This window comes from Allobosea sp. 2RAB26 (assembly GCF_052115465.1).
GTDB lineage: Bacteria > Pseudomonadota > Alphaproteobacteria > Rhizobiales > Beijerinckiaceae > Allobosea.
This window is the reverse complement of record NZ_JBFRGS010000010.1, coordinates 111,408-223,334: the sequence shown is the minus strand read 5'-3', so window position 1 is coordinate 223,334 and position 111,927 is coordinate 111,408. Positions and strand designations below refer to the sequence as shown.

The following is a 111,927-nucleotide window of genomic DNA, read 5'->3' as shown; positions in this document are numbered from 1 at the left end:
CGCCGAGTTGTCCGAGGTCGATGCGGACGCGGTCGAGACACCCTGATGGCAGGGCTCGGCCAACAAGCCCAGCAAGGTCGCCCAGGATATCGTCGAGACGGCGCCGAAGGGTACAAGCGTCGTATTCGACGCTGACCAGATGGAAGGTCCACGGCAGTCCGAGGACGGCCGCTCCGAAGATCATTCCCGCTTCCGTCACGCCCATCGAGCCGGGAAGTACGATGTGCCGGAGATCGAGACTCAGCGCCTGGGCCTGTTCGGATAACTCCTGCGCCGCCCGGACATAGCCCAACGCTCCCAGAACCGGATCGCCAATCAGATAGGGCCGTCGTGCAGCGGCCTCGAGTTCGGCGATTGTCTGCCGTGCCAGCCGCCCACGCTCCTCCTCGCCAACGGGGCCGAGCAGCCGGATCTCCGCGCCCAGGCGCTCCGTCAGCAGGGCGTTGCCGCGCAGAGGAGCCGATAGGTCTCCGGCATAGAGGACGAGGATGTCGATGCCGATTTTTGCCGCCGCCGCCGCGGCCAGCCGGCATTGGTTGGAGGGCAGGCCGCCGGCCACCACCAACATGTCGCTCTTCCGTGCGAGCGCTTCTCCGATCCAGAATTCGAGGCTGCGCACCTTGTTGCCGCCGAAGGCCAGCGGCATGCAATCGTCGCGCTTGATCCAAAGCTGCGGATGCCCGGTCACACGGCCGATGCGGCGCATCGGCTCAAGCGCCGTTGGGCCGCCGACGAGATCGATCCGCGGAAACGCGCTCAGCATGACGTGGTCCAGATCCAGAATGCAGGGGCGCCGCCGCGACGCCGAGCATGGCGAGACAAGCGAAGCGCCCTATAGCAATAGACAAGCCCGGCGGCGGTGCAATCCAGCGCTCGATGCTGACGTTCAGGACGTCCGGGCTTGTCGGCGTGCCGCATTTGCCTCCGCATATTGCAGCAACCGGTCCAGATCATCGCGCGTGATGTCAAAGGTCTCGCCCATTTGCGCCAGAGCTTCGTCGATATCCGCCGCGATGAAGGGCGGAGCTGAGCCCGTCGGGAGTTTGTTCAGCTCGGTTCGTGCTGCACGATGGGGATAGGAGCGGCGCGAGAGGGCATGGAATGCCACCCCGAGCGCAACCAAGGCCAGCGAGTTCAACCCGACGGGGATCAGCGGGAACAGAGAGCCCCATTTGGCGACAGCCGAGCCACCAAGTGCGGCAGTCAGGGCAACCGCGCCGCCGGGAGGATGAAGCGACCGCGTGACCGACATGACGGCGATCGCAAGCGCCACCGCGAGCGCCGCGGCGAGGGTGACGTCAGGAACCGCCCAGGCAACGCAAAGGCCGACGCAGGCGGAGATGACGTTGCCACCAATGACGGGCCAGGGCTGGGCAAGAGGGCTTGTCGGAACGGCGAAGATCAGGACCGCGGAAGCCCCAATCGGCGCAACAACCAAGGGAGAAGGGGCCGGGAAGAGCAGGCCGGCTGCGGCGGTCAACGCAATGGCGACGAACGCGCCCGCACAGGCGATCAGACGTTCCGAGATCGTGGCGCCGGCGAGAATGGGACTGAAGAGTTTCACGCTGCCCGCACTGGTCCGATCGGTCGGGAGCGCTGCTTGTAATATGAGCATTGCGCACAGATCAACGGAAATTGCTATAATTCACGTTATTGTACGTTAATTTGGCGGCGGGGAGCTGGATGCAGCGGGGCGAGACCCAGGCGCCAGAAGTCTTGCCCGGTTCTTCCTGCACTGTTGATCAGTTCCGCTGCCGGGTAGAGAAATGAGGCTTCGCCGTGGCGTCGGGATTCGCTTCGCATGCTGACCGAACTCGACATTGTCCTGAAACTGCTCTGCGGTGCGCTTGCCGGCATCGCTGTGGGTTGGCAGCGGACGCTGAGGCACAAGAGCGCAGGAATTCGCACCTTCGGCCTTGTCGGTGTTGGCGCGGCGGCCGCAGCGGCCATCTTCAGCGGTGAGCTCTACGGGGCGCCCCACCCCGACGCCGCCAGCCGCGTCGTGCAAGGCGTTCTCACCGGCATCGGCTTCCTTGGGGCGGGCGTCATCATTCGGCGCGAGAATGACCGCATGCCGCATGGGCTGACGACAGCAGCGGCCGTCTGGGTGACAGCGGCGCTCGGTTCTGCGGCCGGGCTTGGTCACTGGCGTGTGGCGCTTACCGGCACGGCCATCGCGCTCGCCCTGCTCGCCATCGACCATTCGATCGAGCGTTGGGCGCAGGGACGACCGCCGAACGACGATCAATTCCCGGAGGGAGATGGCTCTCGATCCAAGGCAGGGACCGAGTCCGGAGATTCTTCGGGGCCCTGACCGGCGGGCCGTTCCTCCGCGCTCCTCCGTACGATGACACTGATGCCGCCGCCATCGAGCGGCGCTTTCGGAATGCCGGGGCGTTTGGTGGGCTGGCCGCGAACCTTCGCGGCTTCGACGCGTTGATGACCGAACAAGGAGTTCGTGATGTCCGCGACGACCACCGATCGGCTCAACTCACCGGGCGTGCCGCAGCCGCCATTTCCGCCGCCGGAGGCCCCGCCTCTGACGCCGGCAGAAGTCCCGCCGGCGCCGCCGGTCGAATCGCCGCCAGAGGAAGAGCCGGTCGGCGTCCCGCGCGATCCGCCGCCGGAGCTGCCACCGAATGTGCCGCCGGAGAGGCCTCCGGCGACACCGTTCGATCTGCCGCCCGACAGGGGGCCGCGTAAGCCTGTCGAATAGGCCTCAGAGTGCCGGCGTGTTGCCCTCGCCGAGATCCCAGTAGAGGCCCGCCATCATGCCGAGTCCCTCGCGCGCGATGGCGACGGGCAGGTGCTCGTCGGGAGCATGCTGGGAGCAGCCGGGATAGGAATGCGGCACCCAGATGGTGCGCAGGCCCAGGATCTCCGAGAAGATGTCGTTCGGCAGCGAGCCGCCGAGATTGGGCAGCAGCGCGGGCTTCTTCTCTGTGGTCCTGGCGATCGAAGCGAGCGCCCAATGCACCCATGCATCCTCGGGATCGAGGCGGGTCGCGTTGAAGATCTCGTCACGAGCGAGCGTGACCTCGACCATGCCGAAGCCGTGGCGCTTGAGGTGACGACGCAGCGCCGGCAGCACCTCGTGGGGATCGATGCCGACCACGAAGCGGAGCTGGCAGCGGGCCCAGGCGCTCGGGGGCACGGCGTTCACGGGGGTTTCCGGCACGCCGGACTTCATCGCCAGCACGTCGAAGGAGCACCAGCCGAACACCTGCTCGGCGGGCGAGAGGCCGGGCTCGCCCCATTCCGGATCGATCGTCGGGCCGTCCGGGCCGCCATCGACCTCGCAATCGGCGAGTGCCTTGCGCACCGGCTCGGGCAACTCTTTCGGCACCCACTCATGGATGCGGATCTGGCCGGTCGGGGAGGCGATCGAAGCGATGACATGGGCCAGCTGGATGGCGGGATCGGAGAGGATGCCACCCCAGTTGCCGGAATGGTGGCCGCCTTCGCGGGCATTGATGGTGAGATCGAAGGTGACCCCCCCGCGCGAGCCGAGGAAGACCGTCGGGCGCTCGGCATTGAGGCGCGGCCCGTCCGAGCCGATCAGCACATCGGATTTGAACAGCTCCTTCTGCTCGGTGCAGAGCTCGCGCAGGCCGGGCGAACCGCATTCCTCGCCCATCTCGATCAGATATTTGGCGTTGAAGCCGAGCTTGCCGCGCGTTTCGAGGACGGCACGCAGGGCGTTGATGTTGATGACGTGCTGACCCTTGTTGTCGACGACGCCACGGCCATACCAACGGTCGCCGCGCTCGGTCAGTGTCCAGGGAGAGAGGCCCTCGCTCCACTGCTTGTCGAGGCCGCGGATCACGTCGCCATGGCCATAGCCGAAGATCGTCGGCAGGCTCGGGTCCTCGATACGCTCGGCGAAAAGGAACGGGCCCTTGGCGCGCGGATGGTTCAGCGTCCTGCAGGTGAAGCCGAGCGATTCCAGCAGCGGCTGCATTTCCCTCTCGAGATACTCGCTCAGAACCGGAGCACGCTCGGGGTTCTGGCTCTCGGTCGGCATCGCTACGAGGCGCGTAAGGTCGCTCTTGAACTTGCCGCTGTCGAAATAGTCATATGCATGCGCAATCGCCTTGGCGCGGGTCATGGTCGTCTCCTTGGATGTCAGGATGCAGTCGCGCCTGAGGCGGCGGATTCGTAGAGATGGCAGGCGACCAGCCCGCTCTCGTCCTGGCGCAGCTTTGGCGTCACCGTCGCGCATTGCGCCATCTTCGCCGGGCAGCGCGGATGGAAGGGGCAGCCGGGCGGCGGGTTGAGCGGGTCGGGAAAGGCGAGGCCGAGGCCGGTTTCCGGGATGCCCTTGCCCGGCTCCGGCGTCAGCACCGAGGCGAGCAGCGCCTTGGTGTAGGGATGGCGCGGCGCCTTGAAGAGGGTCGCGGTATCGGTCAGCTCGACGACCCGGCCGAGATACATCACGGCGACACGGGTCGCGATATGCTCCACCACCACGAGATTATGGCTGATGAAGACATAGGTCAGGCCAAGCTCGCTACGCAGGTCGTTGAGCAGGTTGAGGATCTGCGACTGCACGGAGACGTCGAGCGCCGAAGTCGGCTCGTCGCAGACCACCATCTCGGGGTTTAGGATCAGCGCACGTGCGATGGCGACGCGCTGGCGCTGGCCGCCCGAGAGCTCGCGCGGATACCGGTCCGCGAAGCGCCTGGGAAGGCCGACCTTCTCGAGGATGTCGATGGCGCGCTTGCGCCGCTCGGCCGCTGTGCCAAGGCCCTGCACCGCGAGCGGCAGCGCGACGATCGAGGCAATCGTCCGGCGCGGGTTGAGCGAGGAATAGGGGTCCTGGAAAACCGGCTGCACCCGCCTGGCCATGCCGAGCCGCCCGAGCTTGCCGACATTCTCGCCGGAGAGCGCGATCTCGCCGCTCGACGGCGGCAGCAGGCCGAGCAGCATGCGCGCGAGCGTGGACTTGCCGCAGCCGGACTCGCCGACGATGCCGAGCACCTCACCCTTGGCGATCGTCAGCGATACGCCGTTGACCGCGTGCAGCGTGCGCTTGCCCTTGAACAGGCCCTGGCTGACCGAGAAGGACCGGGTCAGCTCGCGGGCCTCGAGCAGGATCTCGGGTTGCGCGAGGTTGGGAGGCGAGAGAGCGCCGCTCATGCCGCGTCCTCCAGGATGCAGCGCCAACTCTGGCCGTCAGGCCGGTGGCGCAAGGGTGGGGTTTCTGCACATGCCGCTTCAGCGTGCTTGCAGCGATCGCGGAAGCTGCAGCCCTTGATCTCGCCGATGAGCGAGGGAACGACACCGGGAATGACGCCGAGTTTGCCGCCCGGTTCGGTGCGTCCGGGGACGGGGATGCAGTCGATCAGCCCCTGTGTGTAAGGGTGGCGCGGCTGGCGGAAGATCGCTTCCGTCGGGCCTTCCTCGACGATCTGCCCGGCATACATCACGCCGACCCAGTCGGCGATGCGCGCGACGATGCCGAGGTCGTGCGTGATCAGCACCATGGCGATCCCGAGCTCCTGCTGGAGATCGGCAAGCAGTCTCAGGATCTGCGCCTGGATGGTGACGTCGAGCGCCGTGGTTGGCTCGTCGGCGATCAGCAGTTCCGGGCCGCACATCAGCGCCATGGCGATCATCACGCGCTGGCGCAGGCCGCCCGAGAGCTGGTGCGGATATTGGCCGAGACGCTGGGCGGCATTGGCGATGCCGACCTTGTCGAGCAGATGGGTCGCGCGCTCGCGTGCCTCCGTCTCGCTCGCCTTTTTGTGCAGGCGATAGGCCTCGGTCATCTGGTCGCCGATGGTGTAGGCCGGGTTGAGGGCCGTCATCGGTTCCTGGAAGATCATCGCCATGCGATTGCCACGCAGGCTGTTGATGCGCTTGGCGCCAGCCCTGGCGAGGTCTTCGCCGGCAAAGCCGAGCTTGCGGGCGCTACGCTTCGCAGCCTTCGGCAGCAGGTCCATGATCGCAAGCGAGGTCATCGACTTGCCGCAGCCGGACTCGCCGACGAGGCAGAGTGTCTTGCCACGCTCGACCTTGAAGGAGAGGTCGCGGACCGCATGGAGCGGGCCGCGCGGGGTGGCGATGTCGACGGTGAGACCGTCGACATCCAGAATCACGGTGTTGTCGGAGGCCTGCATCAGGTGCGACCCTCCGGCGAGATCACGTCGCGCAGGCCGTCACCGGCGAGGTTGATCGCGAAGATGAGCACGGCGAGCGCCGTGCCGGGCAGGGCGATGAGCCAGAACGAGAAGAACATGTAGGCCTTGGCTTCGGAGATCATCAGACCCCATGAGGGCAGGGGCGGCTGCACGCCGAGCCCGAGGAAGGAGAGCGCCGCCTCGAGCAGGATGGCGCTCGCCGCTTCCAGCGTGGCGACGACGATGAGATGCGGAGCGATGTTGGGCAGCACCTCGCCGAGGATGATGCGCGTAGTCGAGGCGCCGGCGGCCTGGGCGGCGGCGACATAGTCGAGCGAGCGGACCTGCTGGGTTGCGCTGCGCATGACGACCGCGAACCGGTCCCATTTCAGCAGGCCGAGCACCAGAATGACGATCCAGAGCGAGGAGCCGACGATGGCGACGACCGCGAGCGCGACCAGGATCACCGGCATCGACAGGCGCGTCGTCACCAGGAACGTCATCAGCATGTCGATCCGGCCGCCGAAATAACCGGCGAGCAGGCCCATCGTCGTGCCGATCAGGCCCGAGATGACGACGACGCTTATGCCGATCAGCAGCGAGATCCGGGCGCCGTAGAGCAGGCGTGAGAGATAGTCGCGCCCGAGCGGATCGGTTCCGAGCGGGTGGGCCCAATTGCCCTTCTCGTACCAGAACGGCGGCACATTGCGGGCCGTCAGGTTCTGCAGATAGGGATCATGTGGCGCCAGAACCGGCGCGAGCAGCGCGATTGCGATGAAGAGCAGCAGCAGGCCGACGCCGAAGACGAAGGCCTTCTGGCCGAGCATGCGGCGCAGCAGCTTGCGGGCTTCGGAAAGCTCGGGTGCGTCGGGAGCGGAGAGTGCGGTTTCGCTCATGATCAAGCCACCCTGATGCGCGGGTCGAGCCAAGCATTGGCGATATCGGCCGCGAGCGTGAGCAGGACGTAGACGACCGAGAGCAGCAGGACGACGACCTGCATGACCGGGAAATCCTTGTAGGTAATGCTCTGATAGGCGAGGTAGCCGAGCCCATCGAGCGCGAAGATCGTTTCGATCACCACCGAGCCGCCGAGCAGGAAGCCGAGCTGGACGGCGGCGAGCGCCACCACGGGGACGACCGCGTTGCGCAGCGCGTGCTTGAACACGACCTTGCCGGGTGGCAGCCCTTTGGCACGGGCGGTGCGGATATAGTCGGCGGAGAGCACTTCGATCATGCCGGCGCGGATTAGCCGCATGAAGGCCGGCGCGGCGTAATAGCCGAGCGCCACGGTCGGCATGACATAGTGCAGCCAGCTATCGGAGCCGGAAACCGGCAGCCAGCGCAAGGTGATCGAGAACAGCATCACCAGGATCAGCGCGAAGAAGAAGTTCGGCATCGCTTGGCCGACGACGGCGATCGCCAGCGCAACGCGATCGATCCAGCTATTGGCGTAGATCGCCGCGAGCACGCCGAGCGGAATCGAGATCAGCAGCGCGAAGGCGAGTGATGTCAGGCCGAGGATCAGCGTTACCGGAAGCTTGGCCATCACCAGCGAGGCGACGTCCGTCTTGAAATAGATCGACGTGCCGAGATCGCCGGAGAGTGTCCGCCAGAGCCAGTCGAGATACTGCACGATGATCGGCCGGTTCAGGCCATAGGTCTCGCGGATCAGGTCGATATCGGCCTGCTGCGCACCTTCGCCGGCGATCGCGACCGCGACATCGCCCGACAGGCGCAACAGGAAGAAGGCGATGGCCGAGACTGCGAGCGCGACAAGCAGCGCCAGACCCAGCCGTTTGAGAATGAAGCCTAACACGTGGTGCTTCCAATGATGTTCATAGGGAACGGAATCCCTGGTCATCCCGGCCTGAGCGCGCCGGACAGAGGGGATCCACATCTGAATCCCTGTCCGAGACGCTCTGGCATGGATTCCGGATCGGCGCGGTCAGCACCGATCCGGGAAGACGCTTGGCTCGATCGGAGCGGAGAGCGTGTTACTTCCAGCTCATTTCCCAGAAGCGGACGAGCTCGTCCGGATAGGCCTTGAAGATCAGGTCCTTGTTCGCGACGTAATAGACCGGCAGCGAATAGAGCGGCGCGGCATAGGCCTTGTCGGCGATGATCTTCAGCGCCTCCTTATAGGCCTCCTTGCGGACCTCCGGCGCGACCGAGTTGTTGCCCTTGTTCAGCAGGTCGCGGACCTGCGGATCACGGGTGATGTCCTCGCTGCGGAAGGCGAAATAGTTCGGTGTGTTGGCCGAGACGTCGTTGACCGAGAACGAGCCCCAGGTCTGGTGCGTCAGCATCGCCTTGTTGGTGGCGATCAGCTCGCGCATGGCGGCGTATTGAAGGAAGCGCAGGTTGGTCTTGATGCCGACGGCCTGGAGATAGCCGATCAGCGCCTCGGTCTGATTGCGTTCGCGATAGGCGACGATGTCGAGCGTGAGGTCCTTGACGCCAGCCTCGGCGAGCAGCGCCTTGGCCTTGGCGGGGTCGTAGGGGTAGCGCGCGGCGCCCTCGTCCGTGCAGCCGAACTGCGAGGGGAAGCAGATCGTATTGATGACGCGCGAGCCGTCGCCAACGATGTTCTTGACCATCGCCTCGCGATCGATGGCGTGGATGATCGCCTTGCGGACGCGCTCATCCTTGAGTGCCGGGGAGGGCGTGTTCTCGAGGATGTTCATCTGCATGAAGACGATGCGCATCGTCTCGCCGGAGACGACCTGCAGCATCGGCACGGTCTTGAGCTGGTCGGCCTGATCCTTGGGCACGTGCATGATCAGGTCGCCACCGCCCGACAGCATCTCGGCCATCTGGGTCTGGCGGTCGGGGATGAAGCGGATTTCGATCTTGCCGACCTTGGCCTGCGCCTTGGGCGAATCCTTGAAGTAGTCCTTGTTGGTCTCAAGGGTGATCGACTTGCCGGGGACGTAGTTCGTGACCTTGTAGGGGCCCGAGCCGACCGGCTTCTCGTTCTGCCCCTTGGGGCCGACCTTCTCGTAATACTCGTTCGGATGGATCACGACTGGACCGGCAAGATACTCGATCGCAGCCGGGAAGATCTCCTTGGTGGTCAGGCGGACCTTGTACTTGTCGAGCTTCTCGGCCTTCTCGATCCAGTTGACGTTGCCCTGGGTGACGACCTTGCTTTCGGGCTTGGCGACGAAATTCAGGGTGTAGACCACGTCATCGGCGTCGAATTCCTCGCCGTTGTGGAATTTCACGCCTTCGCGGAGCTCGAACTCGATGGTCTTGTCGTCGATCTGCTTCCAGCTCTTGGCGAGTTGGCCCTTGTACTCGTTGGTGACCGGGTCGCGATAGACCAGCGTATCCCAGACATTGGCGCCGATGATCACGCCGATGCGGACGTTGTTGAAGAAGGGGTCGACGTTCTCAGGTGCCTGATCATAGGCGAAGCGGACGGTATTGGCGGCTTTTTGGGCGAATGCCGACGTGGCCGCTCCCGCTGCGGCCAGAGCCGTCGAAGCCAGGGCCAACGCGATGGCCTTCGTGACAAATCTCATACTTCTTCCCCTCGCAGCGTTATCGCTCGTCTTGGTGTAGCCACGTGCGGCAACGGTGATCCGTCGCTCTGCATGCAGTTTGAAATCTGCCTAAGGAAAGCGCTTGCCGCCATAAGAATGAATAGAAGGGATCGTTGCCGAACCGGCAAAGCATCGCTAAAGCCCGATCATGCAAACTCCGGCGTTGCGATATTTCCTGGCAGTGGCGCGAACAGGGTCCGTCAGCGCTGCGGCGCAGCGGCTGCGCGTTGCCGGCTCGGCCGTCAGCCGACAGATTGCCAATCTGGAAAAGGAACTCGGCGCCGGCCTGTTCGAGCGGCGCTCACACGGCATGATCCTGACCCAGGCCGGCCAGACGCTTGCCGCCTATGCCCAGCGCCTGGAGCTCGAGAGCGAGCAGATCGTTAACGAAATCCGTGAGTTGCGCAGCGCGAGCAAGGGCCTGATCCGCCTCGGTGTCACCGAGGGCTTTGCCGTCAGCTTCATCCCCGAAGTCATTTACAACTTCCGGAGGCGCCACCCCAATGTTGCTTTCGATCTCAAGGTCATCTCGCCGCAGGTCGTGACCGAGCATATTCGCACCGGTTCGATCGATATCGGCCTGACCTTCGTGCTGCAGCCGGAGCGCGGCGTGACGATCAACTGGCAATGTGCGGCCCAGACCTATGCCTTCGTTGCGCCGCACCATCCGCTGGCGACCAAGACGCCGATCCATATCGAGGACATTTTCGCCCATCCGATCGCGGTGCTCGATGGCGAGGCGACGGTACGCAGGATCGTCGATATCTACTTCTCGGCGCGGGGCCTGACTGTCGACCCGGTTCTGGTCTCGACCAATGTCGCGAGCCTCAGACATCTCTGCAAGCTCGGCGGTGCCGTGATGTTCGCCAGCAGCATTTCCTTCGGCGCCTCGGTCCGCGATGGCTCGGTGGTCGCGCTGCCGCTCAGGGATGGCGAGTTGCCGCCGCGCAGCCTGCAAGTGCAGACCATGTCGGGCCGCGTGCTGCCGCGGCTGGTGACGAATTTCATCACCATGTTGATCGCGGAACTGCAAGCCGCCGACGCCGTGGCTGCGGCGGCGACGCCGCGCACCGTGCAGGCGGCCATGCCTGCCCAAACAAGGGAAGCCGAGGGAGCATGACGAAGCCGACCGGAAGAAGCGTGGCGCCGTCGGAGATCATGATCCCGCACCCGCACCAGCTTGTCGCGCGCGATGCGATCCTTGACGCGCGGGCGGCCGGTAAGCCGGGCTTCCTGCTCGGCGATCTGACCGGACTCGGCAAGACGCTTTCGGCCTGGCTCGCCGTTGCCGCGATGCCGGAGGACGAGGTGCTGGTGATCTGCCCCAAGGGCGCGATCCCACAATGGCGGCGCACCATCGCGCATTCCGGCCTGCCGCCGAAGAAGATCACGCTGATGAATTTCGAGCGGACGAAGTCATTGCTCGCAGCCCCCACCGACAGCAAGAAGCGCTCGACGCGGGCAAAGAACAACGAGCTCGCGAAGCTCGGGACGCCGAAGCGGGTCTGGCCGATCGTGGTGATCGACGAGGCGCATCGCATCCGCAATCCGAACTCGCAGCAGGGACTGGTCTGTCGCCAGATGGCCGCGGCGGCCCGCTTCGCGATTTATATGAGCGCGACGGCGGGCCAATCCCCGCACGAACTCTCCTATCTCGGATCGCTGCTGGCCCAGGCCGCCGGTGCTCCGAGCGCCGATCTCGACGGTTTTCGCGCCCTGATGAAGCGCCTGAAGATTGGCCGGGCCAAGGGGCGCTGGAAGAACTGGAGCTGGGAGTCGAACGAGGCGGACCGGAAGCTCATGTCGGATCTGCTGTACCGGGGCGAGAACGCAATCGGATTGCGCCGGCGGCCGGAAGAGATCGCCGGCTGGCCAGAGGTGCAGCGTGAGCTGGCGCCGATCGCGTTGGATGCGCCGGCACGGCGGCTCTACGACGCGACATGGCGCGAATTCCGGCGGGAGCTCGGCCTGGCCGGTGGTTCGACACGCAAGCCGGCCGGCTGGGCGGCCGATCTCAGGTTCCGCCAGAAGGCGAGCCTGCTACGTATTCCTGGCACTGCCGATTTCGTCGAAGACCTGCTCGGCAATGACGAACAGGTCGCGATCTCCGTCGCCTTTCTCGAGACCAGCGCGATGCTGACGGAGATGCTGCGCGGGCGCGGCTGGAAGGTCGGCGAGATCAATGGCGAGCATTCCGGGCAGGCCAATGAAGAGACGCGGCTTGCCTTCCAGACCGGGGCGCTCGACGTCGTCGTCTTTACGGTGACGGAGTCGATCTCCCTGCATCGCGGCGAGATGGCCGGCGGCGAGCGCGAGCGGTCGCTGGTCGTCCACGATATGCGACACAGCGCGATCCAGCTGCAGCAGATCGAGGGCCGCTGCCATCGCGACGGTCAGCACGCCACGATCTTCTATGCCTATGCCGAGGATACGGTGGAGGAGACGGTCGCGGCCACCGTCATCATCCGCATGGCGGCGATGGACGGAATGGCCGGCGACGACACGCAGATGCTGGATGCGATCGCGTCCCTCGTCGAGGAGCGAGCCGCTGCCTGAATGCACGGCAACCAGGTGTCACTGTTTGATGCTGCCCAGCAGGGAGTTGGTCAGGCCGACAAGGCCCAGCCATATCTCGCGGGTATAGGCGCCCTGATGAACGACAGCGTCAAAGCCGATGGCGATCACGGCGATGATCAATAGAATCCGGAACATGTGATCCCTCCTGGCCGAACCCTTGTTCAGAACGCAGGCGAGACCGGCCTGTTCCGCAGCGCAGCACGGTTCGCCGCGGCCAGGGGCCATCTATCAGCAGGTTGACCCCCGCACTGTGGCGGTGTCCCTTCGCGTTGCATCGAGGAGCGGTGAGGAAGCGGCATGTTCGAGGATCTGCAGGGCAAACGCGTGCTGGTGACCGGTGCGTCTTCAGGGCTCGGTGAGTATTTCGCCCGGCTTCTCGCGGCGCGGGGAGCGCATGTCGTTGCTGCCGCGCGCCGCCTCGACCGGTTGTCCGAACTGGCTCGTTCCTGCGCCGGATTGCCGGGTAAGGTGACGCCGCTCGCGCTCGACATCGGATCGGTCGCGGCGATCGAGACCGGCATCCCGGAGGCGTACGCCGAAATGGGCGGCCTCGATCTGCTGGTCAACAATGCCGGCGTTGCCGATCCCGAGCGCGCGCTGAGCCTGAGCGAGGCGCAATGGGATGCGCATCTCGACATCAATCTGAAGGGCTGTTTCTTCGCCGCACAGGCGGCCGCGCGATTGATGGCCCAGCAGGAAAGCGGCGGTGCCATCGTCAATATCGCCTCGATCCTCGGCGAGCGCGTGGCGCTCAGCGTCGCGCCCTATGCGATTTCGAAGGCGGGACTGGTGCAGATGACCAAGGCGCTGGCGCTGGAATGGGCGCGCCACAAGATCAGGGTGAACGCGCTGGCGCCGGGCTATGTCGTCACCGATCTCAACCGTGCCTTCTTCGAGACCGACGAGGGCAAGGCGCTGATCAAGCGCATCCCGATGCGTCGCGCCGCCGATCTCACCGATCTCGACGGCCCATTCCTGCTGCTATGCTCAGACGCCGCCCGCTTCATGACCGGCTCGGTCGTTGCCGTCGATGGCGGCCATCTGGTCAGCGGGCTGTAGAGCCGTTCAGCCCGTCGGCAACAGATCCCGCAACCGCAGCAGCGCGATCTTCTCCACCTGGACCAACGCGGCTAGGAATTCCTGCTCAGGCGTGCTCTTCAGGCGCTCCTCGAAGGCCGCGATGATCTCGTTCTTGGTGAGGCCCTTGACTGCGATGATGAAGGGGATGCCGAAGCGGGCCTTGTAGGCTTCGTTCAACGCAGTGAAGCGCGCACGTTCGTCGCTGGTCAGGCGATCGAGGCCAGCCGAGGCCTGTTCGACCGTGGATTCCAGAGTTAGTTCCTTGGCGGCCGCGAGCTTCCCCGCAAGATCGGGATGGGCGAGGAGAAGCGCACGCTGCTGGTCGCGCGAACCGGAGCGCATCGCACTCACCATTGCCGTGTGCAGGCCTTCCGCGCTGTCCTCGCGGGCCGAGAGACCGGCGTCATAGGTGGCTTCGGCTACCCAGGGCGAGTGTTCCCAGACCCGGCCGAACACCTCGGCGAAAAGGGCTTTCGGGAGTCTTAATGGCCGGTAACCCCCGGCCGGCGGATGCTGCCTGATCCAGTGGCGGGCGATATCGAGCCGGGTCGCGACCCAGACGCGGTCATGGCTGCGGACATAATCGAGGAAACGGGCCAGCGCCGCGGCGCGGCCCGGACGGCCGACCAGCCGGCAATGCAGCCCGATCGACATCATCTTCGGCGCCTCGTCGCCCTCCGCATAGAGGGTGTCGAAGGAATCCTTGAGATAGGTGAAGAATTGCTCGCCGGTGTTGAAGCCCTGCGGCGTGGCAAAGCGCATGTCGTTGGCGTCGAGCGTATAGGGAACCGTGAGCTGCGGGCCCTTCGGTCCGGTGATCCAGTAGGGCAGTTCGTCAGCGTAGGCGTCGGCGGTGTAGAGAAAGCCGCCTTCCTCCATCATCAGCGGCGTCGTATTCTCGGATGAACGCCCCTGGTAGAAGCCGAGCGGTCTTTCGCCGGTGAGTGCGCGCTGGACACGAATCGCCTCATCGATATCGGCGCGCTCCTGCTCGGCGGGGAGGCTGCGATAGTCGATCCATTTCAGCCCATGGGTGGCGATTTCCCAGCCGGCCTCCTTCATCGATGTGACGATCTCAGGATAGCGCGCGAGCGCACTTGCAACGGCGAACACCGTCACCGGCAGGTGGCGTTCGGTGAACATGCGCCAAAGCCGCCAGTAGCCGGCACGCGAGCCGTATTCGTAGATCGACTCCATGTTCATGTGGCGCTGGCCGGGCCAGGGCGCGGCTCCGACGATCTCGGAGAGAAAGGCCTCCGAGGCCGCATCGCCATGCAGAACGCAGTTCTCGCCGCCTTCCTCGTAATTGATCACGAACTGCACGGCGATGCGGGCATTGCCCGGCCAATGCGGATGCGGGGCATTGCGGCCATAGCCGACGAGGTCGCGGGGGTAGGTCTGGTCGCTCATGGCTGATGCTCGCGAGGGTGATCTTGATTTGGCGGGAGGCGCCAGGATTGAGGCCGGGCGGCGATGTCTGGCCTTCTGTGTTGCATCGGCTTTACCGAAAGCCGCAATCCGGTTTTCGGGCCGATGCCTTAACTGCCGCGGTAGGTCGAGTAGCTCCAGGGCGAGGCCAGGAGTGGGACATGGTAGTGGCCTTCGGCGTCAGCGATGCCAAAGCGGATCGGCACGACATCGAGGAAAGCCGGCTCCGGCATGGTTGTGCCGAGTGAACGAAAATAGGCACCGAGCGCAAAGGTCAGTTCATAGGTGCCGGGCAGGACGGCCTCTCCGGTGAGCAAAGGCTGGTCGGTGCGTCCATCGGCATTGGTCGTGGTCTCGATGATGCGCTCGCGCTTGCCATCGGGCGTCAGGCGATCGAGTGCGAGCGTCAGACCCGCTGCGGGCCTGCCATTGACCGTGTCGAGCACATGCGTCGAGAGGCGTCCCATCCCATCCAATCCCTTGAAAATGCGCCGGCCGAGCCGCTGATGCTGTGTGCTGCTCGTGGCGAAGCTTGCGTTCGGAAAAAGGCCAACCCTAGTCTGGACGCATCATGAAGGTTCCATCCCGGATTCGGCCCTGTCAATCAATTGCGCGCCCTCGGGGAGTGGGGCTTTCCCATGCTTGACGCCTATCTGCTGGAATGGGGGGGCATGCTGCTGCGCTGGCTGCATGTGATCACGGCGATCGCCTGGATCGGCGCGTCCTTCTTCTTCATCCATCTCGACGCGTCCCTGCGGCCCGAGGCCGATATCCCGGCAGGTGAGGGAGGACGTGCCTGGCAGGTGCATGGCGGCGGTTTCTACGAGATGCGCAAATATCTGGTCGCCCCGCCGCGCATGCCGGAGGAGCTGACCTGGCATAAATGGCAGAGCTACTGGACCTGGATCTCGGGCTTCTTCCTGCTGGTCTGGGTCTATTACGCTCAGTCGGAACTCTATCTGATCGACCCGGCGGTCATGGCGCTATCGCCCTTCGCTGCGGGCGCGATCGGCATCGCCGCGCTGGCCCTGGGCTGGCTGTTCTATGACTGGCTCTGCAAGTCCCCGCTGGGCAAGAACGAGGTCGTGCTCGGCCTGCTCGGCTTCGGCTATGTCATTGCCGCATCCTACGCCTTCAGCCAGGTCTTCTCCGGGCGTGGCGCGCTGATCCATACCGGTGCGCTGATGGCGACGATCATGACCGCCAATGTCTTCTTCATCATCATGCCGAACCAGCGGAAGGTCATCGCCGCATTGACGGCCGGGGAGAAGCCCGATCCGCGACTGGGCAAGCAGGCCAAGCAACGCTCGACGCACAACAATTACATCACCCTGCCGGTGCTGTTCCTGATGCTGTCGAACCACTACCCCGTCACCTATGCGAATTCGGCGATCATCCCGGCCCTGGTGGCGCTGATCATCATCGCCGGCGCGCTGATCCGGCATTTTTACAATGTCCGCCATGCCGACCACGCGAAATCGCCGTGGTGGACCTGGGCCGTTGCACTGGTTGCGCTCTGGCTCGCCTTCTGGCTGGCGATGGCATCGTCTCCAGGCGGGCGCGAACGGCTCGGCCTGAAGGCTATCGAACCGGCCAGGCCGGCACTTCTGGCGGGAATGAACCTGCCGCCCGCCGAGGTGGCCAACATCGTGACCGGGCGCTGTGCCATGTGCCACGCGCCGGAGCCATCCTGGCCCGGCATCCAGATCGCGCCCAAGGGAATCTGGCTGCATGAGCCGGAGCGGATCGCCGTTCAGGCCCGCGCGATCCGGACACAGGCGGTGATGACCCATGCCATGCCGCCCAACAACCTGACCGGCATGACGGATGCAGAGCGGCGCACGCTCGGAGCCTGGCTCGCCGCGCAGCGCTGAGGCCTCCGGGCTTTCGAATGCGTTCAGCCTGTTTTCGACCGGCGCACGAAAATGTGAACCCATTCAGTTTCGGTTCACGTGGGCCTTGGCAAGGTCAGCAATACTGACTGGGCTGGAAGAAGGTTCCCACAACGGGGCCGTCCGTGCCGGGGGACCTTGGGGGTCCGGGTGAAGCGGTTTGAAGGGCAGGTCGCCGGCTATTGGCTGGCGGCCCTGGGATTTGTTTGTGCGTGGAGCATCCTGTGCTGGCCCTGGCTTTCGGGGGCGGTCACGATTCCCTTCGATGCCAAGGCGCATTTCCAGGCCCAGATTCAGTTTCTCGCCCAGGCCCTGCATAGCGGCCAGTCGCCATTCTGGACGCATAATGTCTTCGGCGGCTCGCCACAGGTTGCCGATCCGCAATCCCTGATCTTCTCGCCCGCCATCCTGCTCGCGCTGCTGACGCCATCGCCGAGCTTCCGGATGGTGGATGCCTACGTGCTGGCGCACCTGCTCGCCGGCGGGCTCGCCTTCCTGATGTTCTTCCGCGATCGCGGCTGGCACCCGGCTGGCGGCCTGCTTGCCGCGCTCGTCTTCGCCTTTGGCGCCTCGGCTGCCTGGCGTGTGCAGCATGTCGGCCAGATCGCGAGTCTCGCATTCTTTGCGATCGCCTTCTGGCTGACGGCGCGCATGCTTCAGCGCTCGTCGCTGCGCGCTGGCGCGCTTGCCGGCTTTGCCGCCGGCATGATGGTGCTGGAGCCCGACCAGGTGGCGCTGCTGGGCGCCTATGTGCTGATCGGCATGGTCGTCGCGCATTGGTTCTCCGGCGGCTGGGCCGCTGTCCGCGCGAGCCTCGCACCGATTTCGGTCGCGAGCGTTGCGGGACTTGCGACGATTCTGCTGCCGCTGATCTGGACCTGGCTTTTCGCCGAGGCGACGACTCGTCCCGAGGTCGATCTCATCGAAGCTGGGCGCGGCTCGCTGCATCCGGCCTCGCTGCTGACCGCCTTCGTGGCTGATCTTTTCGGCGCGCGCGATCCGGCCGTGGACTTCTGGGGCCCTTACAGCCCGGCCTGGGATGCCAAGGAGCTCTTTCTGTCGCAGAATATGGGGCAGGTCTATGTCGGGGCGCTGCCGCTGTTGCTCTTGATCGCGCCGGGCCTGAGCCGTGGCTGGCTCTGGGACAAGGCCATCCGGCCGCTGACGCTGCTCTTCGTCTTCATGGTTCTGTTTGCGCTCGGGCGCTACACGCCGCTGTTTCAGGCGACTTACGAGTATTTGCCGGGCGTGAAGGTCTTCCGGCGCCCGGCCGATGCGACCTTCCTGATCGGCGCGCTTGGTGCGCTGCTCGCAGGATACGTGCTGCATCGCATTCTGAGCGAGGAGCGTCTCGGTTCACTGTATCGCGATCTCGGTTTTGCCGGAGTGGTCGTCGCTGCGCTCGTCGCCGCGGCCTTGTTCATCTCGAAGCGCGAGGGGCACCTTGCCGACGCCTGGTGGCCGAGCCTGTCGGCGGCCTTCTGGTTTGCGGGTGCGGGGCTGGTCCTGGTCGTGCTGACGCGCTGGCGCGGAGCGCTGGCGCCGCTCGCCAGCGTGCTCCTGGTCGCCGGCGTCGTCGGCGCGGATCTTGGCGTCAATAACGGCCCCAACGACTCGACTGCATTGTCGCCGCAGCTCTACGACGTGCTCCGTCAGGAGACGAAGAACGAGACCGTCCACATTCTCAAGCAACTGGTTGCCCAGCCGGCCGGTTCGCCACGCCGTGACCGCGTCGAGTTGCTCGGCATGGGGTTCGAATGGCCGAATGTCGGGATGGTTCACGGCTTTGACCATACGCTCGGCTATAATCCGTTGCGGCTGGCCGATTTCTCGGATGCGGTCGGCACGCGGGACTCGATCGCTGCGCCGGACCAGCGCAAGTTCACACCGCTTTTTCCCTCCTATCGCTGCCGCCTCGCCGATCTCCTCGGCCTGCGCTACATCGCGACGCGGGTTCCGATCGGCCAGGTCGATCACGCGCTGAAATCGGATGATCTCAAGCTCGTCGCCTTCACGGGGGATGGATACATCTACGAGAACCCACGGGCCTTGCCGCGCGCCATGTTCGTCGGTGGGTGGCAGCTTGCCGACTTCGACGGCATGAAATCTGCGGGCCAGTGGCCCGACATCGATCCGCAGCAGGTTGTGCTGCTCGATAGCGTGCCGCCGGATGCGGTGCCGGAAGGGCCGATTTCGGCGCAAGCCGAGGTCAAGCTGACGCGCTATCAGAACACCGAAGTTGAGATCACGGTCACGACGGACAAGCCTGGCTTCGTCCTGCTCAACGACATCTGGCATCCATGGTGGCGGGCGGAGCTCGACGGTGCGGACGTCGATATCCTGAGGGCGAATGTGCTGTTTCGCGCCGTGCAGGTGCCGGCGGGGACGCATACCGTGCGCTTCAGTTTCAAGCCGGTCGAGGGCGCCATCGCGGAGCTGCGCGATCGCGTCGAACCGATCGTGCCCGAGGAGGCGCCTTCGGCTGCGGAGCCGCGCGTGGCGGCGGGATCCGGCCCGACGCCCAATCCGCGTCTCTATGAAGATGGCGGCTGGTTCGAAAGCCGCGATCACGGCCAAGCGCCGCAGACTGCGACCCTGGTTCGCTAAATCATCGGACCGGATTTCGTATCAGGCCCGATGGTCTATCCTTTCCGCGTCTGGATCGGCTTTCCCGAAAGTCGCAATCCAGTTTTCGGGCCGATGCGTCAGATCGCCCCCCAAAGGAAAGGTCCGGCGACACGAACGCATCGCCGGACCCAAATTGCTCGAGGAGAAGCCTTGCGGGTTTCGCCTCGCCTAGCCCTCAGGCGACGCCGAGCTTCTTCTGCAGGCTGGTCGAGGAGGTGGTGTACTGGAAGGTCAACCGCTTCTCCGGATAGACATAACGGTGCACCTTCTGGGCGGCGAGCGCCGCCTCATGGAAGCCCGAGAGGATCAGCTTGAGCTTGCCGGGATAGGTGTTGATGTCGCCGATGGCGAAGATGCCCGGCACATTGGTCTCGAATTTCTCGGTGTCGACCGGGATCAGGTTCTCGTGCAGGTTCAACCCCCAGCTCGCGATCGGTCCGAGCTTCATCGTCAGCCCGAAGAACGGCAGCAGGGTATTGCAGGAGACCTCGAAGGCCTCATTGGCACTGTCGCGACAGATCGCGGCTTCCAGTGCGGTGCCGTCGCCCTTCAGGCCGGTGACCTGACCGATCCTCAGATCCATCCTGCCGTCCGCGACCAGTGCCCGCATCTGCTCGACCGAATGCGGCGCAGCGCGGAAATCGTCGCGACGGTGCATCAGCGTCACTCGCTTGGCGAGGGGCTGCAGGTTCAGGGTCCAGTCGAGCGCGGAATCGCCGCCGCCGACGATCAGGATCTCGCGGTCGCGGAAGGCTTCCATCTTCCGGACGGCGTAGAAGACGCTGTTGCCCTCATAGGCCTCGATCCCCGGGATCGGCGGCTTCTTCGGCAGGAATGATCCGCCCCCGGCGGCAACGAGCACCGTCTTGGTGTTGAAGACGGTGCCGGCATCGGTGCGCACCCGGAAGCGCGGCGCCTCCGTCGTGCCGGTCGGCTCGAGCGACTCGATCATCTGGTTGAGATGGAAGGTCGGGCCGAAGGGTTTGACCTGCTCGATCAGATTGTCGACCAGGCCCTGTCCCGTGACCATCGGAAAACCGGGAATGTCATAGATCGGCTTTTCCGGATAAAGCTCGGCACATTGGCCGCCGACCTTCGGCAGGATGTCGACGAGATGGGCGCGGATATCGAGCAGACCGAGTTCGAACACCGCGAACAGGCCGCACGGACCCGCGCCGACGATCACGACGTCGGTTTCGATGACCTCGCTCTCGGCGACGTTCTCGTTGGCAATTTCGGCACTCATCGTGAATTCCCTCGGGGTGTTCCCTGCGGCCATGCGCGGGAGCCGATGCAGCAAATCCTGCTGCAATGCAATGAAAACCCCCGCCCAAGCGTAGGCGGTGGCCGGAAAAGAGAAGAATTTCCTGTTTCAGGCACCCGTGTCAGCAACAAGGCCTATGCTTGAAATCCCGGCGATGGCCGCTGCCTCGTCATTGTCCGAGGTGTCTCCTGAGATTCCGATTGCGCCAAGCAGCACGCCGGCCCCATCGCGCATGAGCACACCACCCGGGACCGGCACGAGCGATCCGCCGACCGCATGGGTTGCTGCTTCAATGAAATAGGGGCGGTCGAGCGCCATCTTGTGCAGGGCGCGCGACCCGAGGCCGAGCGCCACGGAGCCATGCGCCTTGCCGAGTGCGATCTCGCCGCGCTTCAGGCTGGTGCCGTCCTGTGCCGCGAAGGCCTTCTGGGCGCCCCGCGCATCGATGATGGCGATCGCGAGTGGTTTGAACCCGGATTTTTCGGCATGGGCGAGCGTGCTGGCGAGGATGGTCTGGGCCTGGGCCAAGGTGAACATGGGAAGGGCCTTCCGTTGAGGACGCGAGCTTCTTGCCAGCCCGCAGGCACGGAGGGAAGCTGCCGCAGCGCGCAAGCTGCCATGTCATGGTGAAACCTGCCGGCATATCGCTCCCTTTGCCGGCATCACGCAATTCAACTTGAACTTGCAGCGGCAAGCAGGCTTCATACCAGCCCCGACACTGGAGGATAAGCTATGGGTCTGTTCAGTTTCATCAAGGAAGCCGGTGCGAAGATCTTCGGTGGCTCGGCACAGGCGGCGACGCCCGACGCTCTGCAGAAGGAATTGGCCGGGCACGGGCTGCCCTCCGACGTCAATATCCAGATCGATGGCGACAAGGTGAAGGTGTCCGGCAAGGCGGTTTCTACCGAAGAGGCCGAGAAGATCATTCTTGCGCTCGGCAACACGACGGGCGTCGCGCAGGTCGAGTCCGAGCTGGCGGTCACGAAGGAAGCGCCCGCTGCCGTGTTCTACACGGTCAAGAAGGGCGATACGCTCTGGAAGATCGCCGAGGAGCATTACGGCAAGGGGCAGGGCGCGAAATACACCGAGATCGTCAAGGCCAATACGCCGCCGGTGAAGAATCCCGACCTGATCATGCCCGGCTGGGTGCTGCGTATTCCGCCCAAGGCCTGATCCGCTTTCGGGTTACTGAAGCAACGGCATGCGGGATGGCCCGCATGCTGCTCTGATGCTCGTCGAGACCGCGTCAATTTCAAGCGGACGGCTCTTGCGTCAGCCGCGCTTTGGCGCTCATCTGTCATACCAATAAGGCAGACAGGGCATTCCTTATGGGAATGGCCCGTCATGCTGTGCCTGAGCAGGCCTCTGGGGAGGGGATGAATGAGTTTTGATCGCCGCAAATTCCTGACGCTTGCCGGCTCGGCCGTTGCCGCGCCGGCCGTGATGCGTGTCAGTCGCGCCAATGCCCAGGAGGTGACGCTGAAGATGCATCACTTCCTGCCGCCCGTCGCCAATGGCCATTCCAAGTTTCTGAAGCCCTGGGCTGACAAGGTCGCAGCCGAATCGAATGGCCGCATCAAGATCGACATCTTTCCGTCGATGCAGCTTGGTGGAACGCCGCCGCAGCTCTTCGACCAGGCTCGTGACGGTGTTGCCGATATCGTCTGGACGCTGCCCGGCAATACGCCGGGGCGGTTCACCGGCATCGAGGCTTTCGAGCTGCCTTTCGTCTCGAACAAGCGCGCCTTGGTCAATTCGCTGGCGCTGACGGACTACGCCGAGCAGAACCTCAAGGACGAGTTCAAGGACGTCAAACCGATCTGCTTCTGGGCGCATGATCACGGGCTGATCCATGCCAACAAGCAGGTGAAGACGATGGAGGACCTGAAAGGTCTGAAGTTGCGCTTCCCGACCCGGCTTGCCGGCGAAGCGCTGCGGGCGCTCGGCGCCAATGCGATCGGGATGCCGATCCCGCAGGTGCCGGAATCGCTGGCGCAGCGTGTCATCGATGGCTGCGTCGTGCCCTGGGAGGTCGTTCCGTCGATCAAGGTCCAGGAGCTGGTGAAGTATCACACCGAGATCCCGGGCTCGCCGACCTTCTATGTCGCGACCTTCATCCTGGCGATGAACCGCGCGAAATACGATTCGCTCGCGCCCGAGCTGAAGGCGGTTCTCGACAAGAACTCCGGGGCTGCTGCGGCTGCCATGGCCGGCAGGGTCTGGGACGAGCAGGCGGTCGTGGTGTCCGAAATGGTTCGCAAGCGCGGCAATACCATCACCATGCTCGACGAAGCCGAAGCGGCGCGCTGGCGCAAGACGACCGAGCCGGTGATCGATGGCTGGATCAAGGCCGCCAAGGACAAGGGGCTCGACGGCGCGAAGCTGCTGGAGAGCGCCAAGGCGGCGCTTGCCAAGCACGAGAAGGCGGCTTGACGGCGCATCATGGCGGTCAGCGGCCGGGAGGCAACGATGCCGGGCTTCGATGCTCTGGTGCGTGGGATCGCCATCGCGGGTGGCGTTCTGCTGATTGCGCTGGCGACCATGGTGGTCGTCAGCGTGACCTTGCGCAGCGACCTGGTCGGCGCGGCCGGCGTCCCGGGTGATTTCGAGCTGGTGCAGATGGCGACGGCGATCGCCGCCTTCTGCTTTCTGCCCTATTGCCAGCTTCGGCGCGGCAACATCTTCGTCGACACCTTCACGCTGAAACTGCCGTTGCGCTGGCAAAGGGCAATCGATGCGCTCTGGGACATCGTCTATGCGCTGGTCATGGCGTTGATCGCCTGGCGACTCGCGGCCGGTGCGCTGGCGGCCTTCGCGAGCGGCGAGAACACGATGGTCCTGCAGCTGCCGAGCTATCTCCCGATCGCGCTCTGCGCCGTGCTGGCCGCGCTGGTTTCGCTGACCTCGTTCGTCAGCGCCAGCCGGCTGGTGAGGGCGCGCCCGTGAGCGGCTTTACCCTCGCCATCACGGGCTTCGTCGCGCTTCTCGCGCTGATGGCCGTCAGGTTGCCGATCGGGCTGGCGATGATGCTGGTTGGTGGCCTCGGCTACATCCAGCTCAACGGGCTGGAGCCGTTCCTCAACTACATCAAGACGACGCCCTATCAGATCTTCGCCAACTACACGCTGTCGGTGATTCCCCTCTTTGTGTTGATGGGGGCTTTCGCCGAGCGATCGGGCCTGGCATCCGACCTGTTCAAGGCCGCGTCGGCCTTTGTCGGCCATCGCCGTGGGGGGCTCGGGATGGCGATGATCGGGGCCTGCACGGGCTTCGGCGCGATTTGCGGGTCTTCGGTTGCGACGACGGCGACCTTCGCGCGCGCGGCGCTGCCGCAGCTGCGGCGATACCGTTACGACCCCGGCTTCGCCTGTGGTGTCACCGCCGTCGGCGGCACGCTCGGGATCCTGATCCCGCCCTCGGTGATCCTGGTCGTCTACGCGATTTCGACCGAGCAGAACATTGCCAAGCTGTTCAAGGCGGCCCTGATCCCGGGGCTGATGGCGGCCGCGATGTACTGTATCACCATCGCGCTCATGACCCGGCTCGACGCCACGCTTGGTCCGGCGCATGAGCGGATCGCCTGGCGCGACAGGCTTGGTCCGCTGCTCGGGGTCATCCCGGCGATGCTGGTCGCGCTGATCGTGGTCGGCGGCATCTATGGCGGGATCTTTACCCCGACAGAGGGGGCCTCGGTCGGCGCCTTTGTCATGTTGATGATCGGCGTGTTCCGGCGGACGCTCGGCCTGAAGGAGATCGGCGAGGCGATCCTGCAGACGGCCGAGACCTCGGCGATGATCTTTGCGATCCTGCTCGGAGCCGAGATCTTCAACGCCTTCCTGGCGCTGACCCAGGTGCCGACCGCTGCGGCCGAAATGATCGCGGCGTCGGGGTGGCAGCCTTATTCGGTCCTGGTCGGCCTGCTCGTCTTCTACATCGTGCTCGGCGGCGTCATGGACGAACTTGCCATGATCCTGCTGACGCTGCCGGTGTTCTTCCCGATCGTGACCGCGCTCGATTTCGGCATGCCTGTCGACGATATCGCGATCTGGTTCGGCATCCTCGTCCTGATCGTGGTCGGGATCGGGATGACCTGCCCGCCGATCGGCCTCAACGTCTTCGTCGTCGCTTCGCTGGCGCGTGATGTCCCGGTCACGCGGATCTATCGCGGGGTGCTGCCTTTCGTGCTCTCCGATATCATTCGGCTTGGCATCGTGGTGGCATTTCCAGCCCTCACGCTCTATCTGGTGAAGCTACTGGATTAGCCTGGACTGGATGGCAGCCGTGACTGTGAACGATCTCGATATCGACGACATCAAGGCCGGGCTCGCGGCTGATTCCATTCTGATCGTGGATGTGCGCGAGCCGCATGAATTCGCCGCCGGGCATATTCCCGGCTCGGTCTCGCGGCCGCTGTCCCAATTCAACCCCGCCGACCTGCCCAATCCTTCTGGAAAACGCGTCGTGTTCTCCTGCGCGGCCGGCGTGCGCTCGCTGCGGGCTCTGGAATTCGCGCAGTCGGCCGGGCTCGATATCGACAGCCATTATCGCGGTGGCTTCAAGGACTGGGCGATGCACGGCCAGCCCGTCGAGCAATAGGACCGGGCCTTGCGCGTCATGCATCGCAGCTTTCTGCCTCCGGGGGGCTGACGCGACGCCGATCCTGCTCCAGTTTCCTTAGCGACGGTTTCGAGATTTTCGTACTTTCAAGGATGTAAGCCCATGCGCCCCATGAAGTTCGGAGTCGGCCAGCCCATTCGCCGGGTCGAGGATCACCGCCTGACCACCGGGACGGGGCGCTATACCGACGATATCGCCGTCGAGGGAGCGCTGCATGCGTTCGTGCTCCGCTCGCAATATGCTCATGCGAAGTTCACGATCCGGGACAAGGACACCGCCCGCAAGATGAAGGGCGTGAAGCTGATCCTGACCGGCGAGGATGTCGCGCATCTCGGCGACATCCCCTGCAAAGGCTTGATCACGACGGTTACGGGCGAACCGGTGGAGCCGAATCCGGTGCCGGTCCTGCCGACCGACACGGTGCGTCATGTCGGCGAGGCGGTCGCCTTCATCGTTGCCGAGACCCTGAGCCAGGCCCGCGACGCAGCCGAGGCGATCGATATCGCCTGGGAGGTCCTGCCCTCGATCACCGGTATCGCCGAAGCGCTCGCTCCAAAGGCACCGCAGGTCTGGCCGGGGCGTGAGGGCAATGTCGCGTTCGAGGCCGAACAGGGCAATGCGGAGAAGACGGAGAAGGCTTTCGCCAAGGCCGATCGCATCGTTTCCGTCACGATCGTCAACAACCGTCTCGCCTCCAACTACATGGAGACGCGCGCCTGCATCGCCGAATACGACAAGGATTCGAAACGCTGGACGCTGACGCTCGGCAGCCAGGGCAGCCATGGCACGCGCGATATCCTCGCCGGCTACATCCTGAAGGTCGACCCCTCGCGCATCCGCGTCATCACGCCCGATGTCGGCGGCGGCTTCGGCACCAAGATCTTCATGTATCGCGAATACCCCCTGACCATGGTGGCGGCCGAGAAGCTGAAACGCCCGGTGCGCTGGGTTTCGGACCGGACCGAGCATTTCCTCGCCGACACGCATGGCCGCGCCAATCTGACCACGGCTACGATGGCGCTCGACAAGCAGGGCCGGTTCATTGGCCTCAAGGTCGATCTCGCTGCGGAAATGGGCGCCTATCTCTCGCAGTACGGGCCTTTCATCCCCTGGGTCGGCACGACGATGACGCCGGGCTGCTACAATATCCCGGCCGTGCATGTGCGCTTCCGTGGGGTCTTCACCAACACCACGCCGGTCGATGCCTATCGCGGAGCCGGGCGTCCGGAGGCCGCCTACCTGATCGAGCGGCTGGTCGATGCCATCGCGCGCGAGACCGGCAAGACACCAGACGCTGTCAGAGCGCAGAACTTCGTCAGGCCGGCGGAGATGCCGCATTCGACGCAGACCGGGCCAGTCTATGATTCCGGTGAGTTCGAGGGGCATATGCGCCGCGCCATGGATGTCGCCGACTGGAAGGGCTTCAAGGCGCGTCTCAAGGCCTCGACCAAGGCCGGCAAGATCCGCGGCATCGGCATGGCCTGCTATATTGAGGCTTGCGGCGGCGGCGGCCCGGAGAGTTCAACCGTCATCCTCGAGAAGGACGGCACGGTGACCGTGCTGATCGGCACCCAGTCGAACGGGCAGGGGCACGAGACGGCCTACTCGCAGCTCGTCGCGCAGCATCTCGACATTCCGATGGACCGCATCCGCGTCGTTCAGGGCGATACCGACCGGGTCGAAACCGGATCCGGCACCGGCGGCTCGCGCTCCATTCCGGTTGGGGGCGCTGCGCTCGACAAGGCATCCTCGGTCCTGACCGAGAACCTGAAGCAGCTCGCGTCCGAAAAGCTCGAGGCCGGTATCGGTGATCTCGAGATCGTCGATGGCGCGGTGCGGATCGTCGGCACCGACAAGGCGCTCGACCTCAAGGCTATTGCCGCCCTGCCTGGAGCGACGGCGGACAAGCTCAGGGTCCATCAGAGCTGGACGCCACCGGAAGCGACCTATCCGAATGGCACGCATATCTGCGAGCTGGAGGTTGATCCCGGTACCGGCGCGACCGAGATCGCCAACTATGTCGTGGTCGACGATTTTGGCGTGACTCTGAACCCGCTGATGCTCGAGGGCCAGGTCCATGGTGGTGCCGCCCAAGGCATTGGCCAGGCTCTGATGGAGGAAATCCGCTTCGATAGCTCCGGCCAGATGCTGACGGCGACGTTCATGGATTACGCTCTGCCGCGCGCGGTCGACGTTCCCAACTTCCATTTCGAGACCCGCAATGTCCGCTGCGTCACCAACGCGCTCGGTGTTAAGGGCGCCGGAGAGGCCGGGGCGATCGGGGCCTGCCCGGCGGTGATGAACGCGATGGTGGACGCGCTCGACCGTGCAGCCGGCATCCGGGCGATCGATATGCCCGCGACGCCGAAGAAGGTCTTCGGGGCATTGAGAGCTGCGGGTTATCAGCACTGACGCGGGCGTAAGCCCCTCTCGTTCCGACGTGATCACGGAAATGCGACTTGGCGTCGTGATGCGGATCGGCTGATCTGGAACGCTTCTAAGCGGCGCGCTCGAAGCCGCGCTTTCCGGGAGGAGGCTTACGCATGATACGCACCGTACTCGTCGCCGCTGGCCTAGTTGTGACGCTCTCGACCGTGATTGCCCAATCGGATCCGATTGCCGAGCGTCGCAATACGATGAAGGGGGTAGGCGCCGCCACGCGCGATGGCGCGGCCATGGCCAAGGGCGAGGCTGCCTTTGACGCGACCAAGAGCGAGACTATCTTCAAGGTCTACGCGGCCGCCGCCAAGAAGATGCCGGGCCTTTTCCCTGATACGGCCAAGACCGGTGGCGAGAGCACAGCCGGACCCAAAATCTGGGAGGATCCAGCCGGCTTCAAGGCTGGGTTTGCCAAGCTCGATACGGAGGCCACCGTTGCGGCGGCGAGCTCCACCACGGACCTCGACAGCTTCCGTACCGCCTTTGGAACGGTGACCAAGAACTGTGCCGCCTGCCACGAGGTCTATCGCATCAAGAAATAGGTTTCTCTGGGCCACTGCGGTGGTGCCGCCTGGTCGAACATGAGGTGATGGGCGGGGTCCATATTGGACCCCGCCCTTTTGTCTTTGCCCTGCACTACGGCCGTTCCAGACTCCCGCAACGTTGGTGGGGGCCGCCTGTCCGCGGCAGCGCCAGATAGATTTGCTTAAATTCCGGTGCGTTCACGAAAATGCGACTTGGCGCTGTCATGCGAATGAGCTGATCTGGAAGGGTTCTAAGCGGTGCCTGTCAGGCGCCGCATCTCCCCGAAAAGGATAGTCGCGCATGATCCGTACCGTAGTCGTTGCTGCTGGCCTCATTCTCGGCCTTTCGGCCGTCGTCGCGCAGTCTGACCCTATCGCCCAGCGCCGCGACGCGATGAAGGCCGTTGGCGCGGCAACGCGCGAGGGCGCGGCTATCGCCAAGGGCGAGGCAGCTTTCGATTCCGCCAAGGCCCAGACGATCTTCAAGGTCTACGCCGACGCGGCCAAGAAGCTGCCGGTCCTGTTCCCGGAAACCGCCAAGACCGGCGGCGAGACCACGGCTGCGCCGAAGATCTGGGAGGATCAGGCTGGCTTCAAGACCGCGCTCGCCAAGTTCGAGACCGAGTCTGTGGCCGGCGCCGCCGCCGCCAAGGACCTCGACAGTTTCAAGGCTGCCTTTGGCGCTGCGACCAAGAATTGTGGCTCCTGCCACGAGGTCTACCGCATCAAGAAGTAAGCTCGGCTGCGCCGCGCGGTTGCGTCGTGCGGTCGAACATGGGTTGATGGGCGGGCTCCACCATGGGCCCGCCCATTCTCGTCAGATCTGCGCTTCGAACTTTTGGAATCCTCGGAGCGATGAGGCACCAGCAAACCGGGAAACGCTTGATGCGCCGCCTATTCCTCACGCTCGGCATTTTCATCCTGTTGGGACTAGCCGGCTTCTATGTTCTCACTGACCCGCGCGTCGTCTCGCCCGCGCCCGAGATCGGCACTCTGCCGCCGCCGGATGTCGAGAATGGCAAACTGCTCTTTGCGGCGGGAGGCTGCTCTTCATGCCATGCAACGCCCGGTCAGGATGACAAGCTCCGGCTTGGCGGCGGGCTTGCGTTGCCCTCGCCCTTCGGCACGTTTCACGCTCCCAATATCTCACCGCACACGCGGGACGGAATCGGCAATTGGGGCGTGAAGGATTTCGTCGATGCGATGGCGACCGGTGTCTCGCCGTCGGGACAGCATTACTATCCGTCGTTTCCCTACACCTCCTATCGGCTGATGCCACCCAAGGCCCTGGCCGATCTCTTCGCCTACCTGCGCACGCTGCCCTCGGTCGAAGGACGTGCGCCGGGGCACGATCTGCCTTTCCCCTTCAACATCCGCCGCGCGGTCGGGGGCTGGAAGCTGCTGTTCTTCGACGGTACGCCGTTCCGGCCGGACCCGACGAAGAGCGAGGAGTGGAACCGGGGCGCCTATCTGGTGCAGGGGCCGGGCCATTGCGCCGAATGCCATTCCAATCGCAATGCGCTGGGCGCGATCATTCCGGCGACACGCTTCGCCGGTGGCCCAGACCCGGAGGGCAAGGGCTTCGTGCCGAACATCACGCAGCATGCGGACGGGCTGGCGAACTGGTCGAAGTCGGAGATCGCCGAGATGCTCAAGACCGGCTTTACTCCGAGCTTCGACAGCGTCGGCGGCAGCATGGCGGCGGTGGTGCGCAACACCGCACAGCTGTCAGATGCCGATCGGATGGCGATGGCGGAGTTCATCAAGTCGCTGCCGGCGGTCGCCGGCCCGCCGCGGCCCAAGAAGGCCGAGTGAGCCGCGTTGGCGCGTTGGCGGTTACGCTCGCACTGTCATCCCGGTCTGCCTTTGGCCGCCCGGGATGATCCAACCTTCTGCGTTTGGATCGGCCTTCGCGAGACCGCAATCCACTCTTCAGGCCGGTGCTTTAGCGTCTACTCCATCACCGCCGCTTTGAGGATGCAGACCATCAGCGCCGAACCGGGCTGGTCGCCGACGCAGCGGACGATATGGCGGCGGTCGCAGCGGTAGCGCAGCGTCTCGCCCGCCTTGGCGCGCTGGATCACGTCCCCGACCTCGACCTCGAACTCGCCGGAGGTCACGGAGAGCGACTCGATCGAGCCGCGCTGATGACCTTCGGAATCGAGCTCGCCGCCGGGCTCGGCCTGTACGTCGTACCATTGCAGCCATTCGACCGTCTTGATCCACCCGATGATGGCGAGCCTGAGCTTGCCGTCTTCTGAGACCAGAATCGGCGTATCGGCGCGGGTGGTCTTGTCGATGAAGGCTTCCTCTTCGCCGCTCGACAGCACGCGCTCGATCGAGATGTCGAGGGCCTGCGAGAGCCGCCAGATCGTCGCCAGTGTCGGGTTGGTTTCGTTGCGCTCGATCTGGCTGATGATCGACTTGGCAACGCCCGACTGCTCCGCGAGCTCGGAAAGCGAGAGATTATAGGCCTTGCGCAGGCGCTGGATCGTCTTGCCGAGCTGGCCCGAGATGACCTGGGCTCCGGATTCGAGCTCGCGCCCGCCACGTTCCTTGGTCTCGATACCCATCCTGATACCTGTCACACGAATGCTGATCGTTTGCGGAAGCGAACAAACGTTTGTCTAACCGGACAATGCCTGTTCCAGTTGGAAGGAGCAAGCCGGAGAGGGGCGGGCGACGGCCGAGGGCGGCTTCGTCGGGGCGCCTTTCACACAATTCTGCCCGTGTTCTCAGGTCGCCCGCGTCGGGCCGACCTCGCGCGTCTCCCGCTTGAGCAGACCGAGCTGCTTCTCGCGCAGGATCACATAGATGCCGGATGCGATGACGATGGCTGCGCCGATGAGCACGGCTGAAGCCGGCCAGTCGCCGAAGACGAACCAGCCGATCGTAACGGCCCAGAGCATCGTCGAGTATTCGAACGGCGCGATCAGCGAGGCGTCGCCGTAGCGATAGGCCTGGACCAGGAAAATCTGGCCGAGCCCGCCAAGAATGCCGATCGCGACCATGAGTGCGGCGTCCTGAAGATCGGGCATTCGCCAGCCGAGCAGAATGGTGAAGAGGCCGAGCGTCGTCGTCATCAGCGTGAAATAGAAGACGATCGCGCCGGTGCGCTCCGTCATGGTCAATTGCCGCACCTCGATCGAGGCAAAAGCCGAGCAGCACGCGCCGGCAAGGCCGAAGGCCGCGCCGATTGCCGGTGCATTGCTGCCAGAGATCTGGAAACTGCCCAGATGCGGGGACAGCATGATCAGGACGCCGATGAAGCCGATCGTCACCGCGCTCCAGCGATAGATGCGGACACGCTCCTTCAGCACCAGAGCTGCAAGCACGACGACTGCGAGCGGCGCGGCATAGCCGAGCGCGACCGCGTCCGGGAGCGGCAGAAAGCTCAAGGCTACGAAGCCGCAGAACATGCCGGTCGAACCGATCACCCCCCGCTTGAAATGGCCGCGCAGATTCTTGGTCTTCAGGGCAGCCGGAATTTCGCCGCGCCAGCCGAGCCAGAGCAGCAGCGGGATCAGCGCAAAGAAGGACCGGACGAAGACGAGTTCACCTGTCGGATAACGGGCCGCGATCGCCTTGATGCCAGCCGACATCAGGGTGAAAGACAAAGCCGAGATCAGCTTGAGCGTGATGCCGAGGAGAGGAGACAACGGTGCTGCGCGTACGTGTCGGGGGAGAGAGTCTTATAAAAGACTTGGTCCCTCTAGATCACGTTCGCGCGTCCGGTCCAAGCGCAATGCTTGCAACCCTGATGCCCGCGGCGGCGCATGCGTGCCGAGGAAGCGTGCTGGATGCGGGTCTTGCGCGGCAGGAACTGGGAGAGAATTCCTGCCCCGGACAGCAAGGCTCACCGGGGCAGATGCTGGTCTTGCCGCGTCTCAGAACGTTCCCTTGAAGACGCCGCCGTCGATCAGCAGGTTCTGGCCGGTGATGTAGCCGGCATGGGCGCTTGCCAGGAAGGCGCAGGCCTTGCCGAACTCCTCGGCGCTGCCGAAGCGCCTCGCCGGGATTTCGGCCATGCGGCCCTTCGTCATTTCTTCGGGCGTGATCCCCTTGATCGCCGCCATCTTGGTGGTCGAGCCCTTCAGCCGATCGGTATCGAACATGCCGGGCAGGATGTTGTTGATGGTGACGTTGGCATATGCGACCTCGCGGGCGACGCCGGAGAAGAAGGCGGTCAGACCGGCGCGTGCGCCCGACGAGACATCGAGCCCGGTCAAGGGGGTCAGCACGCTCATCGAGGTGATGTTGACGATGCGGCCGAAGCCGCGCGCGATCATGCCGTCGACGACACGCTGCATCAGTTCGACCGGCGTCGCCATGTTCTGGATGACGCCTTCGAGCAGCGCTTCGCGCGAGACTTCGCGGAACGGCTTCGGCGGTGGGCCGCCATTGTTGTTGACCAGGATGTCCGGCTCCGGCGCGGCGGCGAGCAGCGCGTCCTGACCTGCGCGGGTCGACACGTCGGCAACGACCGCGATCACGGTTGCTCCATACTTGGCCCGGATCTGGCTTGCCGTGGCCTCCAGCGTGGTCGCGTCGCGGCCGTTGATGACCACGGTGCATCCGGCCTCTGCGAGGGCCTCGGCGCAGCCGCGGCCAAGCCCCTTGCTCGATGCGCAAATGATGGCCGTACGGCCGGCAATACCCAAATCCATCGCGTTTCTCCCGAGCTTTCGCTGATGTTCAGCTGAGCAGAACCACGGATTGAGGTCTGCGTCATCAAAGCGCAATGCAAATCAGACACACGCCGCAAGCAATGCAACAAGATGGGCTGGCGGCATGAGCGACGAGGACGAGGCGAAGCAGGTTCGCAGCATCTTCATCTCCGACCTGCATCTGGGAACGCGAGGAGCACAGGCCGATCTCGTGCTCGAATTCCTGCGGGCCTATGATGCTCCGCAGATTTATCTCGTGGGTGACATCATCGATGGCTGGCGGCTGAAGAGCGGCTGGTACTTCCCGCAGGCGCATAACGACGTCGTGCAGAAGCTCTTGCGCAAGGTGCGCAAGGGTTCGCGGCTGATCTACATCACCGGCAACCACGACGATTTCCTCCGCGACTTCACTGGAAGCGAGTTCGGCGGAATCCACATCGCCGACCATGCGCTGCACGAAACTGCCGACGGCAAGCGCCTGCTGGTGATCCATGGCGATCTGTTCGATCTGGTCGTGCGCAACGCAAAATGGCTCGCCCTGCTGGGCGACTGGGCCTACACGGTCGCGCTTGCGTCCAATACGGTCGTCAACAAGGTCCGTCGCCTCTTCCATCTGCCGCACTGGTCGCTCTCGGCCTGGGCCAAGCAGAAGGTGAAGAATGCGGTCAATTATATCGGCGAGTTCGAGATCTGCCTTGCCGCCGAGGCCCGCCGCCATGGTGCGGACGGCGTCGTCTGCGGCCATATCCACCACGCCGCACATCGCAAGATCGACGGGCTCACCTACATCAACACGGGCGACTGGGTCGAAAGCTGCACGGCTGTGGTCGAGCATCATGACGGCCGCTTCGAGGTCATTCGTTGGCCGCAATACCGGCTGAAGAGCGAGCCCGTGCGGCCGATCCCGCTGCCGGCTCTGGTCAGCGAGGCCGCCTGATGCGCGTCCTCATCGCGACGGACGCCTGGCGCCCCCAGATCAATGGGGTCGTCCGGTCGCTGGAGCGGATGGTCGAGGCAGGACCGTCATTCGGTGTGACGCCGCATATGCTGACGCCCGAGGGATTTCGGCAGATTGGCTTGCCATCCTATCCCGATATCCGCATCGCGCTGGCAACGCAGGGCGCCATCGCCCGGCGCATCACCGATTTTGGGCCGGATCACATCCATATCGCGACGGAAGGGCCTATCGGCTGGCTGACCCGCGCCGTCTGCCTCGCGCAGAAGCGGACGTTCACGACGAGCTACCACACAAGGTTCCCGCAATATGTCGCGGCCCGCTGGCCCATCCCGGAACGCTGGAGCTACCAGTTCCTGCGCCGGTTCCATGGGGCGGCTGCCGGGGTCATGGTCTCGACCGCGACAGTCGAGGCCGAACTGAAGGAGAACGGGTTCGAGCGCATTCTGCGCTGGGGGCGAGGCGTCGATCTCCAGCAGTTCCATCCGCGCCAGGCAAGCGTGCTCGACCTGCCGCGTCCCATCTTCCTCAGCGTCGGGCGCGTCGCGGTCGAAAAGAACCTGGATGCCTTCCTGTCGCTGCGCCTGCCCGGCAGCAAGGTCGTCGTCGGCGATGGCCCGGCGCGCGCGGATCTGCAGCGGGCCTTCCCGGATGTGACGTTCCTGGGCACACGCGAGGGCGACGACCTGGCCGCGATCTATGCGTCGTCGGATGTCTTCGTCTTTCCGAGCCTGACCGACACCTTTGGTATCGTGCTGCTCGAAGCCGCGGCAAGCGGGCTGCCCGTTGCCGCCTTTCCGGTGCAGGGGCCGAGCGATGTCTTTGCCGGCAGTGGTGCCGCCGTGCTGGACGAGGATCTGCGGCGCGCAGCGCTAGCGGCCTTGCGCATCCCGCGCGAAGCCTGCCTGGGACTTGCCGCAGGCCATAGCTGGCAGAGCAGTGCCGAGCAGTTCTACGGGCATATCCAGCGGATTTCCCAGCGTGCCTCGGTCCAGAACATCACAACCTTCGCGAACGCCCGTGCCGGGGAAGCGCAGGTGCAGGAGCGGCAGCGGGCTTGAGTTCGCGCCGAAACACGTCCCGCCTTTCGTGCACGGAGGCGATGACGAGGCCCATCGGCACGCCAAGCCCGACAAGTGCTGCCTCCGACAATTGCAGGCTGGCCTCAATGGTCTCCGGCACTGCGTCGTTGACGCCGAGTTCATAGAGATGCCGGGCATGGGCGGCGTCGCGGGCGCGCGCCACGATGACGAGATCGGGGCGCAGAGCCCTTGCCGCCTTGACGATCTCATCGACTGCACGGTGGTTGTGGATCGTGACAATCAGGGCGCTTGCGTCGACCACGCCGCAGAGTTTCAGGAAGTCTGGCTTGGTCGCGTCGCCGAAGAAGGCGGGCCGGCCAGCGCGCCGTTGGCCGGCGATCAGGATCGGATCGGAGTCGAGCGCGATATAGGGCTTCTTGTGCTCTTCCAGCATCGAACCGACGAGCCTGCCAACCCGGCCGCAACCGATGACGATCGCACGCCCCGTATGGTCGTCGGGCGGCAGGATCGTAGCCTCCTCAGGCAGTATCACCGGCGGTGCGAAACGCGCCGCCATATGGCGGGCCACACGAGCCAATAATGGCAGCGCCACCATGGTGAGGGACACCGCGGCAAGCACGAGGCTTGCCGCGTGCTGGTCAACAAGCTTCGCGCCGACAGCCGCGTTGAGCAGCACGAAAGCGAATTCGCCGCCCGGAGCGACCATGATCGCGGTCTCGAGCGCTGTCGGGACGGAGAGAGCCAGCAGCCGGGCCAGGCCCAGCACAACCAGCACTTTGGTCAGGAGAAGGCCGGCCGCGATGCCGAGGATGATTGCGGGCTGGGCCGCAAGCTGCGCGGGATCGACACTCATGCCCACGATCAGGAAGAAGACGCCGATCAGCAGGGATTTGAACGGCTCGATCGTGACTTCGATGGCGCGCCGATACTCGGTTTCGGCCAGGAGCAGGCCGGCGATGAAGGCGCCGAGGCCCATGGAGAGGCCAGCTGTTGCGGCCACAAGTCCCGTGCCGAGTGCCACCAGCAGAGTTGCGGCAAGGAAGCTCTCGGAGCTGTCCGTCGAGGCGACAAGGCGAAAGAGCGGACGAAGCGCCAGCCGCCCGACCACCACAATGCCGGCAATCGCTGCGAAGGCGTGCACGAGCGCCTGCGCAAGGCCGGCGATCAGCGAGCCGCCATTCTGCGCACCGAGGACGGCGATGAGGAAGAGCAAGGGCACGACCGCGATATCCTGGCAAAGCAGGATCGCAAAGCTGGTGCGCCCGGCCGAGGTCATCATGCGGCGCTTGGCCGAGAGCAGTTCGACGACCATGGCGGTCGAGGACAGGGCGAGGCCGAAGCCGATGATCAAGGCCGCCGCAGCGGGCTGCTTCAGCAGGAAGGCGCCGCCGCCGATGATTGCGGCAGACAGCGCGACCTGCCCGAGCCCGAGGCCGAAGACCAGCCTGCGCATGGTCATCAGGCGCTCGAAGGAGAGCTCGAGCCCGATGACGAAGAGCAGGAAGGCAACGCCGATTTCGGCGGGGCCGGTCAATGTGCTCGAGTCGGACACGGTGATCGTGCGCAGCAGCGGCACCGAAGAGACGAGGCCGCCCAATCCGAAGGGGCCGAGCAGCGCGCCGCAGGCCATGAAGGCGACAATCGAATTGACGCGGAAGCGCTTGGCAAATGGCACGATTACGCCGGCCGTGGCGAGGACGACGATGGCGTCTTTATAGGCCGAGGGGTCGATCGTGGCTGCCAAGCTATCCTCGCGTTGCCGATTCAGGGGGCGAATCATGTTTGCGGTCCAAGAGCTTGCGATACAAGCGCTTGTGCGGACCCCAGCAAAAAACTTGCCGTTGGCGGAGACGGCCCGTAGCTTCCGCCCGCATTGTTCGAAGGGGTTTCCATGCGTTTTGCCGGCACCGATTCCTATGTCGCGACCGAGGATCTCACCGTCGCGGTCAACGCGGCGATCCGGCTGGAGCGGCCTCTGCTGGTCAAGGGAGAGCCGGGCACCGGCAAGACCGTGCTGGCGGAGGAGATCGCATCGGCCCTGAAGGCGCCGCTGATCACCTGGCACATCAAATCGACGACCAAGGCCCAGCAGGGTCTCTACGAGTATGACGCGGTCAGCCGTCTGCGCGACAGCCAGCTCGGCGACCCGCGGGTGTCCGATATCTCCAACTACATCAAGCGCGGCAAGCTCTGGGAAGCCTTCGCCTCGGGCGAACGACCCGTGCTGCTGATCGACGAGATCGACAAGGCCGATATCGAGTTCCCCAACGACCTGCTGCTCGAGCTCGATCGCATGGAGTTCCATGTCTACGAGACGGGCCAGACGGTTCGGGCCGCGCAGCGCCCGGTGATGATCATCACCTCCAACAACGAGAAGGAACTGCCGGACGCCTTCCTGCGCCGCTGCTTCTTCCACTACATCCGCTTCCCCGATACGCAGACGATGCAGGCGATCGTCGAAGTGCATTTCCCCGGCATCAAGAAGCGGCTGATGGAGGAGGCGCTACGCCTGTTCTTCGAGGTGCGCGAAGTTCCGGGAATCAAGAAGAAGCCCTCGACCTCGGAGCTGCTCGACTGGCTGAAGCTGCTGGTCGCCGAGGATATCGGCCCCGAGGTCCTGCGTGAGCGCGACCCGCGCAAGCTGATCCCGCCCCTGCACGGAGCGCTGCTCAAGAACGAGCAGGATGTCAGCCTGTTCGAGAAGCTCGCCTTCATGGTGAGGCGGGAGAGCCGCTGAGCGGCTGACCGCTCAGGGATTGCAAGGCGGGATCGCCACCGCGAGATCGATCTTGGCATCGACCTCGCGCACGGCTTCGCGCAGATCGAAATCGCGTGCCACGACCACGTAGTCCTGCGTTTCCGACGTCTTCAGATAGCTCGTCATCAGGATTGGCTTGTCGCCGAGCTCTCCCGTACGGCAGGCCTTGTCCGCGTTTAGCGCCAGGGAACCGCGATTGCCGCTGTTGCCGACCCCGACAAGCAGTTCCTCGCGGAACACCGAGAGCTTGGTTGCATCCGCGGGGCTAAGCCGGAACACGGCCAGACGCCGTCCCGGAGAAGTCACGACAGGCAATGCGGCGAGCTCGGTGGCGTCGCGCACTTCTTCCAGCACCACCTTGCGCTCATGGCGCCCGCCGTCCTTGGGGTTGACCACGATCGTCATGGTGACGCCGCCCGGCAGGGGGCGGATGTCGGACGGCAGGCTGATGGCAGCACGCAGATCGGCCAAAGTCGTGCTGCGCATGTCGATGCGCGACAATTTCGGCAGGGAACTCAGCGGGACATGGCCGCAGGCGCCGGCAAGGGCGGCTGCGATCATGGAAGCGAACAGGGAAGGGCGCATGGTGAGGCTCGTCAATTTCGAATGGGAATATGGCCTGGACATTCAAAAATTCATATATTAGTTTAATTTTGTCAATCGAGGGCAGAATGAGATGAACGCGGAAAACACTTTGAGGTCGAGCGATGCGCCGCTGGCCAGGTTGAAGCGCTTCAGCATGGCAGCACGGCTCGCCAGCTATGCCGCAGCATTGCTCATGGGATTTGGCATGGCCTGGTTGTGGAGCGATCCTGAAAGCCTCGCCAGTCATGCGCGCGGCACGATTGGCGTAACTGTCGCGCCGCCGACGCCGGCGATGCGCAGCTACTGGCTCGCCCTGTCTGTCGCCACCGTTCCGGCTGGCTTGTTCATCTACGCGATGCTGCGTCTCGCAAACCTGTTTGGGCGCTTCGGAAAGGGACGGGTCCTCGAAGTCGTCAATGCCGTCGAACTCAGCCGGATCGGCTGGCTGCTCATTCTGTTTGGTGCGGCGACCCCGATTGCGCGCGCCCTGCAGAGCGTGGCGCTGACCTATGACAATCCGGCCGGCCGCAGGCAGCTTGCGATCACGCTCGATCCCGCCATGTTCGGCGCGCTGGCTGCAGGCGCTGTCCTTGTCGCCTTCGGGCTGGTGCTGCGCGAGGCGATGCGCCTCTCTGACGAGAATCAGAGTTTCGTGTAGGACAGGGCGATGCCGATCATCGTCGAACTCGATGTCATGCTGGCGCGTCGAAAGATGCGCTCGAAGGAACTTGCCCAGCGCATCGGCCTGACCGAGCAGCAGGTGTCTCAGCTCAAGTCCGGGAAGGTCCGTGGCATGCGTTTCGATACGCTTTCGCGCATCTGCGACACGCTCCAATGCCAGCCCGGCGACCTGCTGCGCTACGAGTCGGGCGAAGAGGAGGAGGGTGGGGGCGCAGAGGCTTGAGAGTCGTGCGCGGCCTCTCGCAAAACCCGAAGCAGATGGTTAGGTTCTGATTATGCTGCGCCTTCTGCTTCTCCGCCACGCCAAGTCGAGCTGGTCCACCGGTCTCACCGATCGGGAGCGACCACTAGCGGTCAGGGGCCGCGAAGCAGCCCCTGTCATGGGGCGCTATCTGGCAGAGGAGATGCTGCTGCCCGATCTCGTGCTGGTCTCGCCAGCACGACGGACAACCGAAACCTGGGAGCTGGTCGGGCCGATGCTGCCGGAGCGCCCCGGGAGCCATCTCGAACCACGCATCTACGAGGCCAAGCCCGAGCGATTGCTGCAGGTCGTCCATGACACGGAAGCCAATGTCCGCACGCTCCTGATGATCGGGCATAATCCCGGCTTTGAGGAATTGGCCGCAAAGTTGACCGGCCATGGCGACCGTTATGCGGCGGCGCGAATGGCACAGAAATACCCGACCTGCGGGCTTGCCGTGCTTGATTTCGCCGTCGAAGACTGGCGCGATGTCGCACCGCGCGGCGGGCGGCTCGATCGTTTCGTGACGCCCGCCTCGCTGGGCGAAGGGCCGGACGAATGAGCGGACCTGCTCCGTTCCTCGCCACATGAGCTCCCCCTCCTATCTCGACGAGGCGCGCAATGCCGCGCTGGCCTTCGGTGACAGCCTGCTCGGACTTGCCCGGCCGCGCCTGCGCCTGGGTGTCACCGGGCTGTCGCGCTCGGGCAAGACTGTCTTCACCACGGCGCTGATCCAGAATCTCATCGAGGGCGCCAGGCTGCCGGTGCTCAAGGCGGCGGCAGATGGACGGATCACGCGCGTACGGCTGGTGCCCCAGCCGGATCCCGATATACCGCGTTTTCCCTATGAGGCTCACCGCGCCGCCCTGTCAGGTCCCGACCGGCGCTGGCCCGAGTCGACCCGACGCATTGCGGAGCTGCGGGTCGAGATCGACTACGAGCGAGCGGCCGGCTGGTTCAAGGGGCCGGCGACGCTGACACTGGATATCGTCGACTATCCCGGCGAATGGCTGCTCGATCTCGCGCTGATCGGCGTCGACTACAAGACGTGGTCGCGGCAGGCGATCGTGGATGCGCGCAAGCCTCACCGGATCGGTTCGGCCAAGCCCTGGCTCGATGGCCTCGCTGTCCGCGATCCGTCGGGGCCTCCTGATGAACTGGCCGCGGAACTCGCGAGCGATCTGTTTAAGGCCTATCTTGCGAGGCTGCGCGCCGATCCGGAGGCTGTCGCCGTGACCCCGCCCGGGCGATTCCTGATGCCCGGTGACCTCGAAGGTTCACCGGCGCTGACCTTCGCGCCGCTCGACTTCGCTCCCGATACCGAGGTCGCGCCAGGCACGCTCGCGGGGCTGATGGCGGATCGCTACGAGGCCTATAAGCGCGTCGTGGTGACGCCGTTCTTCCGTGATCATTTCGCCCGCCTGGACCGGCAGATCGTGCTGGTCGATACATTGGCGGCGCTCGATGCCGGTCCACCGGCGCTCGCCGATCTTGAAACGGCGTTGGGCCAGGCCCTCACGGCATTTTCCGTCGGTCGCAACTCCTGGCTGACGAGCCTGTTCGCGCCACGCATCGAGCGCGTCCTCTTCGCTGCGACGAAAGCCGACCATATCCACCACACCAGCCATGACCGGCTGGCAGCAGTGATGTCTCATCTCGTGGCGCGGGCGGCCGCACGGGCGCAAGGCGCCGGCGCCAAGGTCGAGGCGATGGCGCTGGCTGCGGTGCGGGCGACGAGGGAGGTCAGGATCAAGCAGGGACGCGAGGATCTGCCGGCGATTGCGGGCGTTCCGGAGGCGGGCGAAAGGGTCGGCGACGAGGTATTCGACGGCATCGCCGAAGCGGCGATCTTCCCGGGTGAACTGCCCGAGCGTCCCGAGGCGATCTTCGATCCGAAGGCGCAGTCCTGGCAGGTGAGGGCGCCACGCTTCAGGCCGCCGCTGGTGCTGCCGGATGCGGGAGGGCGGAGCCAGCCTCCGCCGCAGATTCGCCTCGACCGTGCGCTCGAATTCCTGATCGGTGACAAGCTGGCGTGACGGAGGGAGGCAGATCCATGAACAAGGCTCCCCGCGCCGTTCGTCTCGATGCCACCGTGCCGGGCGAGGACGCTCCACGCATGACGACGGGTGTCGCGGTCCTGCCCGAAAGCGAACCGCTCGACCCGGTCGAGCCGGCCGTCGTCCCGGTGGCGAGCCGAAAGGGCTTCAGCTGGGGCAGCGTGTTCGTTGCGGGCCTGTCCGCCTTCCTGACACTCTCGATCGGCGTCTGGGCCGAGCGGACCATCACCTCGCTGATGAATGAGAGCCCGGTCCTGGGCTATGCGGCATTGGCCTCGGCGGCGCTCGCCGTGCTCGCCCTTCTGGTGATGCTGGGCAAGGTTCTGCGCGACATCCTGCGCGAGCGGCGCGTCGAGTCGTTGCGGCTGCGTGCCACGGCGGTGCTTGCCGGTGGCAGTCTCGACGAAGCCAAGGCGATCACCGGCGAACTTCAGCGCCTCTATGCGACGCGACCGGAGACTGCAAAGAGCCGGGCAGAGCTGGCGGACAGCCTGCCCCAGCTCTTTGCGCCGCATGACGTTCTGACCGTCGCAGAGCGGAGCCTGATGACGCCGCTCGACGCCGCGGCGCAGGCGCAGATCGCGCTGGCCGCGCGCCGGGTCTCGCTGGTCACGGCCGTCAGCCCGCGGGCCCTGATCGATATCGTCTTCGTGCTTGTGGCCTGCGCGAGATTGCTGCGGGCGATCGCCGGCATCTATGCCGGCCGCCCCGGGACGCTGGGCCTGCTGCGTCTGGCGCGGCAGGTGCTCGGCCACCTGGTCGTGACAGGCGGCATCGCGGCCGGTGACGCGCTGGTCCAGCAGGTCGTCGGGCAGGGGCTCGCCGCTCGGCTTTCGGCCAAGCTCGGGGAGGGCGTGCTCAATGGCCTGCTGACGGCGCGCGTCGGGCTCGCTGCGCTTGCCGTCTGCCGGCCTCTGCCATTCATCGAAGCCAAGCCACCCACCCTGTCGGATGTGGCAAGCGACCTTCCGTCCTGGCGCGGCACGGCTTCCAGCTGACCTTCGGGCTCGGCAAGATCTTGGGGCTCGGCAAGATCTTGGGGCTCGGCAAAATTTGCCGGCCGGCACGGAAACTGCCGGGCGGAATTCGCCGCGATACGGTTTCGAAACCATCCAAGTGATTGAAAAATAGAATTCTCCTGCATGGCACGGGCCGTGCAGTGGCTGCCTCGACGTATTGGGCGCCCATCCGGGTGCCAGGGTTGAGGCGAGGGTATCATGGGTGTCTTCAGCGCGCTGACGACGGCAGTTTCGGGCATGCAGGCGCAGTCCTATGCGCTCGAGAATATCTCAGGCAACATCGCGAATTCGAGGACGGCCGGCTTCAAGCGTGTCGATACGACGTTTTCGGATCTCGTTCCGGATTCGGCTCTCAATCGCCAAATCGCGGGGTCGGTCGCGGCCTATAGCCGCGCGACCAACACGATCCAGGGCGACCTCCAGGCCACGCGAATCGACACCAATGTCGCGATCAACGGCGATGGCTTCTTCGTCGTCGACCAGCGCCAGAGCGGCCTCGGCGCCAATACCCAGTTCACCAACAGCAATCTCTATACCCGCCGCGGCGATTTCGATTTCGATGCCAATGGCTATCTGGTGAATGGCGCGGGCTACTATCTGAAGGGACTGAAGATCGACGCCGTCACGGGCCAGTTGGTCGGCACCCAGCCAGAAGTGCTGCGCATCACCAAGGAACAGTTCCCGGCCAAGGCGACGACCTCGATCGAGTATCGCGCCAATATCCCGGCCTTTCCCGGCACGACGAACGCCAAGACCACAGTTCCGGGTTCCGAGTTGCTGAAGGCCACGGGCTACACCTCCAATCCGCTGTCCACGACCGCCGGCGGGACCGGCCTCGTGACCGGCGCCGACGTCACTCGGTTCCTGAGTGATTCCATCGCGGGCGGCTCCGTCACCGTCTATGACGCGCTCGGCAAGGCGACGAGCGTCGAACTGCGCTGGGCCAAGACCACGAATGCGGCGCCGGCCCAGGTGGGGCCGCCGGCCGTTCCGGCGACCGTCGACACATGGAACCTCTTCGTCGCCGAGAATACCGGAGCGACCGGCGGCGCCGTGGCCTATCGCAATGCCAATGTCGACATCACCTTTGGCCCCACCGGCCAGATGACGAGCCCTGCCGGCGGCAATATCACGCTGCCGAGCATGACGATCGCGGGCACGGCGATCTCCGGCATCAATCTCACGACCGGCGGCAATGGCCTGACCCAGAATGGCGATGTCAGCGGCCAGATCGACGCGCGCAGCATCCGCCAGGACGGCTACACAGCCGGCACGCTCGACCGCGTCTCGGTTTCGGCCGAAGGCCAGGTGATCGGCACGTTCAGCAACGGTCAGGTCGTCGCGATGGCCCAGCTTTCTGTGGCCCGCTTCAATGCCGGCAACGCCCTGAAGCGCCTCGACGGTGGCGCCTTCGAGGAAACGATCGAATCCGGCCCGCCGATCATCGGTCTGGGTACGTCGCAGCTCATCGGCGGCAATGTCGAGCAATCCAACACCGACATCGCCGACGAGTTCTCGAAGATGATCGTCACCCAGCAGGCCTATTCGGCCAACACCAAGGTGATCAGCACTGCGCAGGAAATGCTGCGCGACGTGTTCAGCATCATCCGCTGAGCGGCTTTGACCGCCGGCTGAGGCGGTTCCGGGCGGTCCAGGAGGATCGCCGGTGACGGCAGGAGTTGACGATGGGTCTGAGCACTTCCCTGGGCACCGCGATTTCTGGGCTGCATGTCACGCAGACCGGTATCGGCGTCGTTTCGCAGAATGTCGCCAATGCCGGCGTTGCCGGCTATGTCCGGCGCGTCGTCAGCACCTCCGATACGCTCAGTGGCGCGACGATCGGCACGTCGAGCACGGCCGTTCAGCGCCTGCTCGACAAGATCGTCCAGCATCAGCTCTGGCAGGAAAGTGCCGGCGCCGCCTACACTTCGACACGGGCGGATGCGCTCTCGAATCTCGACAAGCTGTTCGGCGCGCCGGGAAGCGCGACGGCGCTCGATTCTGTCTACAGCTCCTTCACCACCTCTCTCCAGGCGCTGAAGAACGACCCGTCATCCTATACCAACCGCACGGCCGTGCTCGACGCGGCCAGTCAACTCGCGAACCGCCTGAACGGGCTGTCCGCCGGTGTTCAGGCTGAGCGCACCCAGGCCGAGACGAAGATCGGCGGTGCCGTCAACCAGATCAACCAGCTGCTGGACTCGCTGACCAGCGTCAATGCGCGGATCGTGCAGGGGCAGAGCGACCAGGCGACAGCCGGCCTGAAGGACCAGCGCGACCGGATCGTCTCCGAACTCTCGCAATACATGGACATCAAGACCAGCGAGGATGCGCGCGGCTCGCTCAGCATCGTCACTGGATCCGGTGCCCAGATCTTCGACGGCCGCCCGGCGGTAAAGTTCAGCTTCGACGGGCGCTCGGCGCTTGGCCCGGAATCGCAATGGAGCCCCAACGCGGCGACGCGCGGTGTCGGCACCATCACGATGACCGACAATTCCGGCAACCAGATCGACGCGATCGCCAACAAGGTGTTCCGGTCGGGCGAGATCGCGGCCAATCTCGAGCTCCGCGACAAGACGCTGGTGCAAATGCAGGCCCAGCTCGACGAGATGGCGGCGCAGCTCTCGAGCGCCTTGTCCGATCGGGAGATCGCCGGAACGGCCGTCACCGCAGGCGCGGCCTCAGGCTTCGATGTCGACCTCGCCGGGCTTCAGTCCGGCAACAGCGTAACGCTCGACTACCAGGTCACTCCCGGTGGCGCGACGCGGCGTTTCACCTTCGTGCGCGTGGAATCCGGTGCATCGCTGCCGCTGCCGGCATCGGCCAGCGGCGATGCCAACAACACCGTGGTCGGCATTGATTTCTCAGGCGGGCCGGCTTCGGTCGCAACCCAGATCCAGGCTGCGATCGGCGGCGGGTTCACAGTCTCCAACACCGGTTCGATGCTGCGCATCGTCGACGACGGCGCGGGCAATACCCGCGATGTGCTCGGCCTGACCGCGCGACCGACCGCTACCAGCCTGTCCGGGGCCGGTGGATCGCCCGAACTGCCCTTCTTCGTCGATGCCGGGAACGGCAACGGCGCCTATACCGGCTCGTTCGAGGGCAAGTCCCAGGCGCTGGGTTTTGCCGGCCGCATCACGATCAATCCTGGCCTGATCGCGGACCGCTCGAAGCTGGTCGTCTTCAACACCACGCCGGCGACGCCGCAGGGTGACGCCACCCGGCCGCAGATGCTGCTCGACCGGCTGACCAAGGGCCTGCGAAGCGTCACCAACGCGGTCTCGCTCGACGGCTCGACGGCGACCTCCAACATCACCGTCTCGAACTTCGTGCAGCGCGTCGTCGCCTCGCAGGGGCAGGCGGTCGAGAACGCCAAGCGCCTCGATGAAGGCCAGCAGGTGGCGCTTGCCTCGGTGCAGAGCCGCTTCGCCGAGACCTCGCAGGTCAATGTCGATCAGGAAATGGCGACGCTGATCGAGCTGCAGAACGCCTATGCCGCCAATGCCCGCATCATCTCCACCGTGAAGGAGATGATGGACATGCTGATGAGAGTCTGAGGGACGCCATCATGACGATTACCTCCTATGGCACCGGAGCCTATCGCGCGGCCAGGCCGAGCGAATTCGTTTCGACCCGGGCGAAGTTCGATGATCTTCAGCGCCAGCTCGACACGGGCAAGAAGGTCACCAGCTATGGTGATCTCGGTATCGATCGGCGCACCAGCCTCGACCTCAACGCCAAGAAGGCCACGCTCGATTCCTGGCTCTCCGGAATCCAGCTTGCCGACGTCAATCTCAAGCTCTCGACCAAGGCAGTCGAGAATTTTGCGAAGATGACGGCCGAGACCAAGAATGATGCGCGCTCCGGCAGCTATGTCGAGAGTGCCAGCGGCCGTACGGCGCCGCAGTTGCTGGCCGAAGAGAAATTCAAGCAGACGCTTGACCTGCTCAACACCAATGTCGGCGGGCGCTATCTGTTCTCGGGGCGGACCTCGGATACCGAGCCGGTGGTCAGCTATTCCCTGATCATGGATGGGGACGGCGCCGGCCGCGCCGGGCTGAAGCAGCTGATCGCCGAGCGCAAGGAGGCCGATCTCGGCCTGACCGGGCTCGGACGGCTCACGGCGGGTGGTGCCGGCACGACGGCGACAATCGCGGAAGAGGCTGGCAATCCCAATTACGGCTTCAAGCTGAAGTCCGCCACCACGACATCGGCAGGACTGGTCCCGACCTATACCGCGGGCCCGCCGGCCGATATCTCCGTGAATGTCGCGGCCCAGCCGCAACCCGGCGACACGCTGCGCTTCAAGGTCGATCTGCCCGATGGCACCCAGAAGGAGATCGTCCTGACGGCGCGTGCATCCGGGACCAGTGGCAACGCGGCGGATACGTTCGAGATCGGCGCCGACGTCAATGCCACGGCTGCCAATCTGCGCGCATCGGTCTCGGCCGCGTTCGGCAAGGAGGCCCAGACCACGCTCTCGGCCTCGTCAGCCCAGGTCGCGGCCAAAAACTTCTTCGACGGCAGTCCGAGCAACCCGCCGGTGCGGGTGCCAGGTCCACCCTTTGCCACCGCGACGGCTGCGCCTGCGCCGGGGACTGCGGCGAATACGGTGATCTGGTATCAGGGCGATGATGCACCGGGCTCGGCGCGCGCGACGGCGACGGTGCAGGTCGATCAGACCGAGACCATCGGCATCGGCGCCCGCGCCAATGAGGAAGCCTTCAAGGTGGGGCTGGCGCAGTTTGCGGTGTTCGCTGCCGAGACGTTCCCCGCTGGAGATCCCAACTCAAGGGGGCGCTACGAGGCCCTGGCCGAGCGCGTCAACAACACGATCGGCTACGCCAACGGCGTGCAGAAGCCGGCCGAGATCATCGTCGAGCTCGGGACAGCCCAGAAGGCGATGGCAAGCGCCAAAGAGCGCCACACCGCTACCCAGAATTATCTGACGACGACCCTCGCCGGGGTCGAAGAGGTCACCACCGAAGAGGTGGCGACGCAGATCCTGGCACTACAGACGCGGCTACAGGCGAGCTACCAGACGACCGCGATCCTCTCAAAGCTCACCTTGACGAACTATATCTGACCCGGTCGAGGCGTGGTCCAAACGAAAACGGCGCCATAACCTGGCGCCGTTTTCGTTTGAAGGTTGGGTCGATGTCGGCGCGCGAGGGTCGCCGGGTCAGCGCCCGCGCAGGCCGGCGGCGATGTCGCGGTTGATGTTGATGAGGGCGGCGAGTGCTTCCGGAGCCGGATTGGCCGCGATGCGGAAGGTCTGGTTGAAGATGAAATTGGCGAGGCCAAGGATGTTGCGCTTGATCTCGACCGGCAGCGGATTGTCCTCGGCGATCACGGCCGAGACCAGCAGGGTCCAGAGCTTGCGGTTGTAGTTCAGGGCCTCATCGAGTTCGCGCTGGCGGTTGAACCAGTCGTCGGCGACGGACTGAAGCCGGACGGCGGCTTTCAGGAGCAGAGAGGCTTCGAGCTCGCGAGGGGAGACGGCAGACTGGGCAGTCTTGGCGGCAGAGGCATACGCGTTAAACCCGTGTTGCATTCTCGATGAGTTCCGCTTCGTAGGCGATCAGCTGCTTGGCTGCCTTGAGTGCTTTGTACAGATCGCCGCTTAAAATGCGGTTATTGATCTCGGTCATATGCGGCAGGGAACTCGGAGCCGCCTTCATGAAATCGCGCACGAGTGCGAAATAGGTCTCGTGTTCATGCGTCGGGTCCTGCGCCAGATACATCAGCTGGATGGCAAGATAGATCTTCTTCGCCGGGCTGTCGGCGCTGGCGGCGGTGAGAATATCCTTCTCGCGCAGGATCGGCGCTTCGCCTTCGATGAAGAAGCGCGTGCGCTGCTCGTCGTTGCGGATCACCACCTGGCCGATGATGATGCGCTCGTTTGGCTTGAGCTCGACTTTGAGAGCCATGACGATCCTGCCTTCTGGCGTTTGGGAGGGGAGGGGGTGATCAGCCGAAGAGCCGGAGCACGCCCTGGTCCGCCTGGTTGGCCAGCGAGAGTGCGGTCTGCGAGAGCTGCTGGCGGGTGTTCAGCGCGAGCAGGCTGGCACCTTCCTCGTTCGGATCGGCAGCGACCAACTTGTCTGCACCGATCGTGAGCGTGTTGACCAGTTCCTTGGTGAAATCCTGACGGGTCTGCACCACGGCCAGCTTCGACCCCAAAGACGACGAGGTAGCTCGAAGCGATGAGATTGCGTTCGTCAAGGCATCTGCCGCCTTGTTGAGATCATTGTCATTCTGCAGGCTGAATTCGCCCGCGATCGAAACCTTGAGATTGTTGGCCTTGCCGATACCCAGCGATTCTGCTGTCAACATATCGCCCTGCACGTCGATCTTGTTCTTGTTGCTTCCAGTCTTCTCGTTGAGCGTGATCGAGAGCCGGTCGCCGCCGAGCAGGTTGATGCCGTTGAAGCTGGCGTCCTTGGCGAGGGCATCGATCTGATCGCGAAGGTCGTTAAACTGCTGGACCAGCGAGGTACGCGTGGCTGAGGAACCGGCTTTGGTCACAGCGGTGGTGACGGTGCCAGTGCCGAAGAGCAGCTCGTTCTGAGCTGCAGCAGCAGCCGTGAAGACAGGCGGCGGGCCTGCCGCGATTGAGCCAGCCTCGACCGACAAGGCGTCCGAGCCGGTTCCAATGACGGAAAGCTTGCCGTCATTACCGACCGAAGCGGTCGCGATGCCTGACTTGTTGATGTTCTCGACAAGATCGCGGACGGTGGTCGTTGCGCCGATGGTGATGTCGTAAGTGATGGGGGTCGGGCTGGCCGATGTCAGGCGGATCGTCGTCGAACCAGCAGCCAACCCGGCGTTACCTGGCAGAGCCGCCGTTGCATCGGATACTGCGCCCTGAACCAGCTTGCTTAGCGCCACGTCGCGGATCGTGCTGTTCGTCGCGGTTGCCTCAGAGGCTTTGCCGAGGGCCAATGTGCCGGCGACCGTCGGACGGTTTGCAGCGGCCTCGTTCTGAGCCTGTTTGACGGTGGACTGCAGCGATGAAACCAGCTTGGTGATCGAGTCGATGCCCTTGGATGCGGCCGTGATGGTCTGGATGCCGTTCGAAATGCCGTCCAGCAAGCCCGTCAACTGCTCACCACGATCGTTCAGATTAAACGAAGTGAAGTAGTTGACCGGATTATCGATGGCCGAGTTGACCTTTTTGCCCGTGGCGAGGCGATTCTGAATGACACTTTGCTGCGCGGTCGTCTGCTGAAGCGTCAGGAGGTTGTTGCGGACGCCGCTGGAAAGGATCGTGTTGGCCATCGTGGTCCCCTGAAAGCGCGATTCTGCGCTGCTCCGGTTTTGCTGTGGACCCGACAATTCCTCGTTAAGGATAATATTCCGTTAATTCCGCTAAAACCGGTGCTTTGCGGGCCCGATCCGCGACGATAGGGCGACTGCAAAAAAGAACGGCGGGGCTCGCGCCCCGCCGCTTGTTGTCTTCGGCCCACATTCTGTGGGCAAGCCCGCTTCTGCGGACGAAGGATCAGAACATCCGCAGGACGGCCTGGTCAGCCTGGTTCGACAGGGTGAGGGCGGTCTGCGAGAGCTGCTGGCGGGTCTGCAGAGCGAGCAGCTTGGCGCCTTCCTCGTTGGTATCAGCGAGGACGAGGTTGTCGGCACCCTGGGTCAGCGTGTTGATCAGGTCCTTGCTGAAGTCCTGGCGAGTCTGAACGACCTGAAGCTTGGAGCCCAGTGAAGACGACGTGGCCCGCAGCGATGACAGAGAGTTGGTCAGAGAATCGGCTGCCTTGGCGAGGTCATTGTCGTTCTGCAGGCTGAATTCGCCGGCGATCGACGTCTTGAGGTCGTTGGCCTTGCCGATACCCAGCGATTCCGACGTCAACAGATCGCCCTGCACGTCGATCTTGTTCTTGTTGCTGCCCGTCTTCTCGTTCAGCGTGATCGAGAGCTTATCGCCGCCAAGCAGGTTGATGCCGTTGAAGCCGGAATCCTTGGCGAGCGCATCGATCTGATCGCGCAGGTCGTTGAACTGCGCGACCAGCGAGGTGCGGGTGGCGGAGGAGCCGGCCTTCGTCACAGCGGCGGTGACGGTGCCGGTGCCGAAGAGCAGCTCGTTCTCGGTTGCTGCACCAGCTGTGAAAACAGGCGGCGCGCCAGCGACCGCGCCAGCCTGGACCGACAGGGCGTCTGAACCGGTTCCGATGACGGAAAGCTTGCCGTCATTGCCGACCGAAGCGGTCGCGATGCCCGACTTGTTGATGTTCTCGACAAGGTCGCGGACGGTGGTCGTCGCGCTGATGGAGATGTCATAGGTGACCGGTGTCGCGCTGGCCGACGTCAGGCGGATTGTCGTCGAACCAGCTGCCATACCTAGCTTGCCGGGATCGGTCGCCGACGCATCGGCCGCAGTGCCCACAAGCACCTTGTTCAGCGCCACGTCGCGGATCGTGCTGTTGGTCGCGGTTGCTTCGGAGGCCTTGCCCAGAGCCACTGTGCCTGCGACCGTAGGGCGGTTTGCCGCGGCTTCGTTCTGTGCCTGTTTGACCGTCGACTGCAGCGACGCAACCAGTTTGGTGATAGAGTCGATGCCCTTCGAGGCCGCCTGGATCGTTTGGATGCCGTTGGAGATGCCGTCGAGCAGGCCGGTGAACTGGCCGGCGCGATCGTTCAGGCTGGCGGCGGTGAAGAAGTTGACCGGGCTATCGACGGCCGAGTTGACCTTCTTGCCGGTGGCGAGGCGATACTGGGCCTGCTGGGCTTCGGTCTTGGTGGAGCCGAGCGAGCCGAGCGCGGCGCGGACGCCGGCAGAAACGGAAACGGTAGCCATTGTAGAATACCCTTCTGGGATGGTGCCTTCTGGCGCCGTGGCCTTCTGGCCGCGACCGGAGGACACTCGGTCGCCAACCCGTAACGAGTGGTAAATTTCACCGATCGAATTGCCGCGAGATTGGGCAAAGCCGCGGCATGGTTAAGTGCTTGATAAGAGCCTGATCAGGCTTCGCTGGCTCCAAACGCAGACCGCCCGCATGAGCGGGCGGCGATTTGCAAACGGGAAGAAACGCGGCTGCGCGTCAGGCGGTTCGCTCGACATAATGCCTGACAGCCGTCTGGTCCGATTGTCGGGAACGTTCGGCGAGTTCCCGCGAATAGATGCGCAATCTCAAGATCGCTTCATCCGGCAGTTGCGAAATCGTCTCGCCCGTTGCCTTGTTTTTCTTCTGAAGGATGACCGTTCGGGAGCGGGGGTCGATCACGAGGCGCCGCTCAATGACGTCGCGCAGATCTCTTTCGCGTTGGCGCGCGGACTGATCGTCGAGCATCGCGCTCCGCTTCGCGGCAGCATCATCGCGACGGGCCTGTTCGGAACGGGCCTGCAGGTCGAGCTGGACGGCTTCGCCCGCCCCTGCCGACTGGACGGTTTGCGCTGGCGGCAGTTCGACCGGGATGCTTCCCTTGGTTGCGGCGGCATCGCTTCTGGCGGTCACGTGATAGGCGCCGACCGCTGTCGCCCTCGTCGAGGCCCCGAAATCCATCGCTCACTCCTTCTGGAGTCGGATAACGGCCGCCCCTCGCGGCCGTCGCACGAAAGGCGCGGACAAGCCGCACCCTTCGCATCATATCGACAATGACCGCGAAGATTGAATCTTCCGTAAGGAGATTAGGTAAATTTTGACGATTGCCGTGGCAGCCGCCGCCTCCCCCCTGGCACGCTGGCTCCCCGTGGCTCAGAGACTGCGGGAGATCACGAGCGGCCCGGAGTTCGGGCGGACAAAGGCGCCGGCTCCCACAGTTGCCGTCGGTCCGTAGCCGGCGGCCCGCATCGGACGGTTTGCCTCGGAGGCGAGATCGCGGACGATCGATTCCGAGACGGCTCGCGCGGTGGCAAGCACGATCTGGTTGATCTCGATCAGGTCCTGGAATGCGACATGGGCGGCCTTCAGGCGCTTGACCTGATCGGGGACGAAGCGCGCCAATGCCACCGCATTCAGCTTCACCTGCTCGACGCCGCGCATATAGATGCCGGCAAGCTCGGTCTTTCGCGGTTCGCGTTCCATTGCGTCCGACAATTTGCCGGCGCGGACCAGTTCGGTTTCCTCGCCAACGACATGGGACAGGGCCCCGAGCGTCTCCAGCACGGCTTCGATCAGCGCCTGCGCTTCGAGAGCGCTTGCGATCCGCGGCCGCTCGTCCAGTACACGCCTAGCCAGCGACACGTGCAGCTCCGGTAGTCATCGCCGCGGTGGCCTGTTCCTGAACCTGCAGCAGGCTGCGCATGATCGGATCGGACAGGCCGATGCCACCGGCGCGCTGCAGATTGCGGGCATATTCCTGGGTCAGCATCGAGCGATAGACGCCACCGCCGGTGCCGTTCTCGCCGAGCGGTCCCTCGGTCTCGCTGGAGGCCATCAGTTTGTCCGTGACCTGTTCGAGGAAGACGGTCTCGAACTCGTCGGCCTGCTTCTTGGCCTTCGCCTTGGCGGGATCGAGAGCGTTTGCCAGGCCGCTGACGAGGCTTCCGGCAACGCCGAGCGCCAGTTTCGCAGCGGGGAGGGCGAGTGCGGCGGTCATTACATCACCTCGATTTCTGCCTGGAGGGCGCCGGCGGCCTTGATCGCCTGAAGGATGGAGATCATGTCGCGCGGGCCGATTCCGAGGGCGTTCAGTCCGTCGACGAGCTCGGCGAGCGTCACGCTCTCCTTGACGAGGGCGAGCTTGTTGCCGCCTTCGGTGTCGACCTTGACGTTGGTGCGGGGCACGACGGTGGTGCGGCCGCGGGCGAAAGGCTCGGGCTGGCTGACTTCCGGCTGCTCGCTGATCGTCACGGTCAGGTTGCCCTGCGCGACGGCGACGGTGGAGACGCGGACGTCCTTGCCCATGACGATGATGCCGGAGCGTTCGTCGATGACGATGCGGGCGAGCTGGTCGGGCTCGACCCGCAGCTGTTCGATCTCGGTCAGCATGCGGATCATGTTGCCCTGGAAGCGCGGGGGGATCTGCAGCACGACAGTCGAGGGATCGGTCGGCTCTGCCGCATCGCCGCCGAGGAAATCATTGATCGCAGCGGCGACGCGGCGCGCCGTCGTGAAGTCCGGGTTGCGCAGCGACAGCCGCAGCGTCTTCAGCTTGTTCAGCGCGAAGTCGATCTCGCGTTCGACCAGGCCGCCATTGGCGATGCGGCCGACCGTCGGCACGCCGCGAGTGATCTTGGCGGCGTCGCCCTCGGCCGAGAAGCCGGAGATTGCGACCGGCCCCTGCGAGACGGCGTAGACCTCGCCATCGGCGCCGAGCAGCGGCGTTGCGAGCAGGGTGCCGCCCTGAAGCGACTTGGAGTCACCCAGTGCCGAGACCGTGACATCGAGGCGCGTGCCCTGGGTGGCGAAGGGCGGCAGGTTCGCGGTCACCATCACGGCGGCGACATTGGCGGTGCGCATATTGGCGCCGCGCGTATTGACGCCGAGCCGCTCCAGCATCGCCTGCAGCGACTGCTTGGTGAAGGGCGTATTGTTCAGCGTGTCGCCGGTGCCATTGAGGCCGACGACGATGCCATAGCCGAGGATCTGGTTGCTGCGCACGCCTTCGACGGCGGCGAGATCCTTGATGCGGGAGAGCGCCTGCGCCGGCTCGGCCGCCCAGGACAGGCCGATGGCCAGCAGCGCGGCCAGCGGCGTCACAAGGCGTTTCAGGGAGGGCAGGCGAACCATAGGGCACCGGCGGGAATGAGACAGTAGCGGCTCATGCCTTGCGAGGGGCGTGCCAACTGCCGATTTCATGAAAACCCTTATTTGCCAGCCTGTTGTGAGGTAGGCTCTGTCTGGCGCTTGCCGTTGTCGCTATGTCGTTCCTGCCGGATCGGCAGTTTTTGCCGGGCGATTTACCGCTTGTTAACCATGCGGGTCCAAGGCTTGGCGCATCGTCAACCGAGGCCGTCATGATCCGTATCGACCCGCGCACGCCCGTTATCGGGGCAGGCTCGGCCAGCCAGACCCGGCGGGCCGGCGCGGCGTCGTTCTCTTTGCCCGGCCGCGAATCCGCGACGGCGGCACAGGGCAGCACGGTCAGCAATGCGGGGTCGCTCGATCTCCTGCTCGCGGTCCAGGCCGAAGGCGATGCGCAGGAGCGCAAGAAGCGTCAGGCACGGCGCGGGCATGACCTGCTCGACGGGCTCGACAGGCTGAAGGCTGCGCTCCTCTCCGGCCGCGTCCAGATCGCCGAGCTGGAACGCCTCAAGACGACGCTCTCGTTGCGGCGCGAGACCACCGATGATCCGCGCCTCGACGATGTGCTGGCTCATATCGAGCTGCGGGCGGCGGTCGAGCTCGCCAAGCTCGGGCGTTAGATCCTCGGACCAGAAATCGTATCCGGTCCGATGATCTAACCCTTTGTGTTTGCATCGGCCTTCCCGAAAGCCGCAATCCACTTTTCCGGCCGATGCAATGGCCTTCGAACCTGCCGCCGGTCCGATCAGGACCGAGCGGTTGCAGCGAGACCCTTACTGCGACAGGGCGCAAACGCTCGGCGGCGTCACGCCCTTGAAGCGCTGATCCATCCAGGCGATCGCCGCGTCGGCGCTGTCTCGCGCAGCCAGGAGATGGCCGACGCCCGGCAACGCATCGAATTGCACCGCGCTGCCGGCGCGACAAAGCTTGTCTGCGTAGTCGCGTGTCACCTGGGGCCGGACGAGCGTGTCGCTCGTGCCCTGCGCGATATAGACCGGGACGCTGCGCGGCAGGAGACCGGGGGTATTGCGGCTGAGAAGCGCGCGCCAAGGCTGCTGCTCAGCAAAGGCGTTGTCGACGAGGAAGCGGCGCTCCAGCGCCTTGGTCGGGCGCAGCCTGCTGAAGATGTCCGTCAGGCTCTCCAGGCAATCTGCGGCCAACTGATCGACCACCGGAATCGCGCCCGAACTCACGATCTTGTTCAGGGGCGCCTTGTAGACACGCGTCCAGGACCACAGGGTCATTGCCGTCAGGTTCCGGCCGCCATCCGTGTCGATGTCGTCGGACAGCAATGTGGCGAGTTCGGTCGCAGGCGCTGCGGCGGCGACACCGACGAGGTCGAGTTCGGGCGCCAGGCGCTTCGCCAGGATGCCGGTGAACAGCGCCGCGTGCCCACCCTGGGAGTGGCCCCAGACGGTGAAGCGCCGCCCGGCGGAGGCATTGGGGAGCTGGCCGGCTGCGCGCACCGAGTCGATTACGGAGCGGGCCGCGCTGGCGCCGACCAGATAAGGATGGACCCCCGGTGCGCCCAGGCCCGGATAGTCCGTCGCCGTGACGATGTAGCCACGCGCGAGCATCGGACGCAGGCCCTGAATGGATTGGAAGATACCGCCGGAGCGCGACGGTCCGCATTGCGGCTGGACCCCGGTCGTCGGGTGCGCCCAGGCGACGACGGGGCGTCCCTCGGCCGGACCGGGGCCGGGCGGGACGATCGCAACACCGGACACGGCGATCGGCCGCCCGTCGAGGCCGACCGAGCGATAGAGCATCCGGTAGGCGCTGGCGCCCTCGGGCGTTCCGTTCAGAATCTCGGTCCGGATCAGCGTTCCGGGGCGCCCTCCGGCGATCTCGGCAGACGTCGCCGTATAGAAGTCCGATTGCGCGTCGGCTGGCGAGGGGAGGCCGGCCGCCGACATCCACATCAGCAGGGCGAGGACGGCGCGCATGAACGGTTCTCCAGAGGTGGCATAGGCTTCGGTCGGTTTGACCGGAACTAGCCGAGAGACCGTTTAGGATTCGTCCGTGCTGCCGAACCGACGCGTGTCGATCCGGCACGGAAACTGGTCGTCAGCGAATGAACTGGTCCGCGTAATCCGCTCCGAGCCCGTTGCCCGCGTAATGCGCGCGGCATTTGTCGAGGCGGGTGAAGACGTCGTCATAGCCCAGGCACTTGCCGTCGGGATCGACATAGATCATCGCGCCATTGACCTGGAACATGGTGATCATCTCTTCGACGTCAGGGTCGACGACGAGCGTATGGGTCTCGCCCGGCGCCTCGTAAACATAGGACCCCTCGGTCGCCACCCAATCGTGCTCCAGGTAGCGCCACTTTCCCTTGAGGACATAGCCGTGCACGGGCAGGGGGTGGCGGTGGCGCGAGAGCACGCCGGCGCGGCGTACCTTCAGGAGGTTCATCCAATAACCACGCGTCACGCAGAAGAGCAGCGGACGGAACCAGACATTGTCATCGACCGGCACCCAGACCCGCTCGTCGGTTGGAATGACATTGGGCACGATCAGTTCGGGTGGGGAATCCTTCGGCTGAGGGTGGCGATAGGGCGTCCAACGGTCCTCGGCGCTCGCCTCGACTGGCATGGGGTTCGGGTTGGTCATGGCGTTTCCTGCCTGAGATCTTGATTCAAGTCGTTGCCGGAGTGATTCCGGAAGCGGTTGCATGCCGTTGCCGTGTTTGGCGTTTTTGGTGTTGATGCAGATGGCGTCAGACGGCGAGATACCCGCCATCGACGGGCAGGATGGCACCTGTCACGAACCTGGCCGCATCCGAGAGCAGGAAAGCGATGACGCCGCCGACATCGCTGGGTTCGCCCCAGCGACCCTGTGGTGTACGCGCCAGGATCGGCGCCGAACGGGCAGCATCCTCGACCAGGGGCCTGGTCAACTCGGTCGCGATCCAGCCGGGAGCGACGGCGTTGACGCGGATGCCTTCGGGTGCCCAGGCGGCCGCGAGCGACTTGGTGAGCTGGCCAATGCCGCCCTTCGATGCGGCGTAGCCCGGGGCGAGGGGCGAGCCGTGGAAGGTCAGCATGGAGGCGATGTTGACGATCGCCCCGCCATTGGCGGCGAGCTTGTCCTTGGCCGCCACGCACATCCGCATCGAGCCCGTGAGGTTGACCTCGATCGTCAGGCGAAAGGCTTCGATCTCGAATTCCTTGCCGCCGCGCTGGATCATCCCGGCGCAGTTCACCAGCGCATCGATACGGGGGCAGAGCGCGACGATGGCCGCGACCTGATCATCCCTGGTCACATCGAGCCTGGCGTGACGGATCGCGGGGTGAGGCGGGGACGCCACGACCTCCTCATCGGTGAGGCCGGTGGCAATGACCTCGTAGCCCGCCTGGGCGAGCGCAAGCGCAGCGCCTGCACCGATGCCGCGTGTACCGCCGGTTACGAGAGCGAATTTCGGAGGGGGAGTATCTGTCATGCCCCAAGGCTAGAGCGACCGGCGCGATCACGGAAGGCCGGCAAAGGCAGAGCGGGGCCCCTTCATTCGAGGCTGTATTTCAGGCGCAGCAGGGCGGTGCCGCGCGTCTCGTACTGGCTCGCGACTAGCGGCATCTGACGTGCCAGCGCCAGATCGAGCGAGGCCTCCCAGGAGAGATTCGCCAGAGCTGCGAGATCGGCGCTCAACTTGACCTCCGGCACAAGCGTCGAGTGCGGGCCACCGTCGGGAGCGAAGACGTAGCTGCCGGCCATGGAGAGCTGCGAGCTCATGGTCAGGTACTGAAAGAGCTGGTGGCGGAACCCGACCAGCAGACTGGCGTTCTGCTCGGGTTTTCCCGCCGTGCTGCTGCCGCCTCCCGTCGAGATCGTCCAGATGAAGCCGGGCCCCTTGTTGGCGACAGGCCGGGCCAATTTCCAGTCGATGCGTGCGTCGCCGACCTGCTCGTGCCCGGGCGGTGCGATCAGCTTGGTCGAGATCGAGAACGTGTCGGCGCCGAGCTGGAGGCCGACGCTCCGTTCGGGCGCAGACTCTGTCGGGCCACGTGTCGAAAAGCCCTGGCGAATGACGCTGAGCGGGATTTCCCTAGGCAACTGCCGGTTGGCTTTTGGCGGGGCGGGCCAGTTTGCGCGCGCGCTCAGAGCCGGATCGAACGGCACGGCGTCCAGATCGTCCTGCGCCTCTTGAGCTTGTGGTTCGACCGCGTCCTCAGGCTCTTCGTGGGTGAGGATAGGTTTGGGAATGGGGAAGCGCGGGCTGTAGGCACCGTCGTCATTGGCCTTCGCCGCCCAGCCCGCGACGAGCAGGAGGGCAACGATGCCGGCCCGAGCCCCGATGGACCGGCCAGCACGAATACTGCAGCGATGGTGATACAAAGTCGGCATTCTTCCTCGGCGGCGATCTCAAATCGAAGTTAGAACGGGAAGGTGCAGTTTTTGCGGCAGTGCAGCATGAAGGCAGTGCGGCATGAGGCTTGGGCAACTCGGCCAAAAGCCGTGCTTCCCCAGTGGCACGTAACCCGCTAGGAAGCGCGCGGGCGGGCTGCGGAGCTATGGCTGCAGCCCGGAAACGTTCCAGACTGGCCAGCAGCAGGGGTCGAAATCACATGAGCAAGATCAAGGTCGCCAATCCCGTCGTCGACATGGACGGCGACGAGATGACCCGCATCATCTGGCAGAAGATCAAGGACACGCTGATCTTCCCCTATCTCGACCTCGAGCTGGATTATTACGACCTGTCCGTCGAGAACCGCGACGCGACCAATGACCAGGTCACGATCGATGCCGCCAACGCCACCAAGAAGCATGGCGTCGCGGTGAAGTGCGCCACCATCACCCCGGACGAGGGCCGGGTGAAGGAGTTCAATCTCAAGCAGATGTGGAAGTCGCCGAATGGCACGATCCGCAACATTCTCGGCGGCGTGATCTTCCGCGAGCCGATCATCTGCAAGAACGTGCCGCGCCTCGTGCCGGGCTGGACACAGCCGATCGTCATCGGCCGCCACGCCTATGGCGACCAGTACCGCGCCACCGATTTCAAGTTCCCCGGCAAGGGCACGCTCTCGATCAAGTTCGTCGGAGATGATGGCGCCGTGATCGAGAAGGAGGTCTTCAAGGCTCCGGACGCCGGCGTCGCCATGGCGATGTACAATCTCGACGATTCGATCAGGGATTTCGCACGCGCTTCGCTGAACTACGGCCTGATCCGCAAGTACCCGGTCTATCTCTCGACCAAGAACACCATCCTCAAGACCTATGACGGCCGCTTCAAGGATATCTTCGAGGAGATCTACCAGGCCGAGTTCAAGGCCGAATTCGACAAGCTCGGAATCACCTATGAGCACCGTCTGATCGACGACATGGTCGCTTCGGCGATGAAGTGGTCGGGCGGCTATGTCTGGGCCTGCAAGAACTACGATGGCGACGTGCAGTCCGACACCGTGGCCCAGGGTTTTGGTTCGCTCGGCCTGATGACCTCGGTGCTGATGACGCCGGATGGCAAGACCGTCGAGGCTGAAGCCGCGCACGGCACGGTGACGCGCCATTATCGCGAGCATCAGAAGGGCAGGGAGACCTCGACCAACTCGATCGCCTCGATCTTTGCCTGGACGCGTGGCCTCAGCCACCGCGCCAAGCTCGACAACAATGCCGAACTCGCGAAGTTTGCGACGCTGCTCGAGAAGGTCACGGTCGACACTGTCGAGGCTGGCGACATGACCAAGGATCTGGCGCTGCTGGTCGGTCCCGACCAGAAGTTCCTCTCGACCACCGGCTTCCTTGAGAAGGTCAGCGAGAACATGCGCAAGGCGATGTCTGCCTGATCTCTGCGATCCTGAGTGAATGACTTGAAGCGCCCGGATCCCGATCCGGGCGCTTTTTGCTGTCGAGGCCAAGGTGCATGCGACGACACAGCGTGTCGTGCCGTGCAGACCAGGTCAGCCGCTGGCGTAACGTCAGCGGGGTGATCCGCACGTGCTGCGGCCGACATCCGTCCTCGACGAAGGGAACCTGGTCGCTCGGTTGGGCGGGCTCTGCGGGATGACCAGCAAACTCACTGCGGAGCCGTCTCGTTCGGAGAGCTCCGCGCTATCGCTCGCCTTGAGAACGCCGATCGCGATGCCTGGGCACGCGGCCGGGATGATCGCTACTCGATCGTAAGGGGGCGGCGAGCGAGGATACGCTGGCCGCTCAGCGGTGCGTTCATGACATAGCGAAGTTCATAGCTGCCCGGCTTGTCCGGTGCTTCCAGCAGCGCTTCGACGTTCTCTGCCGGAAAGAAGGAGGGGCCTGTCGCGTCCACGGCTGCATCGGGTGCCGTGATGACGACGCGATCGCGCTCGCCATTGGGACCGATCCCGCGAACCGGGATGCTTGTCTTGGCCTTGGCGCGGTCCGGCGCCGACAAGGTCGCCGAAGGGGACGTGGTTGCCAGGGGCTGCCTGGCCAGGATCTCGGGCTTGCCGGAATCCGGGCGAACGAGGCGGAGTTCATAGCTGCCGGGCTCGCCCGGCGTCGTGATCGCGGTTGCGGACACGGCGCCGAGAATGACCGAGACGATGGCCGCTTCAGCAGGATCGCCGGGGCGCGCGATGGCGAGCTGTGATTGTGCCGGCGCCTTGCTGGCGAACACCGTCAACATGGAGCCGGCCATCGCGCTACGCGAGGCCGACAGGGTTGGCTGGACGGGCTGGGCCGGTGCGGCGGGGCGGGGGCGCACCTGCTGGGCAAAGCCTGAGGCGCTCGCTGCCACCAGGGCAAGAGCAATGGTGGCGGCGAGACGATATTGCACCCCGTCTTCTCCGTCGTCCGAACCCGGTCAGCTCATCGCGGCTGCGACGGCGTCGAGCGCAGCCTGCGCTTTGGAGCCGTCCGGGCCACCGGCCTGGGCCATGTCGCGGCGCCCGCCACCACCCTTGCCGCCGAGCTGCTCGGAAGCGGCGCGCACCAGCGCCACCGCGTCGAAGCGCGAGGTCAGATCCTCGGTAACACCGACGACCACGCCGGCCTTGCCGTCTTCCGCGACGCCGACAATGGCGACGACGCCCGAGCCGACGCGGGACTTGGCTTCGTCGGCGAGGCTCTTCAGATCCTTCATCTCGACGCCGGTGACGGCGCGGGCCAGGAGCTTGGCCCCGGAGATCTCGAGGACCGGATCCTCGGCGCTGCCGCCGCCGCCCATGGCGAGCTTCTTGCGCGCCTCGGTGAGTTCGCGGTCCAGTTTGCGGCGCTCCTCGACCAGGGCGGCGAGGCGTGCCTCGGCTTCGGCCGCGGGGACCTTTAGCAAGCTGGCGAGGTCGCGCAGACGCCTCGAATCGGTGTTGAGCTGACGCCGGGCTTCCGTGCCGGTCACCGCCTCGAGACGGCGCACGCCAGCTGCCACCGCGCTTTCGCCGGCGATGCTGACGATGCCGATATCGCCGGTGCGCGAAACATGGGTGCCACCGCAGAGCTCGACCGAGAAGGCCTTGCCCGCCTCGGTCGTCCCCATCGAGACGACACGGACCTCATCGCCGTATTTTTCACCGAACAAGGCGCGGGCACCCGAAGCGATGGCTTCGTCAACGCTCATCAGATGGGTCGCCACCGGCTCGTTCCGCAGCACGGCTGCGTTGGCGATATCCTCGACCTGAGCCAGCTCAGCCTCGGAGATCGGCTTGGGGTGCGAGAAATCGAAACGGAGCCGCTCAGGCGAGACCAGCGAGCCCTTCTGGGCGACATGATCGCCAAGGACGAGCCGGAGCGCCTCATGCAGCAGGTGGGTCGCGGAGTGGTTGGCGCGAATCGTGCTCCGGCGCGCATGATCGACTGTAAGCTCAGCCGGTGTGCCGAGCTTGATTTCGCCCGAAGTGACCTTGACCGCGTGGGCGAAGATGACGCCGAGCTTCTTCTGCACATCCGAAACCTGTGCGGCGAAGCCCGCCCCGGTGATCGTGCCGGTATCGCCAACCTGGCCGCCGGACTCGCCATAGAACGGGGTCTGGTTGAACACGACGAAACCGGTCTCGCCGGCCTTCAGGCTCTCGACTTCCGCGTTGTCGCGGATCAGTCCGGTGACAACCCCCTCGGCCGTCTCGGTGTCGTAGCCGAGGAACTCGGTGGCGCCGACGCGGTCGCGCAGCGGGAACCAGAGCTTTTCCGTCGCAGCCTCGCCGGTGCCGGACCACGCGGCGCGCGCCTTCGCCTTCTGTTGCTGCATCGCCGCGTCGAACCCGTCGAGATCGACGCCGATATCGCGAGCGCGGAGTGCATCCTGGGTCAGGTCGAGCGGGAAGCCATAGGTATCGTAGAGCGTGAAGGCGACATCGCCCTTCAGCTTCTGGCCCGCGCCGAGATCCTTGGCAGCATCGTCGAGGATCGAGAGGCCGCGCGCCAGCGTGGTGCGGAAACGGGTCTCCTCGAGCTTCAAGGTCTCGGTGATCAGGGCCTCTGCACGCAGCAGTTCGGGATAGGCCTGGCCCATCTCGCGGGTTAGGACTGGCACGAGCCGGTGAAGCAACGGCTCCTTGGCGCCGAGCAACTGGGCATGGCGCATGCCGCGACGCATGATGCGGCGCAGGACATAGCCGCGGCCTTCGTTCGAGGGCAGAACACCGTCGGCGATCAGGAAGGCAGAGCAGCGCAGGTGGTCGGCGATGACACGATGGCTCGCCTTCATTGGCCCGTCGGACGAGACCGATGTCATGTCCGCGATGGCGCGGATCAGGGTCGCGAAGAGGTCGATCTCGTAATTGTCATGCGTGCCCTGAAGCACGGCGGCGACACGTTCCAGCCCCATGCCGGTGTCGATCGAGGGCCGCGGCAGATTGGTGCGGATGCCGCCGGCGGCCTCCTCATACTGCATGAACACGAGGTTCCAGATCTCGATGAAGCGGTCGCCGTCCTCATCGGGCGAGCCGGGAGGGCCGCCGGGGATATGGTCGCCATGGTCGTAGAAGATCTCGGAGCACGGGCCGCAGGGGCCGGTGTCGCCCATGCGCCAGAAATTGTCCGAGGTCGGAATCCGGATGATCTTCGAATCCGAAAGTCCGGCGATCTTCTTCCAGAGCGCGTGCGCCTCGTCATCCTCGGAATAGACCGTGACGGTCAGCTTTTCCTTGGGCAGGCCGAATTCGCGCGTGACCAGCGTCCAGGCGTGGGTGATCGCCTGTTCCTTGAAGTAGTCGCCGAAGGAGAAGTTCCCCAGCATCTCGAAGAAGGTGTGGTGGCGCGCGGTGTAGCCGACATTGTCGAGGTCATTGTGCTTGCCGCCGGCGCGCACGCATTTCTGCGCCGACGTGGCGCGCTGGTAGGAGCGCTTTTCCTGTCCGGTGAAGACGTTCTTGAATTGCACCATGCCTGAATTTGCGAACATCAGCGTCGGGTCGTTGCGTGGCACGAGCGGGCTCGACGGCACCACCTCATGGCCGTTCGACTTGAAATAATCGAGGAAGGTGGACCTGATTTCGTTGACGCCGCTCATCGCAATTCGAACTCTGCTTCAGGATGGGTGGCCGGGCGGGCCTGCTGGTTGGGATCGGTTCTAGTCAGCGGCTTTGCACCTGTCCAGAATTCCCGTGACAAGGCCTTGGCGCATAAAAGAAACGGGCGGCCCCGAAAGGCCGCCCGACGAAAATACCCTGCCGCCGACGCGGAGATGAGGCTCAGGCGTCGCCCTCGTCGAGATCATCGTCGGTAGGTGTCGCCTCATCGAGGATGCGATCGGCAACGAGGCCTGAATTCTGCCGGATCGTGGCCTCGATGCGCGCCGCGACGTCCGGATTGGCCTTGAGGAAGGATTTGGCGTTCTCGCGGCCCTGGCCGAGGCGCTGGCTGTCGAAGGAGAACCAGGCTCCGGCCTTCTCGACCATCCCGGCCTTGACGCCGAGGTCGATCAGCTCACCGACCTTCGAGATGCCCTCGCCGAACATGATGTCGAACTCGACCTGCTTGAAGGGCGGCGCCACCTTGTTCTTGACGACCTTGACGCGGACCTGGTTGCCGGTGGCCTCGTCGCGCTCCTTCAGCGTCGAGACGCGGCGAATGTCGAGGCGCACGGAGGCGTAGAATTTCAGGGCATTGCCGCCGGTCGTGGTCTCGGGCGAGCCATACATCACGCCGATCTTCATGCGGATCTGGTTGATGAAGATGACCATGCAGTTCGAACGCGAGATCGACGCGGTGAGCTTGCGCAAGGCCTGGCTCATCAGGCGCGCCTGGAGGCCGGGCTGAACATCGCCCATCTCGCCTTCGATCTCGGCGCGGGGCGTAAGGGCCGCAACGGAGTCGACCACCAGCACGTCGATGGCGCCGGAGCGAACCAGGGTGTCGGTGATCTCGAGCGCCTGCTCGCCGGTATCGGGCTGCGAGATCAGGAGGTCGTCGAGATTGACGCCGAGCTTGCGGGCATAGACCGGATCGAGCGCGTGCTCGGCATCGACGAAGGCGCAAACGCCGCCCTTCTTCTGGGCTTCGGCAATAGTGTGGAGCGCAAGCGTGGTCTTGCCGGAGGATTCAGGTCCGTAGATCTCGATGACGCGGCCCCTGGGGAGCCCGCCGACGCCGAGCGCGATATCGAGCCCGAGCGAGCCGGTCGAGATGGTCTCGATCTCGATCGCCTGCTGGTTCTTGCCCAGGCGCATGATCGAGCCCTTGCCGAAAGCCCGTTCGATCTGCGAGAGCGCCGCATCGAGCGCCTTAGCCTTGTCCATCGAAGAGCCTTCCACGAGCCGGAGATTTGCCTGATTCACAACGTGCGCTCCTTATGGCAGGGGCGCGATCACTTCTCAATGTGCGCCGTGAGCAAATATGGTCACGGTTTGTTCCTGTCTTCAAGTTCTTTTTTTGTTCTCATTCATCGCCTCCCTGCAGAGCTGTTCAAGCCCGGCTGTCGCCCTTCGCTTGCATGGCCCGGATCTGCATCGCGTTGCCGAGCCGCTCCAGCTCCAGGGTGTAGCAGTAGAGCGCGAAGATGACGGCGATGAGGAGCGCCCCGCGCCAGCTCAGATCGAGATAGCCAAGATCGAGCTCCGGGACGTGCCGGAGATAATAGAGCGAGAACAGAGCGCCGCCGAAGATGAAGCCGATCCGGGCTGCGAAGGAGACGAAGTGGCCGATCACCAGGCCGCCATAGGTGGCGGGGATGGTCACATGACGCAGGCGCCACCAGTAGCAGGCCTGGCCGATCAGGACCGCGAGCGCGGTCTGCAACGCGCTGCCGCGAGTGGCAGTCATGATCGTTCCGATATTGTCGATCAGCAGGAGGAAAATGCCCCGCACATTGGCGAGCACGACGATCGCACACAGGGTCTGGGCGAGAAGCAGGATCAGGTATCTGCGTGAGTTCCCGTCCGACATCGCGCTGCCCGCATCGTTCGTGGACGCCGCGCCTCGCTACCTGCGCGGCCTCGCGCCTCAGCTCATCGCGGCCTTCACTGTCTCGACCAGCTGCTTCATCGTGAAAGGCTTGGGCAGGAAGTGGAACTGCTCGCCTTCCGGCAGGTTCTTGCGGAAGGCCTCCTCCGCGTAGCCGGAGACGAAGACGACCTTGGTGGCCGGGTTGCGCTGACGTAGCTCGCCAAGCAGGGTCGGGCCGTCCATCTCGGGCATGACCACGTCGGAGACGACGAGGTCGATCTTGCCGTCATGCTTGAGGAAGATATCGAGCGCCTCCACGCCCGAGGCCGCTTCGTGCACGGTATAGCCGCGCGAGATCAGCATGCGGGCATTGAGCGCACGCACCGCGTCCTCGTCTTCGACCAGCAGGATGACGCCGGCGCCGGTATGATCGGCTGCGACCTTCTTGGGCGCTTCCTTGGCGGCGTTGTCGGCGGCGATCTCCTCTTCCGTCGGCACGTGACGCGGCAGGAAGATGCGGAAGGTCGTGCCCTTGCCGAGGGTCGAATCGACGAAGACGAAGCCACCGGTCTGTTTGACGATGCCATAGACCATGGAAAGGCCGAGGCCCGTGCCCTTGCCGACCTCCTTGGTGGTGAAGAAGGGCTCGAAGATCTTGTCGAGATGTTCGGCCGGGATGCCGGTGCCGCTGTCTTCGACTTCGAGCATGACATAGTCCGCGGTGGGCAGGGCCTGATGGCCGAACCCGGCGCATTCCTCCGCTGCGACGTTGCGCGTGCGGACCTGCAGCTTGCCGCCGTCCTGCATGGCATCGCGCGCATTGACCGCGAGATTGACGATGACCTGTTCGAGCTGACCGAGATCGGCCTTGACCGACCAGAGGTCGCGGCCCTGGCGAATGTCGAGCGAGACCTTGTCGGCGACGACGCGCTTCAGCATCAGCGAGAGATCGGAGAGCACATCGCCGAGCTCGAGCACCTGCGGGCGCAGCGTCTGGCGGCGCGAGAAGGCGAGCAACTGCCGGACCAGCGAGGCCGCCCGGTAGGCGTTCTGCTTGATCTGCATGATGTCCGGGAAGGACGGGTCGGTCGGCTTGTGGCTGGCGAGCAGGAACTCGGACGCGTTGATGATGACCTGGAGCACGTTGTTGAAATCGTGCGCGATGCCGCCGGCGAGCTGGCCGACAGCCTGCATCTTCTGGGCCTGGTCGATATTGTCCTTGAGCTTGCGCTCGGAGGTGGTCTCCAGCGCATAGACGATGGCGCGCTCACCATCGCTGTCCTCGGTCGCTGCGACCGGAGAGAGATAGAGTTTGGCCGAACGTCCGTCCTCGCCCGAGAGATTGGCATCGAGCGGGGCGATGTCGCTGCTGCCGGCCATGGTCGCTGCGAGCGCCTCGTCGAGGCTGCCCGGCGCGACGAGATCCTGGATCGTCGCGGGCTGGCGGCCCTGCTGCGTCAGCCGGGTGAAGGCGGCGTTGGAGCGCAGGATCGCGCCGTTGCGGTCGACGGTCGCGATCGCCATCGGCGTCGAGTGGAAGAAGCGGGCAAAGCGCACTTCGGCATCGCTGCGCCCGTCGGACCCGGCTTCGCCGGTCGTCCGATTGAGCACGAGCGTGCGTGAGGGGCCAGCGCGGCTGTCGCTGCCGAAGGCAACCTGATGATGCAGCCTGACCGGCAGGGTCGTGCCATTGCGCCGGCGCAGATCGACATCGAGGACCTCGACGCGGACATCGCCGGGCTGCCCGCGAATGGCCTGGATCAGGGCAGCCGCGTTCGAGGTTGCGATGTCGTCGAGATGCAGTCCGCCCGAGCCGAAGCGGGCGAGGTCGTAGTCGAGCCAGCCCGAGAGCGTGGCATTGAGATAGGGCACCTCGCCATCGGCGTCGATCGAGAGGAAGCCGGCCGGCGCATGATCGAGATAGTCGATCGCGTGCTGGAGTTCCTGGAAGGCGTTCTCCTGACGCTCACGCTCGGGCGTTACGTCCGAGACGCTCCAGAGCATGGCGGCCTTGCCCTCGCGGCGCACGGGAGAAACCCGGATTCGATACCAACCGACCGTGTCGCGACCGTTGAGGGCGGGCTCGAGCCGGACTTCCTCCGCCAGCCGGCGGCCTTCGCGCGCGGCGGTCGCCAAACGGTAGATCGCTTCCGACACCTCCGGGCGACCGGTAAACAGGCGTTCGACCGGCTTGATGTCGCTGGCTCCGCGGGCTCCGGCGAGCGCCAGATAGGTTTCGTTGGCGTAGACGATGCGGTTCTCGCCCTCGGTGACGACGACGCCGTCATCGGCACTGTCGACGATGGCCTTGGTCAGGTCATTGCGCGCTGCGCGGCCCGAAAATTGAACAAGGCCAATGGAAAAGGCAAAGAGGCCGAAGACACCGATCACTGAAAGCAGGGCCAGCAGGCCCAGGATCAGCGGCTGCGCCCATTCATTGGCGATGAAGCCGAGCGCGATCGCGGCTCCGACGAGCAAGCCGGCGACAAGCAGGATCAGGCCGATACGGCCTGGCTTGTCGGAGCGATCGATCGCGGTTGTCGCCGTGGTTCCGCTCATGCGGCTGGTCCGTCCCGTTTCACGCCTCCTCGCCGCCAGCGAGGGGCTTAGCGCGCAGGTCGCGCAGATTGCGAGTTAGGCGCGCCTACCCTTCAGGCGCAAGACGTAACCGATGACTTCGGCGACGGCCTGATAGTGTTCGACAGGAATTTCTTCGTCGATATCGACCGTCGCATAGAGCGCGCGGGCCAGCGGCGGGTTCTCGACGATCGGTACGCGATGCTCCCCCGCGACCTCGCGGATCTTCAGGGCAAGCGCGTCGACGCCCTTGGCGAGGCAGAGCGGGGCGCCCATGCCCTGCTCGTATTGCAGCGCGACGGCGAAGTGGGTCGGGTTGGTGATGATCACGGTCGCCTTGGGCACCGCGGCCATCATGCGTTTCCTGACCCGCTGCGCGCGGATCTGCCGCAGCTTCGCCTTGACCTCGGGATTACCTTCGGAGTTCTTGAACTCCTCCTTGAGCTCCTGCTTGGTCATGCGCTGACGCTGGTACCAGCTGAAGCGCTGATAGACGAAGTCGCCGATCGCGATCACTGCAAAGAGCGCGAGCACGCTCGCCATCAGCTTGATCGTCAGCGACAGCGTCGCCGGCAGCATCGCGGCGACACTCATCTGCGCGAAGCTCTCGAGCCGGTCGTGCTCCTTCCAGAGCGTCAGGCCGACGGCGGTGCCGATCAGCAGGATCTTGGCGAGGCCCTTGGCGAAATTGACCCAGGCCTCCTTGCCAAAGATCCGCTTGGCCCCAGCCATCAGCGAGATCCGGCTGAATTTCGGCATCAGCGGCTCGAAGGTCCAGAGCGGCTTGTGCTGGATCAGCGCACCGGCAAGCCCGGCGCAGAGGATGAAGGCGAAGGGCAGGCCGAGCGCCATGAAGCCCGTCATCACGCCCTGCTTGGTGACGTTGAAGAAGGCCTCGCCGCTGGAAGGCACCTGATGCGCGTTCATCAGGAAGGAGCGCAGGGAAAGCGCCGCACTGCTCGCCGACCAGCCGGCTCCGACCAGCAGCGCCAGCGTGAAACCGCAAAGGACGAAGAAGGTGCCGATCTCCTGCGAGCGGGCGATGTCGCCCTTCTCGATCGCCTGGTCCAGCTTTCGCTGGGTCGGGTCTTCTGTCCTGTCCTCGTTGTCGGCGTCCTCTGACATCGCCGCTCCTCAGTTGCCGGTGAACTGGCGAAGGAAGTTGCCGAGATCCTCGAGGAAGACGCCCATCATCACGCCGACGACGGCGAGCAGCACGAGCATGCCGCCGAGGATCGAGGCCGGCACGGCGAGGAAGAAGACCTGAAGCTGCGGCATCATCCGCGCCAGCACGCCGAGCCCGAGATTGAAGAGCAGACCGAAGACGATGAAGGGCGCGGAAATCTGAACGGCGAGGGCGAAGCCCTGCGTCGCCGCACGGATCGCCAGGGTCATCATGTCTCCGACATCCGGAAAGCCGCCAGGCGGCAGGAGCCGATAGCTTTCATGAATCGCCGCGATGGCGACGTGATGGAGGTCGGTGACCAGGATCAGCGTGATGCCGAGCATCGTCAGAAAGTTGCCGATCGACGGGTTCTGCATGCCTCCGGTCGGATCGACCGTCATCGCGAAACCCAGGCCCATGGTCTGGGCCACGATCGCGCCGGCGCTCTGCAGGCAGGCCATCACAAGGCGCACGCTGAGCCCGATGGTCAGTCCGATCAGGAGTTCGCTGATGAGAAGGCCGACCAGCGCAGGCATGTCGCCGGGCGGGGTGATGATCGTGCGCGCCATGGGGACGATCATCAATGCGATGAAGAAGGCCAGCGACAGACGCGCGCGTGAGAAGATGAAGCGTTCGCCGATGCCGGGCATCAGCATCACGAGGGTGCCGACACGCGCGAAGACGAGCACGAAGAGCGCGCCGATCTCGGGCAGGATCGCGATCTGCATCGTGCCGGCTGGGCCCCTGCGCCACTCGGGACGCCACTGCGGCAGCCCCAGAGCCGGTCGCGGCAGCGTAAGGTTCATTCGCCCGTGGCGATTCGGACGGCGACCCGCCCCATATAGCCTGCAAGCGCATCGCCCATGAACGGCAGAAACAGCATCATGGCGGCAAAGACCGCAACGATCTTGGGGACGAAGATCAGGGTCTGCTCCTGAATCTGCGTCAAGGCCTGGACGAGCGAGACGGCGAGGCCGACCCCAAGCGCGACCATCATCAGCGGGCCGCCGGCCTTGAGGAAGACGACGATGCCGTCGCGCGCGACGTCGAGGATGGCGCCTGAGGTCATGGTTTGCGTCCTGATCGAGCCGGGAATCAGACCGGCATCCGCATGATTTCCTCATACGCTGCAATCACGCGGTCGCGAACCGCAACCAGCGTTTCGATCGCGGCCTCGCTTTCCGCGACGGCCGTGACGACATCGACGATATCGGAGCGGCCGGCGGCCACGCTTGCGGTCTGGATGTCGCTCTTGCGGCCGGCATCGGCGGTTGCTTCCAGCGCCTTACCGATCAGCGAGGAGAAATCCGGCATGCCCGCGCTGGCACCGGCGGCCGCTCCGAGCGGCTTGCGCATCAGGTTGCTGGCGCCGAGACCCTGCGTCGAGGCGTAAGCGCCGGCGGCGAAGCTGGATGTGGCCATCGTGTGAGGTTCCGTTCCGCTGGCGCCGATCAGACGCGCAGGATGTCGATGGTGCGCTGGATCATCCGGCGCGTGGAGGAGATCAGGTTGAGATTGGCCTCGTAGCTGCGCTGTGCCTCGCGCATGTCCATGGTCTCGACCAGCGAGTTCACGTTCGGCATGCTGACATTGCCGGTGGCGTCGGCTGCGGGGTTGCCGGGCTCGAATTTCGTCCGGAAGGCGCTTTGGTCACGCTGGACGCGGCCGAGATCGACGACCTGGGCTTCGAGCTCACGGTCGACCCGCCGCTGGAACGTCGGAATCTTGCGGCGGTAGGGATCGACGCCGGCGCGATCCGGTCCCGAATCGGCGTTGGCCAGGTTCTCGGCGATGACCCGCATGCGGCCGGACTGGCTGCGCAGGCCCGATGTCGCCACCGCGATGCTCTTGAGAAGATCCATGAGGCTGCTGCTCCTGCGTCCGCTGCCTTAGCGGCCCTTACCGATCGCGATCTTCATCAGTCCGAGGCCCTTGCTGTAGAGCGAAGCGGCGAGCTGATAGTCGGACTGGTTCTGGGCCACCTTCATCATCTCGTCCTCGAGATTTACGCCGTTGCCGTTGGGAGTGACCTCGAAGCGGGGTGCCTTGGCGGTATCGAATCCATTGCGCTGTCCGGAGGGGCCCATATGGCCGGCAGAGGTCTGGGCCAGGGAGACGCCGGACGAAGCCGTGCCGATGGCCGGCGCCTTGAGATCCATCGGGCGGAATCCGGGGCTGTCGGCGTTGGCGACATTCTCGGACAGCACTTTTTGCCGGGACTGGTGCCAGTGCATACGCGTCTTCAACGCCTGCATCAGGTTGCCGCCAGCGCCTAAGGCATTGCCAGACATGGAGTTTGTCCCGTTTTCTCAGGGGATGGCCGTGATCGGAGCCGCGGAGCGATTCCGTCCTGACAGTCGATCCACTGGGAAAATATTGCCGGGTGCTTGGTTAATTTCGCGTTAAGATTCACGAATCCGGTGAACCAAATTAACCAAGTGCTAACCCTGTTTCCCGAAATTGCGGGCGTTATGCTATAGCCAACGTGTTGAACCTTGGGTGGAATTGCGGTCCGCCAAGGGCTGTCGCCGTCGCACATGAGGCAAACCTTGCAGACGTTGTTTGGCTTCGAACTCTCGACCGGCCTCCGCTGGATCATTGCATTCGCTATCGTCCTGATTCTGGTGGCGCTCTTCGCCTTCCTGCTGCGACGCATCACCGGCGGGCGACTCAGGATAGGAGGGCAGGGCGGTGGCCGCGCCCGGCAACCGCGCCTCGGGGTGGTCGATATCCATGACCTCGACCGGCAGCGCCAGCTCGTGCTGATCCGCCGCGACAATGTCGAGCATCTGGTGATGATCGGCGGCGCGTCCGACGTGGTGGTCGAGACCAATATCGTGCGCGGCAGCAGCAGCGGACGGATTGCGGTACCGGCGCAGGCCGAGGCCCCGGTCTTTGAACGCCCTCTGGCGATCGACCCGGCGCTCGGTTTCGAGGCTCTTCGCGCCGATCTGCAGGAGGAAACGCGTCGCGCCTCTCCGCCGCCGCAGCCGGCCGCCCCGCAGCCGGATAGCCTGCCGCCGCTGCCGCATCGTACCCCTGGGCCAGTTTCGCGCGTCGAACCGGCTGTGGCACCGGCAGGCGCTGCAGCGGCTGGCATGGCCGGCCTCGCGGCAGGAGCTGCGATTGTGGCCTCACAGGCTCCGAATTTCGGGCGCAATCAGGCTCCCGCGCCAAGCGTGAGTTCCGATGAGCTTGACGATATGGCCCGTCAGCTCGAGGAGGCGCTGAAGCGTCCGCACTCGGCTGTCCGGTCGTCCCAGGCGCCGGCGATCCCGGTTCCGGACGTCGTTCTGCCGGTGACGCCGCCTGCGCCGGTCAAGCCTGAAGAGCCGAAGCCCGCAGCAGCCGCGCCGGTTCTCGCTCCGGTTCCGACTGCCCCTCCGCCGGTCTTCGGGCGGCCCGTCGGCGTGCCGCCGGATGTCGCTGCCGAACTCGAAATGGCCCTGGGCCTGAAGCCCAAGCCCTCGGACGTGGTGACGCCACCGGTGCCCGCCGTCGAACCGAAGCCCGCTCCCTTCCGCGAGCCTCCCGAAGCCGCCAAGCTGCCTGAGCCTGCACCGGTCATGCATCCCGAACCGACACCGGCGGAGCTTGGGGAGAGGCTTTCGGCAAAGGACGAGGACGACGCTCTGGAGGTCAGTGAGGACGAGGCCGATACGGAGGCCGAGGCAGAGATCGCCGAGTCAGAGACCGAGGCCGAGCCAAAGCCTGAGCCGTCCTCTGTTCCCGCCGCCGAAGAGCCGAAGGCCGAATCGAAGGCGGAGGAGAAGCCCATTCAGATCGATCCGTTCTCGGTCGATGCGATCGAAGCCGAGTTCGCGCGACTGCTCGGGCGTGATCCGAAGTCGAAGTCCTGACCGGACGGGCGTGATCAACAGGATTGTCGGGCTGCGACGATCCTGATGCCGCCGGCTTGGTTGCCCTGGCGGACATGGGCGCCCTAGCGTCGTCTCGCCCGATCGGTTGAGTCGGGCTTTGATGGCGGCTTTGCGTGATCCTGACCCTGACGGATGCGAGATGGCGTCGCGGTTGCCGCGTCGCTTGTGCCGGCGCGATGGTCGCGTTTGCGCTCTGCGAGCCGGCTCGGGCGCAAACGCTTTCGCTTGATCTCGGGCAGGGTGGGGGCGTCGCCGAACGGGCGCTGCAACTCATCGCCGTCATCACGGTGCTCTCCCTGGCGCCGTCTATCCTGATCATGGTGACGTCGTTCACGCGGATCGCGGTCGTGCTGTCCCTGCTGCGCTCGGCCATCGGCACGCAGACCGCGCCGCCCAACGCCGTGATCGTCGGGCTGGCGCTTTTCCTGACCGGCTTCGTGATGGCGCCGACATTGCGAGAGGCCTATCGCGTCTCGGTCGAGCCGCTGGTTGCGGGGCAGATCCAGCCCCAGGAGGCCTATAATCGCGGCGTCGTGCCCTTCAAGGCGTTCATGCTGAAGCATGTCCGCGAGAAGGACCTGATGCTGTTCATCGAGATGTCGCGGGAGCCCCGCCCGACGCAGCCGGAAGATATCCAGATCCAGATTCTCGTGCCGGCATTCATGATCTCGGAGCTGCGCCGGGCGTTTGAAATCGGCTTCCTGCTGTTCGTGCCATTCCTGATCATCGATCTCGTCGTGGCCTCGATCCTGATGTCCGTCGGCATGATGATGTTGCCGCCGGTGACGGTCGCGCTGCCGTTCAAGCTGATCTTCTTCGTCCTGGTGGACGGCTGGGGCCTCGTCACGGGATCGCTGATCAAGAGTTACGGAACGTAGCGGTCAACCGCGGCCTGGCGCTGCGCCCGGGCTCGCCTCGGCGCCGGTCGAGCTGGGTGGTGCTGCCTGTTCGGGCTCGGCTTTGGGCCGGCTGCGCACAGCGCTTGAATAGGCCGGATAGCGCTCGCGATAGGCCCTCATGAACTCCGACAGGTTGTCGGCACCGGAAACGGCGCGCGCCATCTCGCGTATATCGGCGGCATTGGCACGGTTGGCCCCGGTCGCGAAGGCGAAGGTGCGAGCATCCGTGCTCTCGGCCATCTTGGCGGCGAATTTCGTGCGCAGCCGGTCGAGCGACAGAGCCTCGTTCGACATCACATAGGAGACGGCGGCGCGCATCACGTCGGCGCGCTCACGCTCGTTCAGCGGCGCGTTACCGCGCCAGCTTTCGCCCAAAATGCGTTCATGCGCTTCGCCAGCGTCGCGCCAGCGGCGGCCCGTCCAGTAAATATCCGAGCGCAGCCGGTCGACTTCCGGACCGCGCTCGATTTCGAGCATCTCGAGCGCCTGGTCGGTGCGCGAGAGATCGGAGAGGGCCTTCGCCTCGAGCAGGAGCCGCGCCCGCTTGACGTCTCCCGGCAGTTCGATCAGCCGCGTCGAGGAGATCGCCTGCAGCGCTTCGGCTGGCTTGCCGTTCATCAGCGCGATCATCGCAAGGCGTGCAGCCATCGTCGACCGCGCGGCGCCGGTCAGGCGGGCCTGCATCTGATAGCGCAGAATCTCGCTCGCCTGGTCGAGCAGGTCGAGTTCCACCAGCCGGTCGGCGAGAAGGCGGGCGATTTCGTCGCCGCGCCGGCCGATCGGCAGGAATTCCTTGAAGTCGTAGAACAGGGCCAGCGCTTCGATGCGCGGCAATTGTTCCTGCGCTGCGTCGCGATTGCTGAAGATCTCGGCGAAGCGCTGGGCCGTTTCATCGTGAAGGCGGCGCGTCAGCGGATTGTCGGGGTAGTTGTTGTTGGCGCGGCGCGCGATCTGGAAGGCGTCACGCCAACGGTGCTGCGCGGTATAGAGTCGGCCGAGCTCGGACAAAGCCTCGATCTCGATCTCGCCGCCGCGCCAGATGATCGACACCGTCTCGAGCCTGCGGGTCGCCTCATCAGGCGAAATGTCCTGGCGTTTCTCGGTCTGCACCAGCCGGATGGCACGCAGTTGCGCCTCCGCTGCGACTGGCCTGCTGGCGGCCTCGAATAGCGGCTTGTAGCCGTTCAGCGCGGCCTCTGGGCGACCGCTGACATCATTGAGCATGGCGCGAAGGAGTGCGAGCTCCTCCTTGTCCACAAGATCGCGCGGCAATTCCGAGAGCCGCTCGATCTGGCGCTCGGCGGTCGTCATATCCTGCATGGCCATGGCTGCGCGCGCCATCGCCGGGCGGAACTGCACCTGCAGATCATCCGGGTAGCCGTCGAGCGTCGCCTCGGCGCGCCGGAAACCGGCAAGCGCCTGGGCCTGGCGCCCGAGCCGCTGTTCGATCAATGCGCGCCAGAGCCCCGCCTCGGCATCTTCCTTGAGCGGGCCGGCCTCGAAGGAAGCGAGAGCCTCAGGGTTACGGTGCATCTTCGCCGCGATCACACCCTTCAGGAACAGAGCCTCGCGATTGCCGCGCATGGCGGCATCGTCGGCCAGCATCGCCTGGAGAGGCCCCGCGGCCTCCGGCATCAACCCGTTTGCGGCATAGAAGCGGGCAAGAGCCAGCCGTGCTTCGGATTTGCGGCTGCGCGAGGCGTCGGCGACATCGCGCAGCAGCTCACGCGCACGTTCACGGACGGCTGCAACGCGCAGCTTCGCCCAGAGCTCCGGGCTCAGCAGGGGCGGGGGCGCCGCGACCGGCGTCTTCGTCTTGTCTTCCTCGCTCTGCGGAAGATCGAGGGTGACGGTCAGGCCGCCGGCGCGCCCGATCAGCGCTTGCTCGGTGCCGGCGCGGACGACGATGTCGTCGGAGCGCGGCATGATGGCGAGGCCATGGGCGGTCTGCATCAACCCGAACTCGACGAAGCGATAGGGCTTGGTCACCGCCCGCGTTGGTCCCAGCGCGGTTGCGATGGCCATGGGCATGCCCGCGGTCCCGCCCTCTATCCAGTGCACGCCGGTCATGCCGGGCAGGGGAATGGCGAGGATCGTCTGGCCGTGCTCATCGACCGTGCGTGCAGGGGCGACAGGGTTCGTCGGCTTGCCCGCCTGCTCACCGAAGCCGAGCGTCCAGCCGGTGCCGTCATCGTTGAAGCGCACCAGCTGCTGGTTGGACAGGCGCAGCCGGACCAGCGTGGCCTTGCCTTCGCGCGTGACAACGGTTTCCTCGATCAGTTCCGGAAGCATCTGCCGAAAGCTCGCGGGGTCGATCGTGTCGCGGGTGTCGAAGACGAGAGTCACCAGGCCGGCATCGACGAAGGCCGCAGCCCCGGTCGGACGCGGGAAGCGGAAATCGATGCGGCTGCCATCCGGACCAGCCGATGACTGGATCTTCACGAGCTGAGGCGTCGGGTCGATGGCCGGCGCGGCAGGTTCCGCGGCTGGCTTGGCGACTGGAGCAGCTTGCTGTGGTGCCGGTGCCTCGCTTGCAGCTGCCGGCTTGACAGCAGGGGCGGGTGGCTTGTCCGGCTGATCGGCGGCACTCGCCTGGAAGCCGGTCAGGCTGAGCACGCCGGCCTTGGCCGGCGGCAGCAGATCGACGACGAGGCGGTCGTCGTCGCGGAAGCTGCGGGCCTGCCAGTCCTTGGGCAGGGAAAGGTCGAGCTGGGTATTCTCCGCACCGGTCTCGGTCGAGACGAGCCCGACCCGTTCTGGCAGGGCCGACCGGATCGCGGAGGGCTCCACCGTGAGTGATTGGTCGAAGGTGAGCCTGAGCGTGCCGTCGACAAGCTCATGCGCCAGCTTGGTGTCGGAGGGCGCCTGGAAGATCAGGCGCTCGAGTGTCGGCAGCTTGGCGCTGGTCAGCAGGAGAGGCTTGGGCGCAGGTGGTGGGCGGCGGTCGATCTCGCGAGCGCGGGCCTCCGCCAACCGGACGCGCTCGGCCAGGGCGGCGATGACCTCGGGCGGAGGGCCGGGCATCACGCCCTTCCAGGTCTCCGGCAGCAGGTCGATGAAGGCCTTGTCGCCGGCCTCGATCAGGTTCGCCTTGTAGGGGCGAGCGAGAGCAAAGCGCATGCCGCGGCCATCAGGGTCGATCCGCGCGATCGAGACATAGTCCGGGAGTTGCTTGGCGATCTTGTTGACGTCGATCTTGACGGGGCCGCCGAAGGCAACGACCAGAACGCCATTGGCGACCCTGACGCGCACTGGCATCGGCTCGTCGAACGTCAGCGACAGTCGCCCGAAGCCGGGCGGCATGGCGGCACCCTGCAAGGTCGCCGTTGCCCCAAGCGCGGGCATGGACAGGCTGGCGGCAACGCCAAGCGCGGCCAGTCCGACACCAAAGGCAAGAGAACGCGGGAAACGCAAACCGGTACACTCACGCAACGCGACACCAGTGCCCGGCACGACCGCAAGACGGCAGCCCGAGCGCTATCGACGGTAAGGCGTCAAGGATAATGGCGGGTTAAGGACGCGCGAGGGTCAGCGTCGCTGCGGCAGCGCGACGGCGGGCAGCTCGTTGCCCGACAGGGGCGCCGCTTCGGCGGCAAAACGCGGGAGGCTGGGCGCGCGCGCCGGGGTCGCCAAGGCAACGGTCAGCTTCTCCGCAGCATCCGGGGACATTGCAGCGAGCACATCCGACATTTTGCGCGGATTCATCTGCTGGACCACGGGAACCAGCACGCTGAGGTTCAGACGGTCGAAGACCTTTGCGGCGTCCTTCGGCTTCATGGTCTCGTACATGATGACGAGGTTCTTGATCGCCTTGCTGTCTTCCTCGGCCTGTTTGGCCTTGGGGCCGTCGACCTTGTCCTCGAGCTGCTTCAGGTCACCGACGCGGCCGTCGAGTTTCTTCTCTGCCGTGTCGAGCAGGCGCTCGCGCATCTCCAATTCGCGCATGCGCGCCTCGATCTCCTCGCGCCGCTCGCCGAGGCGCTCCAGTATCGCGCGCTCGGCAGGCGAGGTGGTCCTGGCGGTGCCATTGAGGACATCGGCCTTGTTGTTCGGGTTGGCCGCGCGTGCAGCCTCGGCCTTCGCCTCTTCCTCCGGATTGGCCTTGGGCTTCTCGATCGTGCCGGTGGTTTCGGGATCGAGGAACGTATCGGGAGCGTGTGCGCGGGCGATGACCTTGGCGAGGCCCCAGACTTCGGGTTCCGTCTTGAGAGGCTGTGCGGCGGGCTGGGTCTTCGCAAGCGCCTGCGCGCTGGCAGGCCCCTTGGCGGGATAAGGCTCCGACGTCCAGGCGATCAGCTTCAGCGCCAGGAGGCCCATGGCGCCGAGGATCACTGCCGGGATGAGGCGGGGCCTCTCGATCACGCCGCCTGACCTTCCAGCCGCTTGGCGGCACGGGCGCGGATCGCGGCGGCGGCGTGCGCGGCATTCGTCAGGCGCGAGACGGTCGGTTCTTCGGCAACCTCGGGCACAGCATCCGCGGCCTTGGGCGCAACCAGCGTGGCGGCGCTGACGATCTGGGCGATGCGTTCCATGACGTCCTGACCGGCTTCGACCTGGGCCGCGAGATCGGCGGCATAGCGCTCGGCCGTACGCAGTCGCTCGGCCAGCGTCCGGTCGCAGTCGCCAAGCGTCAGTTTCAGGCCGGCGATGGCGCGCTCGGCCGTGTCGGTGGCGGAGATCAGGGCGCCGATGGTCTGTCGCATCGCGCCTTCATCCGCCTTGAGCCGCTCGATTCGCTTGGACAGGACATAGCAGGTGATGATGGTGGCGACGAGGAGGCTGGCGACCAGCGCATCGGCGATAAGGGTAATCGTCATGGCGTTGTCCCCGGGCGTCAGATCGGCGAGCCGAGATGGCTGGTGGCGCTGTCGAAGGCTGCGATCGTGGTCTTGGAGCGGCGTAGCGGGCTGACGACCTGGACGGCGATCTTGTCGTCGACGCGCCCGATGCGACCTTCGCTGACCATGAAGTCCCCGCAACGCAGCGAAACCACTGAATCCGGGCGCGCGTCGAACATCAGCGTGTCGCCGATCTCGAGCTTCATCACGCGCTTCAAGGGCATCTGGGTTTCGTGGAGCACGCATTTCACCGCGACGTCCGTCTGCCAGACCTCGGTTGCGAGGTGGTTTTCCCAGATCGGGTCGCGGCCGAGCTTCTCACCCATGAAGCTCTCGAGGAGCAGTTCACGGATCGGCTCGATCGTCGCATAAGGCAGGAGGATGTGCAGCGAGCCGCCGCGCCCCTCCATGTCGAAGCGCAGTTCGACCCGGATCGCTGCGTTGGCAGGGCGCGAAATCGAGACGAAGCGCGGATTGGACTCGATCCGGTCGACCTTGAAATTCACCGGCGAGAGCGGCTGGAATGCCGCTTCGGCATCGCTCAGGACGAGCGCGATCACCCGCTTCAGCAGATTGAATTCGATCGACGTGAAGGGACGCCCGTCGACCCGCGGGGCAGGCTGCCCGCGCTTGCCGCCGAGCATCGTGTCCAGCACCGAGTAGATCAGGGAGGACTCGATCGTGATCAGGCCGAAATTGTCCCATTCCTCTGCCTTGAAGACCGAGAGCATGGCGGGCAGAGAGATCGAGTTGATGTAGTCGCCGAAGCGCACGGAGCGGATGCTCTCGAGGGACACCTCGACGTTGTCGGTGAAGAAGTTGCGCAAGCTGGTCGAGAGCAGCCGAACCAGACGCTCGAAGATGATTTCGAGCATCGGCAGGCGTTCATAGGATACCGAGCCGGATTCGACGATCGCCTGGATGCCGTTGCGACTGTCCTTGTCGTCTCCAGCCGAGAAACCGAGCATCGTGTCGATTTCGTCTTGGCTCATCAGGCGGTCGGTACCGCCTTCGGCCTCGCCTTCCTCCTCGACGGTGTCCGGCATGGTGGCCCATTCCGCCGCCATGTTCTCCGGCGTCAGAGGCTGGTCCTTGGGAAGGCCGCCGGTCTGTTCGAGTTCGCTATCGGCCATGGGACGCTCGGCTGATGGTCAGGGATCGGAGAGGCCGGCTCACTGGACCAGCAGTTCCTTGAACAGCACCGCTTCGACCTTGGCCGGATAGACGGTGACGTTCACGCGACGCAGAAGCTCTTCCTTCAGCCGGTAAATTCCGGCGGAGCCGTCGAGATCGGCGGGGCGCAGCTCGCGCATGAAGACCTGAAAGGCATCCTCGACACGCGGCAGCAGCGGCTTGATCTCCTCGGAGGCCTTGGCATCCGCGATCTCGAGCACGACCTTGATCTTCATGATCGGCTGGCGGTCCTGCTGGCCGCCGCTTGAAATGCCGATCATCATGTCCTTCATTTCGACGAAGGTTGCCGGCTTCTTGACGTTCTTGGCCGCTTCCGCTGCCGCAAGCTGCTCTGGTGAAGGCTTCTTCAGGAAAAACCAGCCACCGCCACCGAGAGCGGCCAGCAGCACAACGCCACCGACGATCATCACGAGCTTCTTCTTGCCCGCCTTCGGCGCGCCGGCGCCGTCTGCGGCCTCGTCGTCGCTGCTCTTGGTCTTCTTGGCCATACCTGTCTGCCCGGGTACCGGAGCGCGGCTCCATTCTGGGCGGCTCACTCCTGCAAATCTGCCGAAACAGGGTTAACGTCTCGTTAAGGACGGCAGTTTTTGCCGGGTCGTTTCTGCCCGTCGACACGCTGTTGCCGAGCGGGTGGCGCAGTCCGGGTTGAATAATATCTCTTATATTTCAAAGCGATGATATCAGTTAACCACGTTGGCACGGGGGTTGCGGTGACTGATCTGCGAAGGCTGCGCTGGGGAGCGTCGAGGCTTTCGCGGGACATGATCGGGAGTTACCGCCGTGGAGAACATGCTTCTCGTCGGCCTGTCGCGCCAGATGGCTCTGGCGCGTGAGCTGGATGTTATCGCCAATAACGTGGCGAATGTCGGCACGAACGGCTTCAAGGCGCGTTCGGCGCGCTTCAATGAGTTTCTCATGCCCCAGGCGAGTGCCGAGGGCTTCAAGGCGCCTGACCGCAAGCTCTCCTATGTCATCGACAAGGGCACCCCGGTCGATCTGTCTCAGGGCGTGATCGAGCGCACCGGCAATCCGCTCGATGTGGCGTTGCGCGGCGACAATTTCCTCGTGGTGCAGACCCCGCAGGGCGAGCGCTATACGCGCGCCGGTTCGCTCTCCATCAATGGCCGCGGCCAGCTCGTCACCCAGGGTGGCCAGCCGGTCCTGGGAGAGGGCGGCCCGATCCAGTTCGGCGATACCGAAACCGGCGCCAGCATCGCTACGGACGGCACTGTGTCGACCAATCTCGGCACGCGCGGCAAGCTCCGCCAGGTGCGTTTCGCCAATCCGGCTGCATTGAGCAGCGACGGCACCAATCTCTTCGCTTCGACCGCTCCGGCTCAGCCGGCCGGGCCACTGGCCCGCCTCGAGCCCGGCGCGGTCGAGACATCCAATGTCAAGGCGGTGATCGAGATGACGCGGCTGATGGAGGTCCAGCGCTCCTACCAGAGCATGGCGAACCTGATGTCGAAATCCGACGAATTGCGCAGCCGGGCGATCTCGCGCCTCGCTGACCAGCAGGCCTGACAGGAAAAGGAGCCAGCACAATGCGCGCCCTTCAGACCGCCGCGACCGGCATGATGGCCCAGGAACTCAACGTTCAGGTCATCTCCAACAACATCGCCAACGTGCGCACCACTGGCTACAAGCGCCAGCGCGTCCACTTTCAGGATCTCCTCTACGAGAACTTTCGTCGGGCCGGTTCCGCCACCTCCGATCAGAACACGCAGGTGCCGGCGGGGACCTTCATCGGCTCGGGCGTCAAGACGGTTTCGACCGGTCGCGTGATGACGCAGGGCAACATGACGTCGACCGAGAAGGAATACGATCTCGCGGTCAAGGGCGAGGGCTTCTTCCGTATCCGCATGCCGGATGGACGGACCGCCTATTCCCGCGACGGCTCGTTCGATCTCGACTCGCAGGGGCAACTCGTCACCCGCGACGGCTATCAGGTCGAGCCGGGCATCACGATCCCGAACAATGCGACCAGCGTCAGCATCAACGCGCAGGGCACGGTCGAAGTCAGGCTCCCCGGCCAGACCGCGCCACAGCAGATCGGGCAGATCCAACTTGCCCGCTTCATCAACAAGGTCGGCCTTGAGTCGCTCGGCGACAACCTCTTCATCGAGACGGCTGCCTCGGGCCAGGCGATCGATGGCGTCGGCGGGGCGGAGGGGTTCGGCACGCTCCAGCAGTATTCGCTCGAAGAAGGCAATGTGCAGGCCGTCATCGAGCTGTCTTCGCTGATCTCGGCCCAGCGTGCCTATGAAATGAATTCCAAGGTCATCACCGCCGCCGACCAGATGCTGTCGGCGACGACCCAGATGTTCCGAGGGTGAGGACCATGCTCATGATCCGCTCCTCCAGCCTTCTTGTTTCCCTGCTCTTCGCTGGATCTGCGCTGGCGGCTCAGCCGCACCAGGCCGCGTCTGTCGCGACGGCCGCCTTGCCGGCGGAAAAGGCGCATCCGGCCCCGGCCCTTCGCCGGATGCAGTTGCGCAACGAACTCACGCTGTCGCGCGACCTCGTCACCTTCGGCGATCTGATCGCTGGCCTTTCCCCGCAGGACGCCGCCATGCCGGCCTTTCGGGCGCCGGCGCTCGGCGAGACCGGCACGATCCAGGCCGCCCGCATCATCGAAGCCGCGAAAAATGGCGGCGTCATCCGCGAGGCCGGCGATATCGACAGCCAGGGCATCGCGCAGGTCGTCGTTACCCGCGCGGCTCGCCGCGTCATGGCCTCCGATGTCGAGGCTGCGGTGAAGACCGGACTGCTGGAACGCTTCGGTGTCGATAGCCGGATCTTTGCGCTGGCCGTGGACGGGGGCACGCCTTCGATTGCGGTCGAGCCTGAACTGACGGGCGCCATGACGGTGGTCGATCTGAGCTATGACGCCCGCTCGCGTCGCCTTCAGGCTTTGCTGACGGTCCCCGGTAGCGCCGCGCTGCGGCTGAAGCCGGTGCGGATCTCGGGGCATCTGGTCGAAACGACGGAAGTCGTGGTTCCGCTCCGCGCGATTGCCCGCGGCGAGACGCTGACCGCCGCAGACGTGATTGTCGAGCGGCGCCCGCGTGAAGGCCAGGGGGGGGAGCTGATCGCCGAGATGAAGGGAGCGGTCGACAAGGTTGCGCGACGTGCGCTGATGGCCGGAATGCCACTGCGCAATGGCGATGTGCAGCGCGAGGAGATCGTCGGCCGCGGCGATCTCGTCACCATCGTCTACGAGGCGCCAGGCCTGCTTCTCACCATGCGTGGGCGCGCCGGAGAGGCTGGCGCGAAGGGCGATGTCGTCAGCGTCACCAATCCGCAATCCAAGCGTGTGTTGCAGGGCACGGTCAGCGGTCCCGGCCGGATCACGGTCAAATCGGCCGGTATCGGCCGCGTCGCCAACGCGCAGTAGTCACGAAGATGCGGAATATCATCATGTCCCAGGCCAAGCTTCTCAGGTTCTCGAGCATCCTTGCGCTCGGTCTCGCGCTCGGCGCCTGCGGCGCTGCCGACCGGCTCGCCAATGTTGGCCAGGCACCAGCGCTCTCGCCGATCGAGGATCCGACCGCGGTGAAGGGCTACAAGCCCGTGCAGATGCCGATGCCGGCAGTCGAACATGCCTCCTTCGCGCCGAACTCGCTGTGGCGCACAGGCTCGCGTGCCTTCTTCAAGGACCAGCGCGCCCGCATGGTCGGGGACCTCGTCACGGTCAAGGTCAAGGTCACCGACCGGGCCCAGCTCGACAACACCACCAAGCGCAGCCGCAAGAACGGCGAGGATTTCGGCGCAGCGAGGATCATGGGGTTCGAGAACAAGCTCGACAAGTTCCTGCCGGACGGCTCCAGCGCAGGCGAATTGCTCAAGCTCGATTCCGAGGGGTCGAGTGAAGGCTCGGGCTCGGTCCGCCGCGCCGAGCAGCTTGCCACCAATGTCGCTGCCGTGGTGACCCAGACCCTGCCGAACGGCAATCTCGTGATCGAAGGCAAGCAGGAGATCCGGGTCAATTTCGAGGTGCGCGAGCTGATCGTCGCCGGTGTGATCCGGCCCGAGGACATCGAATCCGACAACACGATCGATTCCAGCAAGATTGCCCAGGCGCGTATCGCCTACGGAGGCCGCGGTCAGATCACCGATGTCCAGCAGCCGCGCTACGGCCAGCAGGTCATGGATATCCTGCTGCCCTTCTGACGGCCCTTCGAGAAACCCGGCCAGGCAAGGTACGCTCCCCGCCTTTCCCTCCCTGGCCGGCGGGCTGCTTCCTCCCGAGGCAAGCCCCTGTCCCGGATGCCAGCCACGCTCCCCAAGCTTCTATGGTTGGCACCCAGTGAAACCCCGCGCCTCCCGCGCGGGGTTTCCTTCATTCCAACAAAAAAGCCTTTCGCCGGCGGCGAAAGGCTCTCTTCAGACTGTGGATGGCGGAAAAGGTTCAGTCGTCGCGGAAAACACGTTCGTTGCGCTCGTGACGCTCCTGCGCCTCCAGCGAAAGGGTTGCGATCGGCCGGGCCTCGAGGCGCTTGAGCGAGATCGGCTCGCCGGTCTCCTCGCAATAGCCGTAGTTGCCCTCGTCGATCCGTGCGATCGCAGCTTCGATCTTGGCGATCAACTTGCGTTGACGGTCGCGAGCGCGCAGCTCGATCGCGCGATCGGTCTCGGATGAGGCGCGATCGGCGATATCAGGGTGATTCTCGCTCTCGCTCTGCAAGGTGACCAGCGTCTCCTTGGCTTCCTTGAGGATCTCCTCCTTCCAGGCGAGCAGCTTGCTGCGAAAATATTCGCGCTGACGCTCGTTCATAAAGGGTTCGGAGTCGGAGGGTCGGTAGTCGGCGTCCAGGATGATCTGTTTCGACATAGGCGCGCTCTCTGAGTGTCTGTTTCCGGCGTGCCTACCGACTCTGCCTTAGTCGGGCCGCCGATTTGGCGCCCTTATAGCGAGGGAGAGAGACAGTAACAATCGCGATCGATGCAGTTTCAACCAATCTCGCGAAGTCGTTGTCATAAAAATGAAATCCGTCGTTCTCGGGGCATCTTTGCCAAGCTTATCGCAGAGACGTGAGCGCTGCCGCAATGCTCGTTTCGACCTCGCGGGCGACAATCTGACGGTAATGGCTGTGGTCGAAGAAATTGGAAGGCTCACGGATCAGGGGCGTGTCGCGACGCAGATCGACAAGCTTCGTTGCAGGGCGTTCGTCGGCTAGCGCCTGGAAAGCGGCCCGGCAGGCCGCCTCGGCGCGCCCCTCGGGACTGCCAGGTGCCGGCAGCGCGGTAATATGGAGCGGCGGACGCACCAGCACCACGGGAGCGCCCTTTGATTCTGCTTCAAGGAGAGCAGCGAGCGCGGTGGCCGCCGGGAAAGGTCCGGTTTCGTTGCCACCACTCATATCCTGGTGCTCGAGCAACCTGCGTCGAAGCTCGGGCTTTTCGACATATCCCAGGCCGACATAGCCAGCCTCATAGTCCCAGTATCCATCCGGGCTAGCGCGTTTCGGTGCGTTCCTGATCTCATATCGGATGCGGCGCGGCAGTTCTTCGACGACGTCGTAGCGCATCAATCCGAAGAGATACTCCGCGAAATTGCGGCTGAAGAGCCAGAACGGGAAGGGTTTGCTGACGGGCATGGCCGGGTCGGGCGTGCACCAGGTGTGGTCGACGCTGATGACCAGAGCCTTGGCCGGTTCTTGCCTATGGCGCAGGTACCAGTCGATCAGCACCAGCGTCTCCTTGGGGCCTGTCGCGGGGGCGATCAGCGAGACGAAGGGGATTCCCGTCAGCGTTTTCAGCAGGTCGGGTTTGACCAGTTGGATATGGGAATTGCCGAATATCGCTCCCGAGAATGCAGGGTCGCGGCCGCGGCTGGCGGCGGCTGTGCGCGGACCCTGCGGGCGAACGCCCTGCTTCAATGACAGTGGTGAGCGCCCGCTGTCATAGGGGTCGATCAGGATGGCTGCGGCGAAGAAGGCGGCTAGCAAGAGGCCTCCCGCAGTCAGAGAGACGCGGATAAACCGCTGCCAGCTCATTCCTGCGGCGGGGTTGGCCTCGGCGCTGAGCCGTTCAGAACTGGAAGTAGATGAATTCATAATTGGCGTCGTCGCCGATCTTGAACAACACAAGGACGAAGAGCACTGCCATCAGCACGGCGATCCACCGCGCCGGCGGCAGCCGGTGCACCAGGGCCCATGCGGTCGGGCCGAGCATCGCAAAGGCGGCTGCGGGCAGCAAAGCGCGCCATTTGAAGCCGGAGCCGAAGGGCGCGAAGCCGAAGAGGCCCTTGTAGATCGTCAGCGCCGCCGGGAAGGAGGAGGCGCGGAACAAGACCCAGCACAGCGTCACAAAGAGCAGGGTCAGGGCCCAGCCGAGCAGCGCCGGCATCGGCAGCTTGGCACGGCGCCAGAGCAGGCAGATGATCAGGGCCACGCCATGGGCGACGCCCCAGGCGATGAAGGTGAGGCCGGCGCCATGCCAGAGGCCACCAAGCGCCATGGTGGCGAAGAGCGCCCAGATCTGGGTCGGCAGTCCCCGGCGCGAGCCGCCCATCCAGATGTAGAGGTAGTCGCGGAGGAAGCGCGACAGCGTCATGTGCCAGCGCCGCCAGAAATCCTGGATGCTGATGCTGCGATAGGGCACATCGAAATTCTGCGGCAGCACGATGCCGAAGAGAAGGGCCAGGCCGAGCGCCATGTCGGTATAGCCGGAGAAGTCGAAATAGATCTGGAAGGTGAAGGCAAGTGTGCCTTGCCAGGCCTCGGCTACTGAAACGACCTGTCCGGCAGCTGCCGCGGCGAAGACGGGGTTGGCGTATTCGGCCAGCGGGTCGCCGAGCAGCACCTTCTTGGCGAGACCGGCAGTCAGGAGCATCAGCCCACGTGCGATGCGTTCGGCCGCGTCGGATCGCAAATAGGGTCGTTCGTCGAACTGATGCATGATCTCGCGCCAGCGCACCAGCGGTCCGGCAAGCACCTGCGGGAAGAAGGCGATGTAGAGCGCATAGCGCACCAGATCGTAGCGCGGGGCCTCGCCGCGCCTGAGATCCGTCAGGTACATCACATGGTGGAAGGTAAAGAAGGAGATGCCGAGCGGAAGCGCCAGATCAAGCTTGGGGACGGGTAATCCCGGAACCATGCCTGCGAACTCAGCGAAAAAATTGAAGTATTTGAACAGCGCCAGCACGGCGAGGTTGAGTGCGATCGCCAGCGAAATCAGGCCGCTTCGCTTGGTCTTCAGGAAGGCTTCTGCGATCCACCAGTTGAGCAGGATCGAGAAAGCCAGCAGCGGGACGAAGCGCCAGTCCCAATAGCCGTAGAAGACAAAGGACAGGAGCGCCAGAACAGGCAGCCGCAGGCTTGGCTGAAAACGCTCGACCAGCCAGTGCAGGGCGAGTGCAAGCGGCAAGAAGCCGAGCAGGAAGACGAAGGAATTGAACAGCATCGAGAGCGGGAAATCTCTTGGGGGCGAGCGCCGCCTTAGACGATTATCTCCCAGGAGTCATGTCCGGGGTCGCGGGCCGGGAGGCTCGGCGAAGCGGGCTTCCGCACGAAAATGCTCGTCAGTCGCGCAGTTATTCCGATCTGCAAAGCATGCGCGTCGTTCTGTGTCTCTTGTCGAAAGCGTATTATTCTCATTAGAATAATTATAATAAATATTAGCGTGATAAATATCGTAATATTGTTGATGCGCTACGAAACAATGCTAGTCAGTCGCGCGGGCGCCGCCGCCTTGCTCTGAAACAATCGTAGTAGCCGTGTCAAAAGGACTGCCCATATTCTTGCTGTTGGGACTGCTCTGGTCTGTAGCCAGTGCGCTCGGTCTCGTTTCGCCCTTCCTGCTGCCTGGGCCGGTCGCGGTCATGGAGGCGGGACGTCAACTCATCGCCGATGGCTCCCTTGTCAGGCATGTGGCGATCAGCTTGCAGCGCGTGATCCTCGGCTATGGCCTTTCCGTCGCCACTGCCTTGCCCCTGGCTCTGCTGTTCGGTCTGCTGCCGCGGTTGCGCGCGCTGGTCGAGCCGGCGCTCGAATTCCTGCGCCAGGTTCCGCCGCTTGCGCTGCTGCCGCTGCTGATCCTGTGGCTCGGTATCGGCGAAGTGCAGAAGATCGGTGTGATCGTGCTCTCTTGCTTCTTTCCGATCTTCCTGGGAGCCCTTGGGGGGATTGCCCAGGCGGATCCGAAGCTCGTCGAGGTCGGCCGGGCTTGCGGCCTGAACAGCTCGGAAATTCTGCGTCGGATCGTTCTTCCGGCCTCGCTTCCGGCCCTCGTCGTCGGTCTGCGGATCGGGCTCGGCTACAGTTGGCGGGCTCTGGTCGGAGCCGAGTTGATCGCGTCGAGCTCGGGGCTCGGCTACATGATCATCGACGCCCAGAATCTTGCGCGCACCGACATTGTTCTCGTCGGGGTCTTTGTCATCGGCGTGCTCGGGCTGATCGCCGATGCCCTGGCCCGGGCCGCGATCCGCCGCAGCGCGCCGTGGCTGCGCTCCCATCTGGAGCTCGGCCGTGTTTGAGGCCCGCAATCTCGGTATGAACTATTCGGTGGCGGGGCGCAGCGTCGCCGCTCTCGAAGGCGTCGATCTCGATCTGCCGCGCGGCAGCTTCACAGCGATCGTGGGGCGCAGCGGCTGCGGCAAGACCACGTTGCTGCGTATCCTGGCCGGGCTTGCCGAGCCGACGTCCGGCACATTGAGTTTTGCTGGCGGCGGGCGCCCGCGCATCGGCTATGTCTTCCAGGAGCCGCGGTTGATGCCGTGGCTCAGCGTCGCGCGCAACGCCGGGTTCGGGCTCCGCGGCCGCATCCCGCAAGAGGTCATCGATCAGCGCGTCGGCGAAGCGTTGGCCCTCGTCGGGCTTTCGGGATTTGCAGAGGCAACGCCCGAGCAGCTCTCGGGCGGCATGGCGCAGCGGGTTGCGATTGCCCGCGCGCTCGTCCTCGAACCGGACCTTTTGCTCATGGACGAGCCCTTTGGCGCGCTCGACGCCTTCACACGCCGCACCATGCAGCAGGAGCTCGTCGAAATCTGGCGTAAGCGCCGGCCGACCGTCGTCTTCGTCACCCATGACGTCGAGGAGGCGGTTCTGCTTGGCGAGGCCATTGCCGAATTGTCGGTGGGCCGGCTCGTCGGTTTGCGCCGGGTCGATCTTCCCTACCCGCGAGACCCTACGGATCCCGCGCTGCTCGCCCATCGCCGTGCCGTGCTCGAGCGCCTGCTCGAAACGAGCAGGCATCCCTTACAGAAGGAGATTGTGTCGTGAAACTTCTGAAGCTGATCGCCCTTGCGGTCATCGTTGCGGCTGCACCTGCGATCTCGGTCCATGCTGCCGACAAGCCATCGAGCGTGCGCGTTACTTATGTGGCGTCACCCTTCAACGTTCCCTCCATTGTCATGCGCAAGAAGGGCTTTCTCGAGGAAGCTTTTGCGGCGGCGGGCATCAACAAGGTCGAGAATCCCGAGATCACCTCGGGCGCGGCGCAGATCCAGGCGCTTGCCGCCGGTGCGGTCGACATTGCCAGCGTACTGGGCGGGACCTCGGCCATTCTCGGGCGGGCGAACGGCATCGACCTCAAGGTGATTGCCGCCTATTCGCGTTCGCCCAAGGCCTTCTTCGTGATGACGACGGCGAACGGCCCTGCTTCGGTCAAGGATCTGAAGGGCAAGAGCGTGGGCGGCCCCAAGGGGACGACGCTGAACCAGCTCCTGGCCGCGGCGCTGGCCGCCAATGGCATGAAGCTCGGCGATGTCGAGTATCTCAACATGGATATCCCGGCGGCGCGGGCAGCACTTCTGGCGGGCAAGGTTGATGCGGCGACGCTGGCCGGCGCCAATGCCCTGCAGGTGGAAGCTGCCGGCGGGCGCATCCTGGCGAGCGGCGAGGGGCTGATCGCTCCGACCTCGGTGATCGCGGTACGAACCGATTTTCTCCGGGACTATCCGGACCTGGTGCAGGCCTATCTCGCAGCTCACGGCAAGGCACTCGCGTTCATGAAGACCGATCCCGAGGAAGCCCTGAAGATCGCGGCCGAGGACCAGAAGATCTCGGTCGAGGACGCGCGCAAGCAACTGCCCTGGTATGATTTCACGCTCGCCATGACCGATGCCGATGTGAAGAACCTTGAAGCCGATCAATCCTTCATGATCGAGGCCGGCATGTTGCAGAAGACCATCGACATGCGCCGCGACCTCATCGATCCGATGGCGTTCAAACCGTGATCGACGCCATCCTCCTTGATTGCGAGCAGAGCGAGACCGGTGCCCAGGCCCTGATCACGGATCTCGCGCTCGGCCCGCGAATCGACCTCGTGCCGTTCTACGATCTCGAACGGACCGCGCTTTCCCGCACGCGCGGCCTGCTGCTCGGATTGCATTCGGACCAGCGCTATCTTGCCTCGCGCCGGGGACAGCTTGAAGCCTTCCTGGCCGGTGGCGGCACGATCGTCGTCTGCGGCCATATCGGGCACCCTTTCCTGGCCGAACTCTCGCGGTTCCAGCCGATCCCCGGCTATCGGGTCGACGATCTCGCGGTCAACCGAGAGGCGGAGCACCCGGTCTGGGCCGGCGTCGATCCTGCGGATCTCTCGAAGCGGCGCGGCGTGGCGGGCTTCTATGGGCGCGGTTCCAACCCGCCACCGCCCGGTGCGCGCATCATCAACAGCCTGGGACCGAGCCGGTCTCCGGTCGATTTCGATTGCCGGCCGGCGGTGGGAGGGCGGTTGCTGGTCCATGCCGGCGCGGATTTGTGGGGCTATTTCGGCTCGGGCAACAGCTCGGAGCGGATCATGCCGCAACTGTTCGACTGGATCGCCAAGCCATCGGAGGCAGCATGACACTCGCGGTGCTGGACGGCGGAACCTATTACCACCAGGAAGCAATCTATGGTCAGCGGCTCGGTGGTCGCTTCGACCGGACGATCTACGCGCCTGAACTGGCTGCGGCCGACCTTGCCGGCTGCGACGCCCTGATGGTGGCGGATCGCATTCATCCGGGCGTTCTGCGGGGCAAGCGCCCGATCCTCCTCGACTATCTGGCCGGTGGCGGCACCCTGATCGTGCTTGGCGAGAACAGCGCCCAGCAATGGGCGCCCGGCGTCTCATGGGAGTTCCGTCCGACCAATTTCTGGTGGTGGCTGGAGCAGGGTGCCGATCCCGGCCACCGCATCGTCGCGCCCGATCACGAACTTTTTCGCCATGTCGGGATGAAGGAGCTGGTCTGGCACTATCACGGCCTGCTGACGCCACCGCCGGGGGCGACCTCACTGGTGGACATCACGCCGGATGGCGACCCTCAGGGCAAGGGCGGCTCGATCCTCTACGACCACCGTCATGTTGGCGGTGGGGCCGGGCGCATGATCGTGACCACGCTCGACCCGTTCTACCATCATGGCAGCTTCTTCATGCCGGCGGCCTCGCGCTTTCTGGGCAAGCTGCTCGACTGGACGGATGAGGCGTTCCGAACCCCGGGATAGCACCCCAGCGAGAGAGACCCCGTACTCCGGTTCGATCCGTTACTTGCAAAATGATAGTAACTGGTCTAGCCGGAGTGAGCATGCAATCCAGGCCCGCTTCACTCTCCGAATGCCCCTGCGCGCGGACGGTCGAAACCGTCTGCGAATGGTGGAGCCTCCTGATCCTGCGCGATGCGTTCCGTGGGCTCACGCGCTTCGACGAGTTTCAGGCGAGTCTCGGCATTGCGCCCAATATGCTGGCTCGCCGTCTCAAGCATCTCACGCAGAGCGGCCTGTTCGAGCGGCGGCTCTATCGCGAGCGGCCAAAGCGATATGAGTACCTGCTGACCGCCAAGGGGCGGGACTTCTTCCCGGTGATTGCGGCAATGCTCGCCTGGGGCAACCGGCATCTCGCCCCCGAGGGCGTGTCCGTGCTGCTGGCAGGGCGCGTTTCCGGCCAGCCGCTCGAACCGATCCTGGTCGATGCCGCCAGCGCGACGCCGATCACGTCCGATAATGTCGCTCTCATTCCCGGTCCGCGAGCCAGCGAACAGATGCGCCGGCACATTGCCGCGCAGAGAGGTTTGCGACCGCTCTGTCCCTCTCACATCGAATAGGATCTGCCGATGCGCCGCGTCGTTGTAACCGGTATGGGCGTTGTCTCGCCCCTGGGCTGTGGAACCGAACTGACGTGGTCGCGGCTGCTCGCCGGCCGTTCCGGGCTGCGGCGCCTGCCCGACAGCATTGTCGAGACCCTGCCGGCCAAGGTTGCCGGTGCCGTGCCGACGAAGGCGGAGGACGCTGAGGGGGGCTTCGATCCCGACAGCGCTATTGCTCCCAAGGACCAGCGCAAGATGGATCGCTTCATTCAGTTCGCGCTGGTGGCGGCGAAGGAGGCGCTGGAGCAGGCCGGCTGGGCGCCGACCGATGACGTGCAGCGGGAGCGCACCGCGACGGTCATCGCCTCCGGCATTGGCGGCTTTCCCGCGATCGCCGAAGCGGTGCGCATCACCGATACGCGCGGTGTGCGACGGCTTTCGCCCTTCACGATCCCGTCCTTCCTGGTCAATCTTGCGGCTGGTCATGTCTCGATCGACCACGGCTTCAAGGGGCCGATCGGTGCGCCGGTCACGGCCTGCGCCGCTGGCGTGCAGGCGATCGGCGATGCGGCGCGGCTGATCCGGGCGGGAGAGGCCGATATCGCGCTCTGCGGCGGCGCCGAGGCCTGCATCGATCTTGTCGCGCTTGGTGGCTTTGCCGCGGCGCGTGCGCTCTCGACCGGCTTCAATGGCGAGCCCGAGCGTGCCTCACGCCCCTTCGACCGGGACCGCGACGGTTTCGTCATGGGCGAGGGCGCCGGCATGCTGGTGATCGAGGCCCTGGAGCATGCGCAGGCGCGAGGGGCTGCGCCGCTGGCCGAGATCACTGGCTATGGCACCAGTGCCGATGCCTATCACATCACCTCAGGCCCGGAAGATGGTTCGGGCGCGCGGCGCGCCATGGAGATCGCCCTGAAACAGGCCGGCCTGCAGCCGCACGATATCCGTCATCTCAATGCGCACTCGACCTCGACGCCGGTCGGCGACCGAGGCGAATTGGCGGCAATCAGAGCGCTTTTCGGTTCGGAGCGCAGCATCGCGATCAGCGCCACCAAATCGGCGACGGGGCACCTGCTCGGCGCGGCCGGCGGGCTGGAAGCGATCTTCACCATCCTGGCGCTGCGCGACCAGATCGCGCCGCCGACGCTCAATCTCGACAATCCGGACGAGGATGCGGCGGGGCTCGATCTCGTGGCTAAGGAGGCCCGCCCGCTCCAGATGGAGCATGCCATCTCGAACGGTTTCGGCTTTGGCGGGGTGAATGCGAGCGCGGTATTCAGGCGCTGGCAGTAGCTCGCGTCAGCTCACAGCGGAATATTGTCGTGCTTGCGCCAGGGCCGCTCGACGTTTTTGGTTCTGAGCATGGCCAGGGCCCGGGCGATCCGGCGACGGGTCGAGTGCGGCATGATCACCTCGTCGACATAACCGCGCTCGGCGGCGACGAAGGGCGACATGAAGCGGTCCTCATATTCCTTGGTCTGGCGTGCGATGGTCTCGGCATCGCCGCCGCGGAAGATGATCTCCACCGCGCCCTTGGCGCCCATCACCGCGATCTGCGCCGTCGGCCAGGCATAGTTGACGTCGGCGCCGATATGTTTTGAGGCCATCACGTCATAGGCGCCGCCGAATGCCTTGCGGGTGATGACCGTGACCAGCGGTACCGTGCATTCGCTATAGGCGAAGAGCAGCTTGGCGCCGTGCTTGATCAGTCCGCCGTATTCCTGCGCCGTGCCCGGCAGGAAGCCCGGCACGTCGACGAAGGTGACGATCGGGATCTCGAAGGCGTCGCAATAGCGCACGAAGCGGGCCGCCTTACGGCTGGCATCGGAATCGAGCACGCCGGCGAGCACCATGGGCTGGTTGGCGACGACGCCGACGGTGCGGCCCTCGATGCGGCCGAATCCGGTGACGATATTGCCGGCATAGGCCGCCTGGATCTCGAAGAAGTCGCCCTCGTCGAGCGTCTTCAGGATCAGTTCCTTGATGTCATAGGGTTTGTTCGGATTGTCGGGTACGAGCGTGTCGAGGCTCATGTCGACACGGTCCGGCACGTCGAAACTCGGCCATTCCGGGACGCCGACCGTGTTGTTGGCCGGCAGGAAGTCGATCAGCCGGCGCACCTGCAGCAGTGCCTCGACATCGTTCTCGAAGGAGCCGTCGGCCACCGAGGATTTCGAGGTGTGGACCTTGGCCCCGCCCAGCTCCTCGGACGTGACGGTCTCGTTGGTGACGGTCTTCACCACCTCCGGGCCGGTGACGAACATGTAGCTAGTGTCGCGGACCATGAAGATGAAGTCGGTCATCGCCGGGGAATAGACGTCGCCGCCAGCGCAGGGGCCCATGATCACCGAGATCTGGGGAATGACGCCCGAGGCCGTGACATTGCGCTTGAAGACCTCGCCGTAGCCGCCGAGCGCCGCGACGCCTTCCTGGATGCGGGCGCCGCCCGCGTCGAACAGGCCGACGATCGGGGCCCGCATCTTCAGCGCCATGTCCTGGATCTTGGTGATCTTCTGGGCATGTGTTTCGGAGAGCGAGCCGCCGAAGACGGTGAAGTCCTTGGAGAAGACGAAGACGGTGCGCCCATTGACGGTGCCCCAGCCAGTGACGACGCCGTCACCCGGGATCTTCTCACCCTTCTCCATGCCGAAATCGACGCAGCGGTGCTGCACGAACATGTCGAATTCTTCGAAGGAGCCGTGATCGAGCAGGAGTTCGATACGCTCGCGAGCGGTCAGCTTGCCGCGCTTGTGCTGCGCCTCGATGCGCCTGTCGCCGCCACCCTTGCGCGCGCCCTCGCGGCGGGATTCAAGCTGCTCGAGAATGTCCTTCATGGAAATGCCCCGTCGCCGGTCAGAACGCCTGCGTTCCGGCTTAAGGGGCGAAGGCCATGCTGTCCATCAGCCGTTCGTTCGGGCTTGCGCTATCCGTGTTGGAGCAGAAGCACGGCCGCCGCGAATTCCTGGCGGCGGATCGTTCGCCTGGCGGCGGCGTCCTCATCCTGTCCCCAGATCTCGATCTGATAGTCCTCGTCGAGATGGGCGGCAGTCCATGCCTGCTCTTCGTCCAGCCGTCCGTCGGCGAGGGCCAGCATGAGAATGGCCGAGCCTGAAAGTGTCATCACATTATGCGCTCCGGCGAGCGCCAGAGGCGCGGAGAGATCGGCAACACGCCGGGCGACGGCGTCGAGCAAGCCGGCCGGTTGCGCGGCAAACATCACGCCCTCAGTGAGGGTGAAGCGTGCGTCGAGGGCGGCCTCGGTGCCGGCGATGATCGGGTCCCAGACATCACGCTGGCGCTCGACCAGATTGTCCGGTTCGCTGGCGCGATAGCAGAGCGCGTCGCTGCCGGCATAGCGTACGATCTCGGCGCGCACGGCTTCATGCTGGTCGGACACGCCATCGAGCGCGGAATTGACCAGTCGTGTCAGCGGCATGACGGCGGGGTCGATCCGCTCGCCCTGCGCCTGCCATTCCGCGGCGAGTGCCTCGGCGACCGGGCGCGAGGTGATGGCCAAGGGATTCCGGGCCGGGGTCCGGGCCGTCCGGCCATCGAGCGCGACATGGAAGAGCCCGTCGCGTTCGAGCACACCAGCGGTTTCGTAGAAGCGCTTGGGCAGGGCGTTGCGCATCGCGCTTTGCGCCGCGGCAACGGGATCGGGCTGAGGCGAGCCGGGCGCACCGAACCGCTGGAGAAATGCATCTGTCGACATGCGGGTCCCATAGCGCATTCGGCGCAGGCGGGAAACGGTCCTGGCGGCGGTTGACGTTAGGAGGAGCGTGCTCTAAACGCCCGTCCTCCCGCGCCTATGCGCGCGGAAATGAACGTGTTGGAGAATGTCATGTTTGAGAGTGCGGGAACCCGGTGACGTTTCGCTTCGGCGGAACGTGATGCAGCGCCGGGTCTGAAATGCAGCATTCGATGCCTGCATCGGGCTCAGGCGCTTGTCATGGTTTCATGCACAGGCTCTACAAACATGAATATCTCCAGGGGCGAGCAGCGCGTGCTGCACGTGCTGGCCCAGGGCGGGCATATCCGTCACCATCGCGGCGATGATGGCCGCATCCACCATGTCGACTGCTTCACCCATGAGGGCTACGTGTTGACCAACTGCACGCTCGAGCTTTTCGGGAGCCTCAGGCGCAAGCGGATGATCGAATCGAGGCAGGGGCGGCCCTATCGCATCTCGCGACAGGGCCGGCTCGCAGTGAGGTCTCAGGCCGACAACCGGTGAGACCAAGGGGAGGGCCCGTCATGGGCCCTCCCGCTCTCGCGAGAACCGAGGACGCAACATGATCATCCGCGATGAGCAGCCCGCTGACATTCCCACAATCCAGGCGCTCATTACCGACGCCTTCAAGGACGTTTCCCACAGCAACCAGACGGAGGCCGCGATCGTCGATGGCTTGCGCCGTGGCGGTATGCTGGCCTTGTCCCTTGTCGCCTCCGATGGCGACGCCCTGCTCGGCCATGTCGCCTTCTCCCCGGTCATGATCGGCGGGCAGGAGCTTGGCTGGTTTGGTCTCGGGCCTCTGGCTGTTCGGCCGGACATGCAGGGGAGAGGCATAGGGGAGGCTCTGGCGCGCGCGGGGCTCGACAGGCTGAAGACGGCCGGTGCGAAGGGCTGCGTCCTGCTGGGGGCGCCGGGTTATTATGGTCGCTTCGGTTTCGCTGCGGACCCCCGACTCTGGCTTGCCGATGTGCCGCAGGAGTATTTCCTGGTGCTTGGCTTTGGCGGCCCGCTACCGGCGGGCGAAGTCCACTACCACGCGGCGTTCGACGCAGGCGAAGCCTGAGGAGCACGAGCCCGGGTCCTGCGGCTGCGCATGCGTCAGAATCAGGTTGCCCGGATCCGGCCCAGGAACTGCGGGCGGCCAGCCTGTCGGCGGATTCGGCTATGAAGGCCGCTGCCTGACCGGTTTCCGCGGCCACCTTGCTGACGAATTCGATATTGCCGGAGCCCGCGATGGTCTCGTGTGCTGCAGCCTCGATGTTGCGGGCAATCCCCGAGGTGGCTGCGTTCTGCTGTTCGACGACGGTCGCGACTGCCGCCGAAATCTCATTGAGCGAGCCGATGGTCGTGTTCATCGTGTCGATGGCGCGGACGGCTTCACCGCTCGAGTTGCGGATCGCTTCGATCTGGCGCTGGATATCGTCTGTTGCCAGCGAGGTCTGGTGGGCCAGCGCCTTGACCTCCTGGGCCACGACCGCAAAGCCACTGCTGGAATGACCGAAGCGAGCGGCCTCGATCGCGGCATTGAGGGCCAGCAGGTTTGTCTGCGCCGCAATCGTCGAGATCATGCCGACGATGGTGCCGACATTGTCGGCCTTCGTCGAAAGCTCATTGACCGTCGTCAGCACCGTCTGCGCGTTTGTCGTGGTTGAGCCGACGATACGCGTGGTCTCGGCAACCTGCTTGTCTATTTCCCTGATCGAGGCCGCAAGCTCGCTGGTCGCCTGTGTCAGGGCGATCACGTTCGAAGAGGTGTGAAGCGAGGAGGCCGAGGCGGCCTTCGAGCGTTCGGCGACCTGTGTGGCGCCGCTCATCATTTGCTGGGCGGCGGCACTGACCGTCTGCACGGATGAGATCACATCCCGTGCGATGCCGGCGATCTTGCTCGCGGTCAACGAAGATAGGGCCGTGCAACGACACGTGGATGATGCAGAATCTTGCCTTTCCAGGTGGCAAACGCCGCTGGAGCGGACCGGGCCTCAGGTCCCGAACCTGTCGCGCCAGGCGGGCTTGGCTCCGGCAAAGGGAAGGGCGGTTGCAGCGTGGACGCCGCGCGCGACGGCTCGAGCGAGGACGTCGGCGGCGGTCGCGCAGAGTTCTGCCAGGGCGAAGGCATCGGACGGCGCGCCGCTATGACCGGTTGCCGCGGCAAAGACGACGTCCCCGTCGAGCGGCGCATGGACCGGCCTGAGCGCCCGGGCCAAGCCATCATGCGCCGCAAGCGCCAGCCGCTTCGCCTGCGATTTGGTCAGTGCCGCGTCGGTCGCGACGAGTGCGATCGTGGTGTTCTGTCCGGCCCCGCCCTTGAAGCGCAGTCCGAGATCATCGGGCGAGATCATGGAAGGCCAGCCGAGGCCGCCGAACTCACTCGCTTGCTCATAGGGGGCGGCCCAGAAGCAAGGCCCGTCGCCGATCGTGGCACTGCCAACGGCGTTGACGGCGACGAGCGCGCCCACGATCTGACCGGTGGCGGCGCGCGCGCTGGCCGAGCCGAGCCCCCCCTTGAGCGTAGCGGTGGTCGCACCGTAGCCAGCGCCGGCGCTTCCGAGAAAAAACTCAGTGCCGACATTCTCTGCTGCCGCCCGCGCCAGCGCCCGATAAGGGGCCTCTGCGCCATTGCCCTTGGCCCAGCCCTTGTCGCCGCCATTCAGGAGATCGAACAGGATCGCCTGCGGCACGATCGGCACGCGCATGCCGCCGACGGGGAAGCCGCGACCGTTTGCGGCGAGCGTCGCCATGACCCCGTCGGCTGCGGCCAGCCCCCAGGCGGAACCGCCGGAGAGGACGATGGCGTCAACATGCTCGACAGTCATTTCCGGTTCCAGCAATGCGGTATCGCGGGTGCCGGGAGCGCCGCCGAGAATGGCCACCGAGGCTACGGTGGGGCGGTCAAACAGGGCGACGGTGACGCCGGTCGCTGCGGCAATATCCTGGGCTTGCCCGACGAGCAGGCCGCGAACATCGGTGATCAGGTTGCGCATCACGAGGGAATGACACCGGGGGGCGTGGGGGAACTTCGCGCTCGCTGGCGCGTCATCGCTACATTACGATCTTTTCATGCTTGCGCCATCGCAGGGTCAGGGGCGCGAGGTCAGCCTTGCCATGATCGCGAACCGGCTTCGAGACCCGCCAGCGACCTGACCTTGTCGATACGACAAACGGAGACCCAGGATGAAACGCATCGCACTTATCGCAGCTTCGTCGGCAGCCGCCCTGGCTGCGACGTTCGCGGTCGCGCAGCCGCAGCCGGTTCCACCTGCCGGCGGCTCCGGTTCCTCGCGTGACATGACGCAGCAGGAGCGTACCGACCAGCGCGACCAGCGCCGCACCGAGCAGATGGAAGCCCGCATGAAGGAGCGGCTCGAACGCGCGCAGACACGCATGAACGAGCGCTTTGCCAAATTGCGCGCCGATATGAAGCTCAAGCCCGAGCAGGTCCCGTTGTTCGATGCGGTCGAGAACACGGTGAAGAAGGGCATGGAGCAGCGTCGTCAGGGCTTTGCGGCCATGCGCGAGCAGCGCGAGAATTTCCGCCACGCCGATATCATGGAGCGCCTGGACGCGATGGCCAGCCGTCAGGCCGCACGTGCCACGCGCAGCAAGGAGCTCGCGGATGCCGTTCGTCCGCTCTGGTCTACCTTGAGCGACGAACAGAAGACGGTGGCGCGCCGGGCTGTGCGCGAAGCATTCTCCGAGGGGCGCGCCCGCATGGAGCGGATGGGGGAGAACATGCGCGATCGCTGGCAGGATCGACGCGGCGGCCGGGATCGCGACGGTGACGATCGCGGGTCGGGTCGCGGCCGCTACCATAGCGACGACGACAACAACTGATCGCAGCGCGATCGCCTTCACCAGGCGGCTCCTCGGAGCCGCCTTTTTCTGTGCTGCTGCCGGTGGGGGCGGTCCGGGTGACGATGCGGAAGAGCTGGATTGCGAAGGTTGAGGCGACCACGGTCATGAAAAACGGGAGTTTACCATAATCCTTCAAATTGAGTTCATTTTTGAGCGCCTAGGGTCCTCTCAGTAAATCTCGTGAGAGGGGCGTCTCATGAAGGCTCAATCGTCAAACTGGCTGATGAGGATTTTCATCGCCTTCGTTTTCATACTCTGCCTGTTCGGCCCGTATGGTCTTTCGATCCTGATCGGCTGCGTCGGGCTGGGCTGCTATTTCTTTCGCGACGAGGTCGGGTCGCATCTCTGACGAAGGATCATCCGGCAGCGCCGCAGCCATCTGGGCGTGCTTCATAGAGGGGCGGCTCCTGCGGGCCGCCCCTTTTGCTGTTTTGCTCAGGCCTTGCGGCCAATCCTGCAACGCTGAATCGGAGCCTGTATTAGCTCCTCCGCTTCAATACCGCGGGATCAAACATGTTGATCCCGCGCAAGGTTGAGATAGCTTCCATGCGGGGTCTGGGGTTTGGGGCAACGCATGAGAGACGCCGTGGTTCTTCGCGTTCTTGCCTCGGCCGGGTTGACGTCCCTGTCCTTGTTCTGCCCAGGCTTTGGTCGTGCGGAGGAAGTCGTTCCGGCGTTCCAGGCGGATTTCGAGACAGCCTGCATCGCGGCCGAGGACTGGAAGATCTCGTCGCTGCTGGACAAATCCGTTCGTGCCGATCGTATCCGATGCGTCGGCGAACGGGGGGCCGGAGATGGCGGGCGCGTCCTCAGCGTTACCGTCAAGCCGGGCGATGCCTATGATCCCGATCCTGGCTCTTCGGCGACGGAGCGCGCCGAGATCCAGATGACGCGCGAGCTCATCCGCTTCGATACCACGACCTGGTACAGCTTTCAGTTCCGTGTCGAGGCCCCGTGGCTGACACGAAAGAACCGCACCGTCATCCAGCAGATCAAGCAGAATATCGATCCGCGCTACGAGAAGGGCAGGGGCGGAGAAGAGATCTGCGATCCCGGCAATCCGCTTTTCAAGATCGAGGTGGATTCGGACGGCAAGACTCCGGTCTTCCGCGCGAAGAGTGCTGGCACCGAGACATGTGGCGACAGCGTCGGGCAGGTCCATTTCTGTGGCGACTGGCCAATCGCCCCGGGCCATTGGCACCGGGTCAATGTTTCGATACGGCCGAGCCAGAAGGCCGGTGAGAGCCATCTGCAGCTCTGGCTCGATGGGCGCGCCTGCCCAGCCTATCGCGGCGTACTCGGATATCCGCGCTACGGCATGACGAAGGCAGGCAAGCCGGTCATCGACGCGCAGCCGCGCTTCGGCATCTATCGCGATGCTTTGCCCGATGTCTCGCAGACCATCCAGTTCAATGACATCGCCTTCTGGACCCGGAGCCCCGCCGGACATCCGGCGTGGGGCGGTATCGATATCCCATCGGAGTGAAGGCGTTGCTTGGGGAAGACGTCTGACCGGTACGCGCAAGACCCAGTCCATGCGTCGTGCGCGCCCGTCTGGGCAGGCCGCGGGACGCACCTGCCGAGGGCTCGAAATGAAAAGGGCGGCTCCGAAGAGCCGCCCTTTTCTGATTCCGATCGGAGCTTCGCAACCCGAGCCTGCAATGCAGGATCAGCGCGAGTAGAACTCGATGACCAGGTTCGGTTCCATCTGCACCGCGTAAGGCACGTCCGACAGGGTCGGGGTGCGGGTGTAGGTGGCCGAGAACTTGGTGTGGTCGGCATCGATGTAGTCCGGCACGTCGCGCTCGGCGAGCGCAGCCGATTCGATCACGATGGCGAGCTGGCGGGAGGATTCCTTCACCGCAATCACGTCACCCGGCTTGACCTGGTAGGACGCGATGTTGACGCGCTTGCCGTTGACCGTGACGTGGCCGTGGTTGACGAACTGGCGAGCAGCAAACACCGTCGGGACGAACTTGGCGCGGTAGATCACCGCGTCGAGACGGCGCTCGAGCAGGCCGACGAGGTTCTCACCCGAGTCGCCTTTCAGGCGGATCGCCTCGGCGTAGTAACGACGGAACTGCTTCTCGGAGATCGAGCCGTAATAGCCCTTCAGCTTCTGCTTGGCGCGCAGCTGCGTGCCGAAGTCCGACGGCTTGCCCTTGCGGCGCTGGCCGTGCTGGCCGGGGCCGTATTCACGACGGTTGACCGGGGACTTCGGGCGGCCCCAGATGTTCTGACCGAGGCGGCGGTCAATCTTGTATTTCGCCTCATGACGCTTCGACATATCGCGTGTCCTCTAGGTTCGCGAGTTGAGGACCGCGCCCTCCTGTCCCCGTTTCCAGGGCGACAGATCCGGCTCTCGACGAGCGGATCACGGGTGCGGAAAAAGCCACGCGGGCCCTGATGGACCCGCGCGACGAGAGCCCTATAGGCGCAGGAGCCCCCGCAAGTCAAATCCCTTGGGGCTATGCCTGGGGATCGCTGCTCAGTTCATCAGTGGAAATGGCTCGATCAGGACCTGGGACAGCCCGTAGCCCGCGAGGGCAATGCGCAGCGGTCCGCTGATGCAGGCCCCGCTCGTGAAGATCGCCGGTGCGTCGCCAGCCGCGCTGAACGGTGGGGGCGCCGCAGGGCCCAGCAATTGGGAAATCCGCCGGGCGATGGCCGGGGCAGGATCGATCCAGCTGACGGACCACGGTGCCACCCGGCGCATGCGTTCGAGCAGCAGTGGATAATGCGTGCAGGAGAGGGTGATCACGTCGGTCCGTACGCTGTCGCGTTCGACGAAGCAGGGTTCGAGTTCCGCAAGGATTGCCGCGTCGTCGACCGTTTCACCCTTGAGCGCGGCTTCGGCGAGGCCGGCGAGGCCGGTCGAGCCGACCAGCGTGACCTCGCAGCGCGCCGCATAGGCCTCGATCAGGCCGCGCGTATAGTCGCGGGCGACGGTTCCAGGCGTCGCCAGGACCGAGATCAGGCCGCTGCGGGTGGTCTCGGCTGCTGGCTTGATCGCCGGGATGGTGCCGACGAAGGGGATGGTAAAGCGGGCGCGCAGCGCCGGCAGCACCAGAGTCGAGGCGGTGTTGCAGGCGATCACCACAAGATCAGGATGACAGCGCGCGATCAGCCGCTCCATGACCTGCAGGACGCGGTCGACGAGTTCCGCCTCGCTGAGCCGGCCATAGGGGAAGCCGGCGTCATCGGCGGCGTAGACGATGCGCGCGTCCGGGCGGGCGCGCGTGGTTTCGGCTAGCACTGTCAGGCCGCCGAGCCCGGAATCGAAGACCAGAATGGTGGGTTGGCGGCGTGGCATCACGGCTGCGCCATAGGCTGTTCCGGCCAGAAGATCGACCCGCATGCGTCGGCGCCTGCACAGGAGATGGATGAGCGCTTCATTGGGCCAGAGCCCGGTTAAGGAGTGGTCAAGGAACTCCTGGCCGCCATGATTCAATTTAATTGACTCTGTCCACTAATTGGCGCGACCCTGATCCCCGGAGATCATCATGGCCGCCAAAGACAGCCCCGCGATCGCTGCGATCCGACGCTTCAACCGCTTCCACACGCGCTGGATTGGAGCACTTGGTGGCAGCCTGCACGGCTCCGGTTTCGCGTTGGCCGAGTCGCGCGTGCTCTATGAGTTGGCTCAACGTGACGATTGGCTCGCAAGCGAGCTGGCACGCGAGCTTGCCCTCGATCCCGCCTATCTCTCCCGCATCCTCAAGGGCTTTGCTGCTGCCGGCTGGCTGAGACGCGAGCGTTCTCCCGACGACGGGCGGGCTTCGCACCTGCTGCTGACGCGAGAGGGGCATGACGCCTTTCGGCCGCTGGATGAAGCGTCGCGCGACCAGGCCGACTCGATTCTGGCGCGGCTCGGACAGGCTGAACAGGCGGATCTGGTCGAGGCGCTGGGAACCGCCGAGCGGCTATTGTCTGGAGCCTGCGAGCGGAAGTGGCAACCGCTCATCCGCGAGCACAGACCCGGCGATATCGGTTGGGTGATATCGGCGCATGGCCGGCTCTATGCGGAAGACTACGGCTGGGACATCAGCTTCGAAGCGCTGGTCGCGGAGATCGCGGCGAAATTCCTGCGGGACTTCGTGCCTGGCAAGGAGCGCTGCCTCATTGCGGAGCTGGACGGCATGCCCGTGGGCTCGGCCTTCGTAGTTCGAGAGTCGGACGAGGTCGCCAAACTTCGGCTCGTGCTGGTCGAGAAACGCGGGCAGGGGCTCGGCCTCGGCAAGGCGCTGGTGCAGGAGGCGGTCGGCTTCGCGCAATCGGCTGGTTATCGGCGCATGATCCTGTGGACCAATGATATCCTGCACGCTGCGCGTGGCATCTATCTTGCCGCCGGCTTCAGGCTCATCGCCGAGGAGGCGCACCATTCCTTCGGGCAGGATCTGGTGGGGCAGAACTGGGAGCTGGAACTGGGACGCTAAGCCTTCAGCCGCGCCACGGCCGATGCCGCCGCCCGGCCCGCCAAGGTCGCGCCGCCGACCGTCATCGCACCGCCGCCGGCGGTCGCCTCGCCCGCGATCCAGATGCGACCGCCGATCGGCTCGGCAAGCCTGTCCCGGGCCGTCTCGAAGCCGGGGCGGCATACCGAATAGGAGCCATGCGAGAACGGATCGGTCCACCAGGCGGGGAATGACACGCCGGTGACGGCCTTGCGAAAGCTCGCGCCGACCATCTTGGCCAAAAGCTCGGTCACATGATCCCGTGCGGCGGCGGTTCCCGCGCGGGAAAGGTCACGCGCATAATCCCCGCCGCAATAGGCGATGACGATGTCCTTGTCGTCCGGGAAGAGGTCGACATTCATCATGGCCTTGGGCGAACCGGCTTCAAGATAGCTCATGCCGGGTTTGATGCCGAAGCGATCACCCTCGACCTTGAGTGCGATCTTGGTGAGGGCGCCCATGCCGATTCCATTCAGGGCGTCGCGGGTTCGGGCAGGCAGTGCGGGCGTGAAGCGGATGTCGCCGGCCTTCAGAACGCCGACCGGCACGGTGACGATGCAGGCGCGTGCCTTCAGCGTCCCCGAGCGCGTCGCGATCTCGACGCCGGGCCCGTCCCAGCGAATGGCTTCGACCGGTTCGCCAAGGCGGATATCGAGCCCTTCGCCATGGCGCGCGACAAGATTGCCGTAGCCCGAAGGGACGACGAAATCGTCGCCGCTCCACAGGCGTTGGTAGTCGCGCGCCGAGATGCGATCGGATTCCTCACCGATCGAGAGCAGCAACCCGGAGGTGGCGACGGGCGTCATATCCGGGCCGAGATCTCCGAGCAGTTCCGCAACCGAGAGATCGCGCTTCGAGATATCGACGGTTTCGAGCTTGCGGTCGATTTGCCTGAAGGCGCCGCGCCGTTTGACCCGCTCGGCATCCGACATCGGTTGCCCGTTGGCGAAAACCTGGAAGCCGCTGCCCCAGGATTCATTCGGCGTCGGGATACCGAGATCGGCGGCGATCTTCACCCAGGGATTTCGCTCCGCCCAGTGGATGAACATCGCGCCGGCGTCGTAGGCGGCGCCAAGCGAGGTGTCGGTGAAGGCACGGCCACCGACCCTGTTGCGGGCCTCGATGATCACGACCTGGCGTCCCGCCGCTTTCAGTTCGCGTGCGGCTGCGATGCCGGCTGCGCCTGCGCCGATGACGACGACATCGAGATCGCCGGCCAAGGCAGGGCCGGGCGCGCCCGCAGCGGCAGCGGCGAGCGCAGTTGAGCCCATGAGAAAGGTCCGGCGGTCGAGCATCATCAACAATGTCCGCAGCGGTCTGGCGCCATGATGCGCGACTGCTTGTGCGTTGCAATACGCAACCTGCTTTGCGGCCGGATCACGGCAATCACGAGATCGGGAGGAGGGCGTGAGTGGGGCTGATTTCCGGGGTGATGTCTGCAGTATAGAATAAATATAAATTAGAACGCTTCTCCATTAGATAGATTCTATTGTTATTCCGTCGGTTGAGAATCGATTGACAGAATTCGACTCTATTTCTATCGAATGCTGGCTTTACTGAATTGATAAAGCTTAGTTTTCAGCAATTTTAAACTGCAGGCTGCGCATCCAATCCCTTGGCAGCGCCGGCAGGGGCGGGGTTCTGACTATGGGTGGGCATTCTGGCGGGCTGCGTTGCGGCGTGGCGCTCGGCGTTCTTGTGTTGATGACAGCGTCACAAGCTGGTGCACAGCAGCGTGTTCAGGCCGCGCAGCAGCCGGTTTTTCCTCAATCGGCCGAGGGACCCGTCGTTCTGGATACCATTACCGTGCAGGGGGAGGGAATCAGTGGTGCGCCGCTGATCGCCGGGCCGACGACGACCCGCACGACCCGCGAAGAACTCGACCGGCAGCAGGTCCAGAGCATTTCCGACCTGGCCAACCGGGTCGAAGCGGGCATCAGCTTCAATCGCCAGAATAACAGCATCAATATTCGTGGTCTCGATGGCCCGCGCGTGCTGACCACGGTCGACGGCATCAGGCAGCCGTTCCTGACCGACACCCGGATCGATCGCAGTTCGACCAACGCCTTCGACTTCGATGCGTTGTCCACGCTCGACCTGCTGCGCGGCGGCAGCGGCGCCAGCGTGCTCGGCTCCGGGGCTCTGGGGGGCGTGCTTGCTGTCCGAACGCTCGACCCCAAGGACCTGATCAAGGGCGGCCGCCAGTTCGGTGCGCTCGCCAAGACCGGCTATGACAGTACCGACGAGGCCTGGTTCGGCAGTGCCGCAGTCGCGGCGCGGCTCCAGCAGACCTATTTCCTGCTCCAGGGTAGTTTCCGCGACGGGCATGAAACAGGCAACAGGGGGACGATCGACAGCATCGGGCCGACCCGGACGATGCCGAACCCGACGGATTTCACGCAATACGGGCTGCTCGCGAAGATCCAGCACTATGTCGACGATGTGCACCGGTTCGGCATTACCGGCGAGTTGTTCAAGCGCGAGGACAAGGTCAACGTCCTCACCTCGACAGTGTCGCCCACCGGCAATTTCCGCCCGGGCAGCTATGACACCGGCGAGGATGTCGAGCGCCAGCGTGTCTCGCTGACCTATGATTACAAGCTGCCGGGTGGCTTCCTCGACGAGGCCCACGCCAATCTCTATTGGCAGAACGTCAAGCGTAACGCGCTGGTCTCAGCCTACCGCTTCACCAGCGTCATCGGTCCCTATACCCGCAACAACGAAACCGAGCAGGAGGCCTTCGGCTTCAACGGCCATGTCGTGAAGAGCTTCCAGGCTGGCATCTTCTCGCACGGCATCACGCTCGGCACCGAACTGCGCACGACGACGCTGAACCAGTATTCGGCCGGTGTCGACAATTGCCGCCGGCCCTATACCGGCGCCTTCACCGCCTGCAACAACCTGCACACCAATCAGGCCGACCAGCCGAAGGTCGACGGCAATGCGATCGGCGTTTTCGCGTATGACGAGATCGGCATGCTCGACAACCGCCTGCGCCTCACGCCCGGTGTTCGGTTCGACTGGTATGAGGAGAAGCCGCAGAACACGCCGGCCTACACCAATGGCGGCTCCAGCCCGGTCGGCTTGCCGCCGTCCTCCAGCGACAGCGCCTGGTCGCCGCGGGTGCGGCTTGAATACGACGTCCTCAAGGACGCCGGCATGTTCAAGGATGTTACAGCTTTCGCGCAGTGGTCGAAGGGTTTTCGCGCGCCGACTGCAAGTGAGCTCTATGGCCGCTTCGGTGCGGTTGGGACCTATCTGCGCATCGGCGATCCCACGCTGCGCCCTGAAACCAGCAACGGCATCGATGTCGGCTTCCGCTTCGGTGACCGGGCCTTCGGTGGTTCGGTGACATATTTCCACACCAATTACCGCAACTTCATCGAGACCGTGCAGATCGCGCCGCCGAATGCACTCTATCCGCAGGGCGGCATTCAGGGGCCGCGGAACGTCGCGCGGGCCGAGATCCAGGGCGTCGAGGCGAATTTCCAGTATGCCTTCGCCGAGAACTGGCTGGCGCGCGGCTCCTTCGCCTATACCCGGGGTCAGAACAAGGACAACAACACGTTCCTGAACTCGATTCCGCCGATGCAGGGTATCGTCGCAATCGCCTATGGAACCGACATCTGGGGCGCCGAGGTCTCGACCAAGCTCGCTGCCGCACGTGACGACGTCGCTGCAACGACCGGCACGAATGCCGGTTTCAAGGCTCCGGGCTATGCGCTCTTCAATGCTTCGGCGTGGTGGCGGCCGACGAAGCTCGCCGATATCGAGCTGCAGGTCGGCGTCTACAACATCTTCGACCGCAAATACTTCGATGCGGTCAACGTTCCGACGGGCACGCTTGCCCAGGCGCGCGACTACTACAGCGAGCCGGGGCGCACGGTGAAGGCGACGCTGAAGTACCAGTTCTAGAGTCACCCCGCGGGCGGAGTAACAAAGAGGGCCGGGCAGGGATGCTCCGGCCCTTCCGGTTCGTCACGAAGGGGAACGTCTATTCGCCCTCGGGGGCTTTCACCGGGCGCGTATGCCGCGGCCCCTCCGCCAGGGATTTGAACACGCCGCGCAAGGTGCGCGCCTCCTGTTCGGTCATCTCCAGACGGTGCAGGATGTCGCGCAGATTGGCGGTCATGACCGGCTTCTTGCCGGGCGGGAAGAAGCCGCAGCGCTCGAGTTCGCCTTCGAGATAGCCGAACATCGAAAACACCGTCTCACGCGTCGCGGGCGGGGAGAGGTTGTTCTCGCGGAAGGGCGGCTCGCCATCCGTCGTCTTGAACCACTCGTAGCCGGCCAGCAGCACGGCCTGGGCGAGATTGAGCGAGGCGAAGGCCGGGTTGACGGGAAAGGTCAGGATCGCGTCGGCGAGCGAGATCTCTTCATTGGTCAGGCCGATGCGCTCGCGACCGAACAGGATGCCGACCCGCTCGCCGCCGCCGACACGCTCGGCCAGGGACGGCATCACCTCGGCTGGCGTGAAGACGCGCTTCATCTGGCCGCGTTCGCGGGCGGTGGTGGCGAGCACATGATTGAGATCGGCCGTCGCGGCGGCGGCGTCAGGGTAGAGCCGGGCATTCTCGAGGATATGGGTCGCACCGGAGGCTGCGGCGGTTGCACCCTTCTTGAGGCCTCCACCGGCGGGCCAGCCATCGCGAGGGGCCACGAGTCGCATCTCGGAAAGGCCGAAATTCGCCATGGCGCGAGCGCACATGCCGATGTTCTCGGCCATTTGCGGTTCGACCAGAATGATGACCGGGGCGGGGGTTCGCGTGGCGGGGCGGGTGCGGTCAGTGCCTGAGCCGGTCATCGGGTACTCTGTGATATCGGTCTCGCCCGGTTCTGGGACCGGGCTCGAAAGCCCGATCCTATCAGCCTGCGGCAAGAGCGGCGTCAAGCGCTACGGCGCAGGCCAAAGCCGAACCCGGCCTCCACCTTGGTGTCCATCCTGCGCTGCTGCGGTATCCGTTCTTCCTTGATCCGGAAGCTGGAGACGAGGCCGTTCAAGCGCTGGATCTGGCCGGTGAGCGAGCTGGCCGACGCGGCGCTCTCCTCGGCGAGGGCTGCGTTCTGCTGGGTCATCTCGTCCATATGGGCGACGGTCTGGCTCATCTCATCGATGCCGTTGGCCTGCTCGGCCGAGGCTGCGGAGATGTCCGAGACAGTGGCGGAGACCTTCTTCGAGGCTTCGACAATCTTTCCGAGCGCCTCGCCGGCCGAACGGACCAGACCGACACCTTGTGCGACCTCGACACCCGATTCGCTGATCAGCGAGGTGATGTCCTTCGCCGCTTCCGAGGAGCGCTGGGCCAGGCTGCGGACCTCCGAGGCGACCACCGCAAAGCCCTTGCCGGCATCGCCGGCGCGGGCTGCCTCGACGGCTGCGTTGAGCGCAAGCAGGTTCGTCTGGAAGGCGATCTCGTCGATCACCGACGTGATATCCGAGATCTTGCGCGAGGCCTGCTCGATCCGCGCCATCGCGGCGACGGCATCGGTGACGATCGCACCGCCCTTTTCTGCAACTTCGGTCGCCTCGTTGGCCAGCAGAACGGCCTGGCGGGACGACAAGGCCGATGCCTTGACGGATGCGGCGAGCTCTTCCGTCGTCGCGGCGGTTTCCTCGAGCGAGGAGGCCTGCTCCTCGGTGCGCTTCGAGAGGTCGTCGGCGCCCATATTGATCTCGCGTGCGGCATTAGCGACGTCGACCGAGGTCGTCTGGATCGTCGCGACGGTCTCGGAGAGGCGGTTCACCGCGCGGTTGAAGTCGTCGCGGAGCTTGAGATAGTCGGCTGCGATATTGTCGTCGATGCGGTAGGTCAGATCGCCCTGAGCGAGCATTTCCAGGCCAGCGGCGAGCAGCCCGACGACATGCTGCTGTTCCCGAGCGAGCATCGCCCGCTCGGCCTCGACGCGCTGGCGCTCTGCCTCGTTGCGGCGACGCTCTGCATCGGTCAGGCGTTCCTGCTCGGTGGTCTGAGCTTCGAGCCGGCGCATCTCGAGGCCGTTTTCTTTAAAAATCAGCACGGCCCGGGCCATTTCGCCGACTTCATCGCGACGCGTCTGGCCCTCGATCTCGGCATCGAAATCGCTGGCGGCGAGCCGCTCCATCGTGCCCTTCAACCGGGCCAAGGGGCCGGTGATGCTCTTCGCCGACATCCACATCGCACCACCCAGGCCAATCAACAGGCCAAGCAGGCTGCCGCCGATGACAATGGCGATGGTGCGCTTAGTCTCCGAGCTCAACCTTGCGCTGGTCGTCTCGGTATCCTTTCCGAGCATGTTGTTGAAATCGGTGATGTTGCGGACGACCGCGGTGAGCTTGCCGTCGAGTTCGTCCATCACGGCCAACGCCCGTTCGTTTTCGTCATTGGCGCCGTAATAGAGCGCGCGATCGACGCCCACCTTGATGTCGGTGACCTGCTTGGTCAGGGCATCGTATTCGGCGGCCCGCTCCGGAAGGTGGGACTGTCCCTCCTTCAGCAGTTCGAGCGCCTGACCATAGGAGCGCTGCAACTGGCTCTGGGCATTGCGCGCACCATCCGTCTCGCGAGGATAGGCAATGACCTTGTAGGCCTGAGCCAGAATATCATTTGCGGCGCGCGCCGAACGGGCAGTGGCAAGCGTCGCCTTGCTGCGCGAATTGATCAACTCGGAATAAGTGCTGTCGACTTTGCTCAACTGCACGCTGCCAAGAATCGTCGCGGCCACGCCAATCAACCCGACAATCAGCATCGCAGCTGCGATCTTGATGCTGATACGAATATTACCTAACGTCATGCTGATCGGCCCTCGAAGCGCTCGCAACAGCTGGAGCTGCGCAGCTCCGTGGCATTTCGGCGTTAAGAAAGCTGAAATTGATCGATCGGCACGCGTTTGTTTTCTGTACGAGACCTTTGGAGGCGGGGTCCGGCCATGAGCCGCGCAAGTATTCCTGCGGCCTGAACTGCATGGCCGGCGCCCTATTTTGGTCCTTTCGGGCCCCGCCGGGACCCCGAAACGGCAGGGGAGCGCCTCAGCGCTCCGCCGCCGCCTCCACAGCACGCATCACGCGCAGCATGTTGCCGCCCGCGAGCTTCTCTAGGTTCTCTTCCGACCAGCCACGGCGAATCAATTCGGCGATCAGGGCCGGGAAGGTCGAGTTGTCCTCCAGTCCTTCCGGCGCGGTGCCGCCGAAGAAGTCGGAGCCAATGCCGATATGGTCGTAGCCGATGCGCTTGGCGAGATAGTCGAGATGGTCGCAATACTGCGCCAGCGTCGCCGTCGGGCGCGGGCCGGATTTGGCGACCATCTCTGCCTCGGCCTTCTTGTAGTCCATGCCGTCCGGTGTCTTGCCGTACTGGTCCTTGGCGGGACGGTGCCAGTCGCGCGAGGCCTGGCTGATGAAGTCAGGCACGAAGGTCGCCATGACGATGCCGTTGTTCCCGGCGACGCGGTCGAGCACATCGTCAGGCACGTTGCGGGGGTGGTCGCAGAGCGTGAACGCGTTCGAATGGGACCAGACGAGCGGCGCATTGCTGACGTCGAGCGCATCATGCATCACCTTCGGCGAGACATGGGCGAGGTCGACGATCATGCCGAGCCTGTTCATGCGCCGGACCACGTCCTTGCCGAAGGCGGAGAGGCCGTTATGGCGCGGGGCATCGGTCGCCGAATCGCACCAGTCATGCGTGCCGTTATGGCAGAGCGTCATCAGGCGCACGCCAAGGGCTGAATAGGCATCGAGGGCGTCGAGCTCGTTGTCGATCGCCGAGCCGTTCTCGATCGTCATGAACAGCGCGATCCTGCCCTCGGCCTTCGCAGCCTCGACATCGGCGGCGGAGAGGCCCGGGCGGAAGACCTTCGGATGCTTCGCCAGCACATTCTGCATCAGCGCGATCTGGGCCAGCGCGAAGCCGGCGGGCTTCGGGTGGTTCGGCGGGACATAGGCTGCGAAGAACTGGCCCGCGAGCTTGCCCGCCTGCATGCGCGGAATGTCGGTGTCGGTCTCGGGATGGACCTTGGTCAGGTCATAGGCCGCGACATCGCCCTTCGCCTTGGCATCGAGCCGGATCACATAGGGCAGGTCGTTATGGCCGTCGATCAGCGGAGCGCGCTCGAGCAGAGCGAGCGCCGCGGCATAGGCATTGTCCTGGACTGGAGTTTTGGCGAGGGCCATGGCGCACCTTGGAGGGGATTCGAAACGGTGGGGATCGTGGCAGGGCTTTGCAGGCGAGG

The 111,927-nt window shown here is 64.8% G+C and carries 107 protein-coding genes and 1 pseudogene (1 of these 108 cut by a window edge); 49 read left to right on the top strand and 59 right to left on the bottom strand.

Annotated features, from left to right (window positions below; translation table 11 throughout):
- Nucleotides 1-763 carry the 5' portion of a 1-aminocyclopropane-1-carboxylate deaminase/D-cysteine desulfhydrase gene (locus tag AB4118_RS20915; protein WP_441491555.1) on the bottom strand. 203 nt of this gene lie to the left of the window's left edge, so the window shows 763 of its 966 coding nt (coding positions 1-763); it begins with the start codon at nt 761-763; the stop codon falls past the left edge of the window.
- 123 nt (nt 764-886) lie between these two features.
- Nucleotides 887-1,564 carry an HPP family protein gene (locus tag AB4118_RS20910; protein ID WP_441491554.1) on the bottom strand — a complete coding sequence of 226 codons (678 nt, stop codon included), beginning with the start codon at nt 1,562-1,564 and terminating at the stop codon, nt 887-889.
- A 237-nt stretch (nt 1,565-1,801) separates the two neighbouring features.
- On the opposite strand from AB4118_RS20910, the gene AB4118_RS20905 reads away from it, so the two are divergent.
- Entirely contained in the window at nt 1,802-2,314 is a 513-nt protein-coding gene (locus AB4118_RS20905; RefSeq protein ID WP_441491553.1) for an MgtC/SapB family protein, read from the top strand.
- Between the two features lie 147 nt (nt 2,315-2,461).
- On the top strand, nt 2,462-2,716 hold the full coding sequence (locus tag AB4118_RS20900; protein WP_441491552.1) for a hypothetical protein: 255 nt from the start codon (nt 2,462-2,464) through the stop codon (nt 2,714-2,716).
- A 3-nt stretch (nt 2,717-2,719) separates the two neighbouring features.
- On the opposite strand, the gene AB4118_RS20895 is transcribed toward AB4118_RS20900, so the two are convergent.
- From AB4118_RS20895 to AB4118_RS20870, 6 genes are all read right to left on the bottom strand, one after another.
- Entirely contained in the window at nt 2,720-4,108 is a 1,389-nt protein-coding gene (locus AB4118_RS20895; RefSeq protein WP_441491551.1) for a M20 family metallopeptidase, read from the bottom strand.
- A 17-nt stretch (nt 4,109-4,125) separates the two neighbouring features.
- Nucleotides 4,126-5,139, bottom strand: coding sequence for an ABC transporter ATP-binding protein (locus AB4118_RS20890; protein ID WP_441491550.1), 1,014 nt, complete (start codon nt 5,137-5,139; stop codon nt 4,126-4,128).
- Nucleotides 5,136-6,122 carry an ABC transporter ATP-binding protein gene (locus tag AB4118_RS20885; RefSeq protein WP_441491549.1) on the bottom strand — a complete coding sequence of 329 codons (987 nt, stop codon included), beginning with the start codon at nt 6,120-6,122 and terminating at the stop codon, nt 5,136-5,138. Before AB4118_RS20885 ends, AB4118_RS20890 begins: the two co-directional genes overlap by 4 nt.
- Nucleotides 6,122-7,018 carry an ABC transporter permease gene (locus AB4118_RS20880; protein ID WP_441491548.1) on the bottom strand — a complete coding sequence of 299 codons (897 nt, stop codon included), beginning with the start codon at nt 7,016-7,018 and terminating at the stop codon, nt 6,122-6,124. Before AB4118_RS20880 ends, AB4118_RS20885 begins: the two co-directional genes overlap by 1 nt.
- 2 nt (nt 7,019-7,020) lie before the next feature.
- Entirely contained in the window at nt 7,021-7,938 is a 918-nt protein-coding gene (locus tag AB4118_RS20875; RefSeq protein WP_441491547.1) for an ABC transporter permease, read from the bottom strand.
- A 178-nt stretch (nt 7,939-8,116) separates the two neighbouring features.
- Complete coding sequence (locus tag AB4118_RS20870) at nt 8,117-9,646, bottom strand: ABC transporter substrate-binding protein (RefSeq protein WP_441491546.1); 1,530 nt, start codon at nt 9,644-9,646, stop codon at nt 8,117-8,119.
- Between the two features lie 169 nt (nt 9,647-9,815).
- Between AB4118_RS20870 and AB4118_RS20865 the strand changes: the two genes are divergently transcribed.
- Both AB4118_RS20865 and AB4118_RS20860 read left to right on the top strand, forming a co-directional pair.
- Complete coding sequence (locus tag AB4118_RS20865) at nt 9,816-10,787, top strand: LysR family transcriptional regulator (RefSeq protein ID WP_441491545.1); 972 nt, start codon at nt 9,816-9,818, stop codon at nt 10,785-10,787.
- Nucleotides 10,784-12,223, top strand: coding sequence for an SNF2-related protein (locus AB4118_RS20860; protein WP_441491544.1), 1,440 nt, complete (start codon nt 10,784-10,786; stop codon nt 12,221-12,223). The genes AB4118_RS20865 and AB4118_RS20860 overlap by 4 nt, the downstream gene beginning before the upstream one ends.
- Before the next feature lie 18 nt (nt 12,224-12,241).
- Here the strand turns inward: AB4118_RS20860 and AB4118_RS20855 are convergent, their stop codons facing one another.
- Entirely contained in the window at nt 12,242-12,379 is a 138-nt protein-coding gene (locus tag AB4118_RS20855; RefSeq protein WP_162768072.1) for a hypothetical protein, read from the bottom strand.
- A gap of 162 nt (nt 12,380-12,541) precedes the next feature.
- Here AB4118_RS20855 and AB4118_RS20850 point away from each other — a divergent pair, with 162 nt between their 5' ends.
- The gene (locus AB4118_RS20850) at nt 12,542-13,303 is read left to right on the top strand and encodes an SDR family NAD(P)-dependent oxidoreductase (protein WP_441491543.1); all 762 of its coding nucleotides are present in this window, start codon (nt 12,542-12,544) and stop codon (nt 13,301-13,303) included.
- Nucleotides 13,304-13,309: 6 nt separating this feature from the next.
- Here the strand turns inward: AB4118_RS20850 and puuE are convergent, their stop codons facing one another.
- Nucleotides 13,310-14,734, bottom strand: coding sequence for an allantoinase PuuE (gene puuE, locus AB4118_RS20845; protein ID WP_441491542.1), 1,425 nt, complete (start codon nt 14,732-14,734; stop codon nt 13,310-13,312).
- A 128-nt stretch (nt 14,735-14,862) separates the two neighbouring features.
- Nucleotides 14,863-15,219, bottom strand: a complete 357-nt coding sequence (uraH, locus tag AB4118_RS20840; protein ID WP_441491541.1) for a hydroxyisourate hydrolase — start codon at nt 15,217-15,219, stop codon at nt 14,863-14,865.
- Between the two features lie 171 nt (nt 15,220-15,390).
- On the opposite strand from uraH, the gene AB4118_RS20835 reads away from it, so the two are divergent.
- Together AB4118_RS20835 and AB4118_RS20830 are read left to right on the top strand one after the other, a co-directional pair.
- Nucleotides 15,391-16,626, top strand: a complete 1,236-nt coding sequence (locus AB4118_RS20835) for a urate hydroxylase PuuD (RefSeq protein ID WP_441491540.1) — start codon at nt 15,391-15,393, stop codon at nt 16,624-16,626.
- A 168-nt stretch (nt 16,627-16,794) separates the two neighbouring features.
- Nucleotides 16,795-19,251 (top strand): hypothetical protein, encoded by a 2,457-nt coding sequence (locus tag AB4118_RS20830; protein ID WP_441491539.1) that lies wholly within the window; start codon nt 16,795-16,797, stop codon nt 19,249-19,251.
- A gap of 196 nt (nt 19,252-19,447) precedes the next feature.
- Here the strand turns inward: AB4118_RS20830 and AB4118_RS20825 are convergent, their stop codons facing one another.
- Together AB4118_RS20825 and AB4118_RS20820 are read right to left on the bottom strand one after the other, a co-directional pair.
- Nucleotides 19,448-20,518 (bottom strand): NAD(P)/FAD-dependent oxidoreductase, encoded by a 1,071-nt coding sequence (locus tag AB4118_RS20825; protein WP_441491538.1) that lies wholly within the window; start codon nt 20,516-20,518, stop codon nt 19,448-19,450.
- Nucleotides 20,519-20,644: 126 nt separating this feature from the next.
- Nucleotides 20,645-21,073, bottom strand: a complete 429-nt coding sequence (locus tag AB4118_RS20820; protein ID WP_441491537.1) for a GlcG/HbpS family heme-binding protein — start codon at nt 21,071-21,073, stop codon at nt 20,645-20,647.
- Nucleotides 21,074-21,268: 195 nt separating this feature from the next.
- Here AB4118_RS20820 and lysM point away from each other — a divergent pair, with 195 nt between their 5' ends.
- The 9 genes from lysM to AB4118_RS20775 all read left to right on the top strand — a co-directional run bounded on the left by lysM (nt 21,269) and on the right by AB4118_RS20775 (nt 29,931).
- Complete coding sequence (lysM, locus tag AB4118_RS20815; protein ID WP_043237577.1) at nt 21,269-21,709, top strand: peptidoglycan-binding protein LysM; 441 nt, start codon at nt 21,269-21,271, stop codon at nt 21,707-21,709.
- 207 nt (nt 21,710-21,916) lie between these two features.
- Complete coding sequence (locus AB4118_RS20810) at nt 21,917-22,969, top strand: TRAP transporter substrate-binding protein (RefSeq protein WP_441491536.1); 1,053 nt, start codon at nt 21,917-21,919, stop codon at nt 22,967-22,969.
- A 36-nt stretch (nt 22,970-23,005) separates the two neighbouring features.
- Nucleotides 23,006-23,482: a TRAP transporter small permease gene (locus AB4118_RS20805; protein ID WP_441491535.1), complete on the top strand. Its 477-nt coding sequence runs from the start codon at nt 23,006-23,008 to the stop codon at nt 23,480-23,482.
- On the top strand, nt 23,479-24,798 hold the full coding sequence (locus AB4118_RS20800) for a TRAP transporter large permease (protein WP_441491534.1): 1,320 nt from the start codon (nt 23,479-23,481) through the stop codon (nt 24,796-24,798). Before AB4118_RS20805 ends, AB4118_RS20800 begins: the two co-directional genes overlap by 4 nt.
- Before the next feature lie 10 nt (nt 24,799-24,808).
- Nucleotides 24,809-25,132: a rhodanese-like domain-containing protein gene (locus tag AB4118_RS20795; RefSeq protein ID WP_441491533.1), complete on the top strand. Its 324-nt coding sequence runs from the start codon at nt 24,809-24,811 to the stop codon at nt 25,130-25,132.
- 123 nt (nt 25,133-25,255) lie between these two features.
- Nucleotides 25,256-27,565 carry a xanthine dehydrogenase family protein molybdopterin-binding subunit gene (locus tag AB4118_RS20790; RefSeq protein ID WP_441491532.1) on the top strand — a complete coding sequence of 770 codons (2,310 nt, stop codon included), beginning with the start codon at nt 25,256-25,258 and terminating at the stop codon, nt 27,563-27,565.
- Between the two features lie 131 nt (nt 27,566-27,696).
- Entirely contained in the window at nt 27,697-28,134 is a 438-nt protein-coding gene (locus AB4118_RS20785) for a c-type cytochrome (RefSeq protein WP_441491531.1), read from the top strand.
- A 283-nt stretch (nt 28,135-28,417) separates the two neighbouring features.
- Entirely contained in the window at nt 28,418-28,852 is a 435-nt protein-coding gene (locus tag AB4118_RS20780; protein WP_441491530.1) for a c-type cytochrome, read from the top strand.
- Between the two features lie 149 nt (nt 28,853-29,001).
- Entirely contained in the window at nt 29,002-29,931 is a 930-nt protein-coding gene (locus tag AB4118_RS20775) for a c-type cytochrome (protein WP_441491529.1), read from the top strand.
- Between the two features lie 137 nt (nt 29,932-30,068).
- Here AB4118_RS20775 and AB4118_RS20770 read toward each other — a convergent pair whose 3' ends face one another.
- From AB4118_RS20770 to AB4118_RS20760, 3 genes are all read right to left on the bottom strand, one after another.
- The gene (locus AB4118_RS20770) at nt 30,069-30,689 is read right to left on the bottom strand and encodes a helix-turn-helix domain-containing protein (protein ID WP_043237595.1); all 621 of its coding nucleotides are present in this window, start codon (nt 30,687-30,689) and stop codon (nt 30,069-30,071) included.
- A 162-nt stretch (nt 30,690-30,851) separates the two neighbouring features.
- Nucleotides 30,852-31,775: a DMT family transporter gene (locus tag AB4118_RS20765; RefSeq protein ID WP_441491528.1), complete on the bottom strand. Its 924-nt coding sequence runs from the start codon at nt 31,773-31,775 to the stop codon at nt 30,852-30,854.
- Between the two features lie 228 nt (nt 31,776-32,003).
- Nucleotides 32,004-32,783 carry an SDR family oxidoreductase gene (locus AB4118_RS20760; RefSeq protein WP_441491527.1) on the bottom strand — a complete coding sequence of 260 codons (780 nt, stop codon included), beginning with the start codon at nt 32,781-32,783 and terminating at the stop codon, nt 32,004-32,006.
- A gap of 124 nt (nt 32,784-32,907) precedes the next feature.
- Between AB4118_RS20760 and AB4118_RS20755 the strand changes: the two genes are divergently transcribed.
- Together AB4118_RS20755 and AB4118_RS20750 are read left to right on the top strand one after the other, a co-directional pair.
- Nucleotides 32,908-33,720, top strand: coding sequence for a UDP-2,3-diacylglucosamine diphosphatase (locus AB4118_RS20755; protein WP_441491526.1), 813 nt, complete (start codon nt 32,908-32,910; stop codon nt 33,718-33,720).
- Nucleotides 33,720-34,799 carry a glycosyltransferase family 4 protein gene (locus AB4118_RS20750; RefSeq protein ID WP_441491525.1) on the top strand — a complete coding sequence of 360 codons (1,080 nt, stop codon included), beginning with the start codon at nt 33,720-33,722 and terminating at the stop codon, nt 34,797-34,799. The genes AB4118_RS20755 and AB4118_RS20750 overlap by 1 nt, the downstream gene beginning before the upstream one ends.
- Here the strand turns inward: AB4118_RS20750 and AB4118_RS20745 are convergent.
- On the bottom strand, nt 34,738-36,525 hold the full coding sequence (locus tag AB4118_RS20745) for a cation:proton antiporter domain-containing protein (RefSeq protein ID WP_441491524.1): 1,788 nt from the start codon (nt 36,523-36,525) through the stop codon (nt 34,738-34,740). The two genes, AB4118_RS20750 and AB4118_RS20745, sit on opposite strands and share 62 nt — an antisense overlap.
- Nucleotides 36,526-36,672: 147 nt before the next feature.
- On the opposite strand from AB4118_RS20745, the gene AB4118_RS20740 reads away from it, so the two are divergent.
- Nucleotides 36,673-37,518 carry an AAA family ATPase gene (locus tag AB4118_RS20740; protein ID WP_441491523.1) on the top strand — a complete coding sequence of 282 codons (846 nt, stop codon included), beginning with the start codon at nt 36,673-36,675 and terminating at the stop codon, nt 37,516-37,518.
- 12 nt (nt 37,519-37,530) lie between these two features.
- Here AB4118_RS20740 and AB4118_RS20735 read toward each other — a convergent pair whose 3' ends face one another.
- Nucleotides 37,531-38,124, bottom strand: coding sequence for a hypothetical protein (locus tag AB4118_RS20735; protein WP_441491522.1), 594 nt, complete (start codon nt 38,122-38,124; stop codon nt 37,531-37,533).
- A gap of 91 nt (nt 38,125-38,215) precedes the next feature.
- Between AB4118_RS20735 and AB4118_RS20730 the strand changes: the two genes are divergently transcribed.
- The 8 genes from AB4118_RS20730 to AB4118_RS20695 all read left to right on the top strand — a co-directional run bounded on the left by AB4118_RS20730 (nt 38,216) and on the right by AB4118_RS20695 (nt 47,211).
- Complete coding sequence (locus AB4118_RS20730; protein ID WP_441491521.1) at nt 38,216-38,782, top strand: hypothetical protein; 567 nt, start codon at nt 38,216-38,218, stop codon at nt 38,780-38,782.
- Between the two features lie 9 nt (nt 38,783-38,791).
- Nucleotides 38,792-39,028 (top strand): helix-turn-helix domain-containing protein, encoded by a 237-nt coding sequence (locus AB4118_RS20725; RefSeq protein ID WP_441491520.1) that lies wholly within the window; start codon nt 38,792-38,794, stop codon nt 39,026-39,028.
- 52 nt (nt 39,029-39,080) lie between these two features.
- Entirely contained in the window at nt 39,081-39,608 is a 528-nt protein-coding gene (locus tag AB4118_RS20720) for a SixA phosphatase family protein (protein ID WP_441491519.1), read from the top strand.
- Between the two features lie 25 nt (nt 39,609-39,633).
- Nucleotides 39,634-41,082, top strand: a complete 1,449-nt coding sequence (locus AB4118_RS20715; RefSeq protein ID WP_441491518.1) for a YcjX family GTP-binding protein — start codon at nt 39,634-39,636, stop codon at nt 41,080-41,082.
- A gap of 17 nt (nt 41,083-41,099) precedes the next feature.
- Entirely contained in the window at nt 41,100-42,101 is a 1,002-nt protein-coding gene (locus tag AB4118_RS20710) for a YcjF family protein (protein WP_441491517.1), read from the top strand.
- Nucleotides 42,102-42,320: 219 nt separating this feature from the next.
- The gene (locus AB4118_RS20705; RefSeq protein WP_441491516.1) at nt 42,321-43,736 is read left to right on the top strand and encodes a flagellar hook protein FlgE; all 1,416 of its coding nucleotides are present in this window, start codon (nt 42,321-42,323) and stop codon (nt 43,734-43,736) included.
- A 71-nt stretch (nt 43,737-43,807) separates the two neighbouring features.
- Nucleotides 43,808-45,682, top strand: a complete 1,875-nt coding sequence (gene flgK, locus AB4118_RS20700) for a flagellar hook-associated protein FlgK (RefSeq protein WP_441491515.1) — start codon at nt 43,808-43,810, stop codon at nt 45,680-45,682.
- Between the two features lie 11 nt (nt 45,683-45,693).
- Nucleotides 45,694-47,211: a flagellar biosynthesis protein FlgL gene (locus tag AB4118_RS20695; protein WP_441491514.1), complete on the top strand. Its 1,518-nt coding sequence runs from the start codon at nt 45,694-45,696 to the stop codon at nt 47,209-47,211.
- Between the two features lie 96 nt (nt 47,212-47,307).
- On the opposite strand, the gene flaF is transcribed toward AB4118_RS20695, so the two are convergent.
- The 4 genes from flaF to AB4118_RS20675 all read right to left on the bottom strand — a co-directional run bounded on the left by flaF (nt 47,308) and on the right by AB4118_RS20675 (nt 50,934).
- A complete protein-coding gene (gene flaF, locus AB4118_RS20690; protein ID WP_441491513.1) occupies nt 47,308-47,679 on the bottom strand; it encodes a flagellar biosynthesis regulator FlaF in 372 nt (123 codons plus the stop codon).
- Nucleotides 47,663-48,055 carry a flagellar biosynthesis repressor FlbT gene (gene flbT / locus AB4118_RS20685; protein WP_441491512.1) on the bottom strand — a complete coding sequence of 131 codons (393 nt, stop codon included), beginning with the start codon at nt 48,053-48,055 and terminating at the stop codon, nt 47,663-47,665. The genes flaF and flbT overlap by 17 nt, the downstream gene beginning before the upstream one ends.
- A 40-nt stretch (nt 48,056-48,095) precedes the next feature.
- A complete protein-coding gene (locus tag AB4118_RS20680) occupies nt 48,096-49,406 on the bottom strand; it encodes a flagellin N-terminal helical domain-containing protein (protein WP_441491511.1) in 1,311 nt (436 codons plus the stop codon).
- A gap of 223 nt (nt 49,407-49,629) precedes the next feature.
- Entirely contained in the window at nt 49,630-50,934 is a 1,305-nt protein-coding gene (locus AB4118_RS20675) for a flagellin N-terminal helical domain-containing protein (protein ID WP_441491510.1), read from the bottom strand.
- 145 nt (nt 50,935-51,079) lie between these two features.
- Between AB4118_RS20675 and AB4118_RS20670 the strand changes: the two genes are divergently transcribed.
- Nucleotides 51,080-51,736, top strand: coding sequence for a hypothetical protein (locus AB4118_RS20670; RefSeq protein WP_441491509.1), 657 nt, complete (start codon nt 51,080-51,082; stop codon nt 51,734-51,736).
- 96 nt (nt 51,737-51,832) lie between these two features.
- Here the strand turns inward: AB4118_RS20670 and AB4118_RS20665 are convergent, their stop codons facing one another.
- The 3 genes from AB4118_RS20665 to AB4118_RS20655 are packed head-to-tail and all read right to left on the bottom strand — an operon-like array spanning nt 51,833 to nt 53,809.
- Nucleotides 51,833-52,321 carry a hypothetical protein gene (locus AB4118_RS20665; protein WP_441491508.1) on the bottom strand — a complete coding sequence of 163 codons (489 nt, stop codon included), beginning with the start codon at nt 52,319-52,321 and terminating at the stop codon, nt 51,833-51,835.
- Complete coding sequence (locus tag AB4118_RS20660; protein ID WP_441491507.1) at nt 52,308-52,676, bottom strand: rod-binding protein; 369 nt, start codon at nt 52,674-52,676, stop codon at nt 52,308-52,310. The genes AB4118_RS20665 and AB4118_RS20660 overlap by 14 nt, the downstream gene beginning before the upstream one ends.
- Nucleotides 52,676-53,809: a flagellar basal body P-ring protein FlgI gene (locus AB4118_RS20655; protein WP_043237642.1), complete on the bottom strand. Its 1,134-nt coding sequence runs from the start codon at nt 53,807-53,809 to the stop codon at nt 52,676-52,678. The genes AB4118_RS20660 and AB4118_RS20655 overlap by 1 nt, the downstream gene beginning before the upstream one ends.
- A 227-nt stretch (nt 53,810-54,036) precedes the next feature.
- Here AB4118_RS20655 and AB4118_RS20650 point away from each other — a divergent pair, with 227 nt between their 5' ends.
- Nucleotides 54,037-54,444 (top strand): flagellar assembly protein FliX, encoded by a 408-nt coding sequence (locus AB4118_RS20650; RefSeq protein ID WP_441491506.1) that lies wholly within the window; start codon nt 54,037-54,039, stop codon nt 54,442-54,444.
- A 153-nt stretch (nt 54,445-54,597) separates the two neighbouring features.
- Here the strand turns inward: AB4118_RS20650 and AB4118_RS20645 are convergent, their stop codons facing one another.
- From AB4118_RS20645 to AB4118_RS20630, 4 genes are all read right to left on the bottom strand, one after another.
- Nucleotides 54,598-55,770 carry an alpha/beta fold hydrolase gene (locus AB4118_RS20645; protein ID WP_441491505.1) on the bottom strand — a complete coding sequence of 391 codons (1,173 nt, stop codon included), beginning with the start codon at nt 55,768-55,770 and terminating at the stop codon, nt 54,598-54,600.
- 121 nt (nt 55,771-55,891) lie between these two features.
- Nucleotides 55,892-56,437, bottom strand: coding sequence for a 2,4'-dihydroxyacetophenone dioxygenase family protein (locus tag AB4118_RS20640; RefSeq protein WP_441491504.1), 546 nt, complete (start codon nt 56,435-56,437; stop codon nt 55,892-55,894).
- Nucleotides 56,438-56,543: 106 nt separating this feature from the next.
- The gene (locus AB4118_RS20635) at nt 56,544-57,266 is read right to left on the bottom strand and encodes an SDR family NAD(P)-dependent oxidoreductase (RefSeq protein ID WP_441491503.1); all 723 of its coding nucleotides are present in this window, start codon (nt 57,264-57,266) and stop codon (nt 56,544-56,546) included.
- A 62-nt stretch (nt 57,267-57,328) separates the two neighbouring features.
- The gene (locus AB4118_RS20630) at nt 57,329-58,168 is read right to left on the bottom strand and encodes a hypothetical protein (protein ID WP_441491502.1); all 840 of its coding nucleotides are present in this window, start codon (nt 58,166-58,168) and stop codon (nt 57,329-57,331) included.
- Between the two features lie 221 nt (nt 58,169-58,389).
- Here AB4118_RS20630 and AB4118_RS20625 point away from each other — a divergent pair, with 221 nt between their 5' ends.
- Nucleotides 58,390-59,604, top strand: coding sequence for an NADP-dependent isocitrate dehydrogenase (locus AB4118_RS20625; RefSeq protein ID WP_441491501.1), 1,215 nt, complete (start codon nt 58,390-58,392; stop codon nt 59,602-59,604).
- Between the two features lie 323 nt (nt 59,605-59,927).
- On the opposite strand, the gene AB4118_RS20620 is transcribed toward AB4118_RS20625, so the two are convergent.
- The 11 genes from AB4118_RS20620 to flgB form a co-directional block, all read right to left on the bottom strand.
- Nucleotides 59,928-60,572 carry a hypothetical protein gene (locus tag AB4118_RS20620; protein WP_441491500.1) on the bottom strand — a complete coding sequence of 215 codons (645 nt, stop codon included), beginning with the start codon at nt 60,570-60,572 and terminating at the stop codon, nt 59,928-59,930.
- A 27-nt stretch (nt 60,573-60,599) separates the two neighbouring features.
- Nucleotides 60,600-63,242, bottom strand: coding sequence for an alanine--tRNA ligase (alaS, locus tag AB4118_RS20615; protein WP_441491499.1), 2,643 nt, complete (start codon nt 63,240-63,242; stop codon nt 60,600-60,602).
- A gap of 181 nt (nt 63,243-63,423) precedes the next feature.
- Nucleotides 63,424-64,470: a recombinase RecA gene (recA, locus tag AB4118_RS20610; RefSeq protein WP_113514031.1), complete on the bottom strand. Its 1,047-nt coding sequence runs from the start codon at nt 64,468-64,470 to the stop codon at nt 63,424-63,426.
- 166 nt (nt 64,471-64,636) lie between these two features.
- Nucleotides 64,637-65,116: a hypothetical protein gene (locus AB4118_RS20605; RefSeq protein ID WP_441491498.1), complete on the bottom strand. Its 480-nt coding sequence runs from the start codon at nt 65,114-65,116 to the stop codon at nt 64,637-64,639.
- Between the two features lie 57 nt (nt 65,117-65,173).
- Nucleotides 65,174-67,675, bottom strand: coding sequence for a cell cycle histidine kinase CckA (gene cckA, locus AB4118_RS20600; RefSeq protein ID WP_441491497.1), 2,502 nt, complete (start codon nt 67,673-67,675; stop codon nt 65,174-65,176).
- Nucleotides 67,676-67,750: 75 nt separating this feature from the next.
- The gene (gene flhB / locus AB4118_RS20595; RefSeq protein WP_441491496.1) at nt 67,751-68,818 is read right to left on the bottom strand and encodes a flagellar biosynthesis protein FlhB; all 1,068 of its coding nucleotides are present in this window, start codon (nt 68,816-68,818) and stop codon (nt 67,751-67,753) included.
- 9 nt (nt 68,819-68,827) lie between these two features.
- Complete coding sequence (gene fliR / locus AB4118_RS20590) at nt 68,828-69,586, bottom strand: flagellar biosynthetic protein FliR (protein ID WP_069882615.1); 759 nt, start codon at nt 69,584-69,586, stop codon at nt 68,828-68,830.
- A 74-nt stretch (nt 69,587-69,660) separates the two neighbouring features.
- Nucleotides 69,661-69,927 carry a flagellar biosynthesis protein FliQ gene (gene fliQ / locus AB4118_RS20585; RefSeq protein ID WP_069879968.1) on the bottom strand — a complete coding sequence of 89 codons (267 nt, stop codon included), beginning with the start codon at nt 69,925-69,927 and terminating at the stop codon, nt 69,661-69,663.
- Nucleotides 69,928-69,953: 26 nt separating this feature from the next.
- Nucleotides 69,954-70,280 carry a flagellar hook-basal body complex protein FliE gene (gene fliE, locus AB4118_RS20580; protein WP_441491495.1) on the bottom strand — a complete coding sequence of 109 codons (327 nt, stop codon included), beginning with the start codon at nt 70,278-70,280 and terminating at the stop codon, nt 69,954-69,956.
- A 29-nt stretch (nt 70,281-70,309) separates the two neighbouring features.
- Entirely contained in the window at nt 70,310-70,720 is a 411-nt protein-coding gene (gene flgC, locus AB4118_RS20575) for a flagellar basal body rod protein FlgC (RefSeq protein WP_441491494.1), read from the bottom strand.
- 27 nt (nt 70,721-70,747) lie between these two features.
- Nucleotides 70,748-71,149 carry a flagellar basal body rod protein FlgB gene (gene flgB, locus AB4118_RS20570; RefSeq protein ID WP_441491493.1) on the bottom strand — a complete coding sequence of 134 codons (402 nt, stop codon included), beginning with the start codon at nt 71,147-71,149 and terminating at the stop codon, nt 70,748-70,750.
- A gap of 258 nt (nt 71,150-71,407) precedes the next feature.
- Here flgB and AB4118_RS20565 point away from each other — a divergent pair, with 258 nt between their 5' ends.
- Together AB4118_RS20565 and fliP are read left to right on the top strand one after the other, a co-directional pair.
- Nucleotides 71,408-72,718, top strand: coding sequence for a hypothetical protein (locus tag AB4118_RS20565; protein ID WP_441491492.1), 1,311 nt, complete (start codon nt 71,408-71,410; stop codon nt 72,716-72,718).
- A 197-nt stretch (nt 72,719-72,915) separates the two neighbouring features.
- Nucleotides 72,916-73,617 (top strand): flagellar type III secretion system pore protein FliP, encoded by a 702-nt coding sequence (gene fliP, locus AB4118_RS20560; RefSeq protein ID WP_441491565.1) that lies wholly within the window; start codon nt 72,916-72,918, stop codon nt 73,615-73,617.
- Nucleotides 73,618-73,620: 3 nt separating this feature from the next.
- On the opposite strand, the gene AB4118_RS20555 is transcribed toward fliP, so the two are convergent.
- The 5 genes from AB4118_RS20555 to fliL all read right to left on the bottom strand — a co-directional run bounded on the left by AB4118_RS20555 (nt 73,621) and on the right by fliL (nt 80,158).
- Nucleotides 73,621-77,052, bottom strand: coding sequence for a tetratricopeptide repeat protein (locus AB4118_RS20555; protein WP_441491491.1), 3,432 nt, complete (start codon nt 77,050-77,052; stop codon nt 73,621-73,623).
- Nucleotides 77,053-77,166: 114 nt separating this feature from the next.
- Complete coding sequence (locus AB4118_RS20550) at nt 77,167-78,000, bottom strand: MotE family protein (protein ID WP_441491490.1); 834 nt, start codon at nt 77,998-78,000, stop codon at nt 77,167-77,169.
- Complete coding sequence (locus AB4118_RS20545; RefSeq protein ID WP_441491489.1) at nt 77,997-78,455, bottom strand: DUF6468 domain-containing protein; 459 nt, start codon at nt 78,453-78,455, stop codon at nt 77,997-77,999. Before AB4118_RS20545 ends, AB4118_RS20550 begins: the two co-directional genes overlap by 4 nt.
- 17 nt (nt 78,456-78,472) lie before the next feature.
- Nucleotides 78,473-79,609, bottom strand: coding sequence for a flagellar motor switch protein FliM (gene fliM / locus AB4118_RS20540; protein ID WP_113513509.1), 1,137 nt, complete (start codon nt 79,607-79,609; stop codon nt 78,473-78,475).
- Between the two features lie 39 nt (nt 79,610-79,648).
- On the bottom strand, nt 79,649-80,158 hold the full coding sequence (gene fliL / locus AB4118_RS20535) for a flagellar basal body-associated protein FliL (protein ID WP_441491488.1): 510 nt from the start codon (nt 80,156-80,158) through the stop codon (nt 79,649-79,651).
- 292 nt (nt 80,159-80,450) lie between these two features.
- Here fliL and flgF point away from each other — a divergent pair, with 292 nt between their 5' ends.
- Genes flgF through flgH form a run of 4 tightly spaced genes read left to right on the top strand, consistent with a single transcriptional unit; the run spans nt 80,451 to nt 83,843 of the window.
- On the top strand, nt 80,451-81,194 hold the full coding sequence (gene flgF / locus AB4118_RS20530) for a flagellar basal-body rod protein FlgF (protein WP_069879978.1): 744 nt from the start codon (nt 80,451-80,453) through the stop codon (nt 81,192-81,194).
- 20 nt (nt 81,195-81,214) lie between these two features.
- Nucleotides 81,215-82,006 carry a flagellar basal-body rod protein FlgG gene (gene flgG / locus AB4118_RS20525; protein WP_069879979.1) on the top strand — a complete coding sequence of 264 codons (792 nt, stop codon included), beginning with the start codon at nt 81,215-81,217 and terminating at the stop codon, nt 82,004-82,006.
- Nucleotides 82,007-82,017: 11 nt separating this feature from the next.
- Nucleotides 82,018-83,067 (top strand): flagellar basal body P-ring formation chaperone FlgA, encoded by a 1,050-nt coding sequence (flgA, locus tag AB4118_RS20520; RefSeq protein ID WP_441491487.1) that lies wholly within the window; start codon nt 82,018-82,020, stop codon nt 83,065-83,067.
- Nucleotides 83,068-83,090: 23 nt separating this feature from the next.
- Nucleotides 83,091-83,843, top strand: coding sequence for a flagellar basal body L-ring protein FlgH (gene flgH, locus AB4118_RS20515; protein ID WP_441491486.1), 753 nt, complete (start codon nt 83,091-83,093; stop codon nt 83,841-83,843).
- A gap of 238 nt (nt 83,844-84,081) precedes the next feature.
- Here flgH and dksA read toward each other — a convergent pair whose 3' ends face one another.
- The 3 genes from dksA to AB4118_RS20500 all read right to left on the bottom strand — a co-directional run bounded on the left by dksA (nt 84,082) and on the right by AB4118_RS20500 (nt 87,077).
- Entirely contained in the window at nt 84,082-84,504 is a 423-nt protein-coding gene (dksA, locus tag AB4118_RS20510) for an RNA polymerase-binding protein DksA (RefSeq protein ID WP_113513504.1), read from the bottom strand.
- Nucleotides 84,505-84,691: 187 nt separating this feature from the next.
- Nucleotides 84,692-85,621 carry a hypothetical protein gene (locus AB4118_RS20505; protein WP_441491485.1) on the bottom strand — a complete coding sequence of 310 codons (930 nt, stop codon included), beginning with the start codon at nt 85,619-85,621 and terminating at the stop codon, nt 84,692-84,694.
- Between the two features lie 82 nt (nt 85,622-85,703).
- Nucleotides 85,704-87,077: an MBOAT family O-acyltransferase gene (locus tag AB4118_RS20500; protein WP_441491484.1), complete on the bottom strand. Its 1,374-nt coding sequence runs from the start codon at nt 87,075-87,077 to the stop codon at nt 85,704-85,706.
- 337 nt (nt 87,078-87,414) lie between these two features.
- On the opposite strand from AB4118_RS20500, the gene AB4118_RS20495 reads away from it, so the two are divergent.
- The 7 genes from AB4118_RS20495 to fabF all read left to right on the top strand — a co-directional run bounded on the left by AB4118_RS20495 (nt 87,415) and on the right by fabF (nt 92,973).
- Nucleotides 87,415-88,149 (top strand): ABC transporter permease, encoded by a 735-nt coding sequence (locus AB4118_RS20495; protein WP_441491483.1) that lies wholly within the window; start codon nt 87,415-87,417, stop codon nt 88,147-88,149.
- Complete coding sequence (locus AB4118_RS20490) at nt 88,142-88,894, top strand: ABC transporter ATP-binding protein (RefSeq protein WP_441491482.1); 753 nt, start codon at nt 88,142-88,144, stop codon at nt 88,892-88,894. The genes AB4118_RS20495 and AB4118_RS20490 overlap by 8 nt, the downstream gene beginning before the upstream one ends.
- Complete coding sequence (locus AB4118_RS20485; RefSeq protein ID WP_441491481.1) at nt 88,891-89,850, top strand: ABC transporter substrate-binding protein; 960 nt, start codon at nt 88,891-88,893, stop codon at nt 89,848-89,850. Before AB4118_RS20490 ends, AB4118_RS20485 begins: the two co-directional genes overlap by 4 nt.
- Nucleotides 89,847-90,464, top strand: a complete 618-nt coding sequence (locus tag AB4118_RS20480; protein WP_441491480.1) for a hypothetical protein — start codon at nt 89,847-89,849, stop codon at nt 90,462-90,464. Before AB4118_RS20485 ends, AB4118_RS20480 begins: the two co-directional genes overlap by 4 nt.
- Nucleotides 90,461-91,102: a hypothetical protein gene (locus tag AB4118_RS20475; RefSeq protein WP_441491479.1), complete on the top strand. Its 642-nt coding sequence runs from the start codon at nt 90,461-90,463 to the stop codon at nt 91,100-91,102. The genes AB4118_RS20480 and AB4118_RS20475 overlap by 4 nt, the downstream gene beginning before the upstream one ends.
- 80 nt (nt 91,103-91,182) lie before the next feature.
- Nucleotides 91,183-91,698: a winged helix-turn-helix transcriptional regulator gene (locus AB4118_RS20470; RefSeq protein ID WP_441491478.1), complete on the top strand. Its 516-nt coding sequence runs from the start codon at nt 91,183-91,185 to the stop codon at nt 91,696-91,698.
- A gap of 9 nt (nt 91,699-91,707) precedes the next feature.
- A complete protein-coding gene (gene fabF, locus AB4118_RS20465) occupies nt 91,708-92,973 on the top strand; it encodes a beta-ketoacyl-ACP synthase II (protein ID WP_441491477.1) in 1,266 nt (421 codons plus the stop codon).
- 11 nt (nt 92,974-92,984) lie between these two features.
- On the opposite strand, the gene AB4118_RS20460 is transcribed toward fabF, so the two are convergent.
- Both AB4118_RS20460 and AB4118_RS20455 read right to left on the bottom strand, forming a co-directional pair.
- Complete coding sequence (locus AB4118_RS20460) at nt 92,985-94,514, bottom strand: acyl-CoA carboxylase subunit beta (protein ID WP_441491476.1); 1,530 nt, start codon at nt 94,512-94,514, stop codon at nt 92,985-92,987.
- 89 nt (nt 94,515-94,603) lie between these two features.
- Complete coding sequence (locus AB4118_RS20455; protein WP_441491475.1) at nt 94,604-95,392, bottom strand: ATP12 family chaperone protein; 789 nt, start codon at nt 95,390-95,392, stop codon at nt 94,604-94,606.
- A 264-nt stretch (nt 95,393-95,656) separates the two neighbouring features.
- On the opposite strand from AB4118_RS20455, the gene AB4118_RS20450 reads away from it, so the two are divergent.
- On the top strand, nt 95,657-95,914 hold the full coding sequence (locus tag AB4118_RS20450; RefSeq protein ID WP_441491474.1) for a YjhX family toxin: 258 nt from the start codon (nt 95,657-95,659) through the stop codon (nt 95,912-95,914).
- Nucleotides 95,915-95,972: 58 nt separating this feature from the next.
- On the top strand, nt 95,973-96,476 hold the full coding sequence (locus tag AB4118_RS20445) for a GNAT family N-acetyltransferase (protein ID WP_441491473.1): 504 nt from the start codon (nt 95,973-95,975) through the stop codon (nt 96,474-96,476).
- A gap of 211 nt (nt 96,477-96,687) precedes the next feature.
- On the opposite strand, the pseudogene AB4118_RS20440 reads toward AB4118_RS20445, so the two are convergent.
- A pseudogene (locus tag AB4118_RS20440) lies at nt 96,688-97,227 on the bottom strand (methyl-accepting chemotaxis protein); the annotation flags it as partial.
- A gap of 165 nt (nt 97,228-97,392) precedes the next feature.
- Nucleotides 97,393-98,394, bottom strand: a complete 1,002-nt coding sequence (locus AB4118_RS20435) for a P1 family peptidase (protein WP_441491472.1) — start codon at nt 98,392-98,394, stop codon at nt 97,393-97,395.
- A 190-nt stretch (nt 98,395-98,584) separates the two neighbouring features.
- Here AB4118_RS20435 and AB4118_RS20430 point away from each other — a divergent pair, with 190 nt between their 5' ends.
- Entirely contained in the window at nt 98,585-99,244 is a 660-nt protein-coding gene (locus tag AB4118_RS20430) for a Spy/CpxP family protein refolding chaperone (RefSeq protein ID WP_441491471.1), read from the top strand.
- 232 nt (nt 99,245-99,476) lie between these two features.
- Here AB4118_RS20430 and AB4118_RS20425 read toward each other — a convergent pair whose 3' ends face one another.
- Entirely contained in the window at nt 99,477-99,659 is a 183-nt protein-coding gene (locus AB4118_RS20425; RefSeq protein WP_441491470.1) for a hypothetical protein, read from the bottom strand.
- A gap of 192 nt (nt 99,660-99,851) precedes the next feature.
- Between AB4118_RS20425 and AB4118_RS20420 the strand changes: the two genes are divergently transcribed.
- Nucleotides 99,852-100,751 (top strand): heparin lyase I family protein, encoded by a 900-nt coding sequence (locus tag AB4118_RS20420; protein WP_441491469.1) that lies wholly within the window; start codon nt 99,852-99,854, stop codon nt 100,749-100,751.
- A 183-nt stretch (nt 100,752-100,934) separates the two neighbouring features.
- On the opposite strand, the gene rpsD is transcribed toward AB4118_RS20420, so the two are convergent.
- Nucleotides 100,935-101,552 carry a 30S ribosomal protein S4 gene (gene rpsD, locus AB4118_RS20415; RefSeq protein ID WP_043237713.1) on the bottom strand — a complete coding sequence of 206 codons (618 nt, stop codon included), beginning with the start codon at nt 101,550-101,552 and terminating at the stop codon, nt 100,935-100,937.
- Between the two features lie 201 nt (nt 101,553-101,753).
- Nucleotides 101,754-102,623 (bottom strand): glutamate racemase, encoded by an 870-nt coding sequence (gene murI / locus AB4118_RS20410; RefSeq protein WP_441491468.1) that lies wholly within the window; start codon nt 102,621-102,623, stop codon nt 101,754-101,756.
- Nucleotides 102,624-102,768: 145 nt separating this feature from the next.
- Here murI and AB4118_RS20405 point away from each other — a divergent pair, with 145 nt between their 5' ends.
- The gene (locus AB4118_RS20405) at nt 102,769-103,701 is read left to right on the top strand and encodes a bifunctional helix-turn-helix transcriptional regulator/GNAT family N-acetyltransferase (RefSeq protein ID WP_441491467.1); all 933 of its coding nucleotides are present in this window, start codon (nt 102,769-102,771) and stop codon (nt 103,699-103,701) included.
- Here AB4118_RS20405 and AB4118_RS20400 read toward each other — a convergent pair.
- On the bottom strand, nt 103,698-105,017 hold the full coding sequence (locus AB4118_RS20400; protein WP_441491466.1) for a flavin monoamine oxidase family protein: 1,320 nt from the start codon (nt 105,015-105,017) through the stop codon (nt 103,698-103,700). The two genes, AB4118_RS20405 and AB4118_RS20400, sit on opposite strands and share 4 nt — an antisense overlap.
- A gap of 349 nt (nt 105,018-105,366) precedes the next feature.
- Between AB4118_RS20400 and AB4118_RS20395 the strand changes: the two genes are divergently transcribed.
- Nucleotides 105,367-107,634 carry a TonB-dependent hemoglobin/transferrin/lactoferrin family receptor gene (locus AB4118_RS20395; protein WP_441491465.1) on the top strand — a complete coding sequence of 756 codons (2,268 nt, stop codon included), beginning with the start codon at nt 105,367-105,369 and terminating at the stop codon, nt 107,632-107,634.
- A gap of 79 nt (nt 107,635-107,713) precedes the next feature.
- Here AB4118_RS20395 and AB4118_RS20390 read toward each other — a convergent pair whose 3' ends face one another.
- From AB4118_RS20390 to AB4118_RS20380, 3 genes are all read right to left on the bottom strand, one after another.
- Entirely contained in the window at nt 107,714-108,523 is an 810-nt protein-coding gene (locus AB4118_RS20390) for an RNA methyltransferase (protein ID WP_441491464.1), read from the bottom strand.
- 83 nt (nt 108,524-108,606) lie between these two features.
- Nucleotides 108,607-110,490, bottom strand: a complete 1,884-nt coding sequence (locus AB4118_RS20385; protein WP_441491463.1) for a methyl-accepting chemotaxis protein — start codon at nt 110,488-110,490, stop codon at nt 108,607-108,609.
- 235 nt (nt 110,491-110,725) lie between these two features.
- Entirely contained in the window at nt 110,726-111,868 is a 1,143-nt protein-coding gene (locus AB4118_RS20380; RefSeq protein WP_441491462.1) for a dipeptidase, read from the bottom strand.
- Nucleotides 111,869-111,927: the final 59 nt, after the last annotated feature.

What these genes read in the sequence shown, in the direction of transcription:
- AB4118_RS20805 (WP_441491535.1), top strand. Translation starts at nt 23,006, where the DNA reads ATGCCGGGCTTCGATGCTCTGGTGCGTGGGATCGCCATCGCGGGTGGC.
- AB4118_RS20880 (WP_441491548.1), bottom strand. Translation starts at nt 7,018, where the DNA reads ATGAGCGAAACCGCACTCTCCGCTCCCGACGCACCCGAGCTTTCCGAA.
- AB4118_RS20545 (WP_441491489.1), bottom strand. Translation starts at nt 78,455, where the DNA reads ATGACGATTACCCTTATCGCCGATGCGCTGGTCGCCAGCCTCCTCGTC.
- flaF (WP_441491513.1), bottom strand. Translation starts at nt 47,679, where the DNA reads ATGCAACACGGGTTTAACGCGTATGCCTCTGCCGCCAAGACTGCCCAG.
- dksA (WP_113513504.1), bottom strand. Translation starts at nt 84,504, where the DNA reads ATGTCGAAACAGATCATCCTGGACGCCGACTACCGACCCTCCGACTCC.
- flbT (WP_441491512.1), bottom strand. Translation starts at nt 48,055, where the DNA reads ATGGCTCTCAAAGTCGAGCTCAAGCCAAACGAGCGCATCATCATCGGC.
- AB4118_RS20450 (WP_441491474.1), top strand. Translation starts at nt 95,657, where the DNA reads ATGAATATCTCCAGGGGCGAGCAGCGCGTGCTGCACGTGCTGGCCCAG.
- alaS (WP_441491499.1), bottom strand. Translation starts at nt 63,242, where the DNA reads ATGAGCGGCGTCAACGAAATCAGGTCCACCTTCCTCGATTATTTCAAG.
- AB4118_RS20430 (WP_441491471.1), top strand. Translation starts at nt 98,585, where the DNA reads ATGAAACGCATCGCACTTATCGCAGCTTCGTCGGCAGCCGCCCTGGCT.
- AB4118_RS20660 (WP_441491507.1), bottom strand. Translation starts at nt 52,676, where the DNA reads ATGACCGCCGCACTCGCCCTCCCCGCTGCGAAACTGGCGCTCGGCGTT.
- lysM (WP_043237577.1), top strand. Translation starts at nt 21,269, where the DNA reads ATGGGTCTGTTCAGTTTCATCAAGGAAGCCGGTGCGAAGATCTTCGGT.
- flhB (WP_441491496.1), bottom strand. Translation starts at nt 68,818, where the DNA reads ATGTCAGAGGACGCCGACAACGAGGACAGGACAGAAGACCCGACCCAG.
- flgK (WP_441491515.1), top strand. Translation starts at nt 43,808, where the DNA reads ATGGGTCTGAGCACTTCCCTGGGCACCGCGATTTCTGGGCTGCATGTC.
- AB4118_RS20400 (WP_441491466.1), bottom strand. Translation starts at nt 105,017, where the DNA reads ATGATGCTCGACCGCCGGACCTTTCTCATGGGCTCAACTGCGCTCGCC.
- AB4118_RS20645 (WP_441491505.1), bottom strand. Translation starts at nt 55,770, where the DNA reads ATGCGCGCCGTCCTCGCCCTGCTGATGTGGATGTCGGCGGCCGGCCTC.
- fliR (WP_069882615.1), bottom strand. Translation starts at nt 69,586, where the DNA reads ATGCAGATCGCGATCCTGCCCGAGATCGGCGCGCTCTTCGTGCTCGTC.
- AB4118_RS20730 (WP_441491521.1), top strand. Translation starts at nt 38,216, where the DNA reads ATGAACGCGGAAAACACTTTGAGGTCGAGCGATGCGCCGCTGGCCAGG.
- AB4118_RS20715 (WP_441491518.1), top strand. Translation starts at nt 39,634, where the DNA reads ATGAGCTCCCCCTCCTATCTCGACGAGGCGCGCAATGCCGCGCTGGCC.
- uraH (WP_441491541.1), bottom strand. Translation starts at nt 15,219, where the DNA reads ATGGGACGCCTCTCGACGCATGTGCTCGACACGGTCAATGGCAGGCCC.
- AB4118_RS20755 (WP_441491526.1), top strand. Translation starts at nt 32,908, where the DNA reads ATGAGCGACGAGGACGAGGCGAAGCAGGTTCGCAGCATCTTCATCTCC.
- AB4118_RS20460 (WP_441491476.1), bottom strand. Translation starts at nt 94,514, where the DNA reads ATGAAGGACATTCTCGAGCAGCTTGAATCCCGCCGCGAGGGCGCGCGC.
- fliM (WP_113513509.1), bottom strand. Translation starts at nt 79,609, where the DNA reads ATGGCCGATAGCGAACTCGAACAGACCGGCGGCCTTCCCAAGGACCAG.
- AB4118_RS20820 (WP_441491537.1), bottom strand. Translation starts at nt 21,073, where the DNA reads ATGTTCACCTTGGCCCAGGCCCAGACCATCCTCGCCAGCACGCTCGCC.
- AB4118_RS20405 (WP_441491467.1), top strand. Translation starts at nt 102,769, where the DNA reads ATGGCCGCCAAAGACAGCCCCGCGATCGCTGCGATCCGACGCTTCAAC.
- AB4118_RS20905 (WP_441491553.1), top strand. Translation starts at nt 1,802, where the DNA reads ATGCTGACCGAACTCGACATTGTCCTGAAACTGCTCTGCGGTGCGCTT.
- AB4118_RS20675 (WP_441491510.1), bottom strand. Translation starts at nt 50,934, where the DNA reads ATGGCTACCGTTTCCGTTTCTGCCGGCGTCCGCGCCGCGCTCGGCTCG.
- AB4118_RS20900 (WP_441491552.1), top strand. Translation starts at nt 2,462, where the DNA reads ATGTCCGCGACGACCACCGATCGGCTCAACTCACCGGGCGTGCCGCAG.
- AB4118_RS20470 (WP_441491478.1), top strand. Translation starts at nt 91,183, where the DNA reads ATGCAATCCAGGCCCGCTTCACTCTCCGAATGCCCCTGCGCGCGGACG.
- AB4118_RS20780 (WP_441491530.1), top strand. Translation starts at nt 28,418, where the DNA reads ATGATCCGTACCGTAGTCGTTGCTGCTGGCCTCATTCTCGGCCTTTCG.
- AB4118_RS20650 (WP_441491506.1), top strand. Translation starts at nt 54,037, where the DNA reads ATGATCCGTATCGACCCGCGCACGCCCGTTATCGGGGCAGGCTCGGCC.
- fliP (WP_441491565.1), top strand. Translation starts at nt 72,916, where the DNA reads ATGGTCGCGTTTGCGCTCTGCGAGCCGGCTCGGGCGCAAACGCTTTCG.
- AB4118_RS20750 (WP_441491525.1), top strand. Translation starts at nt 33,720, where the DNA reads ATGCGCGTCCTCATCGCGACGGACGCCTGGCGCCCCCAGATCAATGGG.
- AB4118_RS20785 (WP_441491531.1), top strand. Translation starts at nt 27,697, where the DNA reads ATGATACGCACCGTACTCGTCGCCGCTGGCCTAGTTGTGACGCTCTCG.
- puuE (WP_441491542.1), bottom strand. Translation starts at nt 14,734, where the DNA reads ATGAGCGACCAGACCTACCCCCGCGACCTCGTCGGCTATGGCCGCAAT.
- cckA (WP_441491497.1), bottom strand. Translation starts at nt 67,675, where the DNA reads ATGAGCGGAACCACGGCGACAACCGCGATCGATCGCTCCGACAAGCCA.
- AB4118_RS20425 (WP_441491470.1), bottom strand. Translation starts at nt 99,659, where the DNA reads ATGAAGCACGCCCAGATGGCTGCGGCGCTGCCGGATGATCCTTCGTCA.
- AB4118_RS20885 (WP_441491549.1), bottom strand. Translation starts at nt 6,122, where the DNA reads ATGCAGGCCTCCGACAACACCGTGATTCTGGATGTCGACGGTCTCACC.
- AB4118_RS20605 (WP_441491498.1), bottom strand. Translation starts at nt 65,116, where the DNA reads ATGTCGGACGGGAACTCACGCAGATACCTGATCCTGCTTCTCGCCCAG.
- AB4118_RS20835 (WP_441491540.1), top strand. Translation starts at nt 15,391, where the DNA reads ATGCTTGACGCCTATCTGCTGGAATGGGGGGGCATGCTGCTGCGCTGG.
- fliE (WP_441491495.1), bottom strand. Translation starts at nt 70,280, where the DNA reads ATGGCCACATCCAGCTTCGCCGCCGGCGCTTACGCCTCGACGCAGGGT.
- rpsD (WP_043237713.1), bottom strand. Translation starts at nt 101,552, where the DNA reads ATGTCGAAGCGTCATGAGGCGAAATACAAGATTGACCGCCGCCTCGGT.
- AB4118_RS20475 (WP_441491479.1), top strand. Translation starts at nt 90,461, where the DNA reads ATGACACTCGCGGTGCTGGACGGCGGAACCTATTACCACCAGGAAGCA.
- AB4118_RS20735 (WP_441491522.1), bottom strand. Translation starts at nt 38,124, where the DNA reads ATGCGCCCTTCCCTGTTCGCTTCCATGATCGCAGCCGCCCTTGCCGGC.
- AB4118_RS20455 (WP_441491475.1), bottom strand. Translation starts at nt 95,392, where the DNA reads ATGTCGACAGATGCATTTCTCCAGCGGTTCGGTGCGCCCGGCTCGCCT.
- AB4118_RS20390 (WP_441491464.1), bottom strand. Translation starts at nt 108,523, where the DNA reads ATGACCGGCTCAGGCACTGACCGCACCCGCCCCGCCACGCGAACCCCC.
- fabF (WP_441491477.1), top strand. Translation starts at nt 91,708, where the DNA reads ATGCGCCGCGTCGTTGTAACCGGTATGGGCGTTGTCTCGCCCCTGGGC.
- AB4118_RS20445 (WP_441491473.1), top strand. Translation starts at nt 95,973, where the DNA reads ATGATCATCCGCGATGAGCAGCCCGCTGACATTCCCACAATCCAGGCG.
- flgA (WP_441491487.1), top strand. Translation starts at nt 82,018, where the DNA reads ATGATCCGCTCCTCCAGCCTTCTTGTTTCCCTGCTCTTCGCTGGATCT.
- AB4118_RS20640 (WP_441491504.1), bottom strand. Translation starts at nt 56,437, where the DNA reads ATGACCAACCCGAACCCCATGCCAGTCGAGGCGAGCGCCGAGGACCGT.
- AB4118_RS20870 (WP_441491546.1), bottom strand. Translation starts at nt 9,646, where the DNA reads ATGAGATTTGTCACGAAGGCCATCGCGTTGGCCCTGGCTTCGACGGCT.
- AB4118_RS20860 (WP_441491544.1), top strand. Translation starts at nt 10,784, where the DNA reads ATGACGAAGCCGACCGGAAGAAGCGTGGCGCCGTCGGAGATCATGATC.
- AB4118_RS20725 (WP_441491520.1), top strand. Translation starts at nt 38,792, where the DNA reads ATGCCGATCATCGTCGAACTCGATGTCATGCTGGCGCGTCGAAAGATG.
- AB4118_RS20695 (WP_441491514.1), top strand. Translation starts at nt 45,694, where the DNA reads ATGACGATTACCTCCTATGGCACCGGAGCCTATCGCGCGGCCAGGCCG.
- AB4118_RS20720 (WP_441491519.1), top strand. Translation starts at nt 39,081, where the DNA reads ATGCTGCGCCTTCTGCTTCTCCGCCACGCCAAGTCGAGCTGGTCCACC.
- AB4118_RS20500 (WP_441491484.1), bottom strand. Translation starts at nt 87,077, where the DNA reads ATGCTGTTCAATTCCTTCGTCTTCCTGCTCGGCTTCTTGCCGCTTGCA.
- AB4118_RS20740 (WP_441491523.1), top strand. Translation starts at nt 36,673, where the DNA reads ATGCGTTTTGCCGGCACCGATTCCTATGTCGCGACCGAGGATCTCACC.
- AB4118_RS20795 (WP_441491533.1), top strand. Translation starts at nt 24,809, where the DNA reads ATGGCAGCCGTGACTGTGAACGATCTCGATATCGACGACATCAAGGCC.
- flgC (WP_441491494.1), bottom strand. Translation starts at nt 70,720, where the DNA reads ATGGATCTTCTCAAGAGCATCGCGGTGGCGACATCGGGCCTGCGCAGC.
- AB4118_RS20655 (WP_043237642.1), bottom strand. Translation starts at nt 53,809, where the DNA reads ATGGTTCGCCTGCCCTCCCTGAAACGCCTTGTGACGCCGCTGGCCGCG.
- AB4118_RS20705 (WP_441491516.1), top strand. Translation starts at nt 42,321, where the DNA reads ATGGGTGTCTTCAGCGCGCTGACGACGGCAGTTTCGGGCATGCAGGCG.
- fliL (WP_441491488.1), bottom strand. Translation starts at nt 80,158, where the DNA reads ATGGCCAAGAAGACCAAGAGCAGCGACGACGAGGCCGCAGACGGCGCC.
- recA (WP_113514031.1), bottom strand. Translation starts at nt 64,470, where the DNA reads ATGGACAAGGCTAAGGCGCTCGATGCGGCGCTCTCGCAGATCGAACGG.
- AB4118_RS20625 (WP_441491501.1), top strand. Translation starts at nt 58,390, where the DNA reads ATGAGCAAGATCAAGGTCGCCAATCCCGTCGTCGACATGGACGGCGAC.
- flgB (WP_441491493.1), bottom strand. Translation starts at nt 71,149, where the DNA reads ATGTCTGGCAATGCCTTAGGCGCTGGCGGCAACCTGATGCAGGCGTTG.
- AB4118_RS20775 (WP_441491529.1), top strand. Translation starts at nt 29,002, where the DNA reads ATGCGCCGCCTATTCCTCACGCTCGGCATTTTCATCCTGTTGGGACTA.
- AB4118_RS20865 (WP_441491545.1), top strand. Translation starts at nt 9,816, where the DNA reads ATGCAAACTCCGGCGTTGCGATATTTCCTGGCAGTGGCGCGAACAGGG.
- AB4118_RS20385 (WP_441491463.1), bottom strand. Translation starts at nt 110,490, where the DNA reads ATGACGTTAGGTAATATTCGTATCAGCATCAAGATCGCAGCTGCGATG.
- AB4118_RS20760 (WP_441491527.1), bottom strand. Translation starts at nt 32,783, where the DNA reads ATGGATTTGGGTATTGCCGGCCGTACGGCCATCATTTGCGCATCGAGC.
- AB4118_RS20435 (WP_441491472.1), bottom strand. Translation starts at nt 98,394, where the DNA reads ATGCGCAACCTGATCACCGATGTTCGCGGCCTGCTCGTCGGGCAAGCC.
- AB4118_RS20635 (WP_441491503.1), bottom strand. Translation starts at nt 57,266, where the DNA reads ATGACAGATACTCCCCCTCCGAAATTCGCTCTCGTAACCGGCGGTACA.
- AB4118_RS20890 (WP_441491550.1), bottom strand. Translation starts at nt 5,139, where the DNA reads ATGAGCGGCGCTCTCTCGCCTCCCAACCTCGCGCAACCCGAGATCCTG.
- AB4118_RS20710 (WP_441491517.1), top strand. Translation starts at nt 41,100, where the DNA reads ATGAACAAGGCTCCCCGCGCCGTTCGTCTCGATGCCACCGTGCCGGGC.
- AB4118_RS20790 (WP_441491532.1), top strand. Translation starts at nt 25,256, where the DNA reads ATGCGCCCCATGAAGTTCGGAGTCGGCCAGCCCATTCGCCGGGTCGAG.
- AB4118_RS20895 (WP_441491551.1), bottom strand. Translation starts at nt 4,108, where the DNA reads ATGACCCGCGCCAAGGCGATTGCGCATGCATATGACTATTTCGACAGC.
- murI (WP_441491468.1), bottom strand. Translation starts at nt 102,623, where the DNA reads ATGCGGGTCGATCTTCTGGCCGGAACAGCCTATGGCGCAGCCGTGATG.
- AB4118_RS20825 (WP_441491538.1), bottom strand. Translation starts at nt 20,518, where the DNA reads ATGAGTGCCGAAATTGCCAACGAGAACGTCGCCGAGAGCGAGGTCATC.
- AB4118_RS20810 (WP_441491536.1), top strand. Translation starts at nt 21,917, where the DNA reads ATGAGTTTTGATCGCCGCAAATTCCTGACGCTTGCCGGCTCGGCCGTT.
- AB4118_RS20770 (WP_043237595.1), bottom strand. Translation starts at nt 30,689, where the DNA reads ATGGGTATCGAGACCAAGGAACGTGGCGGGCGCGAGCTCGAATCCGGA.
- fliQ (WP_069879968.1), bottom strand. Translation starts at nt 69,927, where the DNA reads ATGACCTCAGGCGCCATCCTCGACGTCGCGCGCGACGGCATCGTCGTC.
- AB4118_RS20395 (WP_441491465.1), top strand. Translation starts at nt 105,367, where the DNA reads ATGGGTGGGCATTCTGGCGGGCTGCGTTGCGGCGTGGCGCTCGGCGTT.
- AB4118_RS20850 (WP_441491543.1), top strand. Translation starts at nt 12,542, where the DNA reads ATGTTCGAGGATCTGCAGGGCAAACGCGTGCTGGTGACCGGTGCGTCT.
- AB4118_RS20855 (WP_162768072.1), bottom strand. Translation starts at nt 12,379, where the DNA reads ATGTTCCGGATTCTATTGATCATCGCCGTGATCGCCATCGGCTTTGAC.
- flgH (WP_441491486.1), top strand. Translation starts at nt 83,091, where the DNA reads ATGTCCCAGGCCAAGCTTCTCAGGTTCTCGAGCATCCTTGCGCTCGGT.
- flgG (WP_069879979.1), top strand. Translation starts at nt 81,215, where the DNA reads ATGCGCGCCCTTCAGACCGCCGCGACCGGCATGATGGCCCAGGAACTC.
- AB4118_RS20380 (WP_441491462.1), bottom strand. Translation starts at nt 111,868, where the DNA reads ATGGCCCTCGCCAAAACTCCAGTCCAGGACAATGCCTATGCCGCGGCG.
- AB4118_RS20630 (WP_441491502.1), bottom strand. Translation starts at nt 58,168, where the DNA reads ATGCCGACTTTGTATCACCATCGCTGCAGTATTCGTGCTGGCCGGTCC.
- AB4118_RS20680 (WP_441491511.1), bottom strand. Translation starts at nt 49,406, where the DNA reads ATGGCCAACACGATCCTTTCCAGCGGCGTCCGCAACAACCTCCTGACG.